Origin of the sequence: Paenarthrobacter sp. TAF1, assembly GCF_052113825.1 — a bacterium.
GTDB classification, from domain to species: Bacteria; Actinomycetota; Actinomycetes; order Actinomycetales; family Micrococcaceae; genus Arthrobacter; species Arthrobacter nicotinovorans.
The window spans coordinates 1-110,244 of sequence record NZ_JBFRDO010000003.1 but is presented as its reverse complement, the minus strand read 5'-3'; the positions used below and the strand labels follow the sequence as shown (position 1 = coordinate 110,244).

Genomic DNA, 110,244 nt, shown 5'->3' with positions numbered 1-110,244 from the left:
GCGCACTCTTGGAGTTCCGCACGATATCTCCGGTTCGAGCATCGCGGGGACGGCCCGGGCCAAGGTGGGCGACTTCATCAGCAACGTATCGCTGACGTCCGGAGTCGACTCTGCCGTGCTGCAGGAGAGCGTGGAGTCAAGCAAGTCCCTGGCAGAAACGTGCCGGAAAATGACGTTCTCCGCGGAGGGAGAGGCAATAACAACCTCCACCGAAAAGATCGGAGGTGTTGGCGGCGTGCCCGGCACGGTGGCGCTGAAGACGCTCATGGTTATGCCTGACGGGAAAACGGGAGCGATCTACACGGCGCACGCCGTCAAGGACGGTGTCCTGATCTCGGCCACGGCCTCAGGTACCGAAGCCGCGGCCGGTGGGCCGGAAGCAGCAGGCGCGCTCATGGACCAGGCCGCCGCGCTCATCGAATAGTTCCGTGAAGGCCGTGCGGGCGGGTTCGTCCGCACGTACGGCCTTCATGGGCTTAAAGCTGCCCTGAGCAGGGTCAGTATTCGCCCTTGATGACGAAGTAGGACCCGCGGATGGTGCCGGCCAATTTGGATTTCTGGCGGGCAAACTTGAACTTTGATTCCAGTTCTTCAGGGACTTCCATGCCGTCGGAGAGCTTGAACCCGACGGCCCTTTTTCCCTCGCCAACGCTGTACATGACGTTGATGGACAGCCCGGACTCGTAGAAAACGTAGGCCATCTGAAGGTCCTCCACCTGGAAGGACGTGGCTTCCAGTGGCCGCGACTTGATCACGATGTCGCGTTCTTCCTTGAGGATCCGGCTCACCCTGTCCACCACGTCGGGGAGCTCGTCGGCGGGGCTGACCGTGAATTCATGGTCGTACTTGTTCTTGTAGTAGCGGGCTTCGTTGGCCCGTAGTCCTGCGGCGGCTTCCGCTACGGGGGAGGACTCGAGTCCCACAGTGGAAACGTTCTTGAAGTCAACGATGTAGGGCATCAGCTCTCCTGCTCGGGCCTGTTTGGACCAATGCTACTGGTGAGGCAGGCAGGAATGACTGTGCAGCCGTTTTGGAGGGTTAGCAGCCCTCGAAGTCGCTCAGCACCTTCACCTTCGCGGCTGAGCCGGAGGATGGATCGAACGCGTAGCCGATCCACTCCTTGGCCAGGCGACGGGCAAGCTCCACGCCCACGACGCGCTGACCCATGGTGAGGACCTGGCAGTCGTTGGACAGGACTGAGCGTTCGACGGAGAACGAATCGTGTGCTGCCGTGGCCCGGATGCCGGGTACTTTGTTGGCCGCGATGGCCACGCCGATTCCCGTGCCGCAGAACAGGATGGCCCGGTCGGCCTTGCCGTCGCGGATCATCTCTCCGGCAGCGATTCCAACGTATGGGTAGGGGCGGGTAAAGTCTTCATCCGCGTGGTTGACTCCGATGTCGATCACTTCAGTAATCCGGGAGTCGGCCTTGAGGTCGGCCATGATCCGGTCTTTGTAATCAACGCCGGCTTCGTCGGCGCCCACGATAATGCGCATGGAATTCTCCTAGTTGGTAACGGCAGCTACGGGAACTGCGGTGAAATGGGGTCCGACGGCGGTGAACACCATGGCGAGCGACGTCGCCCCGGGATCCGGCGTACCGAGGCTCTTCTCGGCCAGTGGCCTGGCTCGGCCTTTGAGGGGGCGGAGGTCAGCGGTGGACGCGGCAGCGGCCGAAGCGTCAGTCGCAGCAACTGCCCAAGCCTCTTCGACAGGGATGCCGGAAGCGATGCGTTCCTCCAGCGACGCAGCGAACGGAAGCAGGGCATCCATCATTGTTTTGTCGCCCATCTCGGCCTTCCCAAGGCCCGCGATGCGGTCCGCGAAGGCGCGAACAGACTCGGCGAGGACGTCCGGCGTCGGGGTCTCTGCATCACCCAACCGCTCGCCGAAGGCGCGCAGCCCGGCACCCCAAAGAACGCCCGAGGTACCTCCGGCCTTGTCTGCCCAGGCGTCGCCGGCCGCGATCAGGACCGAACCGGCCCCCGCACCCCGCTCGAACGCGGTTGCTGCGGCCTCGTTGGCAGCTGCGGATCCGCGCACCATGCCGCGGCCGTGGTCGCCGTCGCCTGCTATCGCGTCCATGTCCCCCAGCATCGATTCGGAAGCCCGCAGCAGCGATGCGGTAGTGTCCAGGGCCGAGAGGCACTGTGCTGCATACGCGCGGGACTCAGCTGTGGAGGAGTAGTCGGCAGCTTCGGTCGCGGAATCCTCGTGGGCGACCTCGGAAACACCGGCATCGAAGCCAACAGAGCCACGGCGATAGGCCGGAGTCAGGGCAGGTGCGGTCCAGTACTGCTCCAGCTCATCGTCCAACCAGGTCAGCGTCAGCGACGCACCGGCCATATCCAGCGAGGTCACCAGTTCACCCACCTCCGGCATCACCAGCGTGTAGCCGGCTTCGCGCAGCAGGGGAGCGACGGTGCACCAGAGGACGAAAAGCTCCTCATGCTTGGTGGAACCCAGGCCATTGAGGATCACAGCGAGTCGCCGGGAAGCGCCCGCCGGAGTTTCGGCCAGGACCCGGCGCACCAGTTCGCGGCCAAGTTCGACGGCGGACGGCAGCTCGGTATCGAACAGTCCCGGCTCGCCGTGGATACCCAGCCCAAGGCCCATCTGTCCCTCGGGAAGGCGGAACAACGGTTGGTCGGCTCCGGGGAAGGTGCAACCGCCAAACGCGGTGCCAATGGTTCGTGTCAACCCATTCGCCTTGCTTCCCAGACGAACCACTGCGTCGAGGTCAAGTCCTGCTTCGGCAGCAGCACCCATGACCTTGAAGACCACGAAATCCCCGGCAATGCCGCGCCGCTTCCCGATCTCCCCGGGTGAGGCGCTGGCAATGTCATCGGTGACCAGAACGTTCTCTGCCCGGATGCCCTCGGCGTTCAGGCGTTCGCTGGCCATGCCGAAGTTCATGACATCGCCGGCGTAGTTGCCGTACGTGAAGACGACGCCGGCACCGGAGTTGGCGGCCTTGGCCACGGAGTAGGCCTGCTGAGATGACGGGGAGGTGAAGATGTTTCCCACCACTGCACCGTCAGCAAAGCCCGGCCCGATGATGCCGGCGAAGGCCGGGTAGTGTCCTGAACCGCCGCCGGTGATGACAGCGACCTTCGGCGAGGCCGGGCGGTTGCGACGGACGGCGCCGCCATCCACCTGCCGGACGAGGTCCGAGTGGGCGTCACAGAAACCGGCAAGGGCTTCATCGGCGAACTCGGCGGGGTCGTTGAAGATTTTGGTCATGGTGGGTCCTGGGTATCCTTCGAGCAGCCCGAATCAGTGGATGTGGCTGCCGCCGTTGATGTCGATGGTGGTGCCGGTGAGGTACGCGGAGTCCTCGGAGGAGAGGAACGTGATCACAGCGGCGACTTCCTCCGTGGTGGCGTTGCGGCCCAAGGGGATCCCTGCGTTGATGGCGGCTTCCTGCTCTTCGGTGCTGCCGACCCGGATGTTGGTGTCCACAGCGCCGGGGGTGATGGCATTGACGGTCACTCCGGTGTCGCCGATTTCGCGGGCGAGTGCCTTGGTGAAGCCGAGGATGGCGGCCTTGGCTGCGGAGTAGGGAACCTTGCCAAAGACGCCGCCGCCGCGCTGTGCGGAGACCGAGGACATGTTGACGATGCGGCCCCAACCGTTGGCGATCATGTCCGGCAGGAACGCCTTGGTGACCAGGTAGGTGCCGGTGGCGTTGACGTCCATGACCTTGTGCCAAAGCTCGAGGGTGGTCTCCAGGAACGGGACGGGTGAGGTGATGCCGGCGATGTTCGCCAGGGCTCCGACGGGCGGGAGGTTTCCGGCGGTGACTTCTGCAGCGACGGCGGCCTGCGCCGCGGTGACTGAAGCCTCATTGGCAACGTCGATTTCGTGGCCGAAGGCGGGAACGTTGAATTCATTGGCGATCTCGGCGGCAACCTTGGCGGACTTCTCGCCGTCGAGGTCCAGGATCACAATGCCCCAGCCCTGGTGGGCATAACGGCGGGCGGTGGTGAGGCCGATGCCGCGGTCGGAGGTAGCCCCGGTGAGGACGGCGGTGCGCTGGATGGTGGTCATGGTGCTCCTTGAATATGAGGTAACGCGGTTTAGATGAGGTCTGAGATGTAGCTGGCCGCTTTGGCTGCAGCCGCGGGGCGTTCGTCGTGGGTGACGTCCCGGGTTTCGAGTTCCAGGGAGAAGTGGCCGGTATAGCCAACGTCCCGTAAGGCGGAAAGGCCGGCAGCGAAGTCTGCTTGTCCGTTGCCGATGCTGAGGTTGATGTTCCCGGGCTCGTTTGCGGTCGCTGGAACCGCGTCACGCAGGTGGACGTGCTTTATCCGTGCGGAGAAGCGATCCACGAAATCCGCGGGGTCGCCTCCGGACGCGACGATGTGGCTGAAGTCCATGACGATCCCGACGTCGGAACCGGCAAGGCGGTCGGCGAGCAGCTGCGCGCGTTCGGTGTTCCAGCACAGCCGGTAGTAGTGCAGGGATTCGGTCCACAGCTCGACGCCGAACTCCTTGGCACGGGCAGAGGCGTGAATAAGTTGAGCTGCGACAGCGTCGATGTCTTCTTCCAGGCCCCGCAAAGGATCGTGGTCGATCGCACCGCACGGCAGGACAAGGGCTTTCGCGCCCGTCTTGGCCGCCAGGGTGAGCAGCATCCCGAGGTGACGTTCGCGCGCTTCCCGGGTGCCGGCGTCGAGCGTTGCGTTCAGGTCGCCGACGTCGCCGTTGACCGAGCGGACGCGCAGTCCCGAGCTGTTGACGACGGCGGCAACCGCCTCCACTGCCTCGGCGTCCAGTACGTAAGGCACATGGTCACAGACGCCGGGGAGCGCGCCGAGGTCGATTTCCTCGAAGCCGAGGCCACGCATGGTGTGCAGGGCTGTGGCCAGGTCCTGGTGGCGGAAGCTGATCGATGAACAGCCAAGTCGTTGATGAAACATCGTCGTTTGATCCTCGTGTCGAGCCCCTCGACGGAGAGGGGCCTTAGTGATGGAGACCACGTTAGCTAGGTTGACTGTCAACAGTCAACCTCCTAAGTTGACTGTTGACATTGCTGGTGGTGTCGGTCACAGTTGACGTATTATGTTGACTGTCGACAGTGGGGTTGCCGAAGACGCACCGCACTCTTGAAAGGGAAAGACACACATGAGCAATGAAGCTCTGACCATGCGTGGTCCGGTTCATGGAACCAAGGAAGCAAAGCGCGTCGCCGTCGGTTCCGGCGTTGGCGCAGTCATCGAAACCTACGACTTCATCGGTTTCGGCACAGCCGCAGCACTGTACTTCGGTACGGCGTTCTTCCCGGGCGCTGACCCGGTAACCGGCACCCTGGCCTCCTTCGCGACCCTCGGCGTCGGCTTCGCTGCCCGTCCACTGGGTGGCATCATCGGCGGCCATCTCGGCGACAAGCTCGGCCGCAAGCCGGTGCTGGTGGCCTCCCTCATCCTTATGGGTCTGGCGACGTTCGCGATCGGCCTCCTGCCCACCTACCAGCAGGTTGGCCTGCTGGCTCCGGCTCTCCTGGTCCTCGTCCGCGTCATCCAAGGCCTGGCCTTCGGCGCTGAATGGGGCGGCGCCATCCTGATGAGCTACGAGCACGCACCCTGGCGGAAGAAGGGCCAGTTCACGGGAATCGTGCAGGCCGGCTTCCCCGTCGGCCTGCTCCTCGCCAACCTGGTGTTCCTGAGCAGCGTGGGCCTGGGATCCGAGTGGGCATGGCGTGTACCGTTCCTGGCCAGCATCGTGCTGGTTGCCGTCGGTCTCATCATCCGTTCAAAAGTTCCCGAGTCCCCGGTCTTCGAAGACGTCAAGAAGTCGGGCGACATCGTGAAGTCCCCCATTGTCGAGGTCATCAAGACCGATTGGCGCAACATCGTGCGGGGCATCGGCCTCCGCATCGCTGAGACAGCCGGCTACGCCGTGTCGGTGACCTACATGATTTCCTACCTGCACACCAACAAGCTGGCTGACAAGACCGAAACCCTGGTGGCGCTCTGTGTCGCCGCAGGAATCGGAATTTTCGCCACGTACTTCTGGGGCAAACTGACAGACAAGGTTGGCCGCCGCCCCGTCTACGTGTGGTCCACGGCCTTCGCAGTGGTGTTCGGTATCCCCATGTTCATGCTGGTCAACACTGGCCTGTTCTTCCTGATCATCGCCACTATCGTGGTGGCCTACGCGGTTTGCCAGAACTCCCTCGCCGGCGCCCAGGGTGCATGGTTCCCCGAGTTGTTCCAGGCCAAGACCCGCTCCTCCGGGGCGTCGCTGTCCTACCAGATCTCGGCCATGGTCTCCGGGTTCACCCCCTTCATCACCACCCTGCTGTTCGTCAGCATGGGCTGGATGGGGCCGGCGCTTCTCTTCAGCGTCTATGGAGCCATCGGTCTCTGGGCAGCCCTGATCACCAAGGAAACCTGGGGCAAGCGTGAGCGTCAGCTCGCCGAAGAAGCCGCCAGCAAAACTCCCCAGACGGTAAACGCCTAAGCAACCATCGACGTCGGGCGCGTTCTCTCCATTGGTACGCGCCCGACTCCGGAAGGAATCCAGTGACTATCTCATCCGTCGAAACGGCCGCCGTTTCCGCCCCCACGCCGGAGCGCATAGAGCGCATCCGCGCCGCCGCATTCCGTATCCGACACCACGCACTCAACATGGGCGAGGTCCAAGGCCAGGGTTATGTGGGCCAGGCGCTCGGTGCGGCAGACATGTTTGCCGCTGTCTACGCAGACCAGCTCAACTACCGCGCCGAGGACCCCCATTGGGCAGACCGGGACCGGTTCCTGCTCTCCACCGGGCACTACGCAATCGGCCACTACGCCGCCCTGGCCGAGGCCGGAATTGTCCCGGTGTCCGAACTCGAAACCTACGGCTCGGACGATTCCCGGCTACCTATGTCCGGCATGTCCACCTACACGCCGGGCATGGAAATCTCCGGCGGTTCGCTCGGACACGGACTCACGATCGCGGTCGGCATGGCGCTGGGCCTGCGGGCGCAGAACTCGACCAACCGTGTCATCAACTTCCTCTCCGACGGCGAACTCGACGAAGGTTCCACCTGGGAGGCCGCCATGGGCGCCCACCACCACCAACTTGGCAACCTCATCGCCATGGTGGACATCAATGCGCTCCAGGCCGACGGTGCCACCAACACGGTGCTCCGCACCGAACCGGTCACCGAAAAGTGGGAATCGTTCGGCTGGTACACCCAACGGGTGGACGGGAACGACGTCGGCGCGCTGCTGGCCGCGTTCGACAACATCGCCACCCGCAGGGCGGCTGCGGGATCCTCTGCATCCGGACAGCCGTCGGTGATTCTCTGCGACACCAAAGTTGGCCGCGGCGTTCCACTGCTGGAGACCCGCGAGAAGGCGCACTTCATGCGCATTGAAGAAAACGAATGGCAGATCTGCCGCGATCAATTGACTGCAGGATACGAAGGGGCGGCTTCAGCATGAGCACCACCACAACAGCAAAGCCGAAGCTCAAGACCTCGGCGATGATCGCGTCCTTCGCTGATCCCGGCCAGAAGACCACGTCAGCTCCGTTCGGGCACGCGCTGGTTAAGGCCGCTGAGGCGGACTCCCGGATTGTCGGGCTCACCGCTGACCTGGGCAAGTACACGGACATGCACATTTTCGCCAAGGCGTTTCCTGAGCGCTTCTTCCAGATGGGCATGGCTGAGCAGCTCCTCTTCGGCGCAGCCGCGGGCATGGCCGAAACGGGACTGGTCCCGTTCGCATCCACCTACTCGGTGTTCGCTGCCCGGCGTGCATATGACTTCCTGTGCCTGGACATCGCGGAACCAAACCTGAACGTAAACATTGTGGGCGGCCTCCCCGGCCTGACCACCGGCTACGGACCCAGCCACCAGGCCACGGAGGACATGGCGATCTTCCGCGGCATGCCCAACCTGACCATCGTGGACCCCTGCGACTCCGTTGACATCGAACAGGCCGTTCCGCAGCTCGCTGCCTCGGACGGGCCCACCTACCTGCGGCTCCTGCGCGGCAATGTGCCCACCGTCCTGGACGAGTACGACTATAAGTTTGAGCTCGGTAAAGCCAAGGTTTTGCGCGGCGGGAACGACGTCGTCTTCGTGTCTTCCGGTCTGATGACCATGCGTGCCCTGCAGGCGGCGGACGCGTTGGCGAAGCACAACGTGGACGTGGCCGTAGTGCACACGCCCACCATCAAGCCCTTCGATTCCGCCACCGTGCTGGCTGAGCTGAACACGGACCGGCTGGCCGTCACCCTGGAGAACCACACGGTTGTTGGCGGTTTGTTCGAAACCGTTGCCTCCGCCGTCGTCACCGCCGGGCTCGGCAAGCGCGTGGTTCCCATCGCCCTGCCCGACCAATTCCTCGACGCCGGTGCGCTGCCCACACTGCACGAACGTTACGGTCTGTCCGTGGACCGGATCGTGGCCAAGGTCCTGTCCGAACTCGGCTGAGTTTCCCGGGAGTGCGGGACGGATATGACTGCCCGTCCCGCACTTCTGCCCGTAGTATCGACAGTTAACACCTGACTGTCAGCAGTTGCCCATAGAACCGAGGACACACCATGGCCGCCACAGCCTCCCTGCTGGGACTGGAGAAGAAGAGCCTCCGCGAACAGGCGCTCGCAGCCCTGCGGACCGCGATCACCAGTGGCGAGCTTGAGCCCGGACGGCACCTTGTGGAAACCGAACTGTCCGAAATGCTGCAGATCAGCCGCGGTACCCTCCGCGAAGCGCTGCGGCAACTGGAACAGGAAGGTCTCATCTCCGCCGGACCACGCGGCCGGATGTCCGTCAGGCACCTGGACGTCAAGGAAATCCGTGACATCTTCGCGGTCCGGGGTGTGCTGGAATCCTTGGCCGCCCGGACGCTCAGCGACATGCCCGATAAGGAGGGTGCGCTCGCAGAGTTACGTGCCGCCGTCGACAATATGGAGAAGGCCGCGAAATCCTCATTGGAGGAACGGATCGAATCCGACCTCGAGTTCCACCGCACCCTCTGCCGCTTGTCCGGAAACGAGACACTGCTGCACTCCTGGGAATCCCTGGAAGGCTCCATCCGGATGTCCATCATGTTCGCCGGGCTGGAACGCGCAACCCGAAACATGAGCGTCGGCCGGCACCACGACATTGTTGCCGCCATTGAGACCGGAAATGCCGCCAAGGCACGGGAAACGATCATTGAACACATGAATGGTGCGGCGGAGAATCTGGTGGGTTAGGCAAATAACCGGGCCGTGTTGGCTATCGGGCAGGTTGCCGGGCTCCAGCCGGGCATAGCATTGTGAACCATGGCACTGCGACTGGTTCAAGTGAATTTCAAGGCCGGGGACGACTCAGCCCTCGGGCAGTTTTGGGCGGATGCTCTCGGCTGGGGTGTTTCCAGCGAAGGACCGGGGGTCACCAACGTGGAACCCCTTGATTTTACGTGGCCGGACCCTGCGGCTGTATGCGTGGACGTGGTCAGTGTTCCGGACCCCGAGTCAGTGAAGTACCGTGTCCATCTGGACCTTGCCACCACGTCCGCTGATCATCAGAGGGAACTCGTCCAGCGGCTCAAGGAGCTTGGTGCTTCGCCTGCGGATATTGGCCAGGGAGAGGTGCCGTGGGTGGTGATGGCTGATCCTGAGGGCAACTTGTTCTGCGTACTCGAACCTCGTCCGATCTATCAGGACACCGGCCCCATAGCCACCGTGGTGGTCAACTGCGAAGATCCCCGGGCCATGGCCGACTTCTGGGGCCGGGCAACGGACTGGACCGTGCATGAGGTGACTGATGAGCATGCGAGGTTGCGCTCGTCCAAGGGGGTTGGTCCCTACCTTGAGCTTCTTCGTACCCCCGAACCGGACGCCCTGCCCAACCGTATCCATCTGGATCTCAAGCCATATCCCGGCGACGATCAAGCCGCTGAGGTTGCCAGGCTCCACAGTCTGGGTGCCCGCGATGTCGACCTCGGCCAAGGCGATGTGTCCTGGAAGTGCCTGACCGACCCCGAAGGAAACGACTTCTGCGTATTGAGTCCAGGGTGATCATTCCTGAGCGCGGCTAGTTCTGCGCGGCTTTCAGCAGGTGGTCCGGCAGCCGGTTTCCCGGGGCGCGGCCGCGGATTTCGAGAAGTTCGCGCGCGTGCGCATGCAGTTTCTTGTCCTCCTCGGATACTGGGACCCATTGGGGAATCGGCACGGCCGTCCCCGTTTCGTCGCGGGCCACCATCACCGTCAGGCAGTACGTGGTGAGGTTCATTTCCCGGGTCTTGGGATCGCCCGAGCGGACGTGGACCGCGATGTGCATGCCCTTGGCGCCGGTGTAGACCAGCCGGGCTTCGACTTCCACCACATGGCCGATCAGAAGCGGCCGGTAAAAACGGACACCACCGGAGAAAACGGCCACAGTGTCCTTGCCGCAGTAACGGGACGCGCAAACGTACGCAGCCTCATCGATCCACTTCATCACGATGCCACCGTGGACTTTGCCGCCCCAGTTCACATCGGTGGGGGACGCCATGAACCGCAGCGTGACGCGCTCGGCGGTTCCGGCGTCGGTGTATTCCTGGGCGTTCATCGCATTGACGATCTGCTCACGGACTTCGATGCGGGCCAGCGCGTGGTCCCGCTGCTCGATCTCGGCAGGCGTTGAGGGTTGAAACTGGGGAACGGGAATCGGCTTGCCGTCCGGACCCACAGCTACGAAAATCACCATGCATTGGCTGTGCATTGTCTCCGGCCCGCCCTTGGGATCCCGGGAACTGACCACGGTGTGGATGTGCATGGAGGACCGGCCGGTGTAAACGATCGTTGAGGTCACTTCAACCATATCGCCGCTGTTCACGGGGTCGGTGAAGTGGATGTTGCCCACATAGGCGGTGACGCAATAGGACTTGGCCCATCCCACCGCCGCTGCGTAAGCCGCCTTGTCCACCCATTCAAGGACGGTCCCGGCATCAACGGATCCGCTGTGCCCAACGTCCGTGGGGGCTGCCAGGAAGCGGAGGGTCACAGAGTTGCCGGCGTCTTCGCTCATGCTCGAAGTTTACTGGTGCCATGTTTCTGTTACGTGACTAAGACTGCGCCCGTTGGATGCCCAGGGTGGCAATGAGGTCCTCATGGATTTCGAACCAGACGCGGTGGAAAGAGTCGCGGTCTGTACCCGTCAGCCAGGAGGCGTCCTCGGTTGAGAACTTGAGGGCCCGCAGGAGCCGGTCCGAATAGCCGCCGAACCGCGGAAGGCTTCGCATGAGCTGCGCTTCCAGGGGGCGCCACGCCGCCAAGGCTCCAATCAGCACATCCGTGGCTTCCTGATTGGAGGAAATCCCCAGCTGAAGAGTGCCGCAGGCGTTGACGACTCCATCATTGAACTCCGTAAAGTCCTCGTGCACCGCCAGGACCCGGGATCGTGCACCTGCCAGATCCAGCTCCTCGGCGAGCAGCCGTTCGTTCTCCGCCCTGCCGGCCCCGGAGAGCAACCAACCGCTGGTACCGGCGAAGGTGCTGCGCGAAACAAAGCCGTTCACACCGGCGTCGATGAGGGCGGACTCCACCACGCTTGGGTCCTGGGCAAAGCGCGCCGCTACGGCTTCTGTGTCAGCGAATCCCAACAGGCGCACGGCGTGCAAGATGAGGAGGCTCATTGCATGCCCGCCAAGGTGACCGTCCCGGTCGAACCGTCAACAGTCACAACGCTGCCGTCAGGCACAAGCTCCAACGCAGCGTGCACACCCAGAACGGCCGGAATGCCGTATTCCCTCGCGACGATCGCGGCATGGGACAGCATTCCTCCTGTTTCGGTGACCACTGCCGAAGCCATCCCGAACAGAGGCGTCCATGCGGGATCAGTGGTGCGGCAAACCAGTACGTCTCCGGTCCGGAAACGGGCGAAATCATCGGGCCCCTGGATCAGGCTGGCCATCCCCCTGGCACTGCCGGCGCTCGCTGCGGTTCCGTTCAGGACTACCGCCCTTGTCACTTGGCGGCACCTGTTCCTGGGCGGTCGGACAGTCGGTCCAGCCGCTGCTGCGCGGCCTGCGCGGAACGGAGCCCAAGGCTCTCCGCGATCTGCGGCCAGGTCAGCCCTTCCGCCCGGGCCAGAAACAGGAGTGCAGTTTCGACGGCGTCCATCTCACCTCGGGCGGCGGGTATCAGTGCGAGGGCCGCGCGGAGATCGGAGGAATCCGGGGCTGGATCACCCTCCTGGCTCCGGAAACGCCACAGCACGTGCTGGATGAGGTCCATGGCGGTCGGTGGCTGTTTTTCGTGGAGCCAGGGACGCTGGGGCAGTGCGGCGGCGCCCCGGTCCAGGAGCAGCCGTGTCGCGTCCGTCTGCAACTGCGCGTCTTTCCCGTCTTGGGGTGTGGTGGAGGCGTTCATGCGAGCGAGCATCCCTCATCAACATCATGTTGTCAATATTTTGTTGATATCTGGGATTGATTTGCTCTCTAAATGAGAATCAATATCATTTAACTCATGTCACATCACTCACACCCCACCCTTCCTGCCGTGCGCGGCCGTAAACGCCACTTGCCCACGGGCGCGGTCGCCGTCGTCGGGCTTTCCGCCCTTCTTCTTACTGGCTGCGCGACTCCCGGCGACTCCGCTGGCAGCACAGCCGACGCCTCGCCGTCGTCGTCCGCAACGCCCAGCCCCAAAGAAGCCGGTGCCCCGACCCCTCGCCTGGTCTACACGTACGACGGCGGCATGGGAGTTCTGGACGCCGCCTCCCTGGAGAAGGTGGGGAGTGCGGACTTGGGTGGCTTCAACCGGCTGAATCCCGCAGGCGACGGCAGGCATGTTTTCGTGTCCACCGGTGACGCCTTCCGCCTTTTCGACGCCGGCGCCTGGACCGAGCCGCACGGCGACCACAGCCATCACTACGTCAGCGATCCCAAGCTGACCGATCTGGCGTTCGAGGCGAATAAAGCCGGTCACGTGGTGCTGCACGCCGGCAAAACCGTGCTGTTCAGCGACGGGTCGGGCAAGGTGGAGAGCTTCAAGAGCTCTGCGCTGGGGGCTGCTGTGGACGACGGCAAATTGCCTGACGCCGACGTTTACACAACGCCTGAAGCGCACCATGGAGTCGCCGTCGAACTCGAGGACGGCAAGCTGCTGGTGACCCTCGGCAATGAGGAAAGCAGGTCCGGGATCGCGATACTCTCCGCCGGCAAGGGGCAGGACCGTAAGGAAATCGTCCGCAACGAGGACTGCCCGGGCGTGCATGGTGAGGCCGTGGCTGCCGGAGAAGCAGTAGTGGTCGGATGCGAAAACGGCATGTTGATCTACAAGGACGGGGCCATCACCAAGGTGGCGAGCCCTGATGCTTACGGCCGCTTGGGCAATCAGGCGGGATCGGAAAAGTCCCCGGTGATCCTGGGCGACTACAAGGTGGACAAGGCCGCCAAGCCGGAACGTCCTACCCGGATTTCGCTGGTCAACACCGAAACCGCAGCCATGCAGCTCGTGGACATCGGCACCAGCTACTCGTTCCGCTCACTGGGCCGCGGCCCGGCGGGTGAAGCCCTGGTTCTGGGAACTGATGGCGGCCTGCGCGTGATCGACCCACTCTCCGGTGCCGTCACCTCAACCATCCCTGTGGTTGCCGCATGGGAGGAGTCGGCCACCTGGCAGGACCCGCGGCCCACCCTTTTTGTCCAGGGCTCGACGGCGTACGTCACCGAACCTGCGACGCAGTCACTTCACGCTGTGGACCTGAAGGCGGGCAAGGTGGCGAAGTCGGTGAAGCTTGATCAGACCCCGAACGAGCTCACCGGCGTCACGGGCTAGTCCAATCCTTGGGTCCCGCGTCGTGGAAATCGGACGCTCCCTCACGTCCTATGCCTTAAGCGCCGACGCTCGCTCACGTCCCACGCCTTAAACGCGGACGCTCGCTCACGTCCCACGCCTTAAACGCCGACGCTCGCTCACTTTCCTTGAGAAAGTGAGCGAGCGACCGCGTGAAAGTGTTGTTATGTGAGCGAGCGTCCGAGGGGGGGTGCCGCTTAGGCCAGTGCGCGGAGCTTCGAGCCGGAGCGGCCGAAGAGTGCGGCGTCGGCCGAGATCCTGCCGGCGCCCGCCAGTGCGAGGGCCAGCGCGGCACCTGCGAAGAGCAGTACGAGTTCGTACCCTCCGTTGGCCACAAAGATGCCGGCCGGAGCGTGCACCAGGAAGAGGGCCCCCAGCATGTCGATGGCCAGGAGCGCTGCGAAGACGCGGGTCAGGAGGCCGAGGATCAGTGCGATGCCGCCGACGAGCTCCAGTGTTGCCACGATGGGGGCCACGACGGATGCGCCCGGGACGCCCATCTGGGTGAAGGAAGCCTGGGTTCCGGCGATGGTGAATTCGTTGAACTTCTGCCAACCGTGCGCGGCGAAGAGAAATCCTGCAATGACGCGCAGGATGGTCAGGGCTGTGGTGGTCAAGCTGGACTTGTTCATGCTTCAACCCTTGCAGCCAATTTATTGAAGTGTCAACTAAATAAGGCGCACTGTCACCGAATTCCCAGCTAGTTACGAGGCTTCGCCTGAAGCCAGGGCTGCAGGAGCCGGGTGGTGATCGGCAGGAAAATGTACGTCATCAGAGGCGTCAGGATCACGATGTTCAGCAAAACGGCAAACACCAGCGGCCAATCCTGCGTCAACGGGTGCAGCAGGAAATTTGCCAGCAGGCTGAGCGGGAAGAACGGGAGGAAGATGCTGATGGCCTGCTTCCAGCGCGGTGGCACCACAGTTTCGGGCACGACTACCGAGACATCGCCAGGCCGCGAGAACCAACCCTCAATCCCCGTATGACGTTCCACGCGGGTGGTCTCCATCATGTCCCTGACACTGTCGATCCACCAGCGCCTCTCCTCGGAGTCCTCCCACGCCTGCAGCGATTCGGCGTCGGCGAAACGATAGAGCATGTGCCACTCGGTGGAATCCACTCCGTTGCGCACCCATCCAGATCCCAGGTAACCCGGCCACTCGCGGGCAAGTTCTTGCCCGGCATGTGCCCACGCGTTGGCTTGGCGGGTGTAGCCCGGAAGAATGGTGCGGGCTACGGAAACGGTGACGGGATGCTCATATGACACGGCCCAAATGTACCCGTCCCCCAGCAGACTAGGCTTGTTTAGTGCCTCAAACCACAATCGCCCCCGCCCGCTCCAACACGCGCGAAATCCTGCGCCTGGCCGTCCCCGCGTTCGGTGCGCTGATTGCCGAGCCACTGTTCCTCCTGGCCGACTCTGCGATCGTGGGGCATTTAGGAGTCGACCAGCTGGCCGGCGTCGGACTGGCGTCAACCATCCTGCACACTGCGGTGGGACTCATGGTCTTCCTGGCATATTCGACGACGCCGGCGGTCGCCCGCGCGATCGGCGACGGAAAGTTGGGGAAGGCTCTGGCCGCAGGGCGCGACGGCGTCTGGCTGGCCCTGCTGCTGGGGCTGGTGCTCGCTGTGGTGGGCTTCGTAGCAGCCGAGCCCTTGGTCGGTTTCATGGGTGCATCGGGCGATGTGCAGGGATTCGCCGTGGACTACCTCCGGTGGTCCATGCCCGGGCTGGCGGCAATGCTCCTGATTTTCGCCGGCACCGGTGTCCTTCGTGGTTTACAGGACACCCGGACGCCGCTGGTGGTGGCGACGGCCGGATTCGCGGTCAACATAGCCCTCAATGTGTTCCTGGTCTACGGGTTGAACATGTCCGTGACGGGTTCGGCGATCGGTACCAGCATTGCGCAGTGGGCCATGGCCGCCGTCTACCTCGTGATGGTGGGCCGTAATGCGCGGCAGCATGGTGTGTCCCTCCGGCCCGACTGGCACGGTATCCGGGCCATGACCAAGGTGGGCTCGTGGCTTATGCTCCGCACGCTGAGTCTCCGCTTGGCCATCCTCGCCACGGTCCTGGTGGTAACAGCCCAGGGCGCCGTCAATCTGGCAGCGCATCAGTTGGCCATGACAATTTTCTCCTTCCTTGCCTTTGCCTTGGATGCATTGGCCATCGCGGCGCAGGCGCTGATCGGCAAGGAACTCGGAGCCCGGAACGCAGCCAGGGCCCGTGAACTGACCCGCACGATGATCCGCTGGGGTACGGGCTTTGGCGTGATCACCGGCATACTGCTGGCAGTGGCGGCTCCGTGGGTGGGATACATCTTCACGTCCGATTCCGGCGTTCGATCGGCACTGACGGTTGCGCTCTGGGTGCTCGCGCTCGGTCAGCCGCTGGCCGGGTACGTCTTCGTCTTGGACGGTGTCCTCATTGGCGCCGGCGACGCGCGCTATCTGGCGATTGCCGGCGTCGTAAATCTTGCGGTCTATTTGCCGCTGCTGGTGGCGGTTCACCAGCTGAAGCCCGGCGGCGAGGCGGGTCTTCTGTGGCTGTGGGCGGCGTTTGCGCTGGGTTACATGTTGGCCCGTGCGGTGACGTTGGGGCTGCGCGCGCGGACCGATCGGTGGATGGTGTTGGGTTCGCACTAAACTGGACGGGTGACTCTTCCATCGACTCCTGCCCAGACTCCTGCTGCCCCGCCGGCCGGACTTTGGAAACCCATCCTGATCCGCGCAACGGTCGCAGTGTTGTTTGGTTTGGTGACCATCTTCTGGAGTTCGCCGTCAGTGGAGGTCCTGGCGTGGGCCGTGGGCCTGTATCTGCTAGGAACGGCAGCGGCCGTGTGGATGTCCCGCGTTTTGCCAGTAGCTGTAGCAGTGGTGGTAGCCGCGGGCGGCCTCGCCGCATTGGTGACGCAGTCTGATCAAGGCGTGGCTCTTTCCGCCATGCTGGCTCTGCTGGTCCTTGGACTTCTTGAGTCCATGCAGGGCCTGAAGAAGCGCGATTCCGTAGCCCGCGACTGGCTCATCTCGGGCATTATTTCGGTGGGTACGGGCATTCTGCTGCCATTCTTTACTTCGCTGGGTGCGCACGCGCTCCTGGGGGTTGCAGGTGGGGGCGCCATTCTCTCGGGCGTCTTGTGGATGCTTTCCGGTCTGTCGCTGCGCCATGATGCCCGCACCGGTACGAGGACGCAGGCCTCTGCGCCCGGCGCCTCGCCGGAGGCCGTAAACTAGTAGTTGGACGTTCTACTCGTTGTAGAACTTTTGCAGACCGGCGGGCATGTACCGCCATCATTGGAGGAATGACCGTGGCAGACCAGACACCAGGAGAACCGCGCAAGATGCGGACTTCGGTCAAGGGACCCCTCATGTTCTCCGCCTTCTTCGCCGTGCTGGCCTTCGTGGCCGTGCTGATCTTCGCTTCCGGCGGCAGCGCGCGTGTTCCGCGGTTCGACCTCGCGTTCACCGGCGCAGGCATCGCGTTCATTGTGAGCCTCGTTGTGGCCGCCATGCTGTCCATGAGCTACAAGGAGAACGCCGACCACCTCGGCAAGGGTTCCGGGGTCAACCTGAGTTCCAAGCGTCCGCACGGCGGGTCGCCGGCTGCGGACTCCGCCGGCGGGACTGAAACGCCCGACGCCGGCCACTAACCTTCCAGCGCTTCCCCACTGTTGTTGGGGGAGCGCTTTTTGGTGGGTTTGGCTGGGCTGGCGTTAGTGGGCCAGCGAAGCGGCAGTGATGCGTTCACCAGAAGAAATGCGAGAACGCACCAGCCGCCCATGAGCAGGCCGCCGTCCGGTGCCGAAGGAATGTAGTCGATCCCGTTGGGCCTCAAGGTCTCAGGCGTGGGTTTCAGGTACCCGGAAGCAATAAGGGCCAGGCCAGCGGCGGCCACGAGTACGTAGATTCGACCGTTGCCCGCCCACCAGCGGTTGATCGGGGGAATGAGGCGCAGGGGCAGACCCACCATGACTGCGAGGGAGATGGTTGCTGCCGGCACGAGAATGCCGCCCAGTACAAGGCCGATTATCACTCCGATGCCGTCGTAGTCCACCATGGTTGCCACCTGCAACATGATCCACGATGGGGCCAGGAAGGCGAAGGCCAGGGCGAGTTGGCCGAACCTGGTCATTCCTGGGCTTCCGTAGCGTTCACGTGGCAAATCGCGCAGTGTGGGGACTGGGCGATCCGCGGAGGGGTGGGTCACTTGGCCATCCTTCCAATGCGTTGTCGTTTTCGGAACCGGAGCGGGAACGATGCACTAACGACGAGGAAGTTGATGATGAGGCAGCCGCCCATGAGCATTCCGCCATGGCTCGTGACGACGTCGAAGTGGTAACCATCGATGTCGCCTATGTGGCGCTCGGGCGTGTTGGACCCGGAAATGATGAGAGCCGCGCCGGCGACCGCCAGAAGAATGTACATGGGGGCATTCCCCAGCCACCAGCGGCTTAGCCGCCGGTTGAGACGCAAAGGCAGTCCGACGGCCACTGCAACGCCCATCAGGAAGGGTGGCCCTATCAGCAGGAAGAGGAGAGTTCCCAGGAACTCATACCCCGGACTTGCTGCCATCACGCATACGAACCACATTGTCGCCATGAAGGGGTATGCGATGGCCAATTGGGCAATCGGGGCCATGTCCGGTTTATCGGGGGGCCGGACCCAGGCGGTATTCGGAATCGGCGTCCGTCCAGCCGGAAAGTCGTAAGCGCCTGTATTCGGCTGTTCCCCCATGCCGCAATTATGCCTGGGTTATTCGCTTTCGGCGGCCTTCCGTGCGCGGTATGCCGCCACGTGGGCCCGGTTGGCGCAGTTGCCTGTGTCGCAGTAAAGCTTGGAGCGGTTGCGGCTGAGGTCCAGCACCACGGCATCACAATCCTCTGCGGCGCAAATGCGCATCCGGTCCATTTCCCTGCTGCGGATCACGTCGACGATGGCCATCGCGGCCTCGGTGCCCATCCTGTCAGCCAGGGGCGCTTCCGGTGTGGTGGCGTGCAGGTGCCAGTCCCAGTGGTCATGCTTGACCAGCTGTGGGAGGGCTTTTGCGTCCGCGAGCAGCTTGTTGACGGTCTTGGCTGCCGTGTCTTCGTCGGAGGTCCAAAGTGCTGCGAGTTCGCTGCGCAGGCGCTTGATGCTGGTCAATTCGTCGGCCGAATTGGCGCGCGAGCCAGTGAACTCCTCGGCGTTCAGGAACGAGTTGAGTTCCTCCACGGTGGCCAGCAGTTCTTCACCGTTGGCGGCAGTGTTGATCAGGTTGACGACGCTGCGTAAGGCAACTTCGGTGTCAGGCGCAAATAGCACTTTGACTCCTTACATATTTCGGGAGTACTGTCATGACCATAAGCCCACTTTACTCCTGACAGGAGGCTGCTGTGTCAGCTCCAACGACGAAGGCTGATGCAAAGAGTTTCTTGGCATCGGGACTCGGCATTGCCCTTTTCTCTTCAGCTGTCTTCGGAACCTCCGGCTCTTTCGCCAAGTCGATGTTGGAGACCGGCTGGTCCCCGGGTGCCGCTGTTACCGTGCGCCTCACGGGAGCGGCGCTGATCCTGGCGATTCCCGCCGTCATGGCTCTCCGGGACCGTTGGCATCAGCTCAAGGAAAACTGGCTCACCATCCTGCTGTTCGGCCTCATCGGAGTAGCCGGCTGCCAGCTTTTCTACTTCAACGCCGTAGCCCGGCTGTCCGTGGGCGTTGCACTGCTGCTCGAATACCTGGCCCCGGTGATGATTGTGCTGTGGCTGTGGATCTCCAGCCGACGCAAACCGCGCGCACTCACCGCTGCCGGCGCGCTGCTGTCCCTGGGTGGACTGGTGCTGGTTCTTGACCTGACCGGCGCTGTGAAGGTGGACTTCGTTGGCGTCCTGTGGGGCATGGCGGCTGCCGTGTGCCTGGTGATCTACTTCTTCATCACCGCAAAGGAAAACGACACCCTCCCCCCACTGGTGCTCGCCTCAGGCGGTCTGCTGGTAGGTGCACTGGTGATGTGGCTGGTGGGCCTTTTGGGGCTTCTTCCCATGACGTTCAGCACCGCAGACACAACGCTGGGACCCTGGACCGTGCCCTGGTGGGTGTCCGTCGTCGGCTTGATCATCCTGGCAACGGTCCTGGCGTACGTTTCCGGAATCATGGCGGCCCGGAGCCTGGGATCGAAGGTGGCCTCGTTCGTGTCCCTGACGGAAGTGCTGTTCGCAGTGATCTGGGCTTGGCTCCTGTTGGGCGAACTCCCCGGCCCAATCCAACTGCTGGGCGGTCTCCTGATTGTGGGCGGCGTAGTCCTGGTCCGTGTGGACGAACTGCGCGGGGACCGGCGTGCCGTTGTCGCCCACGCGTTGGATCACCCGAACGACGTCGAACCTGTACCTTCGGGGCCCGTTGCCGGAGCTTCCCGGGACTGAAGCAGGGCCACGCGGCCGTGTCGGGTCGCCGTGCCGTGCATTGAAGGCAAACGCGGATAACTGCGGGTTCTGCTGTGAACACAAAAATGCCCGGACGCTTGTGCGTCCGGGCATTTTCCCAACTGTCTTAGTTGGAAGCCTGCTGCTGCTGCTCAGCGTTCTTCTGAGCGCGATCGCCGGCTTCGCGAAGAGCATCGGCAACCTTCTTCAGGTTGGAAGCGTGCTGGCTGTCCCACTCGCCGCGGAACTTGTCAGCGTCCGGACCCTTCCAGTCGGTGCCGTCGAGTGCACCCTTCAGCTGTGAACGCTGCTGCTCGATGTGCTCGGCACCTGCCTTCAGCTTGTTACCGAGCTGACGAAGCTGATCAACATCTGCACCCCAAATAGCCATGAGATTCTCCTTCATTTGTTCGGACCCGAGCTCTTCGGCATCCCCAGCGGCCTCCGGCTCATCCGGAAGATCCAATAGCTAAAACCTATCCCGGGAATTGCGAACCCGTCGATGGGCACCCCTCCCCATGCAGCACTGCCCATGGTTAGCATGGGGTTATGTGCCGGAATATCAGGACTCTGCATAACTTCGAACCGCATGCCACCAGCGAGGAAGTGGAGGCCGCTGCCCTCCAATACGTGCGAAAGATCAGCGGATCCACCAAGCCCTCCAAGGCCAACGAGGAAGCCTTTGCCGAGGCTGTCCACGAAATCGCACACATTACGCAACATCTTCTGGACTCGTTGGTGAGCCACGCGCCGGCCAAGAACCGGGACGAGGAAGCGGCCAAGGCAAAGGCCCGGGCCGCGGTCCGCTTCGGAACCGCGTAGCCCAGGCCTTCCACGAAGCTATTTGCCGAACGAGCGCAGCCTTAGCGAGTTGGCCACCACCAGGACCGAGCTGGCCGCCATCGCTGCCCCCGCGATCATCGGATTCAGCAGCCCCAACGCGGCTACGGGAATGCCGATCGCGTTGTAGAAGAACGCCCAGAACAAGTTGGTTTTGATCGTGGAGAGGGTCTTCCGGGACAGCTCGATTGCCTGGACGAGCTGACCCAGGTCGCTGCCCATGACCGTCAGATCCGAGGCTTCGATTGCGACGTCTGTGCCGGAACCCATCGCGATCCCCAGATCCGATTGCGCCAGGGCCGCGGCGTCGTTGACACCATCTCCGGCCATGGCGACTGTCGCCCCGGAGGCCTGAAGCTTCCGAACTGCCTCCACTTTTCCTTCCGGCAGCACCCCGGCGAATACGTCCTCCGGGGATATTCCGACGGCGGCAGCCACTTGGGCGGCCACGGCAGCGTTGTCTCCGGTCAGCAGTATCGGACGGATGCCCAGATCCTTCAGCTTCTGGATCGCTGCCGCCGAGCCGGGCTTGATGGTGTCGCTCAGGCTCACAATTCCAGCCGGTACTCCGTCAACGGCGACCCAGATGGCGGTGGCGCCCCCGTTCTCCTCGGCTGCCAGCATTTCCCGATGGCCCGCTTCGAGGGAGATGCCGTTCTCTTCAAGCCAACCCGAGCGACCTACGACCACAGCCTTCGGGCTGCCGTCCAGCACAACCCGGCCCCGCACTCCGCCGCCGGGAGCGGAACTGAAGCCGTCCACGGCAGGCAGGGCTCCGGCGTCGGGCATTGCGTCTTTTGCCGCGGCGGCAATCGCGTGGGCGATCGGGTGCTCCGACGCTGACTCGACGGCACCCGCCAGGGTGAGCACTGCGGCGGGGGAATGCCCGTTCAGGGCTACGGTGTGGTCCACGGCCAGCTTGCCGCTGGTAACGGTACCGGTCTTGTCCAACAGGATGGTGTCAACGTGGCGGGTGTCCTCGAGAACCTGCGGACCCTTGATGAGGATGCCCAATTGGGCTCCACGACCCGTTCCGGTCAGCAGGCCAACCGGCGTCGCCAGACCCAAGGCGCAGGGGCAAGCGATCACCAGGACAGCAACGGCGGCGGTGAATGCGGCATTCAGGTCGCCGGTGATGAACAGCCAGAGCACGAACGTTGCCAGCGCGATGACCAGCACGATCGGGACGAAGACCGAGCTGATCCTGTCCGCGAGCCGCGCAATCGGCGCTTTGCCCGTTTGGGCCTGGCTGACCAGCCGCCCCATCTGGGCGAGCGTGGTGTCGGAGCCAACGCGCGTGGCCCGGACCAACAGGCGCCCGGAGGTATTGATCGTAGCCCCGGTCACCGTGCTGCCCGGCCCCACTTCAACCGGCACCGATTCGCCGGTAACCAAGGAAGCGTCGACGGCGGAAGCGCCGTCCGTGACAACGCCGTCCGTCGCGATCTTCTCGCCGGGGCGGACAACGAACACATCATCCACGAGGAGCTGATCCGCAGGGATCTTCCGCTCAATGCCCCCTTCGAGGATGGTTGCATCCTTCGCGCCCAGGTTCAGGAGGGCCTTGAGGGCATTGCCCGCTTTGGCCTTCGCGTTCGCTTCCAGGTAGCGGCCAAGGAGGAGGAACGTGGTGACAACAGCCGCGACCTCGAAGTACAGCCCCCCGCCGGACATGCTTTCCATGCCGGGGTGTTCGGTCATTCGCGGGTCGGCGGACAACTGCCAGGCCGAGTACACGTAGGCCGCGATCACACCAATGGAAACAAGGGTGTCCATGGTGGACGCCAGATGCCGCGCATTGATGGCACCAGCCCTGTGGAAGGGCCAGGCTGCCCAACTCACCACCGGCAGCGCCAGGGCGCCCACAACCCAGCCCCAGTTGGCGAACTGCAGGGCGGGAATCATGGAGATCGCAAACACAGGAACGGTCAGGACGGCAGCCAGGATCAGGCGCGGCCGGAGTGTCGATGCCGACGGACCGTGATCCATATGGTTTTCGTGCCCGGAATGCTCGTCGTGCATGGGCTCAGCGTCGTGATGGTGATTGTGATGCTCATGCCCGGGACTGTTTGCCGTGTCACTGGCGGCCGGGCGGGTATGCGGCGCGGGTGCCTGGCGCAGGGTGGCTTTGTACCCCGTCGCATTGACCGTGTCCACGATCTGCTGGTCCGTCACGGTGGCGGGGACGGTGACATGGGCTGATTCGAGGGGCAGGTTGACGCTCGCCTCGACGCCTTCGAGCTTGCCCAGTTTCCGCTCCACCCGATTGACGCATGAGGCGCAGGTCATGCCCTCAATGTCCAGCTCGATCACCCGTTGTGCGGGTTGGTTGAAGGTTTCCTGGTTACTCAAGGGAGCCCCCTAGGCTTCGTTGGCTACCACCAGGTAGCCGGCTTCTGCCACGGCCTCGCCAATTTCTGACGGCGAGAGTTCATGGGCGGATGTGATGGTGACGGTGGACAGGCCGCCGGGGTTGAGGTCGACTGCGACATTCTGGACGCCGCTAAGAGATTCGAGTTCTTCGCTCACGCAGGAAACACAGTGGCCGCAGGTCATGCCGGAAACGTTCACGTTGGTCTGGATGGTCTGGCTCATGGAGTGCTCCTTGGTGCTGAGTTGGATGGTGTGGTGGGTGGTAGCGGGGTTACCGCAGCAGGCGCCCGATGGCATCGGTGGCCTCCTTGACTTTCGCGTCGATTTGTTCGGCGCGGGCTTCGGGGTCGGGCTCGGAGGCAGCGCCAACGACGCAGTGGCCGATGTGCTCCTCAACGAGGCCCAGGCTCACTGCGTGGAGGGCTTTGGTGGCAGCTGCGACCTGCGTGAGGATGTCGATGCAGTATTTGTCGTCTTCCACCATGCGCGCGATCCCGCGGACTTGGCCTTCGATTCGTTTCAACCTCTTGAGGTACGCGTCCTTATTGCTGGTGTAGCCGTGGTGCGCGGAGGGTTCCAGGTCCACCTCGATGACTGGCGCATCCGGGTGGCTCAGTTTCAGGTCTGGTGAATTCATGTCCTCAACCTATACCCCAAGGGGGTATGCGTCAAGTACCCCCAGGGGGTATGGTGAGGAGGTGAAAGAACCCTCAATAAGGCAAGGTGGCTGAATGGCGTCCGACGATCAAGCCGGGATTTTTGGCATGAAGCTCGACCCCGCCGACTATTTCCGGGCCAAGCTTCAGTGCGAGATTGATGTCATGGAGGTGGCCGAGGCGGACCCGGAAACGCTGTTTATCGTGGACACCCGACGCCGGTCTTCCTGGGACCACGGACATATTCCTCAAGCCGTACATATACCTACGGCGCTGATCCCATCCCAGGCTCCGGACCTTGTCCCCGCTGGCTCACAGGTAGTGGTGTACTCCTGGGGCCCGGGCTGCAACGGCAGCACCTTTGCTGCGCTCGCGTTCGCGGAACTCGGCTACTCCGTGAAGGAGTTGATAGGAGGCATCGAATATTGGATCAGGAACGGGCTGCCCGTTGAAACCGACGCGGGTATCGTTCAGGGAGCGCCCGATGTATTGGTGACAGCGCACACGGCCTGATGTGAAACGGGGCATGATGACGACTTTCGTACTGGTCCACGGCGGTGGTTCCACGGCGTGGGACTGGCATTTGGTTGGCCCGCTTCTTGAAGCGGCCGGGCATGACGTGGTGGCCGTCGACCTGCCCATCGAAGACGTTGATGCCCGGCTTGAAGACTACGCCCGCGCAGCGACGGCCGCCGTTGGCAAAGCTCCGCACACCATCGTGGTGGGGCACTCGCTGGGCGGTTTCACGGCACCGTTGGTTTGCGAAAAGCTCCATTCCAACGGCCTTGTGTACCTCTCGGCAATGATTCCGATGCCGGGGGAGACCTTCGGCGAGTGGTGGACCAAGACAGGCCATGACCGCGAGACCATCCCCGACGAACCATATTTCAATCTTGTCCCCGCGGAATTGGTGCAACAGGCCACCGACAGGGAGCGTGACCAGCAAGGTGCATGGATGTCAGACCCCTGGCCGGGAAAGCATCCGAGCGTGCCAACCCTGGGGATTTTGTGCCGTGACGATTTGCTCTTCCCTGCGTCGTTCATGAGTCGCCAGATACGCGACCGGCTGGGCATCGAACCAGTGATGATCCCGGGCGGTCACTACGCCACGCTGAGTCACCCGGGCGCTGTAGCTGGAGTTCTTGTCGACTTTGCCGGAAAGATTGGCCTCTGACTTCACGGAGCCGCCCTCATCCCAAAGCCTCCACGAGACACCGCGAGTGGTAACGGCACCGCATAGGCTTGGATCATGCTGACCCTGGTCCTAGGACTTCTCTTCGCGGGCCTTTTCCTTGCCTCATTCCAGTCGGACCGGCGCCGGCTAAGGAATGGCGTCTTCCTTCTGGTTGCGGCCTGGTTTCTACTGCAGGCCCTCCTGGACTTCCTGATTGACCTGAATCCATGGTTCGAATGGCTGAACCTCGTAATTGTCGTAGTGCCCGTGGTCAGCATTTTCGTCTTCGCCGGCTTCTTGCTCGCGAACGGCGTCACCATGGTCCGCAGGGAAGGCCCAAGCATCACCAGCTTTTTGCCCATGGCAGTGGGGATGGCGGTTTTCCTGGCACCGGTGGTGGCCTTCCTCTTCGTGCTGAGCGGGCAGCCCGTACTGGCCGGCATCGCAGCCCTTGCGTTCTTCCTCTGCGCCTACCTCGGCTGCGCATTCGTGGTGTTCCTGGGCTATGCCGTGGTGTACTCCAAGATGCGCTTCAGCCCGAACCCGGCGGCGGTCATCGTCCTGGGTTCAGGGCTCATTGACGGCAAGGTTCCGCCGCTGCTCGCCGCACGCCTGAACAAGGCTCTGGAAATTTACGACGCCGTCACTCCGGTCAGGCCCGTTTTGGTACCTTCCGGGGGCCAAGGCCCCGATGAACCCCGGCCCGAGTCCTCGGCGATGAAGGACTACCTGGTGACCAAGGGTGCCGCTCCCGGCGATGTGGTGGAGGAGAACAAAGCCACCACCACCCGCGAGAACCTTGCCTACTCCGTCGCACTGCTGGCCGACAGGGGAATCCAGGGGCCGCTGCTGGTGTGCACCAACAACTACCACGTACTCCGCGCCGCCCTCCTGTCCCGTCGGCAGAAGATCAACGCAGAGGTGGTGGGTGCTCCGACCGCCAGGTATTTTGTGCCCAGCGCGTTCCTTAGGGAGTTCGTGGCCGTGATGAGGGACAACCGCCTGACCAACGCAGTTCTCTGCCTGCCGATGTTCGGGATTGCCCTTCTCATCACGGTCGCACTGATGAACTCTCCGGTGGTGTAGCTCTTCCTATGGGTTGGGGAGCCCGGTGGTGAAGGTGTGGCTCCACTCGGTGACGGCGCCGTCCGTGAAGACGTACCCCTTGTCGGGTGCAGCGGTGACTGTCACGGTGCCCGCCGGCTTCCGGTAGGACCCAGCTGCAACCTCCTTGCCGTCAACGAGGTACGTCACGCCCTGAACTGCGGGGATGGTGTACGAATCCTGCCCCTTGCCCGGCCGGTCCGTAAAGGTGACGGCTGCCGGCGTCGCGGTGTCATAGATGAGGCCGAAGCCAAGCGGCAGGAGGACGCCGTCGCCGTCGGCCTTCGGGACGTTCACCGGCAGTTTGCCGCCGGGGTTGACCGCACCGGAAATGGCGCGGACGGCGCCATGGAAGTTGACCTCCTTGACCCCGTAACTGTTGAGAACGGCGTCGGCGCCCGGGAAGACGTTGATGTCGTAAGGGTTGCGCGTGGCAATGACGATCACCGGCGTTCCGGTCGCCGCGAGCTCAGCCATCATCTGCTGTTGCGCAGCGTTGCCGGTGGCGTTATAGGAGGCGAAGACGACCGCATCCACTCCTCGGGCAGCGGCCACCGCCCGGGCCCGGTAGGCCGCGGAGGGCGATGCGCCATTCTCGTAATCTTCAGTGACCGCGAATCCTTGCTCTTTGAGCATGGGACCTGCCAGTTCCGGCCACGCTGAACCGGACCCAACCATGAGCACCGAGCTCTTGGACGGGAGCGGCAGGACGCGGTCCTCATTGCGGACCAACGTGACGGCGCGGTCGGAGATCAGATTGGCCGTGCCGAGGTTTTCGGCAGTGCCAACTAGCGTGTCCACGGCGCCGGGATCGGTCATGGGCTGGTCGAAGACGCCGCGCTTGACCTTCCATTCGAGGATCCGTCGGACGGACTCGTTCAGGCGGGCTTCAGTGATCTCTCCGGACCCGACGGCGGCACTCACCCCGGCGAACGACGCCTCCACGTCGGGGGAGTTGAGGAGGATGTCGGACCCGGCCTGGATGGCCTTGACCGCGATTTCTTCCTGGGGCCATTCGGCGGCCATCGCGGCCATGTCCAAAGCGTCGGTGGTGACGAGCCCCTTGAAGCCGAGCTCATCACGGAGCAGGCCGGTGAGCACCTTGTGGGACAGGGTTCCCGGCATGTCCGGATCGATGGCCTCGACAATGATGTGTGCCGTCATGACCATGTCCACGCCGGCATCGATCGCGGCTTTGAACGGCAGGAGGTGCTTGTTCAGGGTCGCGCGGTCGTAGGTGACAGTTGGCAGTCCGTAGTGGGAGTCCACTGAAGTGTCGCCGTGGCCGGGGAAGTGCTTGGCCGCAGCCCCCACGTTATGTGCCTGCAGGCCGTCGATCTGGGCGACGCCAAGTTTGCTGACCAGTGCGGGGTCTTCACTCATGGAACGGATTCCGATGACAGGGTTGTCCGGGTTGGAGTTGAGGTCCAATACCGGGGCGAAGTCCACGTTGATGCCCATGGCGCGCATCTCCGACCCCAGGATTCCGCCCTGGGCCCGTGCAAGCTCCTCATCTCCGGTGGCACCCAGTGCCATGTTGCCCGGGAGTACAGTGGCGGGCGGCCCGATCCGGGCCACAAGGCCACCTTCCTGGTCGATGGTCACGGCCAGCGGGATGCCTTTTCCGTCTGCGCCCACGGCCGCCTTCTGCATGCCGTTCGAAAGGCCCGCAACCTGCCCAGGGTTGGCCGTGTTGCCGGACCAAGCGAAGTAGAGGACGCCGCCCAGGTTGTACTTCTCCACCACCTCGGCTGGCGTATTGACGCCGTACCGCTCCTGGTTGCTTGACGCCATGGACGTGTCATCCGCGGACGAACCATAAACATGGGTCCACGTCATCTGGCCGATCTTTTCGTCCAGAGTCATGCCCGCAATCATTGCGTCGATGTCCGGTGAGGCGGAGGCCGCCGTCGTCATCACCGTGCTGGTGGGCACGGCGGCAACTGCAGTGCCCGCGCCGGTCATGAGCAGCGCCGTGGCGGCCGCCGTCATGAGGGTAGTTCCTTTTCTGTGCATGTGGATCCCAATCCCATCGTCCTTGTTTGTTGGTTGAGGCGGGGTGTTTCTGCGTGCTTAGCGTGGCCCGTTGTAGAGGAGGTACGGGCGGGTATCGCGAACGAACTGACCCAGTTCCTGCCGCCAGCTGTCCATGATCGTCCTGGCGTCAGCGCCGGCGTTGAGCTGTTCGGCGAAGCGGGCCGAACCGCTCAGCAGGCCCATCCAACGGCCGCCGTCGCCGCGCCAGTCGAAGCCCGGGTACAGACGCTTGGCTTCGACCAGCATGTGGGTGCCCACCTCAAGCGCTTCAACGCGGGTGGCGTCGGTGATGTGGACCTGGACGCCCCCGCAGATGAGGCCTTGGTTTTTCGACAGCGTGGGCTGGAAGTAAGCCTCACGAAAGGTGACGCCGTTGAGACCCTTGCCGTTCAACGCTTCGGCCCATCGGTAGTCCACATAAGGCGCGCCGATGATTTCGAAAGGCCGGGTGGTTCCGCGGCCTTCGGACATGTTGGTCGCCTCGAACAAGGCTGTACCGGGATACAAGGTGGCTGTTTCCGGCGTGGGCATGTTGGGACTCGGGAGAATCCAGGCCGCCCTGTTATCCGGTCCGGTCATCTCGCGGCGCCATCCCTGAACCTGCACCACGTGAAGGTCCTTGATGGGCGTGAGACCGGCGGCCGGGAGGTGGACGGCGTTGAAGCAGGTGGCGAGCTCGCCCACGGTCATGCCGTGTTGCAGGGCTATGCCCAACCGTCCCACTCCGGACTCGAAGCCGGGTTGGAGGACCGGTCCGCGCGCCTGGCCGCCGATGGGATTGGGGCGGTCCAGGACCACAAACTTGGCGCCGGTCCGGGACGCCGCCTGCATGGCGCCCCACATGGTCCAGATGTAGGTATAGAACCGGGCTCCGACGTCCTGGATGTCGAAGCAGATGGTGTCCACGCCGGATGCTTCGTAAAAGCCCACGTAGTCGGCAACTTCGGCGCCGTAGGAGTCATAGACGGTGATGCCGGTCCGCGGGTCCACCGAGGTGCCTTCGCTGCCGCCGTCCTGGGCGGTTCCGCGGAAGCCGTGCTCGGGTCCGAAGACGGCCCTGACGTCGACGCCTTTGTCCGCCATATCGTCCACGATGGAGCGGAAGTTGGCCAGGACGCCGGTGGGATTGGTGATGACACCTACCTTGCGATCGGCGAAGATGCTCCAGTTATCGGCGGCGGCGAGGTCGGCTCCGTTGACGGCGGCTCCCGGCTTTCCGGGTCGCGTGCCCGGCGGCTGCGCGACGGCGGCAGGCGTGAAGGGTGCGACGACGGCGGCCGCTGCGGCCAGCCCCGAGGCATGGATCAGTCTTCTGCGGTTGAGGTTCATGGGGTGCCTTTCGGAAAGGTGCTGCCGTGCTCAGGTGGGGATTCCTTGACAACATTTGTGATTTTCCTTACATCGACCGTATTCCCCTCGTGGAGCTGCGTCAATGACTTACCTTCGTATCCACGTTTAGGTAACTTATTTACAAGCCCTTACTTTTGGACCCAGCCGTTGGAAGGAGTCCGCCGTGGACCACGAGCTGAACACGCAGGCATCGCGTACTGTTTTGGTCCGGATCAGATCTGCCCTGCCGGCCCTTCGCCCGTCCGAGCGCTCTGTTGCCGAGCTTGTCCTGGCGGACCCTTCACGGGCCGCGACTTTGTCCATCGGCGACCTCGCCGAGCACTGCGGAACGTCCACCACGTCAGTTGTCCGCTTCTACAAAAAGGTGGGCTACCGCGGGTACTCCGAGCTGCGCCTCGACCTCGCCAGGGAAGCTGCCAGGGAGAGTTCAGCCAACCCCGTGCCCGCTACGGTTTACGACGACGTGAACCCGTCGGATTCGCTTCCCGACATCATTTCCAAGATCGCTTTCAACGAAACGATGTCCCTCGCTGACACCGCCCAGGTGCTCGACGTCCACGAACTGGCCACAGCCATCGAGGTCATCACCCGCTCGCGGAAGATCGACATCTTTGGTGTGGGCGCCGGAGGGTTGGTCGGCCACGACCTGCAGCAGAAACTGCACCGGATAGGCCTGACGTCCTTCAACTGGCCCGAGGTTCATGTCGCGTTGACCTCCGCAGCGCTTTTGGACGGGAACGGTGTGGCGGTGGGCATCTCACACTCGGGCACCACCGCGGATACGATCGATTTCCTCAGGGCGGCCAAGGATACCGGGGCCACTACGATCGCCATCACCAACCATGCTGACTCGCCGTTGGGCCGTGCCGCCGACATTGTGCTCAGCACCGCAGCGCGTGAGACACCCTTCAGGCCAGGCGCGATGGGGAGCCGGATCGCCCAGATGATGGTGGTTGATTGCCTTTTCGTGGGGGTCGCCCAGCATTCGTACGACGCTTCGATCTCAGCGCTGCGCAAGACGCACGCGGCCGTCCAAGGCAGGAAAGTGCCGCGCGGGCATACACCGCCGCAGCCGAATATAGTCGTGTGATGTTCACCCTCGTTGCTCCGGATGCTTCCTTTTATCAGTCGTTTACCGAGTCCCACAGCGAGTGGGACGGTGCCCACCAGGACGGTGCCGGCCTGTTCCCGGGGGATGACGTCACCAGTCAAAAGGGCTTTGAGCGCTGGGTCCGCAAGCTGCTGGATGCTGAACGGGCCGTCGAAAAGGACGGCATTGTTCCCTGCACGTTCCGGTGGATAACTGAGGGCCCGCAGTATGTGGGCTCCATTGCGTTCCGCCACTATCTCACTCCAGCCCTCCTGAACTCCGGCGGGCATATCGGCTACGGCGTAAGGCCATCCGATCGTGGACGGGGGGCGGCATCCTGGGCCCTCCAGGAACTGTGCGCTCACCTGGCTGCGCGAGGAGAGCCTGATCGGGTTCTCTTGACCTGCGATGACTCCAATGCCGCGTCCGCCAAGACCATTGAACGCGCGGGCGGGCTCCTTGAGGATGCGCGAACCGACGCCGATGGGCGACCCTTCCGCCGCTATTGGATCGACCTACAGGCTGTTCATGTTCCCGTCACCAAGCCTTGCTAGCCTGCCGTGCACCACACGGCTTAGCAGGAGGACCGCATGACGGACGCAAACCCACTCGCCACATCGTTGGACAACTGGTGGGTCAGGGACAACCTGCGCGAGACCATCGACCATCTGGTGGAGCTGGGATACACCATCAGCGGAGGCCAAGGGGAAGACCCTGAGCTCATCGATCCCGGCGGATCGGCCGTGGAAACATGGAGCGACGAATACCCCTACCCGGAGCGGATGACCCGCGACGAGTACGAGATCGAGAAGTACCACCTGCAGATCGAGCTGTTGAAGTTCCAATACTGGGGCCAGGATCTGGGCCTGAAGCATGTGATCGTGTTCGAAGGCAGGGACGCCGCGGGCAAGGGCGGAACCATCAAGCGTTTCACCGAGCACCTTGATCCCCGTTCGGCCCGGACCGTGGCGCTCGCCAAGCCCTCCGACCGCGAGCAGGGCCAGTGGTATTTCCAGCGCTACATCCAGCACCTGCCCACTGCCGGGGAGATCGTCATGTTCGACAGGTCCTGGTACAACCGGGCCAACGTGGAGCGCGTCATGGGGTTCTGCACCGACGAGGAATACGACACCTTCATGGGCCAGGCGCCCGTCTTTGAAAAAATGCTGGTGGACGCCGGAATCCACGTCACCAAGTTCTGGTTCTCCGTGACCCGGCAAGAGCAGCGCACCCGTTTCGCGATCCGCCAGATCGACCCCGTGCGGCGCTGGAAACTCTCACCAATGGACCTCGCGTCTCTGGGCCGCTGGGATGAATACACCGAGGCCAAAGAGCAGACCTTCCTCCACACGGACTCCGACCACGCGCCGTGGATCACCATCAAGTCCAACGACAAGAAGCGTGCCAGGATCAACGCCATGCGCTTCTTCCTCAACCAATTCGACTACGAGGACAAGGACACCTCGGTGGTCTTCCCGGCGGATCCGCTGATCGTCCGCCGCGGCCGCGACGCCGTAGGCGACTAGTCGCTCTACGCGCAAGACCCGGCAAACCGCGACGTCGGCACTTACCGTAAGTGCCGACGTCGCGCTTTTCCTGAAAAGTTCCGTTACATTCTTCTGACTGCCGGACATTAACCGGGTATGAGCGTGCAGACGGACCAAGGAGATCGCGTGGAGCCGGCCAGACAGGAACACTTCCTGGCAGCCCACTCGGCCTGCCATGACAAGGTCTATCGCTATTTCCGGCGCCGCGCCGGGGACCCGTCCACTGCGGAGGACCTATGCGCCGAAGTCTTCCGCATCGCCTGGGAGAAGTGCCGTCAGGACCAGGAATTGTCCGTGCTGATCGTGTTCGGTATTGCCCGGAATGTTCTCCGCAACCACAACCGTTCCGCCGTCCGCTCGATGAACCTCGCGCAGCAACTGGAACGGCAGCAGACCAGGGAACCGGTTAGCGACGACGGCGAGGTGCGGGACGCGCTGGACCGGCTCAAGCCCGAGGACCGTGAGGTTCTCCTCCTGACGTACTGGGACGGCTTCACCTCGGCCGAAGTTGCCGAACTGCTCGATGTCTCGGCCACCGCTGTCAGGATGCGGCTGCACCGGGCTCGAAGACATCTCAGCCAACTACTTCGGGCAGAGCGAGAGACAGAGGATGTGCAGCGATGAGGCATGAGGAAACGGCCGCTTTGGAACGATTGACGGGCGCCGATCCGGGCGTGGCCGTCACGGAAGAGGAACTGGCCCGGAGCCGGGAGAAAAGCCTTGCTGTCAGGTTCACTGACTCGGAGCAACTCGTACCTGGCGGCTCCATCGACGACTTCCATCAGCGACGCCCGCGTCGACGTTTCCGGCTGGCTGCGGGGGCCGGGTTGGCGGCAGCGGCAGTCCTCGCCGGTGTTTTCGTGGCGTCGTCCCTGTCCGCGCCGCTCAATGAGCAGGCGGGTCCAGCCGCCACCCCGTCTGCTGCCGCACCGGAAACGGATTCGTCCGCGTCTCCATCATTGCCCGAAATTATTGGCGCCAAGGCGGCGACGGGCGCTGCCGAAATCGTCGTCGGAGGCAACGGCAACAAGGCCGCCGTCTCTACGGATCAAGGCGTCAACGTCTTCATGGAGGCTCTCAACTCAGGCAAGCTCGGCCTGAACAGCGGAGGGTGCTTCGCCGAAATCCGCCCGGACGGAACGTCGACGGGCCTCATCTTCCCCTTCGGAACCCAGGTCACCGGGACGGGAGTCATTTTGCCCGACGGAACTGCAGTCAATGTGGGCGAAGACTTTGCGTTCGGAGGAGGACTCGCGCCCGGCACCAGGGACCCCGGCGTGTGCTCTCCGACCGGTGCAGCGTTCCTGGTCCAGAGCTGGTGAGCCCGCGAGTTGGCACTTAATGCCCATGTTTTGGGGGCATTGTCATTAGGTGCCAACTCGCGGAACGTCGGGCTTCCTATTCGGTAGCTTCGTCCTCGGCGACCGGATCCTTCAACAGGAGCGCCGTGCCCTGGAAGGGCCGCAGTTCCAGGAAGAAGCTGCCCAGGTCATCCACCTGGCCCACGTCTTCGCCGCTGAACAGATCGTGGACGGTCGCGCCAGGCACCAGATGCGAGGACTGGATGCTGCCTGCGATGTCCTGGTCGGAGAAGTTCAGGACCGTCACTTGCACCGCTCCGTCAGCGAGCTGGTTGACCATCACCAACAGTCCACGGTTGGACACGTCCGGGACATCCAGGAGCGTACTGGTTGCGATCCCGGACTCTTCCCGCACCGTGAGGATCTTCTGGAGCCGCCGCGCATAGGACGCCGGATCCTTGAGCTGCTCGGGCAGCGGGCCGTAGAGGCTGCGTGCCCGGGCCATGCCCGCCAAGGAGGTCGTTGCGTCCGGGCTGGTCCCCATGAGGTCGTGGGCTCCGCGGTTGATCCAGCGGGTGTCGCCCTGGGACGTCAACTCGCGGACAGTTTCACGGTCCAGGGCAGTGATGCCGGTGAGGTCCCAACCGGACAGTGCGAAGACGCCCGGCTGCAAAGCGTTGTACATGGACAGCAGGACGTGGGCATCCAGTACTTGGGCTTCCTGTTCCGCCGTGATGGCGTCCGGGTCCTTGATCCCCAAAGTGGCCATGATGAAGCTGACGGTGGTGCAGGCGATGCCGTTGGTGGTGAAGACGGCGTTGTAAGGGCCGTTCTCACCTGTGAGGCGCTCCCGCAGGGTGTCCTGTACTTTCTCGGCCACCTCCGCGCCCGTCAGTTCTTCCCCGCCGAGCTCGAAAATGTCGTCCCTGTGGCCGGCCGCGAAGTGCAGCAGTTCGTAGGTCAGTTCGTCGTGGTTCTGGAGTGCGTGGACCAAGGACGCCTGGTCGACGCCGATCTCCATGGCGAGCCTCAAGGTCAGGCGCAGGAACTCGGTATCACCGGTCACCAGGGCGTAGTGGTAGGCGGGCCTGGTGACGAAGTCGTAGGACAGGTCCGGACCCGACTCGGACTGGGCCTTGATGTCATCAATGGTGAGGTTGAGTTCCTGGAAGGAGAAGCCACCCACTTTGCGGATCATCGAGCCGATCAGCTGGTTCGCTGCCTCGGACAACGGGTGGCCTTCGGACCAGCCCGGCTCCTCCTCGGCGCTTTTCTCAACACCCAGGAAGCCGTTGGCGTCCAGGCGCAATGCGCCCGTTCCAAGGTCCAGCAGGGAATGCAGGGCATCGCCCACCACCAGGCGCATGCCGGCAAAGGTGGGGTCCAGCCAGTTAATGGACGGCTGCCCGGCCTTGAAATAGTGGAGGTACACCCAGCGGCGTTTCTTGCCGGTGGTGTCGACGATTGCCTTGGTCGCGCTCCAGTTGGTTTCCTTCACGCCCGGCTCGTAGAAGATGACCCGCTGCAGGCGGCCGATGATGTAGCCGGCCTGCTGGAGGGCCTTCTCCGTCTCGGGGCTGATGTTGACGGAGTCCTCGTTCTCGGGAACGTCCGGCAGCAGGTGCCAGTCCTCTTCGGGGATGTCCACCATGTGATAAATGCCGGGGTAGTCCCGGAAGTTCATTTCGGCAAGCCGGAAGTCAGCACCCTTGCCCGTGTGCCCGGGAACAATGTCGTCGATGATCGTGCCGCCGTGCTCGACGGCGACCTCGCACATCTGCCGGAATTCTTCCTCGGTGCCGAACGCAGGGTCGATCGCCATGCTGATGCGGTCGAAGTGTCCGTCGACGCTGGGTGTCTGCGACCATCCGCGGATGCCGCCGGCAAGCTTGACCGGCCCAGTGTGCAGCCCCCGGATGCCGATCTGGCTGAACGCATCCCACAGTGCAGGGTCACCGAGCGCCGAAAGGAACGACTGGCCGTCCTTGGTGATGAAGGACAGTGGGTAGGCCGTGAACCAGACAGGTGCGCGCTCCACTGCCGAGCGCGGGTTCGGCCTGGCATAAGAGTTCTGCCACATGCTGGCTTGCCCCGAAAGCTGCCGGGCCATGGTGTTGGCGTCGCCGAGCATGGACTGGTTGCGCAGCCAATCGACGTACGTGGAGTTCAGTCCGTCGAACTCCAGGGACGGTCGGGCTGCAAAGAACTGACGACGGCGGGCAATCGGCCTCAGCGCTTTGGGCCGCGCAGGGTAGAACTGCTCGTCGAACGTGATTTCCGGTGACTCTGTTGCGGTTTCCTCAGTTACCTGCGGTTCTTCCTGTGATTCAGATGGATCAGCGCTGACTTCTGCCGCGCTCTCGTTGACTACAGGCTCCCGCACAGCATTCTCCTTTACGTGGCCGGCGCTGACGCCGACCTTCCGAGGGGGTCGTTCAAGAGTTCACGTACCCGGGCTTACCCGGAGTATTCATGCTAGGCACGACCGCATGCGGTTTGTCGAACTTGGAAGAAGTGAGTCGTCAGGTTGCTGGCTAATGTCCGCCCGAAGACTGTTGCTGCGCTAGTAGACAGACCCTTCCAGCAGCTCCGAAAGCCTGCCCGCTGCACGCCTTAGTTCCGGTACGCCGGCCCTCAACGCTTTGTCGGTGACGGACTCCACTGGGCTGAACCAGCAGGAAGGCATCAGGCGTGGAACAATCCCAGGAGTTCGTCGCCTGGGCGTGGGACAACCAAATTGCGCTGCTGGCCGCCGACAACTTCGCCTTCGAATGCCTCCCGGCCGTGGCAGGCAGCCCGTTCCTGGAGGCGGCGCCGAATGACAACGGCATGATGCACCAGCAACTCCTCGCCAAACTCGGCATGCCCCTCGGTGAGCTTTGGCGACTGGGTCCATTGGCCCGGCACATGAGGTCCACCGGAAACTGGGACGCCTTTGTCAGCATCAAGCCGCTCAACATCGTGGGAGGCACGGGTTCGCCGGCGAACGCCATCGCGCTGCTGTAAACCACGAAGCCGGACTACGCTGGAACTCCCGGCCCCGGAGCAAAGGCGAAGTGGACACCATGAAGACAGTTGTCATCGGAGGCAGCGGCCACATCGGCTCCTTCCTCGTTCCCAGGCTCGTCCGTGCGGGGCATGAGGTGGTCAACATCAGCCGCGGAACCAGCACGCCCTACACGGATTCACCCGAATGGCAGCAGGTCCGCCAGGTCGCTGCGGACCGTGAGCAGGAGGACCGTGCCGGCACCTTCGGTGACAGGGTCGCGGAGCTGGGTGCCGACGTCGTGGTTGACCTTGTCTGCTTCACGCTCGACTCGGCCACCGCGCTGGTGAACCGTCTCCGTGGCGAGGTGGGGCATCTCCTGCACTGTGGATCCATCTGGCGGTACGGCGAGAGCTTGAAGTTGCCGTTGGCGGAGGGCTCGGATTCCGCCCTCGAACCGACTGATGAGTACGGCATCCAGAAGCGCGACATCGCCCGCATGCTGAAGGAGGAGACGGCGTCCGGCGGCCTGGTCACGACGTCGCTGCATCCCGGCCATATCGTGGGGCCGGGCTGGCATCCGGTGGGGCCGCTTGGGAATTTCGACCCCACGGTGTGGCAGAAGATCTCCGGCGGGCAGACAGTGCTCATGCCGGGAAGCGGTGCGGAAATGATGCATCACGTCCATGCCGACGACCTCGCGCAGGCCTTTGAGAAAGCCATCGACCGCCGTGATGCGGCGGCCGGCGAAGACTTCAACATCGTCGCTCCCACGGCCCTGAGCGTTCGCGGCTACGCCAGGATTGCGGCGTCCTGGTTCGGCCAGGAGCCGCATCTTGAGACGGTCGGATGGGACGAATTCCGCCGGACCAGCACACCCGAACACGCCGACACGAGCTGGGCCCACTTGTCCCGCAACCATTGCCTCACCATCGAAAAAGCCAAATCCCTCCTGGGCTACGCACCGCGCTACGAGCCCGAACAGGCCGTGCACGAGTCCCTGCGCTGGCTCGTTGACCACGGGCAACTCAAGGTCAGCGGCCCCGACTGAACCTGAACGGTATCTGTACATCCCCCGCGCGAGGCCCGAAGCTTGAAGCAAGCAAAGGGGGCTCTCTGTGTACAAGGCGCCGAGCAGGGACGTGACTGACAGCCGGCTGGACCATGCGTTCTTCATCCTGGGCGGGGCGGCTGCGGTGTGGCTGGCGTTCCTGCTGGTGGGGGAGAGTTTCCATCTGGGTTGGGGCCAGGTGTGGTTCTACTTCTTCTTCTGGGCATTTCTTGCTTATCTGCTCCTGCCCCGCCTGCACCGCATCCTGACCACTATTTATGTTCCGGGCTACTTCATCGGGCGCGCCCGGACCAGTGACGGACTCCTGGGCGATCCCGTGAACGTCGCGTTGCTCGGCCACGAGCCGCAAATCCACGCCATCATGCGCGCTGCCGGCTGGACGCAGGCGGACGACGTCACCTTCGGCAGCAGCCGCCGCATCGTCAGCTCCACCATTTTCAGGCAAAGCTATTCCGAGGCGCCGGTCAGCCCGCTCTACCTGTTCGACCGGCAACAGGATTTCGCCTATCAGCAGGAAGTGGACAACAACCCCGGCAAACGCCACCACGTCCGGTTCTGGCGCTGCCCCGATGGCGGGCTCCTGCCGGGCGGTCATAAGGTGGACTGGCTTGCCGCCGGAACCTACGACCGCAGCGTCGGTTTCTCGCTGTTCACCCTCCAGATCACGCATAAGATCGAGCAGAACACGGACGTTGAGCGTGACCACATCGTGCGGACAGTTTCCGAAGCCGGGCCCGCGGTGGCCGTTCACGTCATCAAGGACTTCTCTACCGGCTACCACTCGCGGAACGGCGGCGGGGATTCAATCTCCACTGACGGCGACCTGCCCATTATCGACGCGCGGTCCGTGACTGTCCCGGCCGGCCAGCCTTCCCGTCCCACTGACAGCCGTGACAGGCGGCCGGCTCCCACCATGATGGGTGCCGCGTTGGTGGTGGCCAGGTCCATCGCGGCCTTCGTCCTCGCCCTGACGCTGCTGACTTCGTCCGAGGTCTTCACGGACCTCACCGCCGACGGCGACCCCCTTGACCCGCAAACCACGACGGCGGTGGTCACCTTCGTTGCCATCGCGGTGCTGTTGTTCGGCCTGGGTGAGATTTTCCTTGCCTGGCGGATTTTCCTGGGCAGCAACGGAGCCCGGGTGATCGCAATGGGCCTCAGTTCCATATCGGTGGTTGTCCAGGCCATTGACTACTTCACCGGAAGCACCAACATCACCCTCGAAGCCGGACTCTCAGGCCTGGCCACCGACATCCTGGTTCTCCTGGCACTTTCCAGCCAGCGGGCGAGGGTCTACGCCAAACGGCAGCGAATTCCGGCCGTGCCTGCCTCGGTCGTTGGGCGCCGCGTCTCGTCCTGACCCTCTTTCAAGCCGGGAGTGCCGGGACACGCCGTCGTTTCCGGCGTGTCGGGGGCGTTTCAGATTCAAAGCGGGTCGTGGAGCTACAGCTTTCCACGATTCTTCAGCTTGGCTCAATAGACTGGCGGTGCCCGGGGCCGCGCATAGCAGCATTGAGCCCCGGCAATTATCGAACACCGAATTGGGGACCCTCGTTTTGACTGCTGTTTTTCCGAAAATTACCGTCGTTGTGCCTACCTACAATGAGCGCGAGAACCTGCCGGTTCTTGTCGCCCAGCTCCAGGCACTCAGTATTCCGAATCTGCACGTGCTGGTTGTTGATGACAGCTCACCTGACGGGACCGGGATGGTGGCTGATCGATTGTCGGCGGAATCCCGGGGAACAGTGTCCGTCCTGCACCGGAAGGAAAAGGATGGACTGGGCCGGGCCTATGTGGCGGGAATGACCGAGGCGCTGGCCGGGAACTCGGAGATCATCATCCAAATGGACGCAGATCTGTCCCACCCTGTAGCTGCAATCCACACCATGCTTGAACGGATCCAGGATTCCGGGGCGGCGCTCGTGATTGGTTCGCGCTACGTCACTGGCGGCTCCACTGCGGCCGAATGGCCCTGGCACCGCAAGGCCCTTTCGGCGTGGGCCAACTTCTATGTCGGCGCAATCCTGGGGTTGAAGGTCAAGGATGCCACGGCGGGATACAAGGCGTGGACAGCTTCTGCGTTGCAACAGATCGATGTGGCGTCCATCCAAAGCGACGGATATTCATTCCAGGTGGAGATGAACTACCGGGCAGCCCGGCACGGCCTGGAGATCATGGAGGTTCCCATCCATTTTGAAGAGCGGGTGGAAGGCGCATCCAAGATGGACCTTCGCGAACAACTCGAATCCGCGCTTACCCCGTGGAAGCTCCGCTTCCAGAAGGTGGAGGCACCCGCACGGGTGACCGCCTTCTAAGGCGCCAAACTCTTAAAGCCCGACGGCGGCACCCAAGTGAGTGCCGCCGTCGGGCTTTATCCCTGTGCGGGAGCGTTGGCTTCAAGCTTGAGGGATGTGCGGGAGCGTTGGCTTCAAGCTTGAGGGATGTGCGGGAGCGTTGGGTTCAAGCTTGAGGGATGTGCGCGAGCGTTGGCCTCAAGCTTGAGGGATGTGCGGGAGCGTTACGCGGTGACTGCCAAGGCGTCGATCTCCACCAGCATGACCTCGTGCGGCAGGTCCACGAACACGGTGGTGCGGCTGGGCAGCTGGCCGCTGGGGACGTTCTCGCGGATGAACTCGCCGTAGACCTCGTTCATGGCGGCGAAGTCGTCGCGGGTGGTGAGGTAGACGCGGAACATGAGGACGTCTTCGACGGAGGATCCGCCGGCTTCCAGGATGGCCTTGACGTTCTCCAGGGTGCGGCGGGTCTGGACGCGGACGTCGCCCTCGCCGATGTACTGGTTGGTGGCGGGGTCCATAGGGCCTTGGCCCGAAACCTGGAACATGCCGCCCTTCTTGATGCCCTGGGAGAATACGTGCGCCGGGGCGGGGGCGTTTTCGGTCAGTACTACGGTCTTTTCACTCATGCTGGGTTCCTTTCGTGGCTGATCCAGCCGAGGTCGTTGGAGATGGCCTCGGTGCTGGCTTTGAGGTCGGGCAGCAGCTCAAGCAAGCCTTCATAGCTGAGCATCACTACCGGTACCGAACAAGAGGCTGCGGCAACAACGGCGCCGCTGGCGTCGCGGATGGGGGCCGCGATGCAGTGCACGAACGCTTCGTGCTCGGCGTTGTCGTGTGCCCAGCCCTGTTCCTTGACCTGCTCGAGTTCGGCCAACAAGGCCTCCGGCGAGGTCAGGGTGTTCTCGGTAACTTTCACGTAGTCCAGCCCCGCCGCGATCTTTTCCTGCCGGCTGCGCGGCATGTCGGCGAGGAGGACTTTGGACACAGCGGCCGAGTGCAGCGATGCAGTCAGGCCGATGCGCGAGTACATGCGGACGGGGTGGTGGGACTCGAACTTGTCGATGTACACCACCTCGCTTCCTTCGAAGGCGGCAAGGTGCACGGTGTGCCCGGTCTTGCCGTTGAGTTCGGCCAGATGGGGGTGGGCCACTTTGCGGATGTCCCGCTGTTCCAGCGCCAGCGAGGACAGTTCGAACAGCTTGGAGCCGAGCATGAACCGTTGGTCCTCGTCCCGCACTACCAGCCGTTTTTCTTCGAGGGCGTGCAGGAGCCGCATCACGGTGGTCTTGTGTACGGATGCCTTGGATGAGAGTTCATCCAGGGTGGCTGGCTTCGCGGCGAGTTGGCCGAGCAGGTCGATGGCCCGCATGAGGCTTTGGCTCAAGGTGTCACGCTCCGGTTCCGGTGTTGAATTGTCCGTCTTCAACATGGATAGCAGCCCAAGCCCCATCCGAAGAATCGAGGATGGCCGCGAGGTCCTCCGCGGACGGCAGTGGACCCCGGTCGCCGTGGACCGTCAGCGTGCAGGCAGCGGCGACATGGCCCCGGCGGAGGCTCTCTTTCTGGCCGAGTCCGAACAACATGCCGCTGAGGTACCCGGCGGCGAACGAGTCACCGGCGCCAACAGGTTCGACGACGGCGACCGACAGTGCGGGCACCTCTTCCCGGGTGCCGCTCCGGTCCAAAGAGATGGCGCTGATGGCCTCGTTCTTGATGACCAGGACCTTGGGGTCGGGCATCAGGCGGCGGAGTTCGGCTTCATCAGTGGTTCCGAAAGCGTGTTCGGCTTCGTCTTTTCCGACAAGCACGACGTCGGCGAGGTTCGCCAGCCGCTGCAGGACGGAACGGTCCTGGCCTGCCCACAAGGCTTCGCGCCAGTTGACGTCGAAGCTGATGGTCCGACCGTTCCGGGGTGCGGTGAGGATCGCTTCGAGGAGGGATAGGCACTCGGGGGAGAGGGCGGCGGTGATTCCGCTCAGGTGGATCAGGGTAGCTTTTTCCAGCAGGGAGGACACCGCGGGATTGGAGAGTGTTTCCCGTCCCATGGCCGACGCCGCGGATCCTTGCCGGTAGTAGAGGACTGAGCTGCCGCCGTCGGGGTCTGAATCCTGGGCCGGGACCTTCACGTAAAGGCCGGTGGGACGCTGGGAGTCGACTTCGACGCCTGAGACGCCCACTCCGTGGTTCCGGAGATCGTGGAGGATACGCGTGCCGAAGCCGTCGTGGCCCACCCGGCTGACCCAGTGGGTGTCCAGTCCCATGGCTGCCAGGCCCATGGCGACGTTGGATTCGGCGCCGCCGATCCCGCAGTGCAGCTCCGTTGCCAGATGCAGGGGGACGGCTTGGACAGGGGTAAGCATGGCCATGGTTTCGCCGACACATACAGCTGAAAGCACTCGTTCTCCCATAGGTTCGCGCGCTTCGCAGCGGCCTTGACTCTCTATCCGCCACCATGTTAGACATATCACCAGCAGGTTTGCAACCAGCGTTGCAAAATACGCAACGCAAGAGAATCAACCCAAAACGCAGCTTCAACGCCGCAGCACCGCGAAGGGAATCAACGCGTGGACACTTCCGAAGCCATCTCGGCAACCGCCGTGGCATCCTTGGCCGAGCGCCGGCTCGACTGGCGCCACAAGGCCATCCCCGCCGCCGCCAACGGGATCACGCACGCTGAGTTCCTTGCGGCCAAGCCAACTCTGGCCGCGCTGCAGACCCCGCTGCTCACCCTCGACGCCCAGGCACTCCAGGGCAACGCCGACCACCTGGCGAAGTGGTGCGCAGGCAAGGGCGTGTTGCTCGCTCCCCACGGCAAAACCACCATGTCCCCGCAGCTCTGGACCGAGCAGCTCAACCGGGGAGCCTGGGGCATCACGCTGGCCAACTTCGCGCAGTTGCGGGTGGCCCGCGGGTTCGGCGTCCGCAACCTGCAGCTCGCCAACAGCCTCACGGATCCCCACGCCATCCAGTGGGTGGCGGAGCAGGACTCCACCATCCTGTCCTGGGTTGATTCAGTGGACACGGTCGCGCTGATCGAACGGACCTTGGCCGGCACCGACTCTGTTCTGGATGTCCTGGTTGAGCTGGGCGCACACGGTGGGCGGACCGGAGCCCGCGGTGTGGATGCCGCGCTTGAGGTTGCCCGGGCCGTTGATGCCGCGGAGCACCTTCGCCTTGTGGGCGTCGCCGGGTACGAAGGCTCGCTCGCGCACACAGCGGACGACGCCGGACTGGCCGCCGTCCGCGGGTACCTCGCCAAGATGCGGCTGCTTCACGAGGAGCTGCTCGCCGCCGGGTTGTACGGTTCCGGCTCCGTCATCATCACGGCCGGTGGCAGCGCGTACTTCGACGACGTCGTCACTGTGCTGTCCCCCTGCATCAGCACCACAGCGGAGGCGGCCCCGACTGTGTCTCATTCCTTGAAAGTGGATCTCATGATCCGCAGCGGCGCCTACATCATCCACGACGACGGTTTCTACCGCGGAATCTCGCCGTTCTCCCGGGCGGGCAACCAACCCTTCAGCCCCGGAATGTACGGCTGGGCACGGGTTGTGTCGCAACCGGAACCGGGCCTTGCACTCCTCGACGCCGGCAAGCGGGACCTTCCGTTCGACGAAGGCCTGCCCGAGCCGCAGTTCATCGGCTCAACCCTCGGCGGAGCCATGGAGGCCCTGGTCGGAGCCGAAATCACCTCGGTCAACGACCAGCACAGCTTCCTGGCCTTCAACCCCGATACCACCACCGTCCGCCCAGGCGACGTCGTCCGGCTGGGCCTGTCCCATCCGTGCACCGCCTTCGACAAATGGACGGTCATCCCGGTGCTCGCGGATTCCACGCCGGGCGGCGACCTGACCGTCGTCGACCTCATCCACACCTTCTTCTAGGACCCACCATGAAGACCCTCATCAGCAATGCCACCCTGGTGGACGGAACCGGAGCGGACCGCCGCCAAGCGGACGTCCTGCTGGACGGCGCGGTGATTGCCGCCGTCGTCGACGCCGGTAGCCTCACCCCAGCGGACACGGGCGCCGAGCGTGTCATCGACGCTTCCGGTTTGGTCCTGAGCCCCGGCTTCATCGACATGCACGCGCATTCCGACCTGCAGTTGTTGGTCAACCGGGACCACTACGCCAAGCTCAGCCAAGGCGTCACCACGGAACTGTTGGGCCAGGACGGACTGTCCTATGCGCCCGTGGACGACGCCACACTGGCCGGTGTCCGGGAGAAAATTGCGGGCTGGAACGACAACCCGGCCGGCTTCGACTGGAACTGGCGGACCGTGGGCGAGTACCTCGACCGCCTCGACAGCGTAGAAGAGGGCGGCCGCATCGCCACCAACGCCGCCTACCTCGTACCCCAAGGGACCGTCCGGGCCATGGTGATGGGTTTCGCTGAAGGAGACCCCACGCCCGGGCAACAACAGCACATGCAGGACGTCATCCGCGCGGCGATGGAAGAAGGCGCCGTCGGCATGAGCTCCGGGCTGACCTACACGCCCGGTATGTACGCGCAGACCGAGGAACTTGCCGGGCTCCTCCGCACGGTGGGTGAGCTGGGCGGCTTCTACGCACCGCACCACCGCTCCTACGGCAAGGGCGCCCTGGGAGCCTACGCCGAGATGATCTCCCTCAGCCGCGATACCGGCTGCGCCCTCCACCTTTCCCACGCCACCATGAACTTCGCCGAAAACAAGGGCCGCGCCGGGGAACTCCTGGACTTGATCGACCAAGCCCTGGACCAAGGCGTGGACATCACCTTGGACACCTACCCCTACCTCCCCGGCGCCACCACGCTCTCCGCGATCCTGCCGAGTTGGGCCTCATCCGGCGGCACCGAGGCCACCCTGGCCCGGCTGGCGGACCCGGACACCCGCGCGCGCATCCGCGAAGCCGTGGAGATCTACGGCTCCGACGGGTGCCACGGCGTCGTTGCCGAGTGGGACACCCTCGAAATCAGCGGAGTGCAGAACCCGGCGCTCGCAGAACTCGTGGGAAAGACCATCAAGGACATCGCGGCCGAAGCCCGGCAGGATCCCTTCGACGTGTTCGTGCGCATCCTCACCGAAGACCGCCTCGGCACCGGCATCCTGCAACACGTCGGTCACGAGGAAAACGTCCAGGCCATCATGAAGCACCGCACGCACACCGGCGGCAGTGACGGACTCCTGGTCGGCGCCAAACCACACCCCCGCGCCTGGGGCACGTTCCCGCGCTACCTCGGCCATTACTCCCGCGACCTCGGCCTGCTCAGCCTCGAAGAAACAGTCCACCACCTCACGGGCCGGCCCGCCGCCCGCCTCAAGCTCAGCGGCAGGGGACTGGTCCGCGAAGGTTACGCAGCCGACGTCGTGCTCTTCGACCCCGCAACCATCCGCGATACCGCCACGTTCGAGAATCCCCGCCAGGCCGCCGACGGCATCCACTACGTGTTCGTCAACGGCACGGCAGCGATCGACGGCGGCAAACCCACCGGCGCACGCGCCGGCCGCGCCCTCCGCAGACACAGCGACGGCCTCACCCGAGTAGGAAGCAGCACCTCATGACCCCCGAAGAATTCCTCCAGCAGCTCGAAACGGACCGCACGCTCGCTGTGGTCCGGGCGCCCTCCATTACGGACGCGGCCGACCTCTGCCGTGCCTTGGCCAGCGGCGGCATCCGCAGCGTCGAGCTGACGTTCACCACGCCGGATGCGCTCAAGCACGTCAAGCGCGCGGCCGAGACGGCAGCGGACCACGGTGCCGCCGTCGGAATCGGCACCGTCATGACCGGTGACCAAGCCCGCGCAGCGATCGACGCCGGGGCGAAGTTCCTGGTGACGCCCGGGCTCCGGCCCGAGGTCGCCGCCGTCGCTGCGGCTGCGGGAATCCCCTTCAGCCTCGGCGCCATGACCCCCACAGAGGTGGCGCAGGCCCTGGACCTGGGTTCGGCCGCCGTCAAGATTTTCCCCGCCCGCCAGCTCGGTCCGGCGTACCTGAAGGACCTGCAGGGCCCGTACCCGGGCATCCGCTTGCTGCCTTCGGGAGGCATCGACGCCTCCAACGCCAAGAGCTATCTCGACGCCGGTGCTGCCGCAGTCTGCTGTGGCACCAGCGTGGTCCCGCCCGCAGCAGTCGCTGCCGGCGATTGGGCAGACATCGCGGCACGTGCCGCAGCCTTCACCAGCACCCTCAAGTAGGACTCACCCAGAAAGAAACGCCCATGAATGAATTTCTTGAATGGCTGCGGCACGACACCGCCGGCCTGCTCCTCCTGGCAGGCGCGGGCATCGCGTTGCTGCTGTTCCTGATCATCAAGGTCAAGCTCGAACCGTTCATCGCCCTCGTGGGGACGGGTGTGATCGTGGCCCTGGTCGGCGGGATTTCCGTGGAAGCCCTGGTGGGTTCGGCCACCAAGAGCAGCGACGCCCTCATCGAAAAGGGATTCGCCGGCATCCTCGGCCACATCACCGTGATCATCGGCCTCGGTACCGTGCTGGGCGCCATCCTGGAACGGTCCGGCGGCGCGGAAGTGCTGCTCGGCAGGCTCGTGAAGATCTTCGGTGAAAAGGGCACCCCGCTTGCCATGGGCATCACCGGCTTCGTACTGGGTATTCCGGTGTTCTTCGATATCGGCATCTTCGTCCTGGCGCCGCTGGTCTATGTTGCCGCCATCCGCGGCGGCAAGTCCCTGGCACTGTACGCACTGCCGCTGCTGGCAGGCCTGTCCGTAACCCACGCCTTCCTGCCTCCGCACCCCGGCCCTGTTGCCGCTGCCGGCCTCTTCCACGTTGACCTTGGCTGGATCATCCTCATGGGCCTCATCTGCGGCATCCCCGCCTGGTTCGCTTCCGGCATCCTGTGGGGTACGTACATCGGCAAGCGCGTGATGGTGTCCGTTCCGGAAGACCGGATCGTTCCCGAGGCCGAGGGAGCCCGGGGCCACGAACCGTCCATCGGCCTGGTGCTGCTGGCCATCGGCCTGCCCATGATCCTCATCCTTGGCGGCACGTTCGGCAACATCTTCGCTCCTCCCGGGGCTTTCCGGGACGTCCTCCAGTTCTTCGGCAACCCGGCCATCGCATTGACCGTGGCCGTGCTGCTGGCCATGTGGCTGCTGGGCATCCGCCGCGGCATGACCTCCGCCGAGCTCAGTGAAATCACGGGATCTTCGCTGCGGCCCGTTGGCATGATTCTCCTCGTGGTCGGTGCCGGTGCCTTCTTCGGAGCAGTCCTGTCCGCCACGGGTGTTGGTAAGGCTGTTGCGGACTCGCTGTCCCAGGCCGGCCTGCCGATCATCCTGTCCGCGTTCGTCATCAGTGCGGGCATGCGCATCGCCCAAGGCTCGGCCACCGTGGCAATCGTGACCACCGGCGGCATCCTGGCACCGAGCCTGGCCACCGGGTACTCCCAGCCGCAGCTCGCCCTGATCGTGGTGGCCATTTCCTCCGGCTCCATCATCGCCAGCCACGTCAACGACGGCGGATTCTGGATCATCTCCAAGTACTTCAACATGTCCGTCAAGGACACCCTGAAGACCTGGACCGTGCTGGAAACCGTGCTGTCCATTGTGGGCTTCGGAATGGCGGCCCTGCTGTACACCTTCGTGAGGTGAACCGCCGGCACCCACGGTGGGTTCCGGCGTCGTGAGCTTCTGCCGTCACGAGCCAATGTGAAACCGGATCGGCCCCGGCATGCCTGTCAAAAGGCATGCCGGGGCCGATGTGCTTTAAGGAGGTAGTGGCCGCATCGCGCTGCCTTTAAAGCAAAGAGCTCCGGAGTGCGTTATTGGGGGATACGCACTCCGGAGCGGTCTTTGAGCAGGCGCTTTCGCTTCCTGCACTCATCACTCTACGTGCCATGGGACCCCAATGCCACCACCTCGAATAAGTACTTTCGCTTTAGTTTCTCCGGTCCCCGTCATGGCGCTTTTTCTGGGGCACAATCAGCACCGGCCGGCGCTGGTGATGGCTGAGCCAGGCAGCCACGGAACCGTTGAGGGCCTCGGAAATCCGGTGCCCCAAACCAGGTTCCGGCGAGCCCACAATGATCATGGAGGCGTTGATGTCCGCCGCCAGCCGGCCCAGGGCCCGGGCGGGATCGCCGGCCAGCAGCCGCAGGGTCCAGTCGGCGCTGCCGCCATCCATGGCTTCCCCGATCATCTTGCCGAGATCCCCCCGGACCGCGTCCACCTCGGCGTCGTCCTTTTCCGGGTGCAGCGACATCCTGTGGGTTTCGCGGGAGGGATCCCACTCCACGAGGTAGCTGGCCTCGTCCACGTAGGCGCACACCAGCGGCACGCCGAGCTGCTCGGCCAGGGTCCGGGCCGTTTGCAGCACCTCCACGTGCTGGTCGGGAAGGACGCCCACCACGAGGGGAATGGGCCCGCTGAAATTTTCCTCAGCCATACCCTTATTGTTGCGCCGCGCCGTGCTGTTGAACAGGCTTGTTCCACGTCAGCCGCACCTTGAAGTTGGATGCCGTGCTGGCCGATGCGATAAAGGCGCCCGCCTCCGCATGTAGGTCTATCCCGAACTCCACACTCAGCTCATCGGGGCGGTTTTCCAGGCTGAGCAACTCGTCAATGACGCCTTGGACCGCGGGACGGACATGCTCGAGGGCCCGTTGGAACGTCTGCTGGGCACGCGCGAAGACCCCCGAGTGATCAGCCGTGTGCTCACCACCCCGTGTCACCAGGCTGCCGGCAGTGCTCGCCACCTCCACGATCACGGTGCCGCCGTCATCCGTTGCGAACTCCACCAGGTGTGTCATTTTCCAATCCTTTCCGTTGACCGCGCACGCAGGCGGCGGGAGGCCGCCAGGAAAGCCATGCCGGCCGCGCAAACCACAAAAAGCTGTATCAAGGCAAAGTAGGCGTGTGTCCGGTACCAGGATTCAAGGAACACTCCCTTGTCCTGGACCCAGACCAGCGGCACGGACAGTGTGGGCCAGAGCAGCAGCCAGCCCATAAGCCTGGATTGCCTGGAACGCATGGCCAGGATGCCCGCGCACAACCCAAAACCTGCATGCACGAAGCTGAACACCACAGCTGTCAGCTCCACGCTGTAATTCAGTCCCGAAAGTCCAAAGACCGCACCTGAGACAACAACTCCGGCCATCACCAGGCGTCCGATGATGGTCCGATCCGGAAGGCCGGCGACGGCCAGCAGCAGGTATCCCAGGGGAGCCACCAAACCGTAGAGGATCCTCAGGGATGCGTCGCCGCCGCTCTCGTACCAATAGTTGTCATCGAACCACAGGAAGTAGACGGCAAAGCACACCCCAAGCCCGCCGGCCACCGCCAGGACGGCACCGCCCCAGGCAAGGGGAACCGCATTCAATGGCGCGGACGCGCCCGGCTGTGATGTCACCGGGCTTTGCCCGGCTTGGGCAGCTGCAATATTCGACGCCGGCACACCGGTCAGCGGCGCAGCGCGCGGTTGGGGCGGGGGCTGATACACGGTGGTGTACGAACCCCGGGTGCCGGCCATATCAGTTTGGGACTCCTCCGCGGAAGGGGTTTGCTTTGGCTTGGCCTTCTCGATTTCGGCACGCGCTGCCGTGGCGAGCCCGCCGGGATCCGCCGCCGAGGGGTCCACTGAAGCCAATTCACTGGAAACGTCGAGCACTGCCTGCCAGGAGCCCTGGGAGGAGTGGTACCGCAGTTCCCCCTCTAGGTCGGAGACGCGTTGCTTTCGCTCGCAGTCCTGTTTGCGCGCTGCGGCTTGAGGATACTCGGGGTCATCCAGGACCAAGGCGAAGCCGTCCGCAGCGGCCAACCAATCGCCGGATTCCTCCGCCTGGAGCGCCTCGCGGTAGATACGTGCCAGCTCCAGCCGTCTGCGGGCCGCATCCCTTTGCGTTGCAGCGTCCCTGTAACCGGGTTCCAGAGTGAGTAGGTCCTCAAACAACTCGACGGCCTGCTCGAATCGCCGGGCACGCAATTCCGCGGTTGCCTGCACGTACAACGCCCTCAGCTGGGCCCGCTTCATCGCCTGATCGGTGTGGGCTTGTTCGGTGTTCGCAACAGCAGGGGGCGGCACCGCAGCCTGACCACCCGACGCGGCGGCCGCCGTCGTGCTTTCACTGTAAGCCGGTGCGCGCGGCGGCCCCGTCAGCGTGAAGAGCTGCGTGGAGCCGCCCCGGACGTAGAGGGCCGGCGTGACCCATTCCAACGTGCCGTCGGGGCTGGCCATGACCGAGATGCGGCCAACGCGGGCGGCTTCGTCCACCGTGCGGCCGTTGGCTATTGCGGCGTAGAAGCCGTGGGCGAAGGCGATCGCGGCGGCGTCGCTGATGGCGAACTGCATGGCCGCCACAGCGCCTATTCCGCTCCTGACCAGCGCGGCAGCCGTCCCGGAGAAGAGGTCGGTCTGGCCCATCTCACCGGAAGAACACGAATTGAGCACCACCAGCCGTGGCCTGGGGGAGGCCACGCTGAGCAGGGCCATCAAGCGGACGGCGCGGACCATGGCTGCACGTCCGTCCTGGCCCACCAGGGCGATCCGGCCCTCGTCCGTGCGGGGGTCGTAGTCGCCATGCCCGACAAAATGGACCACATGCCATGGGCCGGCGAGGAGCATCGACTGGACGTCATCCCAGGTCCCGGTTTTGGACCACACCAGTTCCACGCGGCCCTCGCTCATGGGGCCGGCCAAAGCCCGGCCCAAGTGGTCCTTCTCGGTCTCGACGTCAAGGGCAGGAAGGTCGCGCGGCGATGCGACGATGCCCAGAATCCTCAGCGGAGGTGCGACGTCCAGCGGGTTCTGGTTGTAATCGGGGGCCGGGATGTGCCGGATGAGCGGCTCTGTCTGGCAAAGGTAGGTCTCTGTCCCGGGGTCGAAGAGGGTCTCCCACGGCATCATGGCCAACTCCGGAGCAGCGAGCCGAAGCACTACGCGAAGTTGCTGGCCCGAATGCTGTGTTGCCCCAAGGCTTGCCCGGTAAGTGCCGTACACCTCACGGGTAAAGAGGGCTTGAAAGAGTTCCTGCCCCACTTCCCGAACCGCAACCTCGGCGATAGGCAACGTCCGCCGGGCGGCGACCGCGGAAGCCAGGACGGTGGCTTCTAGCTGCGGAAGCCGGTCCTGGATGCCATCTACGTCCAAGGTGAAGGCTCCGGACGCATGCCCTCCCGCCGGCGCACGGACCACGTGCACCGTATATTCACCGCGTGCAGAGCCAGCGTCGATTTCCAGCTCGATGTCACAGTCCATCGCGGGTCCCTTGTGGTTCCTACGTACAGATTGGCCCTACGACGGCCACCCCGCAAGGGGTTTCAGGCCTTGAAGCGGCAACCGACCAGGCCTACCGTTAAACCGACGGAAGGTGGTCCCGCGGTGGAAATCTACATGTGGTGGCTTGATCTGCACATGGACAGCAAGGAATGGCTGCGCGAGAACCTGCGCGTGGAAGAACTCCCCCTGCAGGTCCTGCAACATATCGCCGAGGCCGGCGGTCCCCATCCGGACAAAGTCAGCGGTGTGCTGACCACGGCCGACTGGGACTTCATCGAGACCCAGTCCGAATTCGTGGACTGAGGCTATTCCGTCGGCGCCCACCCCAGCGCCGGCCCCAACGTGCCCGCGATGTCGGTGAGGATCTGCACGTAGTCCTCGTGCTCGAAGCTGAACGGCAACGCGAACGCTACCTCGTCCACTTCCTGGAAGCCCTGGTGCGCGTACAACTGTTCGGCAATCTCATCGCTGCTGCCGATGAGGTCCCGCGCGAACATCATGCGCTGCGGGCCTTGGGGCGCGCTGGTGCGCGGAGTCCGCTCATCGACATAGCGCTGGTACTTCTCCCGCTGGGCACTGGAAGCCGAGTCCGTGGGGATCACCACCAGTCCTTGCGAGACGCGGGCGGTGCTGCTGCCGCTTGCCTCAGCCGCGCCACGGAAAGCGCGGATCTGCCGTTGCTGTACTGCAGCAAAATCCGGCTCTTCATCCGGGCCCGGGAACACCACGCTGCTGGTAAGCAGGTTGAAGCCGTTCTCCCCCGCCCACGTTGCCGACTTCAGGCTCGCTGCTCCATACCAAATCCGTTCACGCAGCCCGGCGGAATGGGGTTCCACGCGGTTTGAGAACTCCTCCACCACGCCCTGCTTGCCGGAAAACTCCCGCACCTTCCCGCCGGCGACCAGCCGGGCAAAACGGTCCACACGGGCGTAGCTGAAATCTTCGGTGTCCGCGGAATCCGGGTAGAGCTCGTGCTTGACGGTGTCGTAGTGCATCGGTACGCCGACGCTGACCCCCGGATTGATGCGGCCTCCGCTGAGTAGGTCCACTGTGGCCAGGTCCTCGGCCAGGCGAAGCGGATTCTCCCAACCCAGCGGTGTCACCGCGGTGCCCAGCTCGATCTTCGAGGTCCGTTGGCTGGCCGCTGCCATCACCGCAACCGGCGACGAAATTCCGTACTGCAGATGCCGGTGGCGCAACCAGGCACTGTCGAATCCCAAACGCTCGCCGAGTTCGATGATCTCCAGGGTGGAGCGGTGCCCCGCAGCCGGATCCGCGGGATCGAACAGGCCGATGGTGAGGAATCCAAGCTTGCGCAGCGGACGGTCTGGGGTGGGCATGGCTTCCTTCTCTGTCGGTCGGCGCTTATTGCCCACCCTAAGCGTTGCCGCTTACGACGACGACGGGAGGTTACCTTGTGTGATGTGCAGCCCAGGGATACGCGGATTACGCGCAGTTGACTGCCTGGCTGGGCCGCGGGATGACCATCTGCGCGGCTGTGTCCGTGATGCTGTCCCGGGCGCCTGTGTCCCAGCCGCCTGTGTCCCAGCCGGCTGGGTCCATGGTGGCGAGGGCCGGGGCGGTCATCGGTTCGGGCTCGGCGACTGCAGCCTCCGTCCGGGAGCGCATCCGCAGCAGCGCCACCGCTGAGATGAGGAACCATGCCACGTTGGTCACCACCGAGGGCCACGCTTGGTGGAGGGTGCCGTTGATGATGAACGCGCAGGAGCCAAACAGGTTCACGGCCTGGAAGGTACTGCCCGGCTTGATCCATCCCATGGACACTGTCATGTAGGCACAGAGCATCGCCGCCGCACCGGCCCAACCGGTAATTTCCCACAGCAGTTCCATCGGGGGTCCTCTCATGTCCAGGCAGCCGGAAGTGGCCGGGCGACGAATGGTTTCAGGGGTTTTTCTGCCGAATGCAGAGACCGGCCCTTCAGAGCGAAGAACGGCCTTGAACTAAATTTTGGGGGATAGCTGCCTTTAGTTCAATTGCATTATTCTGAAGCCCGTATTTAGAATCTCTGAACATGGAAATGGACCCCCGACGCCTGCTCGTCCTCCTCGCCGTCGCCCGTACCGGAGGGGTCCTCGCCGCTGCCGACGAACTGCGGATCACACCGTCCGCAGTGTCCCAGCAACTCACCAAATTGGAGAACGAAGCAGGCCAGGCGCTGCTCCTCCGAACCCCCAAAGGTTCAGTGCTGACACCGGCCGGACTGGCCATGGCGGAGGCCGGGGAGGAAATAGAGCGGGCGTTGAACGTGGCGCGCTCGCGGATGCAGGGAGAAGCGGAGGTCGCGGGAGTTGTGCGGGTAGGTGGGTTCACCAGCTTCATGCGCACGGTGGTCATTCCGCGCCTTCCGGAGTGGCGCGTCCAGTACCCGCAACTGCAGATCCAGCTGGTGGAGGACGGCTTCCCGGCGCTCATGCGTCTCTTCCGACAACGCCAGCTGGATGCCGTGGTGGTTGAGCAGGATTCGACGACCTCGGATCAACGTCCCCTGGCAGCCGGGATGGTGGAAGAACCACTGCTGGATGAGCCGTGGAAGCTGGTGGTGCCGGCGGGATCACTGCTCAGCACGGACAATCTGGACCTGAGCCGCCTGCCCCTGCCGTGGCTGGGCGTAGAGCCGTCCGCAGCCAACATTGCCGTGCTTGGCCGCCTGCGCCATTCGACGGGTGCCCACATCGAGACGATTCACCAATACCAGGACACACTGACTGCCTTGGCGCTGGTGGCGGCCGGGGAAGGTGTTGCGATCGTGCCCACCCTGGCGTTGACAGGAGTGGTCCAGGACCAGGTGGACGTCCTGGATGTGCCGGGTTTGGGGACGAGGCACATCGCGCTGCGTCGGTTCGACAGGCGAAGGCCGACAAGCCTTCCCTTGGACACGGTGGCCCGGCTCCTGCGGGAATCGGCGGCGGCTTTTGATACTCGGTCGACTTCGTAACCGGTTACGGCCTGGAGCGTCAACCTACTGGGTGTCCTTGGGAGCAGTGCGTTTCCCCCGGCGCTATCTCGTGGCCTTGGATGCACGTGCGTTCAGGTGGCTGGTGGTCATCGTGGCGACGTATGAAAATACTGCTGCCGGTTCCCTCCACGCCTGAGTCCTCGCGCTGCAGCCACTCGCCGAAGCGGGTCCTGTGCACCTTGCCGTCACTGTTTTGATCCGGTTTACCGTGGTGGAATGGACTTTTGGCCATGGCAACCGCGCCCCTTCTGCTCGGTCTCTGTTGCCCGCATTGCACAGTAATTTTAGGACCACGCAGCAAGCACTGAAAGAGGTGCCGGGAACGCTGGCCAAGGCCGGTCCCGGCCCGCTCGCTCAGAGCGGGCCGGGACGGCTTAGGCCTAGTTCAGCGCCGGGGTGTCCGTTGGGATGACGCCGGAGCCGTACAGATCAGAGGCCAGATCCTGAAGAGCGCGGAGGGCCACCCGCTGGGTGAACGGACCGTAGGACACCCGGGCTACGCCGAGTTCCTGGAGCTCGGCAGCAGGCAACGCTCCGGGAGCGCCGATCACGGAGAGCTTGCCGTGGCCGAGGCCCTCAACAAGCGGTTCGATGAGATCACGGTTCAGCGCGCCCGGCACGAAAACCAGCGCTGCACCGGCGTCGAGGAAGGCCCGACCGCGTGCGATGGCGTCATCGATGCTTTCCTTGATCGGACGGTCACCACCGCGGACGATCGCGTCCGTGCGGGCATTCAGCTGGAACGGAATACCCTCGGCGTTGGCGGCATCGATGATCGCCTTGACGCGGGCAACCGCTTCGTCGAACGGCCGCAGGCGGTCCTCAACGTTGGCGCCCACGACTCCGATGCCAATAGCGCGCCGGATGGTTTCGGCAGGATCCTCATATCCGTCGTCGAGATCTGCAGTGACGGGGACGTCCACAGCCTTGACGATCCTCTCCACTCCGCTGAGCGCCACGTCCAAGGGCATGGTTCCGTCCTTGTAGCCGAAAGCCGCGGCGATGGAGTGCCCGGCGGTGGCGATGGCTTTTGTCTGGGGGAGGGCGGCCACCGTGGTGGCACTGACCGCATCCCAAACATTGACGACACTCAGGATTTCCGGCGCTTCATGCAGGGCCTTCAGTTGTTCTGCGCGCGCAGTCGTGTTTGCTTCAGTCATGGTTTTCTCCGTCATCCTCGGTAGGGAGTTGGTGCCACGTTCAGCCTAAACGCAACGCATCCGCCCCGGCCAAGTCCACCCGGATGTCCGTCATCAAAGGTAAATCCGCACTGGACGTCCCCGCGCGGAGGTGGAAGATCCCGGGCTCCAGGGACCAGGAGCCGGCGGCGGTGTCCCAGTGCTCGAACAAACGCCGGGGAATCGTCACGGAAACCGTGTCTTCCGCTCCTGCAGGCAGCTCGGAAACGGCCGCCCCCGCGAACCACAGGGCGGGCCTTTCCACCCGGCTCTGCCCCCGGGAGAGGTAGAGCTGAACCACTTCGCTGGACGCCCGGGCGGAATGGTTCCTGAGCCGGACGGTCACAGCGACGTCCTCCTCCTGTGCCCGGGCCTCCAGCTGTGACAGGCTCCAGCTTCCGTAGCCCAGTCCGTGCCCGAAGGCGTAAGCAGGTGCGGTTTCCGCCCCGGCGCGGTAGCCGATGGCGAGCCCTTCGCGATAGACCACGTCGCCATTCTGCGGCTGCGGCGAAGGCAGACCTTCCTCACGGGACGGGAAGGTGACGGGCAGCCTGCCACCGGGCTCTGCCTCTCCGGTCAGAACGTCCGCCACAGCCCAGCCCATTTCCTGGCCGCCGAACCACGTCAGGAGGATGGCATCCACCTGGTCACGCCAGGGCAGGAGAACGGGCGCCCCGGAATTGACCACCACGATGGTCTTCGCGCTCACGGCCGCCACCGCTGCCACCAGTTCGTCCTGGCGCCCCGGCAGAGCGAGTGTGGTCCGGTCGAAACCTTCAGCTTCGTCTTCCGAACCCGTGCCTGCAAAGACGATGACGCAGTCCGCATCGCGGGCCGACTCCACCGCCTCCGCGATCAGCAGGTCGGCGTCGGGTGCTGCTGAATCAAAGCCCAAACGGAGGGAGGCCACGGTCCGCTGCGCCGGCGTGTAGGTGAAGACCACCCCCACCGCCTGTCCCGGCGCCATGGCGAGGTCAATCAGCGCTTGCGGCGGCAGGGACATGCCCACCACGGCGTCGCCATTAATGGGGATGAGATCCCCATCGAACCGGGCGACGCCGTCCACGGTCACCTGCGCGTGGCCCACGCCCGCCGCGGAGAACACGTAATCGCCCGGGGTGTCGGCGGTGAGGAGGGTGCTTGCCCGGATGGCCTTGACCTCGTCCTCCGGAACGCCGTCGGGGTAGCCCATCCCGTACGTCAGAGTGTCGCAGCGGTCGCGTGTTTCGCTGCCCAGCGTGCGGCCTTCCTGGTCCAGGAATTCAATGAGGACCACGCCCTGGCCTCCCGGCGCGGAGCCGTTCGCTGCGGAAAGGGTCTTCACCAGCGTGGTGGGGCGGACCCCCTCGCTGTAATGGAACAGGGTGTCCGGCATGGCCGCGCGCAGCGCCTCCAGGGGCGGCACGGTCGGGGGAGCGATGACCGCCGCGCTGCCGCCGCCGTTGGTTCTCGGCACCACAGCGGCAGGACCGACGACGGCGATCTTCCGTGCCGCCGTCGTCAACGGCAAGGCCCGGTCCTCATTGCGCAACAGCACCATGCCCTTGGCCCCGGTGTCCCGCAGAAGCCGGCGTATCCCGGACGATTCCGCGGACGGCGGCGTGGGGAGGGCATCCCGGTCCACCAGTGGCTCAATGCCGTCGAGGGCTCCGAGCCGGGCCGCCAGCCGCAGCAGCCGGAGCACCTTGTTGTCGACGGCCGCCTCCGGGACGCGTCCTTGGCGGACTGCATCCACGAGGCCCGCGGCCCACATGGTCCTGGGGCCGGGCATCGCCAGGTCGGTACCACCCAGCGCTGTCGACTCCACAGTCCGGATGGCTCCCCAGTCGGAAACCACCAAACCGTCGAATCCCCATTCGCGCTCCAAAATCTCCGTCACGAGGTCCGACTCGACGGCCGGGGTGCCGTTGACCCGATTGTAGGAGGACATGATGCCGAGGCCACCGGCTTTGACGATCGCTTCGAACGGGGCCATGTAGGCCTCCCGCAATACATTCTCAGGGACCACCGAGTTCGAATTCAGCCTGTCCGTTTCGGCCTCGTTCGCGATGAAGTGTTTGGCTGTGGTGGCCGGGCCCTCGGCTTGGATTCCCCGCACCATGGCCGCCCCCATGATGGCCGTGAGGTACGGGTCCTCGCTGAACGCTTCGAAGTGGCGTCCGCCGTAGGGGGTGCGCTGAAGATTGACCACCGGTCCAAGGACGACATCCACGCCCTTGCGCCTGGCTTCCGCGCCGATGACGCCACCCATGGCGGCCGCCACGCGAGCGTCGAACGTTGCTGCCAGCGCCGTCGCCGAAGGGATATTGATGGAGGTGTCCGCCTCGGTCCACCGCACGCCGCGGATTCCCACGGTTCCGTCGGAGAGAACCAGGGAGCGCAGCCCGATCGATTCATCGGCGTAGGTGCTCCAGTGGTCCTTGCCCGACAGCAGCCGGACCTTGGCTTCCAGGTCCAGGCGCGCAAGACGGGCCATGAGTTCCTGCTCGAGCAAGCGGGAAGGGGGAACGGGATTGCACGCATGGGCGGCACCTTTCGCAATATGCTGCCGGCCGCTGCACGAGGGATACCAGGGGTGCGCGGCGGCATCAGGCCCGGTGGGGTTCGCGATGCATTGACCGCTGCGAGCAGGCCCACCGGATGGATTGCGTCTGCCTACGTTCGCCCTCAATTTACAACAGCTGCGGGCCGGGGCGCCAGATCGCGGCTACCGCCTGCGTGACACGCGCTTCGTCATGAACGCCAGGAACGCCGACACCAGAAGGACCACGGAACTTGCCAGGAAGGTACTTTCAAAGCCCAGCGAGTCGAACAGCACTCCGCCAACTGTGGAGCCCAAGGCAATGCATGTCTGAACCACGGCCACCATGAGCCCACCGCCCTGTTCGGCGTTGCGCGGCATCGCTTGCGCCACCCAACTCCACCAGCCCACCGGAGCGGACGTTCCCAACAGCCCCCAGAAACCCAACAGAACAACGACGACGGCGAACACGCCACCGAACGGGATCAAGGCAACTGCGACGAGGGCCATGACGACAGGGATCACCATGAGTGTCCGGTACAGGCCAGCACCCAGGAACCGGCCGATGAGCATGGTCCCGACGAATCCGGATACGCCCATGACCAGCAACACGAGGGACACCACTGGACCGTCAATGTGGGTCACGGTTTCCAGGAAGGGCCGCACGTAGGTGAAGAGGATGAACTGGCCCATGAAGAAGCTCCCGCAGGCGGCCATGCCCCATGCGACAGTCCGGTCCTTGAAAGCCGTGAAGATGGTAAGGATGTCGCGGGCCTTGTTCCCGCTGGGCGGCGCTGCGAGGGACGGCAAGGAAATCCAGAGCCACACCACACAAACCGCCGAGACCGGCACCAGGCAGAGAAATGCTCCCCGCCAACCAATGAACGAACCCAGGTAACTGCCAAGCGGCGCAGCCAGAACTGTGGCCAGGGCATTGCCGCCGTTGACGATCGCCAGCGCACGCGGCACCTGCGCCGGGGCGACCAGCCGCATGGCGGTGGCAGCGGACATGGACCAGAAACCGCCGATGACAACACCGATGGATGCCCGGCCCACCATGAATGGCAGGTACCCCGGGGCCAAGGCGATCAGGGCGCCGGAGGCACCCATCAACGCGGCCAGCCCGATCAGCAAGGTGCGCCGGTTCATCCTGCCGGTTACCACGGACACGGAAAGGCTGGTGAGGACGGCGAACAGCCCGGAGATCGCAATGCCCTGGCCCACCAACCCTTCGGAGACCTGAAGATCATTGGCCATGGGAGTCAGGAGACTCACGGGCATGAATTCGGAGGCCACCACGGCGAACGCTCCAAAGGACATTGCGAAGACACCGCCCCAACGGCTCACGGGGTTCGGGCCTTCTTTGTGTGCGCCGGGCGTGGCGGTACGGGTATCTGCTGACATGGATTGGCCTCTCAGGTGAACTGGGATCCATCGGACCATGGCTTGGCGGACAGGTGGGAGGGACCGTTTATACGGGTTCCAACAGAACCTCTCACCGCGGGCAACGGGGGTCGTAACGTGGAGGGCATGGACAATCGGTCGGAAGTGCGGGAGTTCCTGATGTCCCGCCGCGCGCGCATCACCCCGGAGCAGGCAGGCATCGAAGCTTTCGGCATTCGACGGCGGGTCACCGGCCTGCGGCGCGATGAAGTGGCGCGGCTTGCCGGTGTCAGTATCGACTACTACATCCGCTTGGAGCGGGGAAACCTCTCCGGCGTATCGGACAGCGTCCTGGACGCCATCGCCGGAGCGCTGCAACTGGACCGCGCAGAACTCGAGCACCTCTACGACCTCGCCCGGACAGCCAACCGGGGCGGGCGCACAAAGGTCAAGAAGGCGGCCCGCACGATCGATCCCGCGCTCCAGTTTTTCCTGGATTCCATTACGGGAGCACCGGCTCTGATCTCCAACAACCGCATGGACGTGGTGGCTGCTAATGCTCTGGGTTACGCCATGTACTTCGACCTCTTCCGGAGCACGGCCGGCCCCGCGAACCACTCCCGGTTCATCTTCCTGGATCCCCGCGGACGGGATTTTTATCCCGATTGGAACCGTGCCGCGAACACCAACGTGGAGATCCTGCGCCGCCACGCGGGTCGCTTCCCCCATGACAAGGCAATCGCCGAACTCGTGGGCGAGTTGTCCATGCGGAGCGAGGAATTCCGCACCCTTTGGGCCGCGCACAATGTCCGGCGGCACCGCTCGGGAATGAAGACCTTCCAGCACCCGGTGGTCGGATCGCTGGAACTGACCTACCAGCAGCTCGAACTCGACGAGGATACCGGCCTCCACGTCACCGTCTACCCGGCCGTGCCAGGAAGTGCCAGCGAGGAAGGCTTGAAACTCCTGGCGTCCTGGGCGGCTACCGAAAACGTCGTCGAAAAGGCCACGGCAGGCACGCGCTGATTCTTGAGGAGCGAAACATGAAGTACATGAAAAGCGGCAACCCGACAGCAGCCGGCCCGAAGGAATGGTTCACGGGAACCGTGCAGATCGACGGTATCCGGAACCCGGATGGGCAATCAGCCATCGGCTGCGCACACGTCCGGTTCGCTCCCGGTGCACGGACTGCCTGGCACCACCACCCCAAGGGACAAACCCTGTATGTCACCGACGGAATAGGTCTGGTGGCTACGCGGGACGGCGGGATACAGGAGATCCGCCCCGGCGACGTTGTCTACATCGAACCCGGCGAGGAACACTGGCACGGCGCCACCCCGGACCGGTTCATGGCACATATCGCGATGCAGGAGGCCGACGGGAACGGCCAGGTCGTGACCTGGCTGGAACACGTCACGGACGAGGACTACGGGGCCTGAGCAGCTCTTTCGGGGCATAGCCCGCCCTGCAGCTGCGGTCCTTCGCCGCGTCGTGTCCCGCCCATTCTCCTGCCGGCCCTTATGCTGGCCGGTGAATGGGGGATTCGATGTTGGATTTGTTGAGCATGAAACTTGCTCTTGCTGTTGTGACGTTAACACTGTGGGTTCTTTTCCTGGGTTCTTACCGGAGGACCCGATCGCTCTACAGCGCCTATTGGTGTGCTGCCTTGGGGTGCTGGCTTGCGGGCAACGTGGCGTACTGGCTGAAGGAAGCGGACTGGGGCTGGGTAGCCAGCCCCCTGGGCAACGCTCTTACGGTCGCCGGAGCCTTCGGTGTCTGGGCGGGGTTCCGTTCCTTGCGGAACCTTGGCACGCCGTTATGGCTGCTATTTGCTGCTCCGGCAGTAACGGCTTCGGCGACAGTCATTGAAACCGACCCCGACGGCGCGTGGCAGGGCGGGTTGGTGTACTTCGCTTTGATGGCGACCGGGATGGCGCTCGCCGCCCGGGAACTGGCCTTGCTGAAGTCGCGGGCCTCGCAAGCTCATCGGCCGCTGTTGGTTGTCGCTGCTGTCCTGGTGGCCTACTTCGGTTGCCGCATAGTGGTTTATGCCGTGGCAGGGCCGGACAGCGAGGTCCTGCAGTCCTATTTCAGCCCGGCGGTGACGTGCTTGCTGCTGATCATGCTGCTGGTCCTGGTTTCCTTCAGCATGACCGCGCTCAATAGCCACCAGCTCATCACGAGGCTCAATGAGCGGGCATCGCGCGACGGAATGACGGGCTTGTTCAATCGCCAGGCTTTCATGGAATTGGCTGAGCGGGAGCTCGCTGCCCTGCAAACGGCGGGCAGGTCGGCGGCCGTTGTCCTGGCCGACCTTGATCATTTCAAGTCCGTGAACGATACCCACGGGCATGCCGCCGGGGACGCTGCCATCCGGGCGTTTGCCGTGGCGTGCAAGGGTTCGTTGCGCAGGACCGACTTGGTGGGCCGGTACGGCGGGGAGGAATTTGTCATCTTCCTGCCGGGTGCCGACGAGGTCGCGGCGGAAGCCATCACCACCGAGATCAGCCGGCGCCTGGCCGCTGCACCGGCACCTGACGGGCTGGAGTTTCCCACCGTCAGCTACGGGATTTCATCCACTGCAATTTCAGGCTCAACGCTGGCCCAGCTGATCCACACCGCCGATGGGGCCCTTTACCAAGCCAAAGCAGCGGGCAGGAACCGCGCGTTCAAGGCCGATGGTCCCTTGGACGCGGCCTCCTCCACCTGACATCACACAACGCGAAGGTTGCCTGAGGTACTCGTAGCTGGTGTGGCAACGCATCGGGAATCCGGTGCCGGGACCCGAATCCCAGGACCAAGCGCAAGCCCTCGTGAATTCTCCACATGGCTCCAAAAACCCATTGCCCTCCCCACCCCACGATGGTTCGATGGGACTCATGGCTACCGCAGAAAGTTATGTCCTGGCGATCGGAACCAAGAAAGGCCTGTGGCTGGCAACCAGCCCGGACCGAAAAGAATGGTCCCTCTCCGGTCCGCACTTCCTGATGAGCGAGATACCCAGCATCGGGATAGACACGCGGGACGGCAAAACACGAATCATGGTGGGGGTAAGGTCTGAGCACTGGGGACCCACCGTGGCCCATTCAGACGACCTCGGCGCCACATGGACCGAGCCCGAGCAAGGCGCCATCAAATTCCCGGACGGCACCGACGCCGCCCTGGAACGGGTTTGGCAGATCTACCCCGACGCCGACTCCCGCCCAGGCGTCGTGTGGGCCGGTTGCGAGCCGATTTCGGTGTGGAAATCCACCGACGGCGGCGAACACTTCGAGCTGAACCGCGGACTATGGGACCACCCCCACCGCAGTGAATGGGGTGCGGGCTACGGCGGCGCGGCGGCACACTCGATTGTGGTGGATCCATCCGGCGAGAAGGTCCACATCGCCATGAGCACTGGCGGCGTCTACAGATCCCTCGACGGCGGGACCTCCTGGGAGCCCCGCAACAAGGGCATTTCGGCGTACTTCATGCCGGACCCCAATCCCGAGTTCGGCCAGTGCGTGCACAAGATCGCAGCCGATGCCTCCGTCGAAGGGCGCCTGTACGCGCAGAACCACCACGGTGTGTACCGGACGGATGACAACGGCGAGAATTGGGATTCCATCGCCGAAGGGCTGCCAGCCGATTTCGGTTTCGTCATGCTCACCCATCCGCGCCGGGAAGGGACGGCCTGGGTCATCCCGCTCAAGGCCGACGGTGAACGCATCCCGCCTGGCAGCAAGCTCAGCGTCCACCGAACCGACGATGCCGGTAACACCTGGAAGGAACTGCACACGGGCCTGCCGGACCACGAATACAACGCGGTGCTCCGGGATGCGGCATCCGTGGATACTGCCGAACCCGTGGGTGTGTACTTCGGAACCCGCGGTGGTTCCGTGTACGCCAGCGCCGACGAGGGCGAGACCTTCAATGAAGTGGTCTCGCACTTGCCGGACGTGCTGTGCGTTCGTGCGGCCGTCGTTGTTGGCAGCGACGCTGGAGCCACCGCCGTCGAGCAATCAGCAGCCAGCGCCCCGGTACCTGGTTAGGTCCGTTGTGGCTGACTTTACGGTCCTGTTGCCTGGTGTCCTGCAGCCGCTCGTCGGCGGACAGTCCTGTCTGACTGCGTCCGCCGACGGTGCTGTGACCGTTGGACAGCTCTTGGACTCGGTGACCGGAGATTATCCGGTCCTGGCCAGGCGTTTGCGTGATGAAACCGGGGCGCTGCGCCGTTTCGTGAATATTTACGTTAACGGTGACGAGGTCCGGCGGTTGAATGGTCTTGAAACGGAAGTTGCGGCGGGCCAGGAGGTCTTGATTGTCCAGTCCGTGGCCGGCGGCTGAGGGTGAAGGGCGTCCAGCCTGGTCTCCAGCAGGGACTGTTCAGGCGACGCGCCAAACACTGCATTCGTCGGTATTGATGGCTTTCCTCATCCCGGAGGCGTAATCCATGATCCAGACGACGCCGATCCCTGGCGCCGTTTCCTGGACCCGTCCGCGGCGTATGACCACGTCGTCGTAAGCGGGCCCAACTGACAGGCGGGCCTCGATCTCGTCCCCGCGGTGGAGCTGGCTGATCGCGCGTATTCGTGTTGTTTGAGTGGTTACTTCCTTCAGCATGGTGTCCTCCTGGCTGGAGCTGGTGCCTGCACTTGCCGGCTATTCCAGTGTGGAGGGGCAATGTTGCCACGGTATTTCGGCGTGGTTAGGGTCCGGTTAGCATTCCGGGATGGTTGCGTTTCCGCCCGTGCGCGGGCGCCGCCGCGACGGGCGGCGACAAGACGCGCCCGCCTGAAGTCCGGCGCCTCCGCAGGCCAGTGCCGAGGCGGTTGTAGCCTGATCTCGGTTACTGAGATTTACAGCAACCACAGGCTCCGTCCTCCCGGGAGAACCAATGGGTGTTTTACGGCGATCGCTCGCGCTGTCCACAGGCTTGGTGGTTTTTGCCGCCGGCCTGTTTTTCGTCCAGGCCCCTGCCACGGCAGTTCCACTTCCCGGGCCCGATAATCCGAACGTCCAATTCGTTGAAGGGACACCGCACTCGGAGCATGTTTTCGAGACGCCCCTCCCGGAAACCAAGCAGCCCACCAAGGGCCAGGCCGACGTCGACTCGCTGCTCCGTGACGGAGCTGCGGCAGCCGGTCCGGGCGGCACCATCAACGTCCGGCTGGTCACCGCGAAACTGGCGGACAACACCAACCCGGTTTCCATGACGGACGCTGAAAAGGCTGTGGTGTCCACCAGTAACTACTGGAAAGCCATGACGGCCAACAAGCTGTCCATGACGGTGGCCAGCAAAGTCGCCGGCCACCAATCCAAGGCCCGCTCCACGGACAGTTACAGCACCATCATCTCCACCATCACGGGGGAGTTGAACTGGTCGGCCAGTCCTTACACAGCGCTGGTCATCTTCATTCCGACGTCCACGTTGTCCGGCAACGCCCTGGGCGCCGGGTACAGCAGCGGCAGTTACAGCGGCCGGGTGCTCCTGCCCCAGATCAGCAGCTTCACCAACAACGTGATGAGCCACGAGTTCGGCCACGTCATAGGCCTGATGCACGCAGATGCCCTGCAGTGCGGCAGCGGAGTGTCCGACGTCGGGGTCAACAGCAACGGCCAGTTCACCGATCCGTCCTGCTACATCCGCGAGTACGGCGACACCACCGACATCATGGGAGCTGCCCAGTACGCGACGCCGGTTGTGAGTTCCACGTTCTGGGACTATGCGGGCCTGGGCCGTGGGGATGAGATCCGGGACGTGGGCATCGCAACGGGTTCCAAGAGCTACACGCTCAAGCCGTGGGGAGGCACCGAAGCCCAGCGGGCGATCAAATTCACCGATCCCGTCAGCAAAGAGGTCTATTACCTGGAGCTGCGGGAACCTGCCGGCTATGACAATTACCTGGGAACAGCCGGCAAACCCGGAAACATGGGCGTGAAGATCGTCCAGCGCGGCGGCGCCACTATCGCTTCTTCCCTGATTCTGATGCCCTCCACCAAGCCTTTCTCCGACCCGTGGTACGCCAGCAACCACGCCTGGCAGGCAGGGAGCACCTTCACCACGTACACCGGTACGCAGGTGACCATGAATTCGGTGTCGTCGACGTCGGCCACCATCACCATCACTGCCGACCCGCGGCTCACCGCCAAGGTCCGCTTTTCTACGGGAGATTTCGACGGCGATGGACTCGCCGATGTCTTCTCCCGCGAACCCGACGGCTCCCTGATGCTGTATTCGGGTTTGCCCGGCAACAGGCTGGATAATCCGCGTCAGGTGGGCTCCGGGTGGAACGTTTTTGACGCCATCACCGGCTTTTCGGATTTCGATGGAGACGGACGAAGCGACATCCTGGCGCGCACCAGCGACGGTGTCCTCTGGCTATACCCGGGCGACGGAAACGGGGGTTTCCTTCCCAAACGGCAGATCGGTTCCGGTTGGCAGGGCTTTACGAACATCATTGGCGTGGGCGATTTCGACGGCGATGCCCGCCTCGACGTCATGGCGACCAAGCCGGATGGCACTCTCTGGCTTTACTCAGGAGATGGCCAGGGCGGCTTCCGTGCCTGGTCGCAGATCGGATCGGGTTGGAACGGCTTCACCAGCATCACTTCCGATGGCTCCTTCGGGCTTCTGGCGCGGGCAAGCGACGGCACCCTCTACCTGTACCCCGGCAACGGCTGGGGTGGTTTCGTGCCGCGCGTCGCAATCGGCAGCGGTTGGAACGCGGTGGGCGACATCGTGAGCGGACAGGACTTCACGGGTGATAAGAAGTCCGATGTCCTGACGGTGACCTCCGGGGGGTCCATGCGGCTCTACCCGGGCAGCGGTTCGGGCTTTGCCGAACGCTTGGTCATCGGTGCCGGGTGGAACCAGTTCAGCCAGGTCTGGGAGGCGGGAGATTTCGACGGAGATGCAGTCGCCGACATCCTGGCCCGCGGTACTGACGGCGCGTTGTGGCTCTATCCGGGGAACGGTTCCGGCGGCTTCCTGCCCCGCGTCCAGGTGGGGTCGGGGTGGAATGCTTTCAATACTGTCCTGAGTGCCGGAGATTTCGACGGCGATGGCCACCCGGACCTGGTCGCACGGACAGCCGGCGGAGCGCTGTGGTTGTACCCGACAGACGGCCGGGGCCAGTTCCTGGCCCGCAAGCAGATCGGTGTCGGCTGGCAGGGTTTCACTGAGCTTCTCGCTCCGGGCGATTTCTCGGGTGACGGCAAAGCGGACCTTGTGGCTCGGGCCGCGAATGGCAGCTTGTGGCTGTACCCGGGTAACGGTTCGGGCGGCTTCCTGCCGTGGAAGCAGATCGGCACGGGGTGGGACATTTTTGACTCGGTAGTGCAGGGTGGGGACTTCAACGGCGATGGCCGGGAGGACATCATGGCCCGGGGCACTGACGGGGCGTTGTGGCTGTATCCGGGCAATGGCAGCGGCGGATTCCTGGCCCGCGTTGCCCTGGGTTCCGGCTGGAACACTTTCAGCTCGTTCGCGGCCTTGGGGACAGGCTTCACGGGAACGGGAAATCCGTCAGTTGTGGGTGTTGGCGGAAACGGGGAGCTCTTCCTGTACACAGGAACCGGTCAGGGGAGCTTTCAGTCCGTGCTGCTGGATCCCCGGTAGGCCTGGGATGTTCCTTGCCGCTTGCCTTGTCTGAACACCAGACCGGGCAGCGGAAAGCCCGGCATATCAGGAGACATGCCGGGCTTTCCCCGTTCCGAAGCTCCGGCAATAGTGCTGGAGCGCCGGAGAGGTGACGTTCTAGCGCAGGCCGAGTTCCGCCGTCGGGACCTTTGCCGATTCGCGTGCCGTGGAGGCCGAGACGATGGCGATGAGGCAGACGATGGCCGTGAAGATGGACACGGGAACCCATCCACCGGGTTTGGTGCCACCGATGGCGGTCACGATGGTCGGGGCGAAACCTGCGGCGAGGAAGCCGAGCTGCGTGCCGATGGCCAGGCCGGAGAAGCGGACCTTGGTGCTGAACATTTCACCGTAGAACGACGGCCAGACGGCGTTGGCGGCAGCGTAGCCAAGCGAGAAGTACACGACGGCGGCCAGGAACATCAGCGGCGTGGAACCGGACTCGAAGCTCAGGAAGAAGACCGGCGTCATGATGGCGCTGGCCACTGCTCCGTAGATGAACACGGGCTTGCGGCCGATGCGGTCTGCCAGCGTGCCGAAGAGCGGCTGGGTTCCCAGAGCCACGAGGTTGGCCACAACCACCAGCCATAGGGTGATGGTGCTGTTCACGTGCRCAACGTCCTGGGCGTACTTGATGGCCAGGGTGCCGAAGACCGTGCTGACTGCGGCAATGAACGCGCAGCAGATCACGCGGAGGACGTCCTGCCAGTGGTGCTTGAGGAGGTCGGCGATGGGGAGCTTGGCAATCTGGTTGTTCTTCTGTGCCTCAGCGAATGCGGGTGGCTCGTGCAGGGTGCGGCGGATGAAGAAGGCAACCAGCACCACTACTGCGCTGAGCCAGAACGGAATACGCCAGCCGATGCCGTACTTGATGTCATCCGGCAGTGCCACCACGGGAATGAACACGAGCGCTGCCAGGATCTGGCCGCCCTGCGTTCCCGTCAAGGTCCATGAGGTGAAGAAGGAGCGGCGGTTGTCCGGGGCGTGCTCCAAGGTCATGGATGACGCGCCGGCCTGCTCGCCCGCTGCCGACAAACCCTGGCAGAGCCGGGCAAGTACCAGGAGGATCGGGGCACCCCAGCCGATGGTTTTGAAGTCGGGGAGGCAGCCGATCACGAAGGTCGAGGCGCCCATGAGCACCAGGGTGAACATGAGGACCTTCTGCCGGCCGATCCGGTCGCCGAAGTGACCCAGGAACGCAGCGCCGATGGGCCGTGCAAGGTAGGCGAAGCCGAACGTGGCAAAGGACATGACGGCCGCATTGGTGTCTGCGTCCGGGAAGAAGACGTGCGGGAAAATCAAAGCCGCGGCAGATCCGAAGATGAAGAAGTCGTAGTACTCCACGGCGCTGCCCAGGAAGCTGGCGAGGGCAGCCTTCTTGGGTGTCCCGGTGGTTTCGGTGATGCCTGGCGTCGCTGACGGCATTGTTTGGCTCATTGGGTGTTCCTTCTGTGACGACGATGTCGCGAATAGAGCTTCAGCGGGAGACCCAAGCGAGGTGCGGCCGGTCAATCCCTTAGCTAGTAACCACATGGTGAGAGCTACTTGCGTAATACAGCAATGATCCCTGTGAGTATGGTCACTTGTCAAGAGGTGTAATCACCATCTAGAAATAGCTCTCACTATGTGAGAGCATCGGGTTATGAGTGTGAAAGAGGACACAAAGACCGACATGGTCGGCAAAGCCCTGGGCCTGCTGGTCCTGCTGGGAAACGAGCCGAAGGGTGCAAGTGCGGCGGATCTGGCAAGAAGCGCCGGACTGCCTTTCAGTACCACCTACCGGCTACTGGGCTCGTTGACCCGCGACGGATTCGTTGACTACGAACCCGATGGCCGCCGCTACCACCTGGGCCTGCGCGTCTTCCAGCTCGGACAACGCGTCTCCAACCACCACGGCTTCGCTGCCACAGCGCTGCCGGTCCTGCAGCGGGTCACCGACAGTACGCATGAGGCCACCATCCTCTCGGTCCGCGACGGCGACCACCACCTCACGGTCAACAAGGTGGACGGGCCCAAGACGTTCCGCGTCACCAGTGACCCCGGACATCTGGGAGCGTTGCACACGACGTCGGTGGGCAAGGCCCTGGTTGCGTTCGAGGATGAGCCCGAGCGAAAACGCCTGATCGAGGAACTTCCCCTGGACCCGCTCACTGAGCATTCCATCACCGACCGCGACAAGTTCCGGGCGGAAATTGAACAGGTGCGCCGGCAGGGCTACGCCGTGATGGACGAGGAAAACGAGATCGGCATGCGTGCCGTCGCTGTCCCGGTCCTCAACTCCCAGGGCCACGCGTTCGCTTCCCTGGCCACTGCCGTTCCGGTTTTCCGACTCAGCATGGAGGAACTCATCGCCCATGTGCCCACCCTGCAGGAGGCCGCGGCTGAACTCGCGGCCCGCCTGCCGCAGCGCTGAGCTTCGTTGCGGGGCCCGTTCTGCGCGCCAAACGCGACTCTTAGCGCGCAAAGCAGGCCCCGCAACGCAAAAATCAGCCCGACACAACGCATCTGGCACGTCCTTTGTTCGCGATAAGAACAAGCGTGCGGAATATGAACACTTGTAGTAATCTGGATAACACCCGGCCGTCGACGCCCCAGAAAACGTCAATGGCCGCGGTGCTGAAGTCAAAGGAGCTTTAGGATGAGCAACCGAGCCGAGTCCGTTCTGGTGGGCCTCGTTGGCGAAGGGGTCATGCCCTCGCTCACGCCGCCCATGCATGAACGCGAAGCCGATGTGCAGGGCCTTCGCTTGCTGTACCGCCCCATCGACCTGCTGGAGCTGGCCTTGCCGGCCGCCGCCGTCGGGGACCTCCTCACCGCAGCCGCCCGCATGGGCTTCAACGGCCTCAACATCACGCACCCGTGCAAGCAGCTGGTGCTTGGGCACCTTGATGAAATTTCCGACGACGCCGCGCGCCTGGGTGCCGTCAATACGGTCCTGATCCAGGACGGCCGGTTCATCGGACACAACACGGACTTCTCCGGCTTTGGTTCGGCCTTGAGGGATGGACTTCCGGACGCCACCTTGGGCCGCGTCGTCCAGCTTGGCGCCGGCGGGGCCGGTTCTGCCGTCGCCTACGCGCTCCTCAAGGCCGGTGTCACCACCCTGGACCTGGTGGACGTGGATCCCGCCCGGGCCGCGGAACGTGCCGATGAACTCAGCGGACTCTTCCCCGCGGCCACCGTCACCCCGCGCAGCACGGACGAACTCCCGCAGATCATGCCCCTCGCCGACGGCCTGGTGCACTGCACCCCGATCGGCATGGCCGCCCACCCCGGACTGCCGCTGGACCTGGGACTCGTGGAGCCGAGGCACTGGGTGGCGGACATCGTCTACCGCCCCATCGAAACGCAACTGGTCCGCGAAGCACGGGCCAAGGGCTGCAAAGTCCTCGACGGCGGCCGCATGGCAGTCGGTCAGGCGGCCGACGCCTTCAAACTCTTCACCGGACGGGACGCCGACCGCAACCGCATGCGGGAGCACTTCCTGGAGCTGATCGCCCTGGAAGACGCCGCAACCGCGCTCTCCGCCGGCACCCTCGCAAAGGCGGCCCACTGATGCGCACCGGAATCGCCACAGTCTGCCTGTCGGGCACCTTGAAGGAAAAGATGCAGGCCTGCGCCATCGCGGGCTTCGACGGCATCGAGATCTTCGAGCAGGACCTCGTCACGTCCCCGCTGAGTCCCGAGGACATCCGGAAGATGGCCGCCGACCTCGGCCTGGGCCTGGATCTCTACCAGCCGTTCCGGGATTTCGACGGCGTCACTCCGGACCTGCTGAAGGCCAACCTCAAGCGGGCCGAGGCCAAGTTCAAGCTCATGTCGCGCCTGGGCATGGACACCATCCTGGTCTGCTCCAACGTGGCCACGGCCACCATCGATGACGACCAGCTGCGGGCCGAACAGCTGGCAGCGCTCGCCGGACTGGCAGGAGACCACGGGGTCAAGGTTGCCTACGAGGCCTTGGCCTGGGGCAAGTACGTCAACGACTACGAGCACGCCTACCGCCTGGTGGAAATGGTGGACCATCCGAACCTCGGCACCTGCCTGGACTCCTTCCACATCCTTTCCCGCGACTGGGACACCGCCCCGATCGAGGACATTAACGCGGAGAAGATCTTCTTCGTGCAGGTTGCCGACGCCCCCAAGCTCTCCATGGACGTGCTCTCCTGGAGCCGCCACTACCGGGTCTTCCCCGGGGAGGGACAGTTCGAGCTCGCCAAGTTCATGGGCCACGTCGTCCGTGCGGGCTACACCGGGCCGGTATCGCTTGAGGTCTTCAATGACGTCTTCCGCCAGTCGGACGTGGAACGGACCGCAGTGGATGCCATGCGCTCACTCATCTGGCTGGAAGAACAGAGCGCAAAGTGGCTGGCCGGCACCTCCGCGGAAGCCGGAACGGAAGCAGCAGCCTCGTCCCGCCGTCGTTATCCCATGGAACTTGCCACGCTGCCCAAGGTCAACGAACCAGCCGGCTTCAACTTCGCCGAGGTCAAAGCCGACGACACCGCGCAGCTCGAGAAGCTCCTGGGGCAGCTCGGCTTCGGATTCGAGGGACGCCACCGCACCAAGGACGTCCAGCTCTGGACCATGGGCCAGGCGCGCGTCATCATCAACGAGCAGGCGGCCTCGCACTCGGAACCGGCCATCGCGGCCCTGGGGTTCGACGTCGACTCTCCAGTGATTGCCTCCGCTCGCGCCCAGCAACTCAAGGCGCCCGTAGTGGCGCGCAAGGTCCAGGCCGACGAGGAAGTCTTCCAAGGCATCTCCGCCCCGGACTCCACCGAGATCTTCCTGTGCCAAGGCAGCCCTGACGGAACCGCAGCCTGGACGCACGAGTTCGGCGAAGGCCTGGAACACGTTCCCAGCGGGCAGAACGCGGTCATTGACCACGTGAACCTCGCCCAGCCGTGGCAGCACTTTGACGAAGCCGTCCTCTTCTACACCAGCGCATTGGCCCTGGAACCGCTGCCGTTCGCAGAGGTCCCGAGCCCCAGCGGCCTGGTGCGCTCGCAGGTCATGGAAACCAGCACCGGCGCGGTGCGGCTGGTGCTGAACCTGGCGCCGGCCCAGCAAGCGCAGAACGCCCGCAAAACGTACCAGGAACACATCGCCTTCGCCGTGGACGACCTCGTGGCCACGGCGCGGTCCGCCCGGGACCGCGGCCTTGAGTTCCTGCAGATTCCGGCCAACTATTACGAGGACCTGGACGCACGGTTCGATCTTGAACCGGGCTTCCTGGCCACCCTCCAGGAGCTCAACCTCCTGTATGACCGGGACGCCAACGGCGAATTCCTCCACTTCTACACGGCCACAGTAGGCAGTGTGTTTTTTGAAATGGTGGAGCGCCGTGGCAGCTACAACGGCTACGGAGCCCCGAATGCCCCAGTCCGCCATGCCGTCCAATACGACTCACTTCACCGGGCATAGCTGCCCGAACCTCTCAAAGAATCCATAGAAAGGAGCCGGTTGTGCCGCAAGACAACACTGCACAAGCTCTAGAATCCGAGGAACTCGTGCCGCCAGCAGAGCCGCATGCCGCGCACGATGCCAAGAAGGTTGAGACGCAGGCGGACCTCAGTGCTGAGATCAAGGCCATCGGGGATCGTTACGCCCAAGCACTGAAGGACGGCAAAGGACCCGAAACCATGCCGCGGCTGGACTATGCGCCCTACCGCAGCAGCATCCTGCGCCACCCCACCAAGAGCCTGCACCACGCGGACCCGGAGACCATCGAGCTCTACTCGCCGGCCTTCGGACACCAGGACGTGCACGCACTGGAATCGGACCTGACCATCCAGCACAACGGCGAGCCGCAGGGTGAGCGCATCATCGTCGCCGGCCGCGTGCTGGACGGCGACGGCCGCCCGGTGGCCGGCCAGCTCGTGGAGATCTGGCAGGCCAACGCATCGGGCCGCTACATCCACAAGCGCGACCAGCACCCCGCACCGCTCGACCCGAACTTCACCGGCGTCGGACGCTGCATTACCGGCGCCGACGGCTCGTACTCCTTCACCACCATCAAACCCGGCGCCTACCCGTGGAAGAACCACCTGAATGCCTGGCGTCCGGCGCACATCCATTTCTCCATGTTCGGCTCGGAGTTCACGCAGCGCATCGTCACCCAGATGTACTTCCCGGGTGACCAGTTGTTCCCGTTGGACCCCATCTACCAATCGATCGTGGACCAGGACGCCCGCGACCGCCTGGTGGCACAGTACGACCACGAGCTGACCAGCCCCGAGTGGGCCCTCGGCTACAAGTGGGACATCATCCTGACCGGTTCCAAGCGGACCTGGACGGAAAACGAAGCATACGGCGACGCCGGGGACGAGGAGTAAGCACATGAGCAAGCTGACACCCACACCGGGCCAGACCGTGGGCCCCTTCTACGGCTACGCCCTCCCCTTCACCAAGGACAACGAGCTCCTGGCCCCGGGCAGCCCCGGCAGCATCCGCCTTCAAGGCACGGTGTACGACGGCGCGGGCAACCCCATCCCGGACGCCATCCTTGAGATCTGGCAGCCGGATACCGAAGGTAACATCGTCCAGCGCACCGGCTCCCTGGTCCGTGACGGCTACACGTTCACCGGCTGGGGCCGGGGCTCCGTGGGCAACTCCGGCGTGTACACGTTCACCACGGTCAACCCGGGTCCCACCAAGCCCGGAACGGCAGCGTTCATCTCGGTGGCCGTTTTCGCCCGCGGCCTCATGAACCGCCTCTTCACCCGCGTGTACCTGCCGGAAAACGAGGAAGCACTGGCCAATGATCCTTTGCTGAGCTCCCTGGATCCGGAACGCCGCAAGACGCTCATCGCCCGTCGCGACCCCGACGGTGGCCTCACCTGGGACATCCGCCTGCAGGGTGGCGACGAGACCGTGTTCCTGGACTTCCAGCAAGACGGTTCGCTCGACAACAGCGTCGGCAACAGCGGGGACTCGCCGGCAAGGGAAAACCTGGCATGATCGACGGCGACTTCGGCCTCCTCAGCCCCGTCTCGGCGTCGCCCACCGTGGCCGCGCTGACGGGCGACCGTGCCGTGATTGCGGCAATCCTCGACGTCGAAGCCGCCTGGGCGGCTGTCCTTGAGGAAGCCGGGCTTGCCCCGGCGGGATCCGCCGCTGTGGTGGCCGAAGCCGCCAACCCCGCGTCCTACGACGTCGCGGATATCGCTGAACGGGCCCAAGGCGGAGGCAACCCGGTGATTCCGTTGCTCGGCGACCTCCGCGCCCGGGTCCGCGGGCTGGACACCGCCGGCATCGGTGCGGGCAAGGCGGTCCACGCCTCGCTCACCAGCCAGGACGTCCTCGACTCCGCCCTCATGCTGCTCGCCTCCAGCACCATCGCGGCGCTGCTGGCCGAAGTCAAGGGCACGACGACGGCGCTCGCTACCTTGGCGGAACAGCATGCGGAAACGCTGTGCGTGGGCAGGAGCCTGACGCAGCATGCGCTTCCGTACTCGTTCGGGCTCAGGGCTGCGCAGTGGTTCCAGGGCGTGGCCGCCGCGGCTGCGCGCCTGGAGTCGTTGGAGTTGACCGTGCAGTTCGGCGGGGCCGGCGGAACCTTGGCCTCCGGGACCAGGCTGGCCGCGGGCTCCGGTTCAACGCCCTTCACACTGGCCGATTCGTGGGCGGCTGCGCTGGGGTTGGCCCCGGCGACGGCTCCCTGGCACACCAACCGCCTGGTGGTGACGGCCCTCGGTGACGGACTTGCGGCACTGGTCGATTCCTTCGGGAAGATCGCAGCGGACCTGTTGTTCCTGAGCCGTCCGGAGGTTGCCGAACTTGGTGAGCCGTTGGCTGCCGGCCGCGGTGTCTCTTCGGCCATGCCGCAGAAGCAGAATCCGGTGCTCTCCGTGCTGATCCGCAGCGCAGCGTTGCAGGCTCCCGGCCTCGCATCTCAGCTGCACCTGGCCGCGGCCACTTTCAATGACGAACGCCCCGACGGCGCCTGGCACAGCGAATGGCCGGCGCTGCGTCGCCTGCTGGGCCTGGCGATGGGCGCTGCTTCCCACCTCCGCGAACTCACCGAGGGTCTCCGTGTCTTCCCGGAAGCGATGCGCAGGAACCTGCAGTTGTCGGGCCCGCTGCTCCTCAGCGAAGGTGTGTCGGCCGCCGTCGCCCCTCTGCTGGGCGAGGACGGAAAGCAGAAGCTGCAGGCTGTCGTCGACCGGACCCTTGCGGCTCCGGCAACCGAACAGGGGGACACGTACCGCAAGCTCCTCCGTGAAACCGTTCCATCCAACAAGCTCTCCGACGCCGGGCTTGAGGCACTGCTGGATCCGGCAAGCTACCTGGGCGAGGCACAGGAAATCAGCCGTCGGATCCTCGCCGCCTACCCCGGCTTCACCGGATCCCCTGCGAAAGGAGCCCCTCGTGGCTAAGCCAACCATCAAGGCCGTGTTGCTGTCCCCGAAACGTGAACTCGGCGCGAAACCGCTCCTGGTGGTCGGCCCGTCGCTGGGTACCTCCACCGTTCTGTGGTCCGAAACCGCCGCGCTCCTGGGCGACGAATACGACGTCATCGGCTGGGACCTGCCCGGCCACGGCATCTCGCCGGCCGCCGCCGAAGGTTTCGACGTCGCGGACCTGGCGGACGCCGTCGTCGACCTTGTGGACTCTGTCACCGGAAACACGGCGGCGACGTTCCACTATGCGGGTGTCTCCCTGGGCGGGGCCACCGGCCTGCAGCTCGGCATCAAGCACGGCGACCGCCTCCGCAGCTTGTCCGTCCAGTGCTCCGGGCCGAAGCTCGGCACTCCGGAGGGCTGGCTGGACCGTGCAGAAACCGTGCGCTCGCTGGGTACTCCGGTGATGATCCAGGGTTCCGCTGAGCGCTGGTTCGGCCACGGATTCATGGAGCGCCAGCCGGAGATCAGCAGCCGCCTGCTGCACGCACTCCGCGACGCCGACAGGTTCAGCTATTCGTTCTGCTGCGAAGCCCTGGCCCGTTTGGACGTCCGCGATCAGCTCGGCAGCATCACCGTCCCCACGCAGGTGATTGCCGGTGAAGAGGACCAGGTCGCACCGCCGTCGATGGCTGAAGAGCTTGTCAACAGCATCGTCGCCGGTGGCGGCACTGCTGAGGCCGTGACGCTCGACGGCGTCGGGCACCTCGCGCCCGCAGAGGCACCGAAAGTCGTGGCATCGCTGATGCGCACCTTCATGAAGGAGAACGGACGATGAGCCCTACGGCTTCCGAAAGCAACGACGCGGCTCGCAACGGTGCCGTGCAGGCGGACGCCACCGCGCAGGATATCTACGACGCCGGCATGGTGGTCCGCCGCGAAGTGCTCGGCGACGCGCACGTGGACCGGGCGAATGCCGGCAAGGATTCCTTCACCGAGGACTACCAGGACATGATCACCAGGATTGCCTGGGGTGGCATCTGGACGCGGCCTGGCCTGAGCCGGCAAATGCGTTCCGCAGTCACCCTCACGGCGCTGGTGGCGCACGGTCACTGGGAAGAGCTGGCCATGCACGTCCGGGCAGCCCTCAACAACGGCCTGAGCAGGGACGAAATCAAGGAAATTCTGCTGCAGACCGCCATTTATTGCAGTGTGCCGTCGGCCAACTCGGCCTTCAAGACGGCCCAAAAAGTATTCGCCGAAATCGACGCCACCGAACCCAACTGACCCCAGGTCCCTGGTTGGTCAGGCAGAAACGAAGGAAACACCATGAACCAGGCTTTTGTGTACGACGCCGTGCGCACGCCCTTTGGCAAGTTCGGCTCCGGCCTTGCCGCTGTCCGTCCCGATGACCTTGCCGCGCACGTGGTCCGCGAGTCCGTGAAGCGGGCACCCGGGCTGGATGTTGAGCGGATCGACGAGGTCGTGTTCGGCAACGCCAACGGCGCCGGCGAGGAAAACCGCAACGTGGCCCGCATGGCCACCCTGTTGGCCGGCCTGCCCGTGTCCATTCCGGGCACCACGGTCAACCGTTTGTGTGGCTCGTCCCTGGACGCGGCCATCATTGCTTCGCGCCAGATCAACGCCGGCGACGCCGACCTCATGCTGGTGGGCGGCGCCGAGTCCATGTCCCGTGCGCCGTGGGTGCTGCCCAAGACGTCCAAGCCCTACCCGGCCGGTGACATGACCCTGGCATCCACCACGCTTGGTTGGCGTTTGGTGAACCCGGCCATGAACAAGGACTGGACCATCTCCCTGGGCGAAGCCACCGAACGGCTGCGCGAGAAGTACGGGATCACCCGGGAACGGCAGGACGCTTTTGCGGCGGACTCGCACAACCTGGCCGACGCCGCGTGGAACGAAGGCTTCTACGATTCTTTGGTCACGGCGGTTCCGGGCACTGATCTCGTCCGGGACGAGGGCATCCGTGCCGGTTCTTCCGCTGAGAAGCTTGCGGGTTTGAAGACCGTGTTCCGCCCTGAGTCTGACGGGCCCGACGGCGGTACGGTCACCGCCGGGAATGCCTCGCCTTTGTCCGATGGTGCTTCGGCTGCGTGGATCGGTTCGGAAGCCGCTGCGGGGATTCTTGGTTTGGATCCCTTAGCCCGTATTGCCGGCCGTGGCGCGCATGGCAACGATCCCCAGTTCTTCGGTTTCGCCCCGGTGGAGGCCGCGAACAAGGCCCTGGCGAAGGCGGGCATCGGCTGGGACCAGGTGGGCGCCGTCGAACTTAACGAAGCGTTCGCCGCGCAATCGCTGGCGTGCGTTGACGCGTGGGGGATCGACCCCGGAATCGTGAACCGCCACGGCGGTGCGATCGCGATGGGCCACCCGCTCGGCGCCTCCGGTACCCGCATCCTGGGCACGCTCGCACGGTCCCTGCAGGCTTCCGGTCAGCGCTGGGGCGTCGCGGCGATCTGCATCGGCGTCGGTCAAGGCCTGGCCGTGGTGCTGGAAAACGTAACTGCCGGAGTTTCAGAAGGAGTCTAGGGCGATGTTGAATTTCATTGACACTGTTGGCGAGGCTGTCGCCGGCATCAAGGACGGGTCCACGGTGATGATCGGCGGGTTCGGCAATGCCGGGCAGCCGTTCGAACTCATTGATGCCCTGATGGACTGCGGGGCGAAGGACCTGACCGTGGTGAACAACAACGCCGGCCAGGGCGATCAGGGCCTGGCGTTGCTGATCAAGGAAGGCCGGGTCCGCAAGATGATCTGTTCCTTCCCGCGGCAGTCCGACTCCTGGCACTTCGACGCCAAGTTCCATGCCGGTGAGATCGAACTGGAGCTCGTGCCGCAGGGCAACCTGGCCGAGCGTATCCGAGCAGCCGGCGCAGGGATTGGCGGGTTCTTCACCCCCACCGGCTACGGCACCACCTTGGCTGAAGGCAAGGAAACCCGGTTGCTGGACGGGAAGTGGCAGGTGTTCGAGACGCCGATCCACGCCGACGTCGCGCTGATCAAGGCGCTCAAGGCCGACGGCAAGGGCAACCTCGTCTACCGCAAGACCGCCCGTAACTTCGGCCCGATCATGGCCGCCGCAGCCAAGCACACCATTGTGCAGGTCTCGGAGATCGTCCCCACCGGTTCGCTGGATCCGGAGAACGTGGTGACACCCGGTATTTACGTCAACAGCGTGGTCCGCGTCGGCGGTTCCCGAGCAGAGCAGGTGGCCTGATCATGAGCACCCAGACAAGCATCCAAACCTCCGAAAAGCCGCTGGGCCGTGACGAACTCGCCCAGCTGGTGGCCCGCGATATCGCTCCCGGTTCGTTCGTGAACCTGGGCATTGGCCAGCCGACGCTCGTGTCCAACTACCTCACCGAGGAACAGAACATCACGCTCCACACGGAGAACGGGATGCTCGGCATGGGCCCGGCAGCTGTTGGCGAGGAGATTGACGGCGATTTGATCAATGCCGGCAAAATCCCCGTCACCGAACTTCCCGGAGCTTCGTACTTCCACCACGCCGACTCGTTCGCGATCATGCGCGGCGGGCACCTGGACATCTGCGTCCTCGGGGCCTTCCAAGTCTCCGCCACCGGCGACCTCGCCAACTGGCACACCGGGGCCCCGGACGCTATTCCCGCCGTGGGTGGCGCGATGGACCTCGCCACCGGCGCCAAGGGTGTCTTCGTGATGATGACCCTGCTGACCCGCGAGGGCGTGTCCAAGCTCGTGGAGAAGTGCACGTACCCGCTGACCGGCGTCGGCTGCGTGACCCGCGTCTACACGGACAAGGCAGTGTTCCTCACAGGACCCGACGGCGTCACCGTCCGCGAGACCTTCGGCTGCACCTTCGACGAGATCCAGGAACTCGTGCCCCTTCCGCTGAAAAAGGCAGAGTAGGCCCCGCAAATCTGGGCTCCCCCGCGTTGTGAGGCCCGCTCTGCATCCCCACCGCCTCCCTAACCTCGCAAGCTCGGTCAGGGAATCCGGGCGGCGTGGGCCCTGTCTTGGCATGGCGCGCAGGGTAGGCCCCGCAAATCTGGGCTCCTCGTTGTGAGGCCCGCTTTGCATATTATTTTTCCCGCTTAGGGCGCAAAGCGGACCCCGCAAGTTTGGGCTCCTCGTTGTGAGGCCCGCTCTACATCCCCACCGCCTCCCTAACCTCGCAAGCTCGGTCAGGGAACCCGGGCGGCGTGGGCCCTGTCTTGGCATGGCGCGCAGGGTAGGCCCCGCAAGTTTGGGCTCCTCGTTGCGAGGCCCGCTCTACGTGCTATCCCCTTGGCATGGCGCGCAGAGTAGGCCCCGCAAGTTTGGGCTCCCCGTTGTGAGGCCCGCTTTGCGTGCTATCCCCTCGGCATAGCCCGCAGAGTAGGCCCCGCAAGTTTGGGCTCCTCGTTGCGGGGCCCGCTTTGCATGTTATTTTTCCCGCTTAGGGCGCAAAGCGGGACCCCGCAACGCCACCTAGGATTGGTAACCATGACCGACTCCGCAGTTACCCCGCAGGCCAGCGACCAGTACGTCCAGTCGCTGGCCCGGGGCCTCGCCGTGATCCGGGCGTTCGACGCAAACAACCCCGTCATGACGTTGAGCGAAGTCGCAGCCCGCACGGACCTGACCCGCGCCACGGCTCGCCGGTTCCTGCATACCCTGGTTGAGCTCGGCTACGTCCGCACTGACGGAAAGACCTTTGCGCTCACGGCCAAAGTGCTGCAGCTCGGCTACTCGTACCTCTCCGCCCTGTCCCTGCCGCAACTCGCCCAGCCCCACTTGGAGCAGCTCAGCCTGAAACTTGGGGAATCCACGTCGGCCGCAGTCCTCGACGGGCAGGACATTTTCTACGTGGCGCGGGTCGCCACCAAACGCATCATGAACGTCGGAATCACGGTCGGCACGCGGTTCCCCGCCTACGCGACATCCATGGGCCGGGTGCTGCTTGCCGGACTTCCGCAGGCCAAGCTCGAGGCATACCTGACGACGGCGGAACTCACCCCGCTCACGCCGCGAACCGTCGCCAGCGTGCCCGACTTGAGGGCCGCCGTCGAGCGTGTCCGTCAGCAGGGCTGGTGCCTGCTTGACCAGGAGCTGGAACTCGGGCTGATGTCCATCGCTGCCCCGGTCTGGAACCACAACAACGGGGACAACGTGGCCGCGATCAACGTGTCCCTGCAGGCCCAGGCCGTTGCGGCGCAGCCGGATCCGGACCAGTACCTGGAGGAAGTGCGGCAGCAGGTGGTGGCGACCGCCGACGCCATTTCCCAGGACGTCTCGGCCAAGCACTGAGTTTTTGTACAGCTAATGCCCTCAATCTGGCCTCATAAGGGCATCAGCTGTACAAAAACTACTTCCGGATCGCCGCGAGCCGCGTTTCCAGAATCCGCCGCACCATGGAGTCGGGCACGGGGTTGTCCGCGGAGAACCTCAATGTTCCCGGCGACCACGAGTACCCGCCAAGCTCCTCTGACATTTCGGGGAGGATCTGGCCGCTGAACGGGTACAGCGCCAAGTGCTTCTTCGTTTCGAGCACGCTCACGAAGCCCTTGCCATCCACCAGCAACGCGGGCATCCCATAACTGGTGCCTTCCTCGGCATCAGGGGCAAGCTCCCGCGCGATCCCGACGATCCGTTCCAACGGACCCCGGTTGCCGGCGCTGACAGTGTCCAGGTATTCGGTGACAGTTCCCATAGGGACATGCTTCACCACGGGAACCCGCCAGGCCAGAGGCTTAGCGCTCCGGGATGACCGCGATGCCCTGGATCTCGATCAACGCTTCCTTCTGCCACAGGCGCGTGACGCCGATGCCGGCCATGGCCGGGTACTGCGAGCCCGCCATTTCACGCCACAGCCGTCCGATTTCCCGGCCGTTGGCCATGTAGTCGTCAACGTCGGTGAGGTAGATGGTCACGTTGACCAGGTCTTCAGGTTCGCCGCCGGCCTCGCGCAGGGTGGTGAGCACGTTGGTGAACGCCTGTTTGAACTGCTCCACAATCCCGCCGGGAACGATGTTCATGTTCTTGTCCAACGCTGTCTGCCCGCCCAGGAAGACCGTGTTGCCGGCCAGGATTCCGTGCGCGTAGCCGGATGGTTTGGCCAGTGACTCCGGGTTGATTGTTGTGTGGCTCATGCTGTTCCTCCTCGGTTGTGGCAACGGCAAAAACTTTTGAAAAGCCCCTGTGCAGATCATTTCCGCCGTGCTACGTTGAGCATATGTGACGATCGTAAAAAAGTCGACACATCCAGAATCTCGAAGGGAAAAGCAATGAAACTCGCCACTTTGCGCACGGCCAACGGAGGAACGACGGCGGCCATCGCCACCGGCGACGACGCCTGGCTCGCGCTTCCGGCCAGCGACGTCGGCGCACTCCTGGGCCGGTCGGACTGGCGGGCTCTCGTGGAGGAAACGCAGGCATCCGGAGCTCCGGTCATCACCGGCGCCGACCCTGCCCCGTTGCTTCCCCGAGCCGGCAAAGTCATCTGCTGCGGCCTGAACTACGGCGACCACATCCAGGAAATGGGCAGGGAGCTTCCCGAATACCCCACCTTGTTCGCCAAGTACGCGGACACCCTGGTAGGCGCCAACGACGCCGTGGAAGTCCACGGCAGTGACCGCGTCGACTGGGAAGCCGAACTCGCCGTCGTCGTGGGTTCCGAGCTGTACCGGGCGGACGAGGACCAGGCCCGCGAAGCCATCGCCGGGTACACCGTTGCCAACGACGTCTCCATGCGCGACTGGCAGAACCGGACCCTGCAGTGGTTCCAAGGCAAGGCCTGGGACCGCACTACCCCGGTGGGGCCGGTCATGCTGACCGCGGACGAGGCCGGGGAGAGTTTTGACGTCCGCGGCTACGTCAACGGCGAGCTCGTGCAGCAGGGAAACACCAGCACCCTGGTGTTCGGACCGGCACAACTGCTGTCCTACATCTCCCGGTTCACTGTCCTGCGCCCCGGCGACCTCGTGCTCACCGGAACGCCCGGGGGAGTGGGCATGGGCATGACTCCGCCCCGCTTCCTGAAGGACGGGGATGTCCTCACCACCGAAATCGACGGGATCGGCCGGCTGGAAAACCTGTTCCGGATCTATGCCGACGTCGCAGTCCCCGCGTCATAACAAACGTCCCGAAACCCAGACAAAGGAGAAACCCCATGAGCCAGACAACCACTGAATACGTCCTCGACGGCGACAACTCCATCTACGCCCAGCCTGACGGTAAGGTTGTCCCGGTTGTTACCCGCGCCGGTGCAGAAGACACCAACACCGCACAGTCCGGCGATTGCATCCGCGTCTCCGGCGTCAGCATCCAGCACACCCCGGCGACCAAGATCTGGTTCGGCCAGGTGTCCAACACCCCCGGGTACCGTTCATTGCCGCACCACCACGGTGAGGCCGAAACCGGCGGCTATGTGCTCCGGGGCCACGGCCGGATCTACTTTGGCGAGAACTACTCGGAGTTCCTGGACATGAAGGCCGGCGACTGGGTCTTCGTGCCCCCGTTCATGCCCCACGTCGAGGCCAACATGTCCGTCACGGAAGACCTCGTGTGGCTGACCGCCCGCACCCCGGAAAACCTCGTGGTCAACCTCGAGGACGTTCCGGACGAGACCCTCGCCGACTACCGCAGGGCGTAGGCCATGATCACTGGAACCCTGACCTCGGAGACCTTCCTCCGCGCCGTCCAGCTGACCCCGGCAACGCCGGAGGTTTTCGACGAAGCGTATGAAGCAACCACGCAGTACGTACCGTGGCCAAAAGCCTATGGTGGAGACATGGTGGCCCAAGCCGCAGCAGCCATGATGCGCTCGGTGGACGCTGACAGGACATTGCACTCGATGCACAGCTACTTCATGCGTCCGGTGGATATAGGTTCCAGTGTCCGCTACGAAGTCGAGCGCCTTCGGGACGGCCGCGGATACTCCACGCGTACAGTCCGCGGCTTCCAGAACGGCAAGCCGGTGTACGCCGCGATGGGTTCCTTCCAGGTTCCCGAGGACGGGCCGGACTTCCAGCCTGAGGCGCCTGCCGCCGTCGAGCCTGAATCCCTGCGGTCAGCGGCGGAAGCGCTTGAAGCGGCCGACGGCGCGGCGGCGGAGTACTGGTCGACGGGACGCAGCTTCGACATGCGCCATATTCCCGGTCCGGTATATATCGAACTGGAGGGCGGCATGGTCCCCCAGCAGGCCATCTGGGTCAAAGCCTTCGATGCCTTGCCGGACGACGCCGACCTCCACCGCACAGCCCTTGCCTACGTCTGCGACTACACGATCCTGGAGCCGCTCCTCCGGGTCAATGGATTGAACTGGTCCAGCCCCGGCCTCGCAACGGCGAGTTTGGACCACTCCATGTGGTTCCACCGCGACGGCCGTGCCGACGAATGGGTGCTGTATGCCCAGGAAGCCGTATCCGGTCAGAGCAACAGGGGCCTGGCCATGGGCCGGTTCTTCGACCGGCAAGGCAGGCTCCTGGCAACAGTCGCCCAGGAAGGCATGATCCGCGCGGGTTCCTGACCGGCCCGCAACCCGCACGCCCCAAAACGCCCATCCCCAGCTTCAACGACGCACCACTGAAAGGAACGGCCATGAGCATGTTGCCATCGGCCCACGTGGACACGTTCACCCGCGACCACCTGCCGCCCGCCGATACCTGGCCGGCGCTCGAATTCACCCTCCCCGAACTCCAATACCCGGACCGGCTCAACGCTGCCGCYGTGCTGATCGACGACGCTGTCGAGCAATACGGTGCCGACCGTCCCGCCCTCCGCACTCCAGACGGCGTTGTCTGGAGCTACGGCGAGCTGCAAACCCGTTCCAACCAGGTGGCCCAGGTCCTCACCGAAGACCTCGGCGTGGTTCCCGGCAACCGTGTGCTGCTGCGCGGTCCCAACAACCCGTGGATCGTCGCGGCCTGGCTCGGCGTCCTGAAGGCCGGCGCCGTGGTGGTCACCACCATGCCCATGCTGCGCTCCACCGAGGTCGCCACCCTGATCGGGCTTACCAAGCCGGTGGTTGCGATTTCCGACCACCGCTTCGTGGACGAGCTCGCGATCGCGGCAGGGGACGATGTCACTGTCCTGGCGTACGGATCGACCACCGGTAACGCGGACGACGACGGCGACCTCACCTCCCGTTGCGGGCGCAAGAGCGGGGAGTTCACCGCTGTGGACACGGCCGCGGACGACGTTGCCCTGCTGGGACCGACCTCGGGTACAACCGGTGTGCCCAAGGTGACCATGCATTTCCACCGCGACATCCTGGCCAACGCCGACACGTTTGCCCGGTACATCCTGCAACCCACGGCTGACGATGTCTTTGCGGGCTCACCTCCGCTTGCGTTCACGTTCGGACTCGGGGGCCTGGTGGTCTTCCCGCTCCGCTTCGGCGCGTCATCCCTCCTCACCGAGAAAGCCGGACCGGTGGAACTGGCAGAGCACGCAGCCGCAGCCGGTGCCACCATCCTGTTCACCGCCCCCACGGCGTACCGGGCCATCCTGAAGGAGAAGCGCGGAGATCTTCTGCGCAGCCTGCGGATTGCCGTCTCTGCCGGAGAGCACCTTTCCAAGGAGACCTGGGAAGCCGTCCGTGAAGCCACAGGCCTGCGCCTGGTCAATGGAATCGGGGCCACGGAGATGCTGCACGTCTTCATCTCCGCTGCCGGGGACGATATCCGTCCTGGAACCACGGGGCGTGCTGTGCCGGGGTTCAGGGCCACCATCCTGGACAACGACGGCAACGAACTCGGCGCGGGCAACATCGGCCGCCTAGCAGTCATCGGGCCCACCGGGTGCCGCTACCTGGATGATCCCCGGCAGGCGAACTACGTGGTGCGAGGCTGGAACGTCACCGGGGATACCTTTGCCATGGATGCCGATGGGTACTTCACCTACCAGGCCCGCTCGGACAACATGATCGTCTCCTCCGGGTACAACATCGGCGGGCCGGAGGTTGAATCGGCCATAGACCAGCACCCGGATGTCGTGGAAAACGCGGTCATCGGCATCCCGGACGAGGAACGCGGCAGCATCGTCTGCGCTTTCGTTGTCCTGCGCGACGGAGTCACCGGCGACGCCGCCAAGCGCAAGGAAATCCAGGACTTCGTGAAGCAGACCATCGCGCCCTACAAGTACCCCCGGGACGTCCGCTTCGTCACCGGACTCCCGCGCAATCCCAGCGGCAAACTCCAGCACTTCAAGCTCCGCGAAGGAGTCCTTGCACAGGACGCCGGGAGCGCGAGCCAAACCCCGCAACTTACCCCTGCCGGCCAGAGCCAGGCCTGAAAAGGAGCATCACCATGAAGATCGCAATCGTTGGAGGCGGCCCGGGTGGCCTGTACTTCGCAGCACTGATGAAGCAGCTGGACCCGTCCCACGACATCACCCTCTGGGAACGCAACGCTGCCAGCGACACCTTCGGATTCGGCGTCGTGTTTTCCGATGAGACCCTCGGCGGCATCGGCAACGCCGACCCCGTGGTGGCCGAATACATGAGCCGTCGGTTCGCCCGCTGGTCCGACATCGACATCCACTTCCGTGGCGAGATGAAGACGGTGGGTGGGCAGGGGTTTGCGGCAATGAGCCGCAAGGAACTCCTTGAGTTGCTCCAGCGCCGCTGCATCGAACTGAACGTGGATGTCCGGTTCAGCACCATGGCGCCGCCGGTGGAGGAACTCGAGGCCAATTACGATCTTGTCCTGGCCGCCGACGGAATCAACTCCCAGATCCGCGCCCGGTATGCGGAGTCCTTCAAACCGAACCTGGATCCGCGGACCAACAAGTTCATGTGGCTGGGCACCAACCAGGTCTTTGAGGCCTTCAAGTTCTTCGTGAAGGAAACCGAGTGGGGCGTCATGCAGATCCACGGCTACCCCTACTCGGATGAGGGCTCCACGTTCATTGTGGAAATGCACCAGGACGTGTGGCACGCCGCGGGCTTCGACGAGACCGCCAACGAGGTTTTCCCGCCGGGCGTCTCGGACGAAAAGGCCATCGCCAAAATCCGCGACATCTTCGCCGAGGAACTGGACGGCTACGAGGTCCTGAGCAACAACTCCAAGTGGATCAACTTCACCACGGTCCGCAACGAGAGCTGGCGCCACAACAACGTGGTCCTGCTGGGCGACGCTGCCCACACGGCCCACTTCTCCATCGGCTCCGGGACCAAGCTGGCCATGGAGGACTCCCTGGCCCTGGCTGCGTGCCTGCACGAGCACCCCTCGGTGGAGCAAGCACTGGAGGCCTACGAGGCCGAACGCCGGCCCGTGGTGGCGTCGACCCAGCGTGCAGCCCAGGCTTCCCTTGAATGGTTCGAGCGCATCGGCCAGTATAAGGACCAGGATCCCACCCAGTTCGCGTTCAACCTGCTCACCCGCAGCCGCCGCATCACTCAGGAGAACCTGCGCTTGCGGGATCCCGGATTCGCCGAGGCGGTGGAGCGTAACTTCGCTGAATCCCAGGGCCTTGGCGACGTTGCCCCGGCCATGTTCCAGCCGTTCCGCCTCGGAGGGCTGGAGCTCAAGAACCGCATTATCGTCTCCCCGATGGACATGTACTCCGCTATTGACGGGGTCCCGGGCGACTTCCACAAGGTCCACCTGGGGTCCAAGGCGCTGGGCGGTGCGGGGCTGGTCATGACCGAGATGGTGTGCGTTTCCGAAACGGGCCGCATCACCCCCGGCTGCACCGGCCTGTACACCGATGGCCAGCGTGACAGCTGGAAGGAGATCGTGGACTTCGTTCACAGCCGCTCCACCGCCAAGATCGGCGCGCAGCTGGGCCACTCCGGCCGCAAGGGCTCCACCAAGCTCATGTGGGAGGGCATCGACCAGCCGCTCGAGTCGGGAAACTGGACCGCCGTCGGGCCTTCCGCCCTGCCGTACAGCGCCGAAAACCAGACCCCGGTGGAATTGGACCGTGCCGGCATGGATGCCATCAAGGCGGAGTTCGTTGCCTCCACCGTCCGTGCCGAGGAGGCAGGTTTCGACCTTCTGGAGATCCACGCAGCCCACGGCTACCTGCTCTCCTCCTTCCTTTCGCCGGTTTCCAACAAGCGGACCGACGAATACGGCGGCAGCTTGGAGAACCGGCTGCGGTTCCCGTTGGAAGTGTTCGACGCCGTTCGCGCGGCCTGGCCTGCCGGCAAGCCTTTGACGGTACGCATCTCAGCGACCGACTGGATCGAGGGTGGCAACACGTCTGACGATTCCGTGGAGATCGCCCGGGCTTTTGTGGCCCACGGCGCTGCCGGCTTGGACGTCTCCACCGGCCAGGTGGCCAAGGAAGAGAAGCCCGCCTTCGGCCGCAGCTACCAGACGCCGTTCGCTGACCGTATCCGCCAGGAAGTGGCCGCTCCGGCAGATGTGGCGGTGATCGCCGTCGGCGCTATCTCAAGCTACGACGACGTCAACTCGATCCTCCTTGCCGGCCGTGCGGACCTCATCGCCCTGGGCCGCACGCACCTGTACGATCCGCAGTGGACCCTGCATGCCGCCGCTGAGCAGGAGTACCAGGGGCCCGGCGCCCAGTGGATCCCGCAATTCCGGGCGGGACGCCGCAAGCCACCGAGCTCGCGCACTGACGCCGTCCGTCCCCGCCTTTCGTTGCTGAAGGAAGCGGACATCGATGAGGCCACCACGCACCTCCGGTGGACCCCGGCGTCGGCTGCTGCATCGGTTTTGGTGAAGTAGCCGTGGCTACCGCACCGGTCAACGACTGGAACGTGCCTAAGAAGACCACCGGCCTGGTGTTGTTCTGCTGCTGGCTCGCGATCCTCGCCGAAGGCTATGACGTCGGCGTCCTCGGCGCTGTCCTTCCCGCGCTTGCGGAGTACAAGGAATGGAACCTGTCGCCGCTTGCCCTGGGCGGCCTGGGGTCATATGCCTTGATCGGCATGCTTATTGGTGCCCTGTTCATCGGCACGCTCAGCGACCTCGTAGGCCGCAAGAAGATGCTCCTGGCATCCATGGTGATCTTCACGATCACCCAAGCCGGCGCGGCCTGGGCACCTACCCCCGAACTGTTCGGGCTGTTCAGGCTTATCGGCGGTCTCGGCATGGGTGGTGTCATCCCGGTGGCGGCTGCACTGACCATCGAGTACTCAGCCCCGAACAAGCGGTCATTCAACTATGGCCTCATGTACTCCGGCTATTCCCTGGGCATTGTTGCAGCTGCCCTGGCTGCATTGTTTGTCCTGCCCCTGGGTGGCTGGCGTGCCGTGATTGCCATTGGAGCGGCACCGATTGTCCTGCTCCCGGTCATCTGGAAATTCCTGCCCGAATCGCTGGAATACCTGGAGACAAAGGGCCGCCGTTCCGAGGCGAAGGCCTTGGCCGCTACTCTTCAGATCGCCGACTACCGGCCTGTTGTCCCGGCGGCCCCGGTTGCCAATGGCGGGCCCGCGGATCCTTGGTGGAAGACCATCACCACCATGTTCTCCAGGAAGTACCTGCGCTCCACGGTGTTCTTCTGGATCTCGCTGTTCTGCGGCCTGGTGCTGGTGTACGGGCTGAATACCTGGTTGCCGAGCATCATGAAGAAGGCCGGCTACGACCTCGGCTCGTCCCTGACGTTCCTGTTGGTCTTCAGCCTCGCCTCTGCCATCGGTGGCCTGCTCCTTGGCCGCGCGGCTGACAAGTACGGCAAGAAGCTCATCCTGGTGGTGTTCTACATCCTGGGCGGCCTGGGCATCATGCTGCTGGTCTTCCCTAACACCATGGTGGTGAACTTGCTGTTCGTGGCGTTCGCCGGCGTCGGTTCGATCTCGACGTCGCTGGTCCTCACCGGCTACATTGCCGACTACTACCCTGCCAAGGTCCGTGGAACAGCCACGGGCTGGGCTTTGAGCTTCGCCCGGCTGGGTGCCATTTCCGGGCCCCTGATCGGTGGCTGGATTGCAGGCTCCAAGTTGCCTTTCGAGGCGAATTTCGCGATCTTTGCCGGCATCGCGGTCTTGGCGGCCGGGGCGGTGGCGATGATTCCCAAGCCGCAGCCTGAGGTGCCGGTCGCCGCCGTCGATGTCGATCCCGACGACGTCACCGTCAGCGCCGTCTAGGAAGCAGCCCCGCGAGGTGGCAGTTAATGACAATTGGGAACCCCGGGACTGTCATTAACTGCCATCCCGACGTGGTTAGCGCAGGCCCTTCAGGATGTTCTTGGGGCGCTGCATCTCTCCGTGCTTGGCACCGAGAATGATGACCCAGGCAGCGAAGGCGGGAATGGCCCACTGAAGGGCCTTAAGCTGGGTCTGTGCCGACTTCAGCTCATCGGAGGCACCTGCGCGCGGTTCCGTGGCTCCTTCGGCGCCTTCGCCGGAGAGCTCGTCAACCTTCTTGCCCACGATGCCTGCGTAAAGTGTCACCGCAGCTCCGGCCAGGGTCACCACAGTCTTGTAGACGGTGTTGGCGGCCACGTTGTCCTGCTTGGCGATGCGCCCCTTGTTCTCCCAGGCGATGGCGAGGTCGGAGGCGAGGTGGCCCGCGAAGGCCGCGGTCTGGATCGGAGCCCATTTGCCCCAGCCCTTGCTGGACAAGCGGGTGCGCTCGGTGGGGTCCTTGGCTTCTGCGGCGGCTCCGTTGAGCCCGATGGCCCCCATCAATGAGCCGCCGAACCATGCCGCAGCGGTGAGGTCGTGGATGGAACGGGCTACAAGATTTCCTGCCATGATGTGCTTCCTATCGTTGATGCGGAAAGTACCTGATGTGGCTGCTTGATCCTGTTGCGGAGTTCAAGTGTTCCTCCATAGTAAGCATCCTTACTATGGGCTTGCCAGTTCGTGGCCTTTCGTTGAGCAGGCGGCGGCGCTCCCACACCTATGATGAAGTGGACTGGCGCCTGAACATTTGGCGCGGAAATGAGGATGTTTTCGATGTTCGCCGTCCCGGCACCCCCGGTGCGCCACCAGCAACTCCTCGTCACGATCTTTGGCCTCTACGGCCGGAACGCGGGCGACGCCTTGCCGGTCTCAGCACTGATTTCCATGCTGGGTTCCCTGGGATATGACGCTCCGGGAGTGCGTTCTTCCGTGTCCAGGCTCAAGGCCAAGGGCGTGCTCAAGAGCGTGCGTGAAGGTGGCATCGCCAAGTACAAGATTTCCGAGTCCGTCAGCGATGTGTTCCGTGAGGGCGACCGGAGGATCTTCGCCCCTGAGCAGGCCGCCCCCGTGGACAAATGGGTACTGGCCGTGTTTTCAGTGCCGGAGTCCATGCGCAACCGCCGGCACCAGCTGCGCTCCGCACTGCTGGGGCTTGGCTTTGGATCCGTAGCCAACGGTGTGTGGATCGCACCGGCGGGCAAGCTTGAGCAGGCCAGGGAGCGGCTGACAAGCAGTGGCTTGATCGAATTCGTGGACCTTTTCCGCAGCGACTACGTGTTTGACGGCCCCATGCGTCCGAAGATCGCCGAATGGTGGGACCTGAACGAACTCGACCAGCAATTCACCGAGTTCCTGGAACTCTATGAGGGGGCCGAAGAGCAGTGGACGCGGCGGGTTGGAGATGATCCCGAGGCCGCGTTGGCCGGTTCCACCGAGGAGTTGCGGCGCGAAGCCTTCCGTTACTACATCCCCATGCTCACCTTGTGGCGTAAGTTTCCGTACAAGGACCCGAACCTGCCCGCGGACTACCTGCCGCCGGAGTGGCATGGGCCCGCTGTCCGCAGGACCTTCCAAGCCGTTCACCGCTTGGCGGCGCCGCTTGCCGCAGCGCACGCACACGAGGTGATCTCGGAGGCGTTGGATCCCGCCGCCGCCTGATCGTGCAGCCGGACCGCTTAGTTGTTCGTCCGGGGCGCGTCGATGATGCCGAAGGTTTCACCTTGCGGGGCCCGCACGATGGCCGTGCGTCCCAAAGGGCTTTCCGCGGCCGGTCGGATGAGTGTGGCGCCGAGCTCCACCGCCTTCAGCGCGGTGGCTTGGACGTGGTCGCTGGCGAACCACGTCATCCAACGGTCGGGCAAAGAGGCCTCGGCATCGTGGAACACTCCGCCGACTTCCCTGCCGTCCAGGGGCCTGCAGATGGTGGAGTACACGTAGCCGTCGTCGTGGATTTCCTGGAAACTGACGTCGAAGACGTCCGTGTAGAAGGACCGCGCCGCCTCCTTGTCGCGGGTGTGGAGTTCGTTCCAGCACAGCGCACCGTGTTCATTGACGCGTTCAGCCCCGATGTGGTTCCCGGCCTGCCAGATCCCAAACACCGAACCGAGACTGTCTGAAGCCAGGGCCATCCGGCCGGAGTCCATCACATTGAAAGGCGGCGCGATCAGTTGACCGCCGCTGCCCACGATTCTGCCGGCCGTCTGGTCAACGTCATCTGACGCCAGGTACGTAGTCCACGAGGACGGCGCGTCCTTGTCCTGTTGAGGGCCGATTCCAGCCACCGCGCGGCCCCGGAGTTCCGCCAGGACGTAACCCTCGGACTCCGGGCCGCCGGAAGCGAAGGTCCACCCAAACAGATCCGCGTAGAAGGCCTTGGCCGCGTCCAGGTCATCCACTCCCAAATCCACCCACATGGGCGTCGCGGCGGGCCAAGCGGAGATTTTGGTGGACATGGGGCTCCTTGGTGTAGGGCTGCGCTGAGTGGTGCAGCTGCCTCCCCGGAAGCCCTATGCGCCGAGCATCCGAAGAGGCAGCCACCCATAAAGTGCAGTCACGGCCCGGTTCATGACACGGTTTCGTCCTGCAAATCCTCCAGGACCGCCATGGCGGCGTTGTGCCCGCCCAGTCCACTGACTCCGCCCCCGCGGCGGGCACCTGCCCCGCAAAGGAAGATGTTCGGGTACCCCGTTGCGACGCCCCACCGTTCAGCCGGGGAAGCCCGGGGCTCGTCGTCCTCCAGGAAGGGCCACTGCAGCTTGCCGTGGAAGATATTGCCCCCCGACATGTTCAGGGCATGTTCAAGGTCAAGGGTGGTCTTGGCCTCGACGCACGGGTTTCCGTCGGCGTCCGTGAGCAGGAGGTCCTCGATGGGTTCGGCCAGGACCGAGTTGAGCGATTCGAGGACGGCGGCCTGGAGCTTGGCACGCATCACGTGGTTGTTTTCTTCCGTCACCAGCCGGTCGGGGGTGTGCAGCCCGAACACCGTCAATGTTTGCGCTCCGGCGGCTGCAAGCTCCCCGGAAAGGATGCTCGGATCAGTCAAGGAGTGGCAGTAGATCTCACAGGGGAGTGGGCTGGGTATCTGCCCGTCGGTGGCCGCACGGTGCGCGTCGGCAAGCTGTTGGTACCGCTCGTTGATGTGGAAGGTCCCGCCGAAGGCGGCTTCGGGAGTGACCGTGGCATCCCGGAGCTTCGGAAGGCGCTTCAGGAGCAGGTTCACCTTGATCTGCGCCCCTTCGGGCCGGGCGACCTCCTGCGGTGACGGTGCTCCCAGAAGGTCCTGCAGGACCCATGGCGAAACGTTGGCGAGGATACGCCTGCCCTGGACCACGTGTTCGCTGCCGTCGCGCCGGAACCGGACTTCGCCGTCGTCGGAAATGGCTGTTACCTCCGCCGACGGCAGCAGCGCCGCCCCGGCCTCCCGGGCCGCCCGCTCGAGTTCGCGGGAAACGGACCCCATGCCGCCCAAGGGAATGTCCCACAAGCCGGTCCCGTTGCCGATCACGTGATAGAGGAAGCATCGGTTGGCATCCATGGAGGGGTCGTCGAGCGAAGTGAAGGTGCCGATCAGGGCGTCGGTGGAAACCATGCCCCGGACCAGATCGTGGGTGAGGCGCTCTGTGATGACCTGGTCCAGCGGATTCTCGATGAAGGAGTTCCACAGCTTGTCGTCAGCCACGAGGGCCCGGGCTTCCGATCGGCTGGGCAGTGGTTCGCAAACGGTGGGGAACAAGGCTTGCGCGAGCTTGCCGGTGTCGGCGTAGAAGCCTTCCAGCGCGTCAAAGTCAGCTCCCGCACCCACATTTTCGAAGGATTCCCGGCTGGCGTGGGAGTCGCTGCCATCGATGAGGAGGCCTTTTTCGGGGTTTTCCGGGTCCGGTGTGTAGGAGGAGTACCTGCGGCGGGCCAGCGCTATGTCCAAGTTCAGCTCCTGGATAATCCGCTGGGGAAGCAGGCTGACCAGATAGGAGTAGCGCGAGAGGCGGGCATCGACGCCCTTGAAGGCGGCCGCTGAAACAGCCGCGCCGCCGAAGTGGTCGTCCCGCTCCAGGACGGCTACGCTCTTGCCCGCCCGAGCCAGGTACGCGGCCGCTGTGAGTCATTGTGGCCGCCGCCAACAATGACTGTGTCGTAAAGGGTCTTTTCCATAGGGCGAGACTAGACGGCGGGGGCTGTTGCTTACGGATACTGCTTCGAATGGTAAGAGGAACTTGGCCTTAGCTTGGATGCTGCCGTGATGAGCACCACCTCCGCGCGGTGATGCCCGACTGTTCCACGACGTGCGACGGCGGACAGGCGTAAGCCGCCCGTCCGCCGTCGTGCGCTGTGGTTCAGTTGGTGCGGTTCGCCTTGGCGAGGTTCTCCCGAAGTTCATCCGCGTTCTGCCGGATGACATAGGCGGGACGGTCGCGCTCGACCCGCCAGCTGTCTGCAAGGGGCCCGATGTTGACGGTGTCGAAACCGAATTCGTCGTAAAGCCTGGTGACGAGCTCCGCTGCTTCCGGGAAGTCGCTGGCGGTTGCCAGGGCACGACGGTTCGGCGTCCCCGCGGGAGTGCCGTCCGTCGTGATGTCCTTGGCGAAGATGTGGTTGAAGCCCTTTGCCACCTTCGAGGTGGGGAGGTGCTTCTGGAGCAGGCCGGACGTGGTTGCTTCACCGTTGTCCAGCTCCGGAATGCGTCCGTCGCGCTCCCAGTAGTAGTTGTTCGTGTCGATAACCACCTTGCCTTCGAGCGGCTGGGCGGGAACGTCCCGGTAGTTCTTCAGGGGAACGGTCACGACGGCGAAATCGCCTGCCGCTGCTGCTTCGGCCGCCGTCGCGGCCCGGGCGCGCGGCCCCAGCTCCGCGACGAGGTCGCCGAGCGTCTCGGGTCCGCGTGAGTTGCTGATCACGACGTCGTAGCCGAGTTCGACCGCCTTGCGTGCGACCTGGCTGCCAATGTGTCCTGCACCGATAATTCCGATTGTTGTCATATCCACGCCAACAAGAAGTTGCAGGCGCCTATTTCCAGCGTTACGGATTATTTCCAAGGGCTTATACTAAGTAGTCTTACTAAGCTGTTTTTCATCGAAAACGAGGAGGTAGCGATGGCCGGCCGTTTGGAACTGGTGGAAACGCCCGATGGGGGATATCGGATTTTGATGGTGGATGGCGGGGATTGCCTGATGGGTTTGTCCAAGCGGTTTTCCACGGTGGATGACGCCGTTGAAGGGGTGGCTGCGATCCGGGAAGTGGCCGGCACCGGCCTGCTGCAAACCGGCTCTGCGGAGCGGTACGCCGTATTGATGTTGGAAGAGCCCGTGATTGATTCCGCGCTCGCCGCCCAGGGGACGCCGACACAAGCGAAGGTGGTCAGCTGTGGCAACTGAGGCGACGTCAAATAAGCGCGGTGTCCTGTTCGACGTGGACGGCACCCTGATTGATTCGAGCTACTTCCACACTATGGCGTGGTGGCAGGCGTTCCGGCGGGAAGGGTTGGACGTCGAAATGTCGGCCATCCACCGGCGCGTCGGCATGGGAGGCGACCGGCTCATTCAGAGCTTGGTGCCGGAGCCCTCGGAGGACTTGCGGGAAAACCTCAAGTCCTCGCACAGTGCGGTTTTTTCCACCTTCTGGCCCGCGCTGCGGACCTTCGAATCGGCCCGGGATCTCCTGGCCGCCTGTTCGGAAGCCGGGCTGGCGGTCGGATTGGCGTCCTCGGCGCAGGATCGCGACCTTGAGGTCAGCCGCAGGCTCCTCGACGCCGGATCCTCCATTGATGCGTGGACGAGTTCCAATGACGCGAAGGAGAGCAAGCCCGCGCCCGACATCCTGGAGGCGTGCTTGGAGAAGCTCCACCTGGAACCACAGGACGTGGTTTTCGTGGGCGACGCTGTCTGGGACGTAAAGGCCGGCTCTGCCATTGGCGTCCCGGTGATCGCGCTGACCTGCGGCGGAATCAGCGAGGCCGAATTGCGCGACGCAGGTGCCGCGGAAGTCTATGACAATCCGCGGCACCTGCTCGAAAACCTCGAAGGCAGCCTTATCGGGAAGCTGGCCTAGCTTTCCCGGCTGATTCCCTTGTCCCGGCCGCGCCGGTTCCGCAGGGTCCAAATGATTAGCGCGATGATGATGACGGCGGCAACGCCCGCCAGCACCCACGGCACGGCGTTGGTGCGGGTCTGCTCCTGGGGTTCGGATTCTCCCGTGCCGGGGTTGGCTGGTCCGCTTCCTGCGGGGTTAGGTGTGCCGGGCGCACCCGAGGATGGCCCGGGGTTGGTGGGTGTCTGCGTTGACGGGCCCGAGGGGTTGCTTGCATCCGGCGAGGGCGTTGCCGTGGTGGCGGCTACGCTGCCCTGCGCGTGGACGGTGGTTGCGGCTGCCGCCGGGGTTGCGGCGTGTGCTGCGGCGGTGGTGGATGCCATCGACCCGGCAAAAAGGGCCAAGGCGGCTGTAGTTATGGCTAACTTACGAAGCATCGGTATCTCCTGAGTAGGGGGCGTGTCCTCAAATCCTCATACTCGTAAGCATACTGACTAAATCCTTGCAGGTGGGTAGTCCTGCGGGTGCCGCTTCGGGAGTTCGCCCGCGAGATCCTCAACGTCGATAGCTTCGTCGATCTTGGGAACAGTTTTGAGGAAACCGGCACTGATTACGCTGACCAAGCGCTCAGAGCCCCAATGAGGCAGCGCCTTGATCACGCTGGGTGAACTATTTTCCGGTCGACGCCTGAGGCGGACACTGTGGTGTCTCGAAAAACAAATGCTTCCTGAGGCAGTGCTGCACAGCTACCGCCAGTGATCCAGATACTGAGGAAATTCGCGCGCTACGGGGGTCTCATTTAGTCGTCTCGTCGTGAAGCGTCTCAGTATTGTCGGGGGAGGGGGTTTCCGAGCGAGTGAACGTAAGGGGATCCTTCACCGGGACATCGCTTTGGTGGAACCGTGCAAGTCCTGTTAATCGCTCCGTGGTGGCGGTCCGGGGTCGCTAGGTGTTGCAGCCGCGTCTGTAACCGATGCTCAACCGCGATCCTTACTGGGTCCCGCAAAGAGTGCCGGATTACCACGTCGGGAGGATGCGTAAGTGTGCATCAAAAACTCGACTGCGAATGCGCTGCCTACGCGGGTGGGTGTGACCGATTTTGACAGGTAATTGCTATGGGGCTCAGCTGTAGTTGGTGGCCATGCTTACCAGGCTCAGGCCAATGGTTATCACGATCGGCGCGATGGAACTGCCAGGTACTACCTTGCGGACGACCACGGTCCTCCCGATGACGTAGATGGTTGAGAGAAATCCCCAGGCCCAATGAAAGGGGCGCACGACGCCGACGCGTTTGAGTCTGCGCCAGTCCAAGTGGGCCATCACGACATTGGCCGCGTACACGGGCAGTCCGACACCGCCAACGATGAGATCGCCAAGGCTGAGCTCGAGGTCGGGATCAGTGAGCTGGGCTCCGTCGGGTCCGATGGCGTAGCCATGAAAAGACTTCACCACGATGTCCAGAATGAGCAGCAGCGCAGGTAGCCACAGCAGCGCCCAAAGAAAAGGGGTAGATATGGGCGTTCTTGGCGGCAGGAGGGGCCTGTCTTTCGATCCTTCTGCGGGCAAGTCGGAGAATTGCCCCGTCCATGCGGCACCGTCCCACCATTGAAGCCTCATCGTTCCTGCTGGGTCCGCGTACCAGCCAGGTGACGCGGCCACGTGGTTTGGTGGCTGACTAATGGTTCTTCCTCCGCGAATATTTTGACGGTCTCTCCCTGGACGATACCCGAGGCATCCGCCAGCAACTCCACGAGACTGTCCACGGACTGTTTCATGACGGCGACCAAGGCCCTGCGCGCAAGAGGAGCGTGGATTAGTCGCCTCGCCGTTAAGTGTCTCAGCCAACGCGGGGAGGGTTTCTGAGCCAGACCGAGGTCTGTTTCCTGAGGATGTCCGGTAAAGGATCCTTCACCGGGCGATAGAAAGGCCCGGAATTGTTGTGCGGTGAATTCTCGGACGTCTACTGTGCGAGTGAATCGCGGGCAGAGCACGGAGGTTTGGTGATGAGATGGCAACTATGAGACTTTCCTACGCGAACTTAGATTCTGACAACATCGGAGGAACGAGCCAAGCTGACTACTTGGTCGGTCTTGATGCCGATCTCACTGTCTCGGAAGGGCCTGCGCTACTCTTTCGAGAGCCAGYCTTTCCCGTAGTCGAACTCGCTCGCAGCTTGTTTCTCTGGCTCAACGACGCGAACCGAGGTGACTTCATGTTTGACTCGATGTCCTTTGAAGAAGTTGGCGCGGTTTCACTGACACGTGGGTCGTCAGGCTGGGTGGTGGGGTCAGTATTCAGCCCCGATATGGTCAGCAACCCACTCGATTGGGCGGAAGTTGAGAGCAGCTGCAGAGAGTTCCTCAGTCAAATCGAATTCGACCTCTTATCGCTGGGGCTCGACCCTGGTGAGGTGATTCTTCGTTGAGTCAGCTTCCTCTCCGTACTCGAGGGCATGCACGGTAAGGGATCCCTTACCGTCCGCCCGCGTTTGCGCGAGCTGGGTGGCCCCCTTCTCCATTTTCTGGACGACTCTGTCACAAGCTTTCCTCTTCGAACAGGGAGGAAAGATGTACTTACGAGATACTGTCCCTGTGACTTGGGAATACTTGAAGACTGGGCAAACGGCCGATAGCGCTTTGGTCATTCTTAGGAGCCTCCTTAAAGCCCTTGCGGAGGTTGAGAGATCCCTAGAAGGCGACCCGGTGTTGGCCGCCACTCGATACTTGAGGTGGGTCGAGCGGGCCGAAAACGACTTACGTTTGGTGTACGCCCGGGGGGTCCTGGCTAGGGATCTGTACACAGCCCGGTATTGGCAGATCAGGGCAATTGACGATCAGTCCGACTCGCCCCATGGGCTGATACGCGGGGAACTGCTGGGGCAACATCGTCATGTATTCGAACTGACTCAGCAGCTGGAGCGTTACCGAAGCATGCTCGCCACAGAAGAAAACCAGCGGCTGCTCCTATGCGACACGAACGTATTCATTCAGGGCATGATGTTTGATCAGCTGTCTTGGAAAATGCACTTTACGGAAAGCGAGTTGTGCGTCGTTTTTCCACTTGTCATTATCGACGAACTTGATTCCTTGAAGGACCGTGGCGGAACGCCTGGGCGCGTGGCGGGAAGGGTCTTACGGAAAATAGACGGACTGCTTGAGCAAGCGGATCCCTTCGCCCGGGTGCGGAGGCCGGGTGCCACGGTTTCATTGCAACTCATCGACGAACCCTTTGGCTACGTCCGGTTTCCAGGCAATGATGATGAGATTGTGCGCCAAGCAGGCTATTTCGCTTCCATGAGTGGAAATGGGCTAACTCTCGTGAGCAGGGACAGAGGCATGAGGATCCGTGCAGCTGCCGCCGGTGTCCGGGCGATGGCCCTCCCACCGGAATTTGAAAGGACAAGGGAAGACGAACAATGACAGAACCTGATCCGAGCTTGGAATACCCGGTCAGCAGGGTCCCGAAGGATCCGAGCGATATGAGAAACCTTCTCGCGACCAAGCCGCCGATGTGGGAGTACTTGCTCTTTGCGGCCTCACTTTACGAGGGCAAGAAGAGGGTTGAACCAAAATGGCGGGACTACCATCTTGGGCTGGTGACGGCACAAGGGATCGCTGTCGCTGAAATGGAAGTGATAGACGTACTCCAAGAGTCTCTTTCTAGGTTGGAAGCCATTGTCGGGAACCTTGACCGGCTGATGACCAAGGAGGCGCAACTGGCGGCCTTTGGTGCACCTGGAGAACCCGGAGACGGTGATTTCATCAAGCATTTGGCAGGCCGAGTGATCGACATGTACGAGGGGCTCATAGACTGGGCGACGAAGATAAGGTCCACGAGGTTTCCTGATCACGCGAAGCACATGGCCGAACTCGCAGCTGACTATGCAGCTCAACCGATTGCAGAGGCGCGGCGTTTCATTGATGACGTCGTAAAGGACCTGGAACGGGTTATGGACAGGCTGGTATCCGGGGAACGATCGGACACCATAACGCTTGAAATGCCCATCGTTTTCGTCATACCGGAGCCAGTTCTGAAGGCGTATAAGGACGGCTTGAAGCAGATCGTACGCTGACTTATCGTCTCTGAATGAGATGTTAGAAGAGCAACCGAACGCGAGTAGAGGTACCGGAGGGGCTTGGTTTAGGCGTCCCAAAGGGCAAAAGCGTGCGGGCGCTTACGTCCTGCAGACCTGTTTAAGTTCGATTGTAGCCGATCTTCATTCCAGTCACGCCATCATTGTTGCAGTTATCCCCCCATCATCGTGCATGTCATCGTGCGGGTCTTACGTGCATGCCTCGTTCTAATGACCGGACAGCCGTTGTCAGTTTTCGAAGTCCTCTGCACGAATGATCGAAGTGCCATGCGCAGGCCTCCGTCCGAGATTGAACCCGTTCAATTGGGGATCCCTTCACCGAGGCGCCAGGCAGCTCCGAAGGCCGTGGCAGGCGAACGCCACACATCCAACTGTATGGCGCATGAAGTGGTCGTGGCTGCCGACTCGGAGGTGGCCCCACGGTCGAACTTATGGGGCCGACAGACGATCACGACTCCGACACCCGCCTGGAGTGCCGTCTCTTCGCGGTGACGGCGCCGCCGGACGCTGATTGCTTCTGCGCGGAAAGGGTCGCCTCACACTGCTCAGTTTACTTATTAATGCGCCCCAAGTACTTGACTTTTTAATACTAAATCCATTTGATATAGTCCACTTTTCCGGCGTAGGACTCGTCGGATCAGACGTTGGGAGGAGGAAAAAATGCCGTACTCAAAGCCGGTTAAGGTAAAGGCCAAGCCGATCAAGAGCATCCAGAAATTCCTTTAGCAGAACGGGAAGACGCGGGCTCTGTCCCGCGTCTTCCCACCGAATGGACAGCATATGAAACTTCCCCCCAGATTCTCTGAGCTCATCAATCGTCTCGGTAGCCAGGACCTCTCTTATCTCTCTGGATCGATAGCGGAGGGTACTGGCCATGCCCATAGTGATGTGGATTTGTACGTCATCGCCGGACTGACTGATGAATCCCTCGAGGCTGATGGTCTCAATACCTCGACTACTTATCACGAGGCGCCGGTCCCGATCCTGATTGAGCACTTTGAGGGTCAACGGTGGGATCTTGAATATTGGTCAAAGGCTGCTGCTGATGCTGTCATCACGAAGCTCGAGTCCGACTTCACTTCCGGTCGTAAATCAATCAGTCATGGGGACGCGGAGTTCCTGTGCCGTGTCGTTAACGGGCAGCCTTTGACGAACCCGTGGGGGCACGAACAATTAAGGGAACGTGTTCTTCGTGCTGGTCTTCGGCAGGTCCTGATGAGGCGCTTCGCCTACTCGGCGGAGGTCCGGTTGGAAGATGCCGCAGGACTCTTCAAATCGGGAAGCACTCGTGAAGCGGCCTTACAGATCAGAGATGCATTTGGGTTCGTGGTTGATTTTGAGCTTGCCCGTAACCATGACTTTTCACTCAGTGCCAAACGCCGGTTGTTGCGCTTGGAGAGGACTGAATCCGCAGTCTTTACCGCCGAAGACTATTGGCAGGCCGAATGTATCCAAGCCGATGAGGATCTAGGCGGTTGGTGCCGAAAGACGACCCTGCGGCTGAGAAGGGTGTTGGCTAATGTCGAGTGATCAGATTGTCAGTCCGGATCTCAACTGCCGGTGGCGTGTTACTGAGGATGGCTACATCGTCGAGTTCAATGGCGAGCAGTGGCAGTTGGAAGATGTAGCGGCAGCTGTTTGGTCGCACATCCTTGAAGGGGCCACCCTTGGCGAGACCATCAGCGCCCTGGTTGCACGATACGACGCCCCTGCCGAGGACATCGAGGCAGACGTACGGGAATTTGTCCGGGAGCTCTCCGCTGATGGCCTGGTACATGAAGAACCTACCTAGAAACTCGCGGCCGTTTCAGCTTGTCACTTTCGACCTCTTCGACACGATCTTCCGTCTTGCCGACCCGGGCCAGGGGCATGCTCGGCGGAAGGAGAAGCTTCGTGCTTTGCTGTCGGACTTCGGCGTCGGTTCCTACAGCATTGCAACTGTGGATGCCGCCTACCGTGCCGCGGAGAAACGAGCCGTCAAGAGGATTACTGACACCGGGTTGCAACCCCGAACCGAGCGCTTTTTCGAAGATATCGTCGAATTCGTCGGCGGATCCTGCACGCCCGAAATCACGAGCGCCGGAGCAGCAGAACTGCAGAAGGTCTCAGTGGATGAAGACTTCGAGTTTGCCGATCGAATCATCGAGCACATTTCAAGGCTTGCGGCGGCCGGCATCGAACTCGGAATCGTCAGCAACAACTTCTTCCATGAACCGAACATATTGCTTGAGAAATTGCAGAGCAAGAACGTGCTGGGGCATTTCACCCCTGAAGCCATCGCCTTCTCTTCAGTTGAAGGCATTGCCAAACCCAACCCTCTGATTTTTTCAAGAGTCTGCACGCGCATGAACGTAGCCCCGTCGCAGGTGCTCCACATCGGGGATTCGGCCCATACCGATTACGAGGGTGCGAAGACCGCAGGCATCAAATGTGTACTTGTTGCACCTTGGAGCAAAGGTGTAGCTGATTCAGAGCTAAGCGAGGCGTTCTCATGGATAAGTTGAAGGAAGTTGAGTCAGCTCCGACCGCGCCACTCCACCGGAATCCGCGCTTCCTGGCGCTCTGGAGTGCCCTGTCGCTGACGGCCCTTGGAAGTGCCGCGGCGCCCATCGCGCTGGCATCGATCGCGCTTCAAGCCACGGGCTCTCCTGCGCTTGTCGGCCTTGCTTTGGCCGCCAGAGTCGTTCCAGTGCTCCTCTTTACCCTTTTGGGCGGAGCCTGGGGAGACAGATATTCAAAGTCCACGATCCTGTCGGTCTGCGATGCAGTGAACTTTGTCGCCCAAGCGACCTTTGGCCTGGGGTTGTTGCTAGGCGCAAAGGACACCAACCTCATTGCACTCATAGTTGCTACGCAGCTAACAGGGGGAATGGCAAGTGCCATGTTCTCGCCGTCCATGCGTGGAATGATCCCGGAACTCGTCGATAAGGATCGACGCGTCCAAGCCAACAGTCTTATCAGCGCGAGCAACGCAAGCGCCATGGTGGCAGGCCCGATTCTTGGAGGAATGCTCACCCTCTTTTTGGCCCCGCACGCAGTGATTCTTGGCAACGCTGCGCTCTTTGGAGTCAGCAGCCTCCTGCTGCTATCCATAAGGGCCAAGCGAAGAGAGCCATCCACCGAAAGCAAGCCATCGATCCTGGCCGAGATCGCAGCGGCTTTCCAAGTAGTCAAGACCACACCATGGCTGAAATGGGGCATAGTCCTGGATTCAGGATTCGGCCCATTGTTTTCAGCGCCCATCCTTGTCCTTGGCCCAAGCCTGTTCGGCGTAGGCACGGGCGGTGAAGGCCTTTGGGGCGTACTCCTGGCGGCATGGGCGGTCGGGCTGCTTTCAGGATCTTGGCTTGCAGCAAAGTATTCCCCCATCAACCCGCTCCGGGCCGGGTCCTACATGCTGATGGCCCTACCCCTGGCCCTCGCAGCGCTGGCCTTGGGCACGAATGCAGTGCTCAGTATCACGATGATCGCCGTCAGTGGCTTGGCCAGCGCTTTCTATGACATCCACTGGTCTACAGCTATCCAGGACCATGTGGATCCCGACATGCGATCCCGGGTATTTGCCTTCAACTGGCTCGGCGTCTCCCTCCTCACGCCCATAGGTTATGCCCTCTCCGGAACCCTCAGCGCAAACACAGGAATCCAGCCGCTCCTCCTTGGCGCTGGCTGTGCTCTCGCAGCACTGGTCGGTTGGCGCCTATTCCACCCCGCGTTGAGTATCCCCGTCTCAGTCGGAGGGGGGCCATCCCATGTCAGGGACTAACATCCGCCAAGTCCTCGGCGTCAACGTGGATCTCCGGGGGAGCGTTCCAGCCCCGGACAGTAAATGGTTCAACGTCTTCCAAACCGAACCCACAGAGATAAGCGCGAAAGCAACCGTCGTTCGGACGGCCGAAGAGCCACATTGGACTTGGGACGCCTCCGAACACCACCTGTACTGCAACTACGGTGCAGCCAAAGTGTCGAAAGAACCAGGGCCGGCTTATCCCGCTCTGATCTTCGCCGCGGAAATGGCCAGACAGCACTCGGGATATTTTTCCATCCACAGTAGTTGCGTCCAGTCCGCCGCCGGCGGGCTGCTGCTCACGGGCGGGAGCGGTGCCGGTAAGACATCCCTCGCGCTGGAACTCTGCCGGTCAAAGGGCTGGCAATTTATCTCTGCCGACAGGACTTCACTGACTTCCCGAGACGGGGCCCTGATAACTGATGGCGTGTGGCCCTACTTCCGGCTGAGAGCCCACTCATTCGCCAAGCTCTCCCGCGGGTTTGCAAACGCTGAAAGAAACAGAATCAGTTCATGGCAAACCAGCGACTCATCTTCCTGGGACAGGAAGCTCCTCGTCCATCATTCTGAACTGGGACTCCAACCATGCGCACGCGCCGTGCCCATAACGGCCACCTACGACGTCAAAGTTATTCAGGACCACCCACTGGAAATCCATCCCTACACAGAGCGTGACAGGACATTCTTCTTCGCTGGAGCACTCTCCGACAACTCAAGCGGACGGTTCGCCATGAGCGACGTCGAAGGAAAGCTCCTAGGAACACCTTTCGCGCACACATCAGCTGCCATTCGCCACCACCAGGCAGGACTTGTCCATGCCGTAAGCAGGATCCCTCTATACAAAATCCGAGGGAGCCTCAACGCGATCGTCGAGCACTTGGAAAAGGAACACAATGCCTGAACCGGAAACCTGGTCAAAGACCGGCGCCGCCCGCGCCTACAACGGATTCGTCAAAATTGACCGGGCAACCTTCCAGGAACCCGGAGGGACAATCTCCGAGTGGGACATCATCACCGGCCCAGACTCGGCCGCCGTGCTGGCGTTTACACCTGAGGCAAGCCACGTAGTCCTGTTCGAACAATTTCGTGTAGGACCTGAGCGGTCACTTCTGGAACTGCCCGGAGGATATCTCTCTCCCAACGAATCCCCCGAAACGGCAGCAACACGGGAGTTACTCGAGGAAACCGGATACCAGGCGGGTTCAACGTACTACGCCGGAGCAGAATGGTGGGCCGCGAACTCCACCAGGCGCAAGCACATCAGTATCGCCGCGGACGCTTCACCAACCTCTAACCCCAGCTGGGACGTCTCGGAAATGGGAAACATCCAGCTGCTCCCAAGCCAAGAGCTGCTGCACTTCCTGCTCAGCGGCAACCTCACCGATGCAGGTCTGGCCTGTCGTGCGCTCCTGTCCTTCACACAGGCCCGCCAAAGCGATCCAGAGCTGAAGGAGCTTCAGGACGCGCTACGAACTCTCCTGACTTACTAAACGCGATCATCACCGACACAACCTGCAACAACGAAAGGACCATCATGCGTCTTACCCCTGCCCAAGTGCACCTTTTCCGGCAGAACGGCTACCTCAAACTTGAAAACGCGCTCTCCCCAGAGACCGTCGCTGACCTCCGGCTCAGCGTCAAAGAAGAATTTTCGAAGGAAGAAACAAGCGGTGATAAGACTTCGTTCAAGCTCTACGGCTTCTTCGACCGTTCAGAACCCTTCAGGAAACTCGTCCGCAGCCAAGCCCTCACAGAACCACTCTCAGACCTCCTCGGCCCCAACGTTGTCTTCGTGAAAAACCGCCACAACCACGCAAGCATCAACGACAAAGGCCGGGTAGAACCACGCTTTCACCGCGACATCCTGCACTGGTCAAGGGGCCTGGTCACAGCCATCGCCTACTTGGAAGATGCCCGCCCCGACAACGGCTGCACCTACGTGATCCCGGGATCTCACAATCTTCCCTTTGTAGGTGTCACCCAAATCGATCCTCCAGGTGGTGGAACGTGGCTCGACGAACACAAGATCTTTGACGGCGTTGAGGAGCAAGCTGTGCCCGTCACCATCGGGGCCGGCGGCATACTCCTCTTCGACGCCACACTCTTTCATTCCGTTGGCGACAACAACTCTGATGAGTCGCGGATCAGTCTGACCATGGGGTACCGCAGCTCAGACGAACTGGACGACGCCCCTGCCCACACACAGGTCCAGGTCCTTGGCGAACACACCTACCGCGGCAATGACCGGTAAAGGGACAACTCCGCTCGTAATCATGGCCGCAGGACACGGCACCCGAAGCGGACTGGCCTCTCACCAACACAAAATGCTCCAACATATCGGTGGGAGGACCATACTGGCGCGCATCGTGGAAGCCGCCAGGAACTCCGCTGCCGTCGGAGAAATCATCCTGGACATGAATAGCAAGAGCCGTGAAGCCGCTGAAAAAGCGGCCGAGACACTAGGCCCTGCAGGCCAGCTCCACTTTTCGGAGCCACGAGGGTACCTGGCTGATTTCATCCGGTGGGGACAGAAACTCAACGGCGAAGCATTCATTGTAGACGCCGACGTTTACACCGCTGTCGAGCAGATGGAACACTTCTTCGACTACCCCTACTCCAGCTCTCCCGGGGCACCCGCTCTCGCCCACACGTCGGTCAACGAGTCCAACCGGGAAGATCCGCGGTCTGCGTGGGTGCGGGTCAGTCCGGGCGGGTCACTGCTTAACCATGCCCGCGGAGAACCACACAGGACGGGCCACTGCACCATCGGGCTATGGAAAACCTCACCAACATTCATCGACTTCTTGTCCAAAAGCCACGACAACGGCCTCACCAGCATCACGGCTGGTGTCGACAATTATCTCGGCCAAGGGCAACAGATGCTCTCACCCCTTGTGGAGGGTGCTGTCAACGTTAACGCGCCAAGGGACCTGGACGCAGCGTGTGCCCTCTCCTCTGAAAGCCTCGTGTCCTAGAGTGGTTTGCGTTGTCATCACAGGCCCATCAGGAACAGGCAAGACAACCTTCGCCCAAATACTGGCCACATCCACCGGATGGCCGGTGGTCTCAAAGGACCAGATCAAGGAGGAGTACTTCGCACTCGGCGATTGCCCCTCAAGAGAGGTCTCAAAAGAGATTGGGCACAAAGCCTTGGCAACAATCGCCAGACACATCCAGGAGGCAAGCGTCTCAGGCGCTCACCTCATCGTCGAAGGCAACCTCCGTACGTCCTGGCTGGAAGAAACCTGCCGTGTGCCAAGTTCGTCCACTCAGAGGTTTGTCCAAGTACAACTCTCGGCTTCCGGCGAAATACTCACGTCGCGGATCCTCGCCAGAGCCAACTCCGGAGCCCGCCACCCCTGCCACTTCGATGCTGAGGCACTCCGCGAGAACGCAGACGAACTCGCCGAGGGAAGCTACCGTGACGCGCGCATCCCGGGTCCAGTAGTGCACTTGGACACAACAGAGATGAACGATGCCGCGATGGAAGAAGAGGCACAACGAGTGGAAAGGACCGCATACCTTCTATCAACCCCAGCCCGGGCCGGATGATGGGGTCCACGTCCCTGATAGGGCTTCCTGTTGGTGCTCAACTTTTGGTGCTTTCGGACCTTCTTTGAAATATCTGCAACCTCATCCTGCGTCAAAGTTGTCTTGACTTCGATGCAGAGCAGAACAGACTCAACTGGAAACATCTTCTCCTCCGTTTGAGCGAAGAGAGTCGGGTGGACGGTGTTTGACAGCACTAACGTGTCCATTTGAGCGGAGGCAGTCCCCATGGAGTCGATAATCTCCCCAGTAGCAACCCTCACAGAGGGAGGGAGCACCTTAGCGAGAAGCAACTGAACTGAGTTTTCATTGGCGTCCCCCTTCTCACCCTGATGCTGAATAAGGCCGGCCATGTCCTGCGACTCGATGCTTAAGCGCCTTGAAACGGCATTCCAGTATTTCTGTACAGCCGGAGATGCAGGCCCGGGCTCTGTTGACGTCACCCCCTGATTCTAGGCACTCACTGGCCAGCATGGGCTTAATGGCTCTGCCGCACGAAGTTCCGCCCTGACCTAGCGAACAGCGGGCCCTTACTCCGGAGGTCTCAAAAAACTAATGATTCATGAGACGGCGTTACTTAGCGCTCTCTGGTGGAGCGGCGGCCGTCAAAAGTCCTAAAAGACGGGGATTTCACGCGCAAGGGGAGTCTCGTTTAGTCGCCTCGCCGTGAACTGTCTCAGCAAGAACAGGGGAGAGGGCTTCCGAATCAGAGTATTCAGCGTCCTTAAGGGTGATCCTAACGGACTGGTCTGCTGCACGGATGCCGTCGACCTGACTACGCAACCGAACGACCGTGATCATGGAGTATGAATGAGGTCATGACCAGCAGCTCTCAAGAGACACAAATGAAGATATCCGTCTTCCCTGGGACGAATTTTTGGTGGGCTATCCAGTCGGACAACTTCCAGGATGTATTTCCCGACGGGACGCTATGGGCGCCGCTGCGAGGAAGTTCCGGACAGCGGGTTGCCTCCTGGGACACGGTGCGCAACGTCCGACCTGGGGACCTTGTCCTGCACTATTCCCGTCCGGCCGTCCGCGGTATCAGCCAAGCGGCCACGCTGCCAGCACCGGCTTATCCTCCGCCCCGCGGCTACAAAGAACCTGCGGACACAGAAGGGACACTGGTCCTCACAGATCCTTTATATAAGGTCCATATTCCGTGGAAAGAGGTCCTCGCAATTTTGCCTCCGGGGCAAGGCCCTATGACTACAGCAGGCACGCTGAACAGGGGCTACTTCTATAACTTGGACAGAGAAGGTGCCCTGCAGTTGTTGCAGCAGGCGGGGCTGAAGATCAATGATGACCCCGATGAGGGGCGGGACGAAGCCGCGTCGACCGCCCAATACCTTGGTGGTCCCAGCGACAAGTGGACACTGGGGGCAGCCCGGACAGAACAGCGATTCCTGCGGAACCAGCAGCTGCAGCTTAGGGGCAGTTCCTGCTCGCTCTGCGGACAATCCTTCCCTGAACAGCTTCTGGTCGCCGCCCACATCAAGCCGCGCTCGGCCTGCTCGGAGAAGGAGCGTATGGACACTGCTAACGTGTCTATGCTCGCGTGCCTCTTCGGTTGTGATGCACTGTTCGAGTTCGGCTACATCGTCGTCGGCGAATCGGGTGTTATGCAGGTAGGCAATCCCTTGCCCGAGCAGGTCGGGAACCGGATCGAGGGCCTCGTGGGCCGCAAATGCCGGGCCCATGACGAGCAATCTCGTGGCTATTTTGCATGGCACCTACAGGCCCATTCCGGCAAGCTGATCAATCAGCCGCAAAGGACGTTTGACCCCGGTCCCCTGACAGAGCGTGTCCTACGCTGATCCAATGCGCACACTCGAACCAGGGAACATCACCAACGTCGTCAGGAACTTCCTCCATGTTTCCGAAGGGGTTAAGCCGAGCAAGACCAGTCGCTCACGCAGCTGGGATTATTGCTACAACTACTTTCAGGACCACCCCCAGCCAACGCAGGACCTGGAGAGAAGCTGCCTCCAGCTTGGCTACTACCTTGCCAGCTGGGGCATGTTGCGCGGATCGACTTACCTGTTCGCCGAAACGAACATGCGCCACTATGCCAAAGCCATCCAGGTAATTGAGGACCTCAACCCAACGATGCGTGAGATCGACGCGGACAGTTACCTTAACCCACTGGCCCGAGCGCAGATCATCGGTGCGTACGATGCCCTCCGCAAGGCACTTGTGCCAGATGGCGTCGCTCACGTGACTCTCGTGGGCAAGGTGATGCTCGGCGTCTGGGGGTGTCTCCCCTCCTTTGACACGTACTTCCGGCGGGGCTTCGGGAAGATGGCCGAAAGAAGAGGGGAAAAGACCGCCTTCTGCAGGGTCAACGACCTTTCTCTCAGTCTCTTGGGAGAGTTCATGGGCCGCCACCATAATGAGATCGCCAGCCTCGCCGTGGAGTACAAAACGCTCGACTTCGGTGGCGAGTTTACGGCGCGCTGTCTGCCATTCGCCAAGGTCATCGACATGTACGGGTTCCAGCGAGGCTACGCCGCCTGACATCAGTTCGGCCGAAGCGGTACCAAACCCACTCTCGTTGGTCGGAGTGAGCTGCCAGAAGCTTTCCCTGGGTGATCTCTAGGTGCGTGACCTATGACAGCCGGAGCGCTGCCGATGGTCAAATAATGTTCCACATCTGCGCCAGCAGTCTTCTGAAGCTAAGACCGGGAGGCCCTTAGGCGGGCACTGTGTTCAGCATCCTCTGGAGCGTGGCTCGAGTCTTTGCCAGGGCGGCATTGTGGGCTGCCTGGTCGTTCTGGGTTCCAAGAAGCTCCGATAACAGGCCCTTAGCCCCGGAGGGTCCTTGTTCGTGAATTGCCTTGGCCAAGTATGTCACGCGCCGTTTGCGGATATCGTCCTCGTCCGCAGCTCCTGCTGGGAGGTGGACTCGCCCTTCTGCAAGTTCCAATGGAACTTTACCGACGAGGGCAATCAGTCCGGCACGGAGCTTTGCCCTCGTAGGGGAGGGGAGCTTGGAAAGAATGTTATTTTGCGTTTCAACTATGGACCGGGCACCCCGACGGATCCACGCAAACAGCTCCACCCTCGACCCGTACGGACCAACTGGAGCTGAGGCGTACTCCGTCAAAATCTGCATGGCCACGTCCTAGGTGACACTGTTATCTTGGCATCTGCCCACTTCCAAGCTATCTCTGAGTTAGATAGGCACAGATTGTGCTCTGTCTAGAACCGGTTTCTTGTTGGGTTGCCTGCCCTGATCCACTCGACGCTGGCAAGCCAGTCCCGTCGAATTTTACGATCTGCTGGCTGTCCGTCATCCGCTAGGGCGATGTCAACGTCAGCGCTCCCGCTCTTTGAGGGGACTCAGCTGGTGACGATGATTCGCGGGTTCGAGGGAAGCGTCCGGATTTGATCCATTCGATACTTTCGACCCAGTCCTCCCAAGCGGCGGAGTCGAAGGGGCGTCCGTCGCTCGTCAGGCCAGTGTCTCCCAACAGAGTTAT

General features: G+C 63.3%; 112 protein-coding genes and 4 pseudogenes (1 of these 116 only partly in view). 71 read left to right on the top strand and 45 right to left on the bottom strand.

Annotated features, from left to right (window positions below):
• Positions 1–424, top strand: partial view of a hypothetical protein gene (locus tag AB4Y81_RS05040; RefSeq protein WP_441995460.1) — the 3' portion only. The gene continues 308 nt to the left of window position 1, outside the view; only the last 424 of its 732 coding nucleotides appear in the window; its start codon lies beyond the left edge, outside the window; the stop codon is at positions 422–424.
• A gap of 73 nt (positions 425–497) precedes the next feature.
• Here the strand turns inward: AB4Y81_RS05040 and AB4Y81_RS05035 are convergent, their stop codons facing one another.
• From AB4Y81_RS05035 to AB4Y81_RS05015, 5 genes are all read right to left on the bottom strand, one after another.
• Positions 498–959 (bottom strand): hypothetical protein, encoded by a 462-nt coding sequence (locus AB4Y81_RS05035; protein WP_018779421.1) that lies wholly within the window; start codon positions 957–959, stop codon positions 498–500.
• A gap of 79 nt (positions 960–1,038) precedes the next feature.
• Positions 1,039–1,497: a ribose-5-phosphate isomerase gene (locus tag AB4Y81_RS05030; RefSeq protein ID WP_018779420.1), complete on the bottom strand. Its 459-nt coding sequence runs from the start codon at positions 1,495–1,497 to the stop codon at positions 1,039–1,041.
• 9 nt (positions 1,498–1,506) lie between these two features.
• Positions 1,507–3,243: a dihydroxyacetone kinase family protein gene (locus tag AB4Y81_RS05025; protein WP_441995459.1), complete on the bottom strand. Its 1,737-nt coding sequence runs from the start codon at positions 3,241–3,243 to the stop codon at positions 1,507–1,509.
• Between the two features lie 33 nt (positions 3,244–3,276).
• Positions 3,277–4,050, bottom strand: coding sequence for an SDR family NAD(P)-dependent oxidoreductase (locus AB4Y81_RS05020; RefSeq protein WP_441995458.1), 774 nt, complete (start codon positions 4,048–4,050; stop codon positions 3,277–3,279).
• 29 nt (positions 4,051–4,079) lie between these two features.
• Positions 4,080–4,922: a sugar phosphate isomerase/epimerase family protein gene (locus AB4Y81_RS05015; protein WP_189076603.1), complete on the bottom strand. Its 843-nt coding sequence runs from the start codon at positions 4,920–4,922 to the stop codon at positions 4,080–4,082.
• Positions 4,923–5,127: 205 nt separating this feature from the next.
• On the opposite strand from AB4Y81_RS05015, the gene AB4Y81_RS05010 reads away from it, so the two are divergent.
• The 5 genes from AB4Y81_RS05010 to AB4Y81_RS04990 all read left to right on the top strand — a co-directional run bounded on the left by AB4Y81_RS05010 (position 5,128) and on the right by AB4Y81_RS04990 (position 10,005).
• Positions 5,128–6,465, top strand: coding sequence for an MFS transporter (locus AB4Y81_RS05010; RefSeq protein ID WP_018779416.1), 1,338 nt, complete (start codon positions 5,128–5,130; stop codon positions 6,463–6,465).
• 62 nt (positions 6,466–6,527) lie between these two features.
• Entirely contained in the window at positions 6,528–7,436 is a 909-nt protein-coding gene (locus AB4Y81_RS05005) for a transketolase (protein ID WP_039243483.1), read from the top strand.
• Positions 7,433–8,431, top strand: a complete 999-nt coding sequence (locus AB4Y81_RS05000; protein WP_018779414.1) for a transketolase family protein — start codon at positions 7,433–7,435, stop codon at positions 8,429–8,431. Before AB4Y81_RS05005 ends, AB4Y81_RS05000 begins: the two co-directional genes overlap by 4 nt.
• Before the next feature lie 110 nt (positions 8,432–8,541).
• The gene (locus AB4Y81_RS04995; RefSeq protein ID WP_018779413.1) at positions 8,542–9,198 is read left to right on the top strand and encodes a GntR family transcriptional regulator; all 657 of its coding nucleotides are present in this window, start codon (positions 8,542–8,544) and stop codon (positions 9,196–9,198) included.
• 69 nt (positions 9,199–9,267) lie between these two features.
• Complete coding sequence (locus AB4Y81_RS04990; RefSeq protein ID WP_079582269.1) at positions 9,268–10,005, top strand: VOC family protein; 738 nt, start codon at positions 9,268–9,270, stop codon at positions 10,003–10,005.
• A gap of 16 nt (positions 10,006–10,021) precedes the next feature.
• Here the strand turns inward: AB4Y81_RS04990 and AB4Y81_RS04985 are convergent, their stop codons facing one another.
• From AB4Y81_RS04985 to AB4Y81_RS04970, 4 genes are read right to left on the bottom strand one after another with little or no spacing between them, the layout of a single operon-like run.
• On the bottom strand, positions 10,022–10,996 hold the full coding sequence (locus AB4Y81_RS04985; RefSeq protein ID WP_039243479.1) for an acyl-CoA thioesterase: 975 nt from the start codon (positions 10,994–10,996) through the stop codon (positions 10,022–10,024).
• A gap of 37 nt (positions 10,997–11,033) precedes the next feature.
• Positions 11,034–11,603: a hypothetical protein gene (locus tag AB4Y81_RS04980; protein WP_039243478.1), complete on the bottom strand. Its 570-nt coding sequence runs from the start codon at positions 11,601–11,603 to the stop codon at positions 11,034–11,036.
• Positions 11,600–11,938 carry a PEP-utilizing enzyme gene (locus tag AB4Y81_RS04975; RefSeq protein ID WP_039243477.1) on the bottom strand — a complete coding sequence of 113 codons (339 nt, stop codon included), beginning with the start codon at positions 11,936–11,938 and terminating at the stop codon, positions 11,600–11,602. The genes AB4Y81_RS04980 and AB4Y81_RS04975 overlap by 4 nt, the downstream gene beginning before the upstream one ends.
• Positions 11,935–12,339 (bottom strand): hypothetical protein, encoded by a 405-nt coding sequence (locus AB4Y81_RS04970; protein WP_039243523.1) that lies wholly within the window; start codon positions 12,337–12,339, stop codon positions 11,935–11,937. Before AB4Y81_RS04970 ends, AB4Y81_RS04975 begins: the two co-directional genes overlap by 4 nt.
• Before the next feature lie 96 nt (positions 12,340–12,435).
• Here AB4Y81_RS04970 and aztD point away from each other — a divergent pair, with 96 nt between their 5' ends.
• Positions 12,436–13,749, top strand: a complete 1,314-nt coding sequence (gene aztD, locus AB4Y81_RS04965; RefSeq protein WP_441995457.1) for a zinc metallochaperone AztD — start codon at positions 12,436–12,438, stop codon at positions 13,747–13,749.
• Positions 13,750–13,964: 215 nt separating this feature from the next.
• Here the strand turns inward: aztD and AB4Y81_RS04960 are convergent, their stop codons facing one another.
• Together AB4Y81_RS04960 and AB4Y81_RS04955 are read right to left on the bottom strand one after the other, a co-directional pair.
• Positions 13,965–14,399 (bottom strand): DoxX family protein, encoded by a 435-nt coding sequence (locus AB4Y81_RS04960; protein WP_018779406.1) that lies wholly within the window; start codon positions 14,397–14,399, stop codon positions 13,965–13,967.
• A 68-nt stretch (positions 14,400–14,467) separates the two neighbouring features.
• The gene (locus AB4Y81_RS04955) at positions 14,468–15,034 is read right to left on the bottom strand and encodes an antibiotic biosynthesis monooxygenase (protein ID WP_441995456.1); all 567 of its coding nucleotides are present in this window, start codon (positions 15,032–15,034) and stop codon (positions 14,468–14,470) included.
• 41 nt (positions 15,035–15,075) lie between these two features.
• On the opposite strand from AB4Y81_RS04955, the gene AB4Y81_RS04950 reads away from it, so the two are divergent.
• The 3 genes from AB4Y81_RS04950 (at position 15,076) to AB4Y81_RS04940 (ending at position 17,420) form a co-directional block, all read left to right on the top strand.
• Complete coding sequence (locus tag AB4Y81_RS04950) at positions 15,076–16,416, top strand: MATE family efflux transporter (RefSeq protein WP_441995455.1); 1,341 nt, start codon at positions 15,076–15,078, stop codon at positions 16,414–16,416.
• 9 nt (positions 16,417–16,425) lie between these two features.
• The gene (locus AB4Y81_RS04945; RefSeq protein ID WP_441995454.1) at positions 16,426–17,004 is read left to right on the top strand and encodes a hypothetical protein; all 579 of its coding nucleotides are present in this window, start codon (positions 16,426–16,428) and stop codon (positions 17,002–17,004) included.
• Between the two features lie 68 nt (positions 17,005–17,072).
• A complete protein-coding gene (locus AB4Y81_RS04940) occupies positions 17,073–17,420 on the top strand; it encodes a hypothetical protein (RefSeq protein ID WP_275777013.1) in 348 nt (115 codons plus the stop codon).
• Here AB4Y81_RS04940 and AB4Y81_RS04935 read toward each other — a convergent pair.
• The 3 genes from AB4Y81_RS04935 to AB4Y81_RS04925 form a co-directional block, all read right to left on the bottom strand.
• On the bottom strand, positions 17,417–17,902 hold the full coding sequence (locus AB4Y81_RS04935; protein WP_431229886.1) for a hypothetical protein: 486 nt from the start codon (positions 17,900–17,902) through the stop codon (positions 17,417–17,419). The genes AB4Y81_RS04940 and AB4Y81_RS04935 overlap by 4 nt on opposite strands.
• Positions 17,903–17,973: 71 nt before the next feature.
• Positions 17,974–18,408 (bottom strand): hypothetical protein, encoded by a 435-nt coding sequence (locus tag AB4Y81_RS04930; RefSeq protein WP_441995453.1) that lies wholly within the window; start codon positions 18,406–18,408, stop codon positions 17,974–17,976.
• Between the two features lie 114 nt (positions 18,409–18,522).
• Positions 18,523–19,071, bottom strand: coding sequence for a CGNR zinc finger domain-containing protein (locus tag AB4Y81_RS04925; protein ID WP_018779399.1), 549 nt, complete (start codon positions 19,069–19,071; stop codon positions 18,523–18,525).
• A gap of 71 nt (positions 19,072–19,142) precedes the next feature.
• Between AB4Y81_RS04925 and AB4Y81_RS04920 the strand changes: the two genes are divergently transcribed.
• The gene (locus tag AB4Y81_RS04920) at positions 19,143–20,168 is read left to right on the top strand and encodes an EamA family transporter (protein ID WP_434327761.1); all 1,026 of its coding nucleotides are present in this window, start codon (positions 19,143–19,145) and stop codon (positions 20,166–20,168) included.
• Positions 20,169–20,295: 127 nt separating this feature from the next.
• Here the strand turns inward: AB4Y81_RS04920 and AB4Y81_RS04915 are convergent, their stop codons facing one another.
• Positions 20,296–20,559: a WXG100 family type VII secretion target gene (locus AB4Y81_RS04915; RefSeq protein ID WP_018779397.1), complete on the bottom strand. Its 264-nt coding sequence runs from the start codon at positions 20,557–20,559 to the stop codon at positions 20,296–20,298.
• Between the two features lie 158 nt (positions 20,560–20,717).
• On the opposite strand from AB4Y81_RS04915, the gene AB4Y81_RS04910 reads away from it, so the two are divergent.
• Positions 20,718–20,990: a DUF2277 domain-containing protein gene (locus tag AB4Y81_RS04910; protein ID WP_018779396.1), complete on the top strand. Its 273-nt coding sequence runs from the start codon at positions 20,718–20,720 to the stop codon at positions 20,988–20,990.
• 18 nt (positions 20,991–21,008) lie between these two features.
• On the opposite strand, the gene AB4Y81_RS04905 is transcribed toward AB4Y81_RS04910, so the two are convergent.
• From AB4Y81_RS04905 to AB4Y81_RS04895, 3 genes are read right to left on the bottom strand one after another with little or no spacing between them, the layout of a single operon-like run.
• Positions 21,009–23,360, bottom strand: a complete 2,352-nt coding sequence (locus AB4Y81_RS04905; protein WP_441995452.1) for a heavy metal translocating P-type ATPase — start codon at positions 23,358–23,360, stop codon at positions 21,009–21,011.
• A 9-nt stretch (positions 23,361–23,369) separates the two neighbouring features.
• Positions 23,370–23,603 carry a heavy-metal-associated domain-containing protein gene (locus AB4Y81_RS04900; RefSeq protein WP_441995451.1) on the bottom strand — a complete coding sequence of 78 codons (234 nt, stop codon included), beginning with the start codon at positions 23,601–23,603 and terminating at the stop codon, positions 23,370–23,372.
• Between the two features lie 49 nt (positions 23,604–23,652).
• Positions 23,653–24,018, bottom strand: coding sequence for a metal-sensitive transcriptional regulator (locus AB4Y81_RS04895; RefSeq protein ID WP_018779393.1), 366 nt, complete (start codon positions 24,016–24,018; stop codon positions 23,653–23,655).
• Between the two features lie 94 nt (positions 24,019–24,112).
• Here AB4Y81_RS04895 and AB4Y81_RS04890 point away from each other — a divergent pair, with 94 nt between their 5' ends.
• From AB4Y81_RS04890 to AB4Y81_RS04880, 3 genes are all read left to right on the top strand, one after another.
• Entirely contained in the window at positions 24,113–24,550 is a 438-nt protein-coding gene (locus tag AB4Y81_RS04890) for a rhodanese-like domain-containing protein (RefSeq protein WP_441995450.1), read from the top strand.
• Positions 24,551–24,563: 13 nt separating this feature from the next.
• The gene (locus tag AB4Y81_RS04885) at positions 24,564–25,211 is read left to right on the top strand and encodes an alpha/beta fold hydrolase (RefSeq protein ID WP_441995449.1); all 648 of its coding nucleotides are present in this window, start codon (positions 24,564–24,566) and stop codon (positions 25,209–25,211) included.
• A gap of 75 nt (positions 25,212–25,286) precedes the next feature.
• Positions 25,287–26,297: a YdcF family protein gene (locus AB4Y81_RS04880; protein WP_064722398.1), complete on the top strand. Its 1,011-nt coding sequence runs from the start codon at positions 25,287–25,289 to the stop codon at positions 26,295–26,297.
• A gap of 6 nt (positions 26,298–26,303) precedes the next feature.
• Here AB4Y81_RS04880 and AB4Y81_RS04875 read toward each other — a convergent pair whose 3' ends face one another.
• Both AB4Y81_RS04875 and AB4Y81_RS04870 read right to left on the bottom strand, forming a co-directional pair.
• Positions 26,304–28,307 (bottom strand): glycoside hydrolase family 3 protein, encoded by a 2,004-nt coding sequence (locus AB4Y81_RS04875; protein WP_441995448.1) that lies wholly within the window; start codon positions 28,305–28,307, stop codon positions 26,304–26,306.
• Positions 28,308–28,388: 81 nt separating this feature from the next.
• Positions 28,389–29,681, bottom strand: a complete 1,293-nt coding sequence (locus AB4Y81_RS04870) for an exo-beta-N-acetylmuramidase NamZ family protein (RefSeq protein ID WP_441995447.1) — start codon at positions 29,679–29,681, stop codon at positions 28,389–28,391.
• Between the two features lie 184 nt (positions 29,682–29,865).
• On the opposite strand from AB4Y81_RS04870, the gene AB4Y81_RS04865 reads away from it, so the two are divergent.
• From AB4Y81_RS04865 to AB4Y81_RS04845, 5 genes are all read left to right on the top strand, one after another.
• On the top strand, positions 29,866–30,792 hold the full coding sequence (locus AB4Y81_RS04865) for a MurR/RpiR family transcriptional regulator (RefSeq protein WP_441995446.1): 927 nt from the start codon (positions 29,866–29,868) through the stop codon (positions 30,790–30,792).
• Positions 30,792–31,346, top strand: a complete 555-nt coding sequence (locus tag AB4Y81_RS04860; RefSeq protein WP_441995445.1) for a GNAT family N-acetyltransferase — start codon at positions 30,792–30,794, stop codon at positions 31,344–31,346. Before AB4Y81_RS04865 ends, AB4Y81_RS04860 begins: the two co-directional genes overlap by 1 nt.
• Positions 31,347–31,382: 36 nt before the next feature.
• Entirely contained in the window at positions 31,383–32,318 is a 936-nt protein-coding gene (gene ppk2, locus AB4Y81_RS04855) for a polyphosphate kinase 2 (protein WP_018779385.1), read from the top strand.
• A 147-nt stretch (positions 32,319–32,465) separates the two neighbouring features.
• Entirely contained in the window at positions 32,466–32,963 is a 498-nt protein-coding gene (locus AB4Y81_RS04850) for an RNA polymerase sigma factor (RefSeq protein WP_197493564.1), read from the top strand.
• On the top strand, positions 32,960–33,661 hold the full coding sequence (locus AB4Y81_RS04845) for a hypothetical protein (RefSeq protein ID WP_055974046.1): 702 nt from the start codon (positions 32,960–32,962) through the stop codon (positions 33,659–33,661). Before AB4Y81_RS04850 ends, AB4Y81_RS04845 begins: the two co-directional genes overlap by 4 nt.
• Positions 33,662–33,737: 76 nt before the next feature.
• Here the strand turns inward: AB4Y81_RS04845 and treS are convergent, their stop codons facing one another.
• Together treS and AB4Y81_RS04835 are read right to left on the bottom strand one after the other, a co-directional pair.
• Positions 33,738–36,023: a maltose alpha-D-glucosyltransferase gene (treS, locus tag AB4Y81_RS04840; protein ID WP_441995444.1), complete on the bottom strand. Its 2,286-nt coding sequence runs from the start codon at positions 36,021–36,023 to the stop codon at positions 33,738–33,740.
• 180 nt (positions 36,024–36,203) lie between these two features.
• Positions 36,204–36,308: pseudogene (locus tag AB4Y81_RS04835) on the bottom strand (IclR family transcriptional regulator); the annotation flags it as partial.
• Between the two features lie 5 nt (positions 36,309–36,313).
• On the opposite strand from AB4Y81_RS04835, the pseudogene AB4Y81_RS04830 reads away from it, so the two are divergent.
• From AB4Y81_RS04830 to AB4Y81_RS04815, 4 genes and pseudogenes are all read left to right on the top strand, one after another.
• Positions 36,314–36,646 (top strand): annotated as a pseudogene (locus AB4Y81_RS04830) (cyclase family protein); the annotation flags it as partial.
• Positions 36,647–36,705: 59 nt separating this feature from the next.
• Positions 36,706–37,677 (top strand): NAD-dependent epimerase/dehydratase family protein, encoded by a 972-nt coding sequence (locus AB4Y81_RS04825; protein ID WP_441995443.1) that lies wholly within the window; start codon positions 36,706–36,708, stop codon positions 37,675–37,677.
• A 67-nt stretch (positions 37,678–37,744) separates the two neighbouring features.
• Positions 37,745–39,058, top strand: a complete 1,314-nt coding sequence (locus AB4Y81_RS04820) for an LssY C-terminal domain-containing protein (protein WP_441995442.1) — start codon at positions 37,745–37,747, stop codon at positions 39,056–39,058.
• A gap of 127 nt (positions 39,059–39,185) precedes the next feature.
• Positions 39,186–40,013 (top strand): polyprenol monophosphomannose synthase, encoded by an 828-nt coding sequence (locus AB4Y81_RS04815; protein ID WP_441995441.1) that lies wholly within the window; start codon positions 39,186–39,188, stop codon positions 40,011–40,013.
• Positions 40,014–40,216: 203 nt separating this feature from the next.
• Here the strand turns inward: AB4Y81_RS04815 and AB4Y81_RS04810 are convergent, their stop codons facing one another.
• The 3 genes from AB4Y81_RS04810 to AB4Y81_RS04800 are packed head-to-tail and all read right to left on the bottom strand — an operon-like array spanning position 40,217 to position 42,391.
• Positions 40,217–40,621, bottom strand: a complete 405-nt coding sequence (locus AB4Y81_RS04810) for a RidA family protein (RefSeq protein WP_017197328.1) — start codon at positions 40,619–40,621, stop codon at positions 40,217–40,219.
• Positions 40,618–41,379, bottom strand: a complete 762-nt coding sequence (locus AB4Y81_RS04805) for an IclR family transcriptional regulator (RefSeq protein WP_039243513.1) — start codon at positions 41,377–41,379, stop codon at positions 40,618–40,620. The genes AB4Y81_RS04810 and AB4Y81_RS04805 overlap by 4 nt, the downstream gene beginning before the upstream one ends.
• A 4-nt stretch (positions 41,380–41,383) precedes the next feature.
• Entirely contained in the window at positions 41,384–42,391 is a 1,008-nt protein-coding gene (locus tag AB4Y81_RS04800) for a sugar kinase (RefSeq protein ID WP_416430091.1), read from the bottom strand.
• A gap of 168 nt (positions 42,392–42,559) precedes the next feature.
• Here AB4Y81_RS04800 and AB4Y81_RS04795 point away from each other — a divergent pair, with 168 nt between their 5' ends.
• Genes AB4Y81_RS04795 through AB4Y81_RS04780 form a run of 4 tightly spaced genes read left to right on the top strand, consistent with a single transcriptional unit; the run spans position 42,560 to position 47,584 of the window.
• Entirely contained in the window at positions 42,560–43,879 is a 1,320-nt protein-coding gene (locus AB4Y81_RS04795; protein WP_441995440.1) for an alanine racemase, read from the top strand.
• An 8-nt stretch (positions 43,880–43,887) separates the two neighbouring features.
• Positions 43,888–45,537 (top strand): N-acyl-D-amino-acid deacylase family protein, encoded by a 1,650-nt coding sequence (locus AB4Y81_RS04790; protein WP_441995439.1) that lies wholly within the window; start codon positions 43,888–43,890, stop codon positions 45,535–45,537.
• Complete coding sequence (locus AB4Y81_RS04785) at positions 45,534–46,169, top strand: bifunctional 4-hydroxy-2-oxoglutarate aldolase/2-dehydro-3-deoxy-phosphogluconate aldolase (protein WP_018779373.1); 636 nt, start codon at positions 45,534–45,536, stop codon at positions 46,167–46,169. The genes AB4Y81_RS04790 and AB4Y81_RS04785 overlap by 4 nt, the downstream gene beginning before the upstream one ends.
• Positions 46,170–46,192: 23 nt before the next feature.
• A complete protein-coding gene (locus AB4Y81_RS04780; RefSeq protein ID WP_018779372.1) occupies positions 46,193–47,584 on the top strand; it encodes a GntP family permease in 1,392 nt (463 codons plus the stop codon).
• Positions 47,585–47,870: 286 nt separating this feature from the next.
• Here AB4Y81_RS04780 and AB4Y81_RS04775 read toward each other — a convergent pair whose 3' ends face one another.
• Genes AB4Y81_RS04775 through AB4Y81_RS04765 form a run of 3 tightly spaced genes read right to left on the bottom strand, consistent with a single transcriptional unit; the run spans position 47,871 to position 51,185 of the window.
• A complete protein-coding gene (locus AB4Y81_RS04775) occupies positions 47,871–48,377 on the bottom strand; it encodes a universal stress protein (RefSeq protein ID WP_064722409.1) in 507 nt (168 codons plus the stop codon).
• A 4-nt stretch (positions 48,378–48,381) separates the two neighbouring features.
• Entirely contained in the window at positions 48,382–48,741 is a 360-nt protein-coding gene (locus AB4Y81_RS04770; protein WP_018779370.1) for a CU044_2847 family protein, read from the bottom strand.
• Positions 48,738–51,185, bottom strand: a complete 2,448-nt coding sequence (locus tag AB4Y81_RS04765; RefSeq protein WP_441995438.1) for a CHAT domain-containing protein — start codon at positions 51,183–51,185, stop codon at positions 48,738–48,740. The genes AB4Y81_RS04770 and AB4Y81_RS04765 overlap by 4 nt, the downstream gene beginning before the upstream one ends.
• Positions 51,186–51,308: 123 nt before the next feature.
• On the opposite strand from AB4Y81_RS04765, the gene AB4Y81_RS04760 reads away from it, so the two are divergent.
• Entirely contained in the window at positions 51,309–51,509 is a 201-nt protein-coding gene (locus AB4Y81_RS04760) for a hypothetical protein (protein WP_018779368.1), read from the top strand.
• A gap of 2 nt (positions 51,510–51,511) precedes the next feature.
• Here AB4Y81_RS04760 and AB4Y81_RS04755 read toward each other — a convergent pair whose 3' ends face one another.
• A complete protein-coding gene (locus AB4Y81_RS04755) occupies positions 51,512–52,546 on the bottom strand; it encodes an LLM class flavin-dependent oxidoreductase (protein WP_441995437.1) in 1,035 nt (344 codons plus the stop codon).
• Between the two features lie 106 nt (positions 52,547–52,652).
• The gene (locus AB4Y81_RS04750) at positions 52,653–53,057 is read right to left on the bottom strand and encodes a CBU_0592 family membrane protein (protein ID WP_018779366.1); all 405 of its coding nucleotides are present in this window, start codon (positions 53,055–53,057) and stop codon (positions 52,653–52,655) included.
• Positions 53,058–53,239: 182 nt separating this feature from the next.
• On the opposite strand from AB4Y81_RS04750, the gene AB4Y81_RS04745 reads away from it, so the two are divergent.
• On the top strand, positions 53,240–54,163 hold the full coding sequence (locus AB4Y81_RS04745; RefSeq protein WP_039243456.1) for a LysR family transcriptional regulator: 924 nt from the start codon (positions 53,240–53,242) through the stop codon (positions 54,161–54,163).
• Between the two features lie 401 nt (positions 54,164–54,564).
• Here AB4Y81_RS04745 and AB4Y81_RS04740 read toward each other — a convergent pair whose 3' ends face one another.
• The 3 genes from AB4Y81_RS04740 to AB4Y81_RS04730 form a co-directional block, all read right to left on the bottom strand.
• The gene (locus AB4Y81_RS04740) at positions 54,565–55,344 is read right to left on the bottom strand and encodes an isocitrate lyase/PEP mutase family protein (RefSeq protein ID WP_064722414.1); all 780 of its coding nucleotides are present in this window, start codon (positions 55,342–55,344) and stop codon (positions 54,565–54,567) included.
• 40 nt (positions 55,345–55,384) lie between these two features.
• Positions 55,385–57,838 (bottom strand): glycoside hydrolase family 3 C-terminal domain-containing protein, encoded by a 2,454-nt coding sequence (locus AB4Y81_RS04735; RefSeq protein WP_441995436.1) that lies wholly within the window; start codon positions 57,836–57,838, stop codon positions 55,385–55,387.
• Between the two features lie 231 nt (positions 57,839–58,069).
• Complete coding sequence (locus AB4Y81_RS04730) at positions 58,070–59,287, bottom strand: MFS transporter (RefSeq protein WP_422757703.1); 1,218 nt, start codon at positions 59,285–59,287, stop codon at positions 58,070–58,072.
• Between the two features lie 126 nt (positions 59,288–59,413).
• Between AB4Y81_RS04730 and AB4Y81_RS04725 the strand changes: the two genes are divergently transcribed.
• From AB4Y81_RS04725 to AB4Y81_RS04705, 5 genes are all read left to right on the top strand, one after another.
• Positions 59,414–60,292 (top strand): helix-turn-helix transcriptional regulator, encoded by an 879-nt coding sequence (locus tag AB4Y81_RS04725; protein WP_018779361.1) that lies wholly within the window; start codon positions 59,414–59,416, stop codon positions 60,290–60,292.
• Positions 60,293–60,309: 17 nt separating this feature from the next.
• The gene (locus AB4Y81_RS04720; protein ID WP_039243452.1) at positions 60,310–60,705 is read left to right on the top strand and encodes a (R)-mandelonitrile lyase; all 396 of its coding nucleotides are present in this window, start codon (positions 60,310–60,312) and stop codon (positions 60,703–60,705) included.
• Between the two features lie 125 nt (positions 60,706–60,830).
• Positions 60,831–61,976, top strand: coding sequence for a GGDEF domain-containing protein (locus AB4Y81_RS04715; protein ID WP_422757701.1), 1,146 nt, complete (start codon positions 60,831–60,833; stop codon positions 61,974–61,976).
• A 160-nt stretch (positions 61,977–62,136) separates the two neighbouring features.
• Positions 62,137–63,297: a WD40/YVTN/BNR-like repeat-containing protein gene (locus tag AB4Y81_RS04710; RefSeq protein ID WP_039243451.1), complete on the top strand. Its 1,161-nt coding sequence runs from the start codon at positions 62,137–62,139 to the stop codon at positions 63,295–63,297.
• Positions 63,298–63,304: 7 nt separating this feature from the next.
• Positions 63,305–63,592, top strand: a complete 288-nt coding sequence (locus AB4Y81_RS04705) for a MoaD/ThiS family protein (RefSeq protein WP_018779357.1) — start codon at positions 63,305–63,307, stop codon at positions 63,590–63,592.
• A gap of 39 nt (positions 63,593–63,631) precedes the next feature.
• Here the strand turns inward: AB4Y81_RS04705 and AB4Y81_RS04700 are convergent, their stop codons facing one another.
• Entirely contained in the window at positions 63,632–63,868 is a 237-nt protein-coding gene (locus tag AB4Y81_RS04700) for a hypothetical protein (protein WP_018779356.1), read from the bottom strand.
• A 274-nt stretch (positions 63,869–64,142) separates the two neighbouring features.
• Here AB4Y81_RS04700 and AB4Y81_RS04695 point away from each other — a divergent pair, with 274 nt between their 5' ends.
• The gene (locus AB4Y81_RS04695; protein ID WP_079582308.1) at positions 64,143–66,866 is read left to right on the top strand and encodes an FG-GAP-like repeat-containing protein; all 2,724 of its coding nucleotides are present in this window, start codon (positions 64,143–64,145) and stop codon (positions 66,864–66,866) included.
• A 138-nt stretch (positions 66,867–67,004) separates the two neighbouring features.
• Here AB4Y81_RS04695 and AB4Y81_RS04690 read toward each other — a convergent pair whose 3' ends face one another.
• Positions 67,005–68,324 carry an MFS transporter gene (locus AB4Y81_RS04690; protein ID WP_441995435.1) on the bottom strand — a complete coding sequence of 440 codons (1,320 nt, stop codon included), beginning with the start codon at positions 68,322–68,324 and terminating at the stop codon, positions 67,005–67,007.
• 205 nt (positions 68,325–68,529) lie between these two features.
• Between AB4Y81_RS04690 and AB4Y81_RS04685 the strand changes: the two genes are divergently transcribed.
• The 12 genes from AB4Y81_RS04685 (at position 68,530) to AB4Y81_RS04630 (ending at position 80,521) form a co-directional block, all read left to right on the top strand.
• On the top strand, positions 68,530–69,300 hold the full coding sequence (locus tag AB4Y81_RS04685; RefSeq protein ID WP_039243448.1) for an IclR family transcriptional regulator: 771 nt from the start codon (positions 68,530–68,532) through the stop codon (positions 69,298–69,300).
• Between the two features lie 225 nt (positions 69,301–69,525).
• Positions 69,526–70,443 (top strand): shikimate dehydrogenase, encoded by a 918-nt coding sequence (locus AB4Y81_RS04680; RefSeq protein WP_018779353.1) that lies wholly within the window; start codon positions 69,526–69,528, stop codon positions 70,441–70,443.
• Positions 70,443–72,314, top strand: a complete 1,872-nt coding sequence (locus tag AB4Y81_RS04675) for a bifunctional sugar phosphate isomerase/epimerase/4-hydroxyphenylpyruvate dioxygenase family protein (RefSeq protein WP_079582310.1) — start codon at positions 70,443–70,445, stop codon at positions 72,312–72,314. Before AB4Y81_RS04680 ends, AB4Y81_RS04675 begins: the two co-directional genes overlap by 1 nt.
• Before the next feature lie 41 nt (positions 72,315–72,355).
• On the top strand, positions 72,356–73,225 hold the full coding sequence (pcaH, locus tag AB4Y81_RS04670) for a protocatechuate 3,4-dioxygenase subunit beta (RefSeq protein WP_064722420.1): 870 nt from the start codon (positions 72,356–72,358) through the stop codon (positions 73,223–73,225).
• 4 nt (positions 73,226–73,229) lie between these two features.
• Positions 73,230–73,850: a protocatechuate 3,4-dioxygenase subunit alpha gene (pcaG, locus tag AB4Y81_RS04665; protein ID WP_354628191.1), complete on the top strand. Its 621-nt coding sequence runs from the start codon at positions 73,230–73,232 to the stop codon at positions 73,848–73,850.
• Complete coding sequence (locus AB4Y81_RS04660) at positions 73,847–75,268, top strand: class-II fumarase/aspartase family protein (protein ID WP_441995434.1); 1,422 nt, start codon at positions 73,847–73,849, stop codon at positions 75,266–75,268. The genes pcaG and AB4Y81_RS04660 overlap by 4 nt, the downstream gene beginning before the upstream one ends.
• Positions 75,261–76,070, top strand: coding sequence for an alpha/beta fold hydrolase (locus tag AB4Y81_RS04655; RefSeq protein WP_394524817.1), 810 nt, complete (start codon positions 75,261–75,263; stop codon positions 76,068–76,070). Before AB4Y81_RS04660 ends, AB4Y81_RS04655 begins: the two co-directional genes overlap by 8 nt.
• Positions 76,067–76,519 (top strand): 4-carboxymuconolactone decarboxylase, encoded by a 453-nt coding sequence (pcaC, locus tag AB4Y81_RS04650; protein WP_413305204.1) that lies wholly within the window; start codon positions 76,067–76,069, stop codon positions 76,517–76,519. Before AB4Y81_RS04655 ends, pcaC begins: the two co-directional genes overlap by 4 nt.
• A gap of 42 nt (positions 76,520–76,561) precedes the next feature.
• A complete protein-coding gene (locus AB4Y81_RS04645) occupies positions 76,562–77,782 on the top strand; it encodes a thiolase family protein (RefSeq protein WP_018779346.1) in 1,221 nt (406 codons plus the stop codon).
• A gap of 4 nt (positions 77,783–77,786) precedes the next feature.
• A complete protein-coding gene (locus tag AB4Y81_RS04640; protein ID WP_018779345.1) occupies positions 77,787–78,470 on the top strand; it encodes a 3-oxoacid CoA-transferase subunit A in 684 nt (227 codons plus the stop codon).
• Between the two features lie 2 nt (positions 78,471–78,472).
• Entirely contained in the window at positions 78,473–79,141 is a 669-nt protein-coding gene (locus tag AB4Y81_RS04635; protein ID WP_441995433.1) for a 3-oxoacid CoA-transferase subunit B, read from the top strand.
• Between the two features lie 576 nt (positions 79,142–79,717).
• Complete coding sequence (locus AB4Y81_RS04630) at positions 79,718–80,521, top strand: IclR family transcriptional regulator domain-containing protein (RefSeq protein WP_018779343.1); 804 nt, start codon at positions 79,718–79,720, stop codon at positions 80,519–80,521.
• A 58-nt stretch (positions 80,522–80,579) separates the two neighbouring features.
• On the opposite strand, the gene AB4Y81_RS04625 is transcribed toward AB4Y81_RS04630, so the two are convergent.
• Positions 80,580–80,924: an iron chaperone gene (locus AB4Y81_RS04625; RefSeq protein WP_018779342.1), complete on the bottom strand. Its 345-nt coding sequence runs from the start codon at positions 80,922–80,924 to the stop codon at positions 80,580–80,582.
• A 40-nt stretch (positions 80,925–80,964) separates the two neighbouring features.
• Positions 80,965–81,363: a RidA family protein gene (locus tag AB4Y81_RS04620; protein ID WP_018779341.1), complete on the bottom strand. Its 399-nt coding sequence runs from the start codon at positions 81,361–81,363 to the stop codon at positions 80,965–80,967.
• Positions 81,364–81,498: 135 nt separating this feature from the next.
• Here AB4Y81_RS04620 and AB4Y81_RS04615 point away from each other — a divergent pair, with 135 nt between their 5' ends.
• The 6 genes from AB4Y81_RS04615 to AB4Y81_RS04590 all read left to right on the top strand — a co-directional run bounded on the left by AB4Y81_RS04615 (position 81,499) and on the right by AB4Y81_RS04590 (position 89,276).
• Positions 81,499–82,347, top strand: a complete 849-nt coding sequence (locus tag AB4Y81_RS04615) for a fumarylacetoacetate hydrolase family protein (RefSeq protein WP_441995432.1) — start codon at positions 81,499–81,501, stop codon at positions 82,345–82,347.
• A gap of 35 nt (positions 82,348–82,382) precedes the next feature.
• Positions 82,383–82,865, top strand: coding sequence for a cupin domain-containing protein (locus AB4Y81_RS04610; RefSeq protein ID WP_055973957.1), 483 nt, complete (start codon positions 82,383–82,385; stop codon positions 82,863–82,865).
• 3 nt (positions 82,866–82,868) lie between these two features.
• A complete protein-coding gene (locus AB4Y81_RS04605; RefSeq protein ID WP_193590240.1) occupies positions 82,869–83,741 on the top strand; it encodes an acyl-CoA thioesterase in 873 nt (290 codons plus the stop codon).
• Between the two features lie 71 nt (positions 83,742–83,812).
• A complete protein-coding gene (locus AB4Y81_RS04600; RefSeq protein ID WP_064722426.1) occupies positions 83,813–85,507 on the top strand; it encodes an AMP-binding protein in 1,695 nt (564 codons plus the stop codon).
• Between the two features lie 14 nt (positions 85,508–85,521).
• On the top strand, positions 85,522–87,912 hold the full coding sequence (locus AB4Y81_RS04595; RefSeq protein WP_441995431.1) for a bifunctional salicylyl-CoA 5-hydroxylase/oxidoreductase: 2,391 nt from the start codon (positions 85,522–85,524) through the stop codon (positions 87,910–87,912).
• A gap of 2 nt (positions 87,913–87,914) precedes the next feature.
• Entirely contained in the window at positions 87,915–89,276 is a 1,362-nt protein-coding gene (locus tag AB4Y81_RS04590) for an MFS transporter (protein ID WP_306878506.1), read from the top strand.
• Positions 89,277–89,351: 75 nt separating this feature from the next.
• On the opposite strand, the gene AB4Y81_RS04585 is transcribed toward AB4Y81_RS04590, so the two are convergent.
• Complete coding sequence (locus tag AB4Y81_RS04585; RefSeq protein WP_039243426.1) at positions 89,352–89,885, bottom strand: hypothetical protein; 534 nt, start codon at positions 89,883–89,885, stop codon at positions 89,352–89,354.
• Positions 89,886–90,074: 189 nt separating this feature from the next.
• Here AB4Y81_RS04585 and AB4Y81_RS04580 point away from each other — a divergent pair, with 189 nt between their 5' ends.
• Positions 90,075–90,974 carry a PaaX family transcriptional regulator gene (locus AB4Y81_RS04580; RefSeq protein WP_229778685.1) on the top strand — a complete coding sequence of 300 codons (900 nt, stop codon included), beginning with the start codon at positions 90,075–90,077 and terminating at the stop codon, positions 90,972–90,974.
• Between the two features lie 17 nt (positions 90,975–90,991).
• On the opposite strand, the gene AB4Y81_RS04575 is transcribed toward AB4Y81_RS04580, so the two are convergent.
• The 3 genes and pseudogenes from AB4Y81_RS04575 to AB4Y81_RS04565 form a co-directional block, all read right to left on the bottom strand.
• Positions 90,992–91,768, bottom strand: coding sequence for a VOC family protein (locus AB4Y81_RS04575; protein ID WP_079582919.1), 777 nt, complete (start codon positions 91,766–91,768; stop codon positions 90,992–90,994).
• A 110-nt stretch (positions 91,769–91,878) separates the two neighbouring features.
• A pseudogene (locus tag AB4Y81_RS04570) lies at positions 91,879–93,464 on the bottom strand (phytoene desaturase family protein).
• 182 nt (positions 93,465–93,646) lie between these two features.
• Complete coding sequence (locus AB4Y81_RS04565; RefSeq protein WP_064723800.1) at positions 93,647–94,288, bottom strand: NADPH-dependent F420 reductase; 642 nt, start codon at positions 94,286–94,288, stop codon at positions 93,647–93,649.
• 114 nt (positions 94,289–94,402) lie between these two features.
• On the opposite strand from AB4Y81_RS04565, the gene AB4Y81_RS04560 reads away from it, so the two are divergent.
• Entirely contained in the window at positions 94,403–94,684 is a 282-nt protein-coding gene (locus AB4Y81_RS04560; protein ID WP_413306553.1) for a hypothetical protein, read from the top strand.
• The gene (locus tag AB4Y81_RS04555; protein ID WP_441995430.1) at positions 94,674–95,357 is read left to right on the top strand and encodes an HAD family hydrolase; all 684 of its coding nucleotides are present in this window, start codon (positions 94,674–94,676) and stop codon (positions 95,355–95,357) included. The genes AB4Y81_RS04560 and AB4Y81_RS04555 overlap by 11 nt, the downstream gene beginning before the upstream one ends.
• Here the strand turns inward: AB4Y81_RS04555 and AB4Y81_RS04550 are convergent.
• Positions 95,354–95,773, bottom strand: a complete 420-nt coding sequence (locus AB4Y81_RS04550; protein ID WP_441995429.1) for a hypothetical protein — start codon at positions 95,771–95,773, stop codon at positions 95,354–95,356. The two genes, AB4Y81_RS04555 and AB4Y81_RS04550, sit on opposite strands and share 4 nt — an antisense overlap.
• Positions 95,774–96,458: 685 nt before the next feature.
• Positions 96,459–96,788 carry a hypothetical protein gene (locus tag AB4Y81_RS04545; RefSeq protein ID WP_231375303.1) on the bottom strand — a complete coding sequence of 110 codons (330 nt, stop codon included), beginning with the start codon at positions 96,786–96,788 and terminating at the stop codon, positions 96,459–96,461.
• A 556-nt stretch (positions 96,789–97,344) separates the two neighbouring features.
• On the opposite strand from AB4Y81_RS04545, the gene AB4Y81_RS04540 reads away from it, so the two are divergent.
• From AB4Y81_RS04540 to AB4Y81_RS04485, 12 genes and pseudogenes are all read left to right on the top strand, one after another.
• The gene (locus AB4Y81_RS04540) at positions 97,345–97,761 is read left to right on the top strand and encodes a DUF7878 domain-containing protein (protein WP_441995428.1); all 417 of its coding nucleotides are present in this window, start codon (positions 97,345–97,347) and stop codon (positions 97,759–97,761) included.
• Positions 97,762–97,927: 166 nt separating this feature from the next.
• Positions 97,928–98,755 carry a PIN domain-containing protein gene (locus tag AB4Y81_RS04535; RefSeq protein ID WP_441995427.1) on the top strand — a complete coding sequence of 276 codons (828 nt, stop codon included), beginning with the start codon at positions 97,928–97,930 and terminating at the stop codon, positions 98,753–98,755.
• Positions 98,752–99,408 (top strand): hypothetical protein, encoded by a 657-nt coding sequence (locus AB4Y81_RS04530; protein ID WP_441995426.1) that lies wholly within the window; start codon positions 98,752–98,754, stop codon positions 99,406–99,408. Before AB4Y81_RS04535 ends, AB4Y81_RS04530 begins: the two co-directional genes overlap by 4 nt.
• A gap of 801 nt (positions 99,409–100,209) precedes the next feature.
• Positions 100,210–100,959, top strand: a complete 750-nt coding sequence (locus AB4Y81_RS04525; protein ID WP_416430432.1) for a hypothetical protein — start codon at positions 100,210–100,212, stop codon at positions 100,957–100,959.
• Positions 100,949–101,221, top strand: a complete 273-nt coding sequence (locus AB4Y81_RS04520; protein ID WP_018780241.1) for a PqqD family protein — start codon at positions 100,949–100,951, stop codon at positions 101,219–101,221. The genes AB4Y81_RS04525 and AB4Y81_RS04520 overlap by 11 nt, the downstream gene beginning before the upstream one ends.
• Complete coding sequence (locus AB4Y81_RS04515) at positions 101,205–101,933, top strand: HAD family hydrolase (protein WP_196802808.1); 729 nt, start codon at positions 101,205–101,207, stop codon at positions 101,931–101,933. The genes AB4Y81_RS04520 and AB4Y81_RS04515 overlap by 17 nt, the downstream gene beginning before the upstream one ends.
• Positions 101,921–103,192, top strand: a complete 1,272-nt coding sequence (locus AB4Y81_RS04510) for an MFS transporter (protein ID WP_441995425.1) — start codon at positions 101,921–101,923, stop codon at positions 103,190–103,192. The genes AB4Y81_RS04515 and AB4Y81_RS04510 overlap by 13 nt, the downstream gene beginning before the upstream one ends.
• Complete coding sequence (locus tag AB4Y81_RS04505; protein WP_416430430.1) at positions 103,179–104,114, top strand: hypothetical protein; 936 nt, start codon at positions 103,179–103,181, stop codon at positions 104,112–104,114. The genes AB4Y81_RS04510 and AB4Y81_RS04505 overlap by 14 nt, the downstream gene beginning before the upstream one ends.
• Entirely contained in the window at positions 104,107–104,703 is a 597-nt protein-coding gene (locus AB4Y81_RS04500; protein ID WP_018780245.1) for an NUDIX domain-containing protein, read from the top strand. The genes AB4Y81_RS04505 and AB4Y81_RS04500 overlap by 8 nt, the downstream gene beginning before the upstream one ends.
• A gap of 44 nt (positions 104,704–104,747) precedes the next feature.
• Complete coding sequence (locus AB4Y81_RS04495) at positions 104,748–105,464, top strand: phytanoyl-CoA dioxygenase family protein (RefSeq protein WP_018780246.1); 717 nt, start codon at positions 104,748–104,750, stop codon at positions 105,462–105,464.
• Between the two features lie 73 nt (positions 105,465–105,537).
• Complete coding sequence (locus AB4Y81_RS04490) at positions 105,538–106,188, top strand: hypothetical protein (protein WP_441995424.1); 651 nt, start codon at positions 105,538–105,540, stop codon at positions 106,186–106,188.
• Positions 106,115–106,591: pseudogene (locus AB4Y81_RS04485) on the top strand (AAA family ATPase); the annotation flags it as partial. The gene AB4Y81_RS04490 and the pseudogene AB4Y81_RS04485, both read left to right, overlap by 74 nt.
• A gap of 38 nt (positions 106,592–106,629) precedes the next feature.
• Here the strand turns inward: AB4Y81_RS04485 and AB4Y81_RS04480 are convergent.
• Positions 106,630–107,115: a DUF6602 domain-containing protein gene (locus tag AB4Y81_RS04480; RefSeq protein ID WP_441995530.1), complete on the bottom strand. Its 486-nt coding sequence runs from the start codon at positions 107,113–107,115 to the stop codon at positions 106,630–106,632.
• An 852-nt stretch (positions 107,116–107,967) separates the two neighbouring features.
• Between AB4Y81_RS04480 and AB4Y81_RS04475 the strand changes: the two genes are divergently transcribed.
• Both AB4Y81_RS04475 and AB4Y81_RS04470 read left to right on the top strand, forming a co-directional pair.
• Positions 107,968–108,579, top strand: coding sequence for an HNH endonuclease signature motif containing protein (locus AB4Y81_RS04475; RefSeq protein WP_231375306.1), 612 nt, complete (start codon positions 107,968–107,970; stop codon positions 108,577–108,579).
• Between the two features lie 4 nt (positions 108,580–108,583).
• Complete coding sequence (locus AB4Y81_RS04470; protein WP_155846021.1) at positions 108,584–109,279, top strand: hypothetical protein; 696 nt, start codon at positions 108,584–108,586, stop codon at positions 109,277–109,279.
• Positions 109,280–109,454: 175 nt separating this feature from the next.
• On the opposite strand, the gene AB4Y81_RS04465 is transcribed toward AB4Y81_RS04470, so the two are convergent.
• Entirely contained in the window at positions 109,455–109,877 is a 423-nt protein-coding gene (locus AB4Y81_RS04465; RefSeq protein WP_018780251.1) for a hypothetical protein, read from the bottom strand.
• Positions 109,878–110,244 lie beyond the last annotated feature (367 nt).

What these genes read in the sequence shown, in the direction of transcription:
- AB4Y81_RS04915 (WP_018779397.1), bottom strand. Translation starts at nt 20,559, where the DNA reads ATGGCTATTTGGGGTGCAGATGTTGATCAGCTTCGTCAGCTCGGTAAC.
- AB4Y81_RS04765 (WP_441995438.1), bottom strand. Translation starts at nt 51,185, where the DNA reads ATGGACTGTGACATCGAGCTGGAAATCGACGCTGGCTCTGCACGCGGT.
- AB4Y81_RS04605 (WP_193590240.1), top strand. Translation starts at nt 82,869, where the DNA reads ATGATCACTGGAACCCTGACCTCGGAGACCTTCCTCCGCGCCGTCCAG.
- AB4Y81_RS04910 (WP_018779396.1), top strand. Translation starts at nt 20,718, where the DNA reads ATGTGCCGGAATATCAGGACTCTGCATAACTTCGAACCGCATGCCACC.
- AB4Y81_RS04970 (WP_039243523.1), bottom strand. Translation starts at nt 12,339, where the DNA reads ATGAACGCCTCCACCACACCCCAAGACGGGAAAGACGCGCAGTTGCAG.
- AB4Y81_RS04475 (WP_231375306.1), top strand. Translation starts at nt 107,968, where the DNA reads ATGACTACAGCAGGCACGCTGAACAGGGGCTACTTCTATAACTTGGAC.
- AB4Y81_RS05020 (WP_441995458.1), bottom strand. Translation starts at nt 4,050, where the DNA reads ATGACCACCATCCAGCGCACCGCCGTCCTCACCGGGGCTACCTCCGAC.
- AB4Y81_RS05010 (WP_018779416.1), top strand. Translation starts at nt 5,128, where the DNA reads ATGAGCAATGAAGCTCTGACCATGCGTGGTCCGGTTCATGGAACCAAG.
- AB4Y81_RS04630 (WP_018779343.1), top strand. Translation starts at nt 79,718, where the DNA reads ATGACCGACTCCGCAGTTACCCCGCAGGCCAGCGACCAGTACGTCCAG.
- AB4Y81_RS04895 (WP_018779393.1), bottom strand. Translation starts at nt 24,018, where the DNA reads ATGAATTCACCAGACCTGAAACTGAGCCACCCGGATGCGCCAGTCATC.
- AB4Y81_RS04870 (WP_441995447.1), bottom strand. Translation starts at nt 29,681, where the DNA reads ATGAACCTCAACCGCAGAAGACTGATCCATGCCTCGGGGCTGGCCGCA.
- AB4Y81_RS04565 (WP_064723800.1), bottom strand. Translation starts at nt 94,288, where the DNA reads ATGACAACAATCGGAATTATCGGTGCAGGACACATTGGCAGCCAGGTC.
- AB4Y81_RS04770 (WP_018779370.1), bottom strand. Translation starts at nt 48,741, where the DNA reads ATGACACACCTGGTGGAGTTCGCAACGGATGACGGCGGCACCGTGATC.
- AB4Y81_RS04595 (WP_441995431.1), top strand. Translation starts at nt 85,522, where the DNA reads ATGAAGATCGCAATCGTTGGAGGCGGCCCGGGTGGCCTGTACTTCGCA.
- AB4Y81_RS04845 (WP_055974046.1), top strand. Translation starts at nt 32,960, where the DNA reads ATGAGGCATGAGGAAACGGCCGCTTTGGAACGATTGACGGGCGCCGAT.
- AB4Y81_RS04585 (WP_039243426.1), bottom strand. Translation starts at nt 89,885, where the DNA reads ATGGCAGGAAATCTTGTAGCCCGTTCCATCCACGACCTCACCGCTGCG.
- AB4Y81_RS04635 (WP_441995433.1), top strand. Translation starts at nt 78,473, where the DNA reads ATGAGCACCCAGACAAGCATCCAAACCTCCGAAAAGCCGCTGGGCCGT.
- AB4Y81_RS04465 (WP_018780251.1), bottom strand. Translation starts at nt 109,877, where the DNA reads ATGCAGATTTTGACGGAGTACGCCTCAGCTCCAGTTGGTCCGTACGGG.
- AB4Y81_RS04695 (WP_079582308.1), top strand. Translation starts at nt 64,143, where the DNA reads ATGGGTGTTTTACGGCGATCGCTCGCGCTGTCCACAGGCTTGGTGGTT.
- AB4Y81_RS04710 (WP_039243451.1), top strand. Translation starts at nt 62,137, where the DNA reads ATGGGACTCATGGCTACCGCAGAAAGTTATGTCCTGGCGATCGGAACC.
- AB4Y81_RS04515 (WP_196802808.1), top strand. Translation starts at nt 101,205, where the DNA reads ATGAAGAACCTACCTAGAAACTCGCGGCCGTTTCAGCTTGTCACTTTC.
- AB4Y81_RS04860 (WP_441995445.1), top strand. Translation starts at nt 30,792, where the DNA reads ATGTTCACCCTCGTTGCTCCGGATGCTTCCTTTTATCAGTCGTTTACC.
- AB4Y81_RS04775 (WP_064722409.1), bottom strand. Translation starts at nt 48,377, where the DNA reads ATGGCTGAGGAAAATTTCAGCGGGCCCATTCCCCTCGTGGTGGGCGTC.
- AB4Y81_RS04930 (WP_441995453.1), bottom strand. Translation starts at nt 18,408, where the DNA reads ATGGCCCCGATTGCCCAATTGGCCATCGCATACCCCTTCATGGCGACA.
- AB4Y81_RS04495 (WP_018780246.1), top strand. Translation starts at nt 104,748, where the DNA reads ATGCGTCTTACCCCTGCCCAAGTGCACCTTTTCCGGCAGAACGGCTAC.
- AB4Y81_RS04550 (WP_441995429.1), bottom strand. Translation starts at nt 95,773, where the DNA reads ATGCTTCGTAAGTTAGCCATAACTACAGCCGCCTTGGCCCTTTTTGCC.
- AB4Y81_RS04960 (WP_018779406.1), bottom strand. Translation starts at nt 14,399, where the DNA reads ATGAACAAGTCCAGCTTGACCACCACAGCCCTGACCATCCTGCGCGTC.
- AB4Y81_RS04610 (WP_055973957.1), top strand. Translation starts at nt 82,383, where the DNA reads ATGAGCCAGACAACCACTGAATACGTCCTCGACGGCGACAACTCCATC.
- AB4Y81_RS04730 (WP_422757703.1), bottom strand. Translation starts at nt 59,287, where the DNA reads ATGTCAGCAGATACCCGTACCGCCACGCCCGGCGCACACAAAGAAGGC.
- AB4Y81_RS04645 (WP_018779346.1), top strand. Translation starts at nt 76,562, where the DNA reads ATGAACCAGGCTTTTGTGTACGACGCCGTGCGCACGCCCTTTGGCAAG.
- AB4Y81_RS04470 (WP_155846021.1), top strand. Translation starts at nt 108,584, where the DNA reads ATGCGCACACTCGAACCAGGGAACATCACCAACGTCGTCAGGAACTTC.
- AB4Y81_RS04560 (WP_413306553.1), top strand. Translation starts at nt 94,403, where the DNA reads ATGGCCGGCCGTTTGGAACTGGTGGAAACGCCCGATGGGGGATATCGG.
- AB4Y81_RS04745 (WP_039243456.1), top strand. Translation starts at nt 53,240, where the DNA reads ATGGAAATGGACCCCCGACGCCTGCTCGTCCTCCTCGCCGTCGCCCGT.
- AB4Y81_RS04935 (WP_431229886.1), bottom strand. Translation starts at nt 17,902, where the DNA reads ATGACCAGGTTCGGCCAACTCGCCCTGGCCTTCGCCTTCCTGGCCCCA.
- AB4Y81_RS04875 (WP_441995448.1), bottom strand. Translation starts at nt 28,307, where the DNA reads ATGACGGCGGCCGCCACGGCGCTGCTCATGACCGGCGCGGGCACTGCA.
- AB4Y81_RS04810 (WP_017197328.1), bottom strand. Translation starts at nt 40,621, where the DNA reads ATGAGTGAAAAGACCGTAGTACTGACCGAAAACGCCCCCGCCCCGGCG.
- aztD (WP_441995457.1), top strand. Translation starts at nt 12,436, where the DNA reads ATGTCACATCACTCACACCCCACCCTTCCTGCCGTGCGCGGCCGTAAA.
- AB4Y81_RS04505 (WP_416430430.1), top strand. Translation starts at nt 103,179, where the DNA reads ATGTCAGGGACTAACATCCGCCAAGTCCTCGGCGTCAACGTGGATCTC.
- ppk2 (WP_018779385.1), top strand. Translation starts at nt 31,383, where the DNA reads ATGACGGACGCAAACCCACTCGCCACATCGTTGGACAACTGGTGGGTC.
- AB4Y81_RS04780 (WP_018779372.1), top strand. Translation starts at nt 46,193, where the DNA reads ATGAATGAATTTCTTGAATGGCTGCGGCACGACACCGCCGGCCTGCTC.
- AB4Y81_RS04980 (WP_039243478.1), bottom strand. Translation starts at nt 11,603, where the DNA reads ATGAGCCTCCTCATCTTGCACGCCGTGCGCCTGTTGGGATTCGCTGAC.
- AB4Y81_RS04480 (WP_441995530.1), bottom strand. Translation starts at nt 107,115, where the DNA reads ATGGCCGGCCTTATTCAGCATCAGGGTGAGAAGGGGGACGCCAATGAA.
- AB4Y81_RS04500 (WP_018780245.1), top strand. Translation starts at nt 104,107, where the DNA reads ATGCCTGAACCGGAAACCTGGTCAAAGACCGGCGCCGCCCGCGCCTAC.
- AB4Y81_RS04660 (WP_441995434.1), top strand. Translation starts at nt 73,847, where the DNA reads ATGATCGACGGCGACTTCGGCCTCCTCAGCCCCGTCTCGGCGTCGCCC.
- AB4Y81_RS04990 (WP_079582269.1), top strand. Translation starts at nt 9,268, where the DNA reads ATGGCACTGCGACTGGTTCAAGTGAATTTCAAGGCCGGGGACGACTCA.
- AB4Y81_RS04785 (WP_018779373.1), top strand. Translation starts at nt 45,534, where the DNA reads ATGACCCCCGAAGAATTCCTCCAGCAGCTCGAAACGGACCGCACGCTC.
- AB4Y81_RS04625 (WP_018779342.1), bottom strand. Translation starts at nt 80,924, where the DNA reads ATGGGAACTGTCACCGAATACCTGGACACTGTCAGCGCCGGCAACCGG.
- AB4Y81_RS04825 (WP_441995443.1), top strand. Translation starts at nt 36,706, where the DNA reads ATGAAGACAGTTGTCATCGGAGGCAGCGGCCACATCGGCTCCTTCCTC.
- AB4Y81_RS04750 (WP_018779366.1), bottom strand. Translation starts at nt 53,057, where the DNA reads ATGGAACTGCTGTGGGAAATTACCGGTTGGGCCGGTGCGGCGGCGATG.
- AB4Y81_RS04640 (WP_018779345.1), top strand. Translation starts at nt 77,787, where the DNA reads ATGTTGAATTTCATTGACACTGTTGGCGAGGCTGTCGCCGGCATCAAG.
- AB4Y81_RS04490 (WP_441995424.1), top strand. Translation starts at nt 105,538, where the DNA reads ATGCTCCAACATATCGGTGGGAGGACCATACTGGCGCGCATCGTGGAA.
- pcaG (WP_354628191.1), top strand. Translation starts at nt 73,230, where the DNA reads ATGAGCAAGCTGACACCCACACCGGGCCAGACCGTGGGCCCCTTCTAC.
- AB4Y81_RS04525 (WP_416430432.1), top strand. Translation starts at nt 100,210, where the DNA reads ATGAAACTTCCCCCCAGATTCTCTGAGCTCATCAATCGTCTCGGTAGC.
- AB4Y81_RS04985 (WP_039243479.1), bottom strand. Translation starts at nt 10,996, where the DNA reads ATGAGCGAAGACGCCGGCAACTCTGTGACCCTCCGCTTCCTGGCAGCC.
- AB4Y81_RS04995 (WP_018779413.1), top strand. Translation starts at nt 8,542, where the DNA reads ATGGCCGCCACAGCCTCCCTGCTGGGACTGGAGAAGAAGAGCCTCCGC.
- AB4Y81_RS04900 (WP_441995451.1), bottom strand. Translation starts at nt 23,603, where the DNA reads ATGAGCCAGACCATCCAGACCAACGTGAACGTTTCCGGCATGACCTGC.
- AB4Y81_RS04720 (WP_039243452.1), top strand. Translation starts at nt 60,310, where the DNA reads ATGAAGTACATGAAAAGCGGCAACCCGACAGCAGCCGGCCCGAAGGAA.
- AB4Y81_RS04735 (WP_441995436.1), bottom strand. Translation starts at nt 57,838, where the DNA reads ATGGCCCGTCTTGCGCGCCTGGACCTGGAAGCCAAGGTCCGGCTGCTG.
- AB4Y81_RS04880 (WP_064722398.1), top strand. Translation starts at nt 25,287, where the DNA reads ATGCTGACCCTGGTCCTAGGACTTCTCTTCGCGGGCCTTTTCCTTGCC.
- AB4Y81_RS04530 (WP_441995426.1), top strand. Translation starts at nt 98,752, where the DNA reads ATGACAGAACCTGATCCGAGCTTGGAATACCCGGTCAGCAGGGTCCCG.
- AB4Y81_RS04580 (WP_229778685.1), top strand. Translation starts at nt 90,075, where the DNA reads ATGAGGATGTTTTCGATGTTCGCCGTCCCGGCACCCCCGGTGCGCCAC.
- AB4Y81_RS04620 (WP_018779341.1), bottom strand. Translation starts at nt 81,363, where the DNA reads ATGAGCCACACAACAATCAACCCGGAGTCACTGGCCAAACCATCCGGC.
- AB4Y81_RS04615 (WP_441995432.1), top strand. Translation starts at nt 81,499, where the DNA reads ATGAAACTCGCCACTTTGCGCACGGCCAACGGAGGAACGACGGCGGCC.
- AB4Y81_RS05030 (WP_018779420.1), bottom strand. Translation starts at nt 1,497, where the DNA reads ATGCGCATTATCGTGGGCGCCGACGAAGCCGGCGTTGATTACAAAGAC.
- AB4Y81_RS04890 (WP_441995450.1), top strand. Translation starts at nt 24,113, where the DNA reads ATGGCGTCCGACGATCAAGCCGGGATTTTTGGCATGAAGCTCGACCCC.
- AB4Y81_RS04520 (WP_018780241.1), top strand. Translation starts at nt 100,949, where the DNA reads ATGTCGAGTGATCAGATTGTCAGTCCGGATCTCAACTGCCGGTGGCGT.
- AB4Y81_RS04725 (WP_018779361.1), top strand. Translation starts at nt 59,414, where the DNA reads ATGGACAATCGGTCGGAAGTGCGGGAGTTCCTGATGTCCCGCCGCGCG.
- pcaC (WP_413305204.1), top strand. Translation starts at nt 76,067, where the DNA reads ATGAGCCCTACGGCTTCCGAAAGCAACGACGCGGCTCGCAACGGTGCC.
- AB4Y81_RS04885 (WP_441995449.1), top strand. Translation starts at nt 24,564, where the DNA reads ATGATGACGACTTTCGTACTGGTCCACGGCGGTGGTTCCACGGCGTGG.
- AB4Y81_RS04685 (WP_039243448.1), top strand. Translation starts at nt 68,530, where the DNA reads ATGAGTGTGAAAGAGGACACAAAGACCGACATGGTCGGCAAAGCCCTG.
- AB4Y81_RS04575 (WP_079582919.1), bottom strand. Translation starts at nt 91,768, where the DNA reads ATGTCCACCAAAATCTCCGCTTGGCCCGCCGCGACGCCCATGTGGGTG.
- AB4Y81_RS04675 (WP_079582310.1), top strand. Translation starts at nt 70,443, where the DNA reads ATGCGCACCGGAATCGCCACAGTCTGCCTGTCGGGCACCTTGAAGGAA.
- AB4Y81_RS05015 (WP_189076603.1), bottom strand. Translation starts at nt 4,922, where the DNA reads ATGTTTCATCAACGACTTGGCTGTTCATCGATCAGCTTCCGCCACCAG.
- AB4Y81_RS04740 (WP_064722414.1), bottom strand. Translation starts at nt 55,344, where the DNA reads ATGACTGAAGCAAACACGACTGCGCGCGCAGAACAACTGAAGGCCCTG.
- AB4Y81_RS05035 (WP_018779421.1), bottom strand. Translation starts at nt 959, where the DNA reads ATGCCCTACATCGTTGACTTCAAGAACGTTTCCACTGTGGGACTCGAG.
- AB4Y81_RS04790 (WP_441995439.1), top strand. Translation starts at nt 43,888, where the DNA reads ATGAAGACCCTCATCAGCAATGCCACCCTGGTGGACGGAACCGGAGCG.
- AB4Y81_RS04700 (WP_018779356.1), bottom strand. Translation starts at nt 63,868, where the DNA reads ATGCTGAAGGAAGTAACCACTCAAACAACACGAATACGCGCGATCAGC.
- AB4Y81_RS05000 (WP_018779414.1), top strand. Translation starts at nt 7,433, where the DNA reads ATGAGCACCACCACAACAGCAAAGCCGAAGCTCAAGACCTCGGCGATG.
- AB4Y81_RS05025 (WP_441995459.1), bottom strand. Translation starts at nt 3,243, where the DNA reads ATGACCAAAATCTTCAACGACCCCGCCGAGTTCGCCGATGAAGCCCTT.
- AB4Y81_RS04755 (WP_441995437.1), bottom strand. Translation starts at nt 52,546, where the DNA reads ATGCCCACCCCAGACCGTCCGCTGCGCAAGCTTGGATTCCTCACCATC.
- AB4Y81_RS04715 (WP_422757701.1), top strand. Translation starts at nt 60,831, where the DNA reads ATGAAACTTGCTCTTGCTGTTGTGACGTTAACACTGTGGGTTCTTTTC.
- AB4Y81_RS04510 (WP_441995425.1), top strand. Translation starts at nt 101,921, where the DNA reads ATGGATAAGTTGAAGGAAGTTGAGTCAGCTCCGACCGCGCCACTCCAC.
- AB4Y81_RS04940 (WP_275777013.1), top strand. Translation starts at nt 17,073, where the DNA reads ATGACCGTGGCAGACCAGACACCAGGAGAACCGCGCAAGATGCGGACT.
- AB4Y81_RS04680 (WP_018779353.1), top strand. Translation starts at nt 69,526, where the DNA reads ATGAGCAACCGAGCCGAGTCCGTTCTGGTGGGCCTCGTTGGCGAAGGG.